Raw genomic sequence first — 115,343 nt, forward strand, 5'->3', positions numbered from 1 at the left:
ACACAACTTTCGTTGCTTTGCAACCCCTCTTTTTAAGCTAACTTCTTGTTTTACAAGAGGTTTTCCGAGAGGTCTACGCCGGAAGAGGTGCGCATTATAGGCACCTCAGATTTGCCGTCAAGGGTTTTATTCGGCTTTTAAGCTAATTCGTGCAAAAGCCTTCTTACCCGCCTGCACAACCTGCGTTGTGCCCAGCTTGACTATATAGGTGCGCTCTACGATTTCACCATCGACACGCACGCCTGCATTACCCAACAGGTCGCGGGCTGCCGCAGAGTTTTTGACCAGCCCCGCCTTATTAAGGAGTGCAGCAATAGGCATATCTTCTGCGGATAACAGTTCGATCTCTGGCAGATCGTCCGGCAGCTCGCCTTCTTTCATACGGTTACCCGCAGAACGGTGCGCATTGGCCGCAGCTTCTTCGCCATGGAATCGCGCGACGATTTCTTCAGCCAGCTTGATTTTGATATCGCGCGGATTAGCACCCGCCTCAACGTCGCGCTTGAACTGATTGATCTCGTCCATCGAGCGGAAGCTCAACAACTCGAAGTAGCGCCACATCAATGAATCAGGCATCGAGACTAACTTATTATAGATAGCCCCCGGCGCCTCCTGAATACCGATGTAGTTGCCCAGCGACTTCGACATCTTCTTCACACCATCCAGACCTTCCAATAAAGGCATGGTTACGATGCACTGGGATGGCTGACCATATGAACGCTGCAGCTCACGCCCCATCAACAGATTAAACTTTTGATCGGTGCCGCCCAGCTCAACATCTGCCTTTAAAGCGACAGAGTCATAACCCTGGACCAATGGGTACAGGAACTCATGAATCGCGATTGGCTGATTGGTTGTGTAGCGCTTATTAAAGTCATCACGCTCAAGCATGCGCGCCACGGTGTATTGCGAAGCCAGCTTAATAAAGTCAGCCGGCGTCAGTTGCTCCATCCATGTCGAGTTGAATGCAACCTCGGTCTTGGCTGGATCGAGAATCTTGAACACTTGGGCTTTATAGGTTTCGGCATTATCCAAGACCTGCTCACGGGTCAAGGGTGGGCGCGTTGCACTCTTGCCGCTTGGGTCGCCAATCATTCCCGTGAAATCACCAATCAGGAAAATCACCTGATGGCCCAGCTCTTGAAACTGGCGCAGCTTATTAATAAGCACGGTGTGACCGAGATGCAGATCAGGCGCGGTTGGATCAAAGCCCGCTTTAATCCGCAGCGGCTGACCGCGCTTGAGCTTCTCGACCAACTCGGATTCAACCAAGACTTCCTCTGCGCCGCGCTTAATCAGCGCTAGCTGCTCTTCAACCGACTTCATGGCAGGACTCATGACCACTAAAAATAAAGGTGAACAACGATACAAGATCGTAGGCAAATGACAAGTTTTGCCAAGTGACAAACAAACTTACACCTTAGCGTTGCCATCGAGGGTTGCCTCGAGGGCAATTTGGTTATATTTTATACAGTTAGTACATATTCATCATGTACTACCTACTTTATATCTTTTTCTTTTCATCTTTTCGTAGTCAAAAGCCACCTATGACAAATATAACTAGCAAAAAGCCACCGCTGTACCCCAAAACCCACATTCTCGCGGCTAGCGGCGTCGCCGCCATCCTCAGCCTTGCCCTTCTGGTGTTTCCCACACGGGAAGTAGAAGCCAAAAAGACCTACATCGGTCTGGAGATGGACAACCCAGCAGAGCAGTTCGAGCCAGGCAGCGATGCCGCCGACCTCATCAATCCCGAAGATCCAGTAGCCGCCCCATTCGCCAATATCGCTCCCCCAGAACAAGATGAAGCCACCGCCTCTGTTGCACCTGAGCCAGTAGAGCCCGCCGCAGACCCACGCGAACGCCGGCTAACTGTAGAGAAAGGCGATACCCTGTCGACCTTGTTCGAGCGCGCAAATATCTCCGCCAGCACACTGCATGAAGTACTCAGCAGCAGCAAAGAGGCGAAAAAGCTTACCCAAATCAAAGCGGGTCAGGTTTTGGATTTCAAACTCAACGATAAGGGCGAGTTTGAAAGCTTAACCAGCAAGCTGAGTGACATGGAAACCGTCAGCATCGCCAAAACCGACGATGGCTATGCATTCAAGCGTGATCTGGTTGAGCCTGAAGTTCGTGACTCCTATGCCCATGGCGTAATTCGCAGCTCTTTGTCCCAGGCAGGCCAACGCTCCGGACTGCCACATAGCCTAACCATGCAACTGGCTAATATTTTCGGCTACGACATCGATTTCGCCATGGATATCCGCAACGGCGACGAATTTGAAGTGATCTACGAAGATAAGCTGGTCAATGGCAAGCGCGTTGGCAGCGGTAATATTCTTTCTGCACGCTTTACCAATCGCGGCAAGGCTTACACCGCAGTGCGATACACCGACAAACGCGGCAACACCACGTACTACGGTGCTGACGGCAAGAGCATGCGCAAGGCCTTTATTCGCACGCCGGTGGATTTCGCCCGTATCAGCTCGCGCTTCTCCAACGGCCGTCGTCATCCAATCCTGAACAAAATTCGCGCGCACAAAGGTGTTGATTACGCAGCACCACGTGGCACACCGATCAAGGCCACCGGCGATGGCAAGATTCTTTCGGCAGGACGTCGTGGTGGCTATGGCAATGCGATCGTGATTCAGCACGGCCAACGCTACCGTACACTTTATGGCCACATGCAGGGGTTTGCTAAAGGTATTCGTACCGGCAGCACCGTCAAGCAAGGACAGATCATTGGCTACATTGGCACGACTGGGCTGTCCACCGGTCCACATTTACATTATGAGTTCCAGGTTAACGGCGTTCACGTAGACCCACTGAGCCAGAAACTGCCTATGGCAGACCCAATCGCTAAAAATGAAAAGGCTCGATTCATGGCGATAAGTAAGCCGTTAATGGCACAAATGGACCAAGAGCGCAGCACTTTGCTTGCGCAAAACAAGCGTTAACGCCAATGCCCTACTATATAGGTGTGATGTCTGGTACCAGTCTCGATGGCCTGGACATCGCCCTAATCGAGCAACAAGACAATACCCGGCTCGTCGCCAGCCACTACATTGCAATGCCAGATGACTTGCGTGCAGAGCTTCTGGGGCTGTGCTCATCAGGCTCTGATGAGTTAGCACGGGCAGCACTGGCCGAACAACGCTGGGTCAAACTGGCCGCCCAAGGTGTCGCCGCAGTACTGGCCGACTCGGGCCTGAAAGCTGAAGCTGTCCGTGCCATTGGAAGCCACGGACAAACGGTCCGCCATGAACCCGCTCGCGGATTCACCATACAAATAGATAACCCCGCCCTTCTCGCTGAACTCACCGGAATTACCGTGGTTGCGGACTTTCGCCGCCGCGACGTTGCGGCTGGCGGACAGGGCGCACCTCTGGTTCCTGCATTTCATCAAGCCTTGTTTGGTGAAGGCCGAGGTCAGCGAGCAGTACTCAATATTGGTGGCTTCAGCAACTTGAGCCTGATTGAAGCGGATGACCATGTTCACGGCTTCGACTCTGGTCCCGGCAACGTGCTGCTCGACGCGTGGATTCAGCGCCAGCAACAGCTCAGCTATGACCGGAACGGGGCATGGGCTGCCAGTGGCCAAGTTCAAGCAGATTTACTCAAAACACTTTATGGCAATCCCTTCTTCCAAACCAAGGGCCCCAAAAGTACCGGGCGCGAGCTGTTTAATCTGGCATGGCTGGAACAACAACTGCAAACCTTGCCCAGCTATAAAGCTGAAGATATCCAGGCAACCTTGCTCGAACTGACGGCGCAAAGCATCGTTGATTCCTTGCAGGCAGCCCAATCCGATACCCAAGAGCTGCTGGTTTGCGGCGGCGGTGCGCACAATTCGGCGCTAATGCAGCGCTTGGCTCAACTTCTGCCTAAATGCCGGGTTGCCAGCACGGCAGCCTATGGCGTGCCTGCTGACTGGGTTGAAGCCATGGCGTTTGCCTGGCTAGCTCATTGCTGCCTGGAGAATATTTGCGCAAACCGCCCGAGCGTCACTGGCGCCAGCGGCCTGCGCGTACTCGGCGCTATCTACCCTGTCTGAGCAACGACGCGCAGGTACCAAAAAGCCGCGATAGTCGCGGCTTTTTAATGTCCAACAGCTTTATACACCTGACTAAAGCATGCCCTTTAAATCGAAAAGGACGAGCCACAGCCACAGGTGGTGGTGGCATTAGGATTCTTGATCACGAACCGTGAGCCCTCAAGCCCTTCTTGATAATCGACTTCAGCGCCTGCCAGATACTGGAAGCTCATTGGATCAACCACAAGGCTAACGCCCTCGCGCTCGACGATGGTGTCATCATCCGCGAGTTCTTCATCAAAGGTAAAACCGTACTGAAAGCCAGAGCAACCACCGCCTGTGACAAACACACGCAGTTTCAAACGAGGATTACCCTCCTCGTCAACCAGGCTCTTCACCTTGCTTGCAGCACCTTGAGTAAATTGCAAAGCCGTGGGGGTGAAGGTTTCGACGCTCATGCTGACTATCTCCCGGCGCTAAGCGCCATACTGCGTTGCGGCTATTATCCGCTTACCCTACAAAAGCGGTCAACTATTGTACAACCTCTGGTTCATCATCGACTATATTTTCTGGCAGCTCGAGCGGTCGCGCCTGATCTTTTAAATGGCACAAGCTGCCCTCAATCTGCGCGCCCATGGCCATTTCCATCAAGCCATAATAGAGGTTGCCCTGCACCCTAGCCCGTGAACCAAGTTCAAGATGCTGGCTGGCGTAGACATTGCCCACCACCTCGCCGTCTATCACTATATGGGGGGCGCGGATCTCACCTTCAACCTTGCCCTCAACACTGATACGGACCATACCCTCACTGGTAACCAGGTTACCGATGACCTGCCCGTCCACCTGCACGGCACCCAAAAATTTCAAATCACCACTCAGTGCCGCACCCGCTGAAATCAGGCTGGTCTTACCGCTAAAGCGTTGCAAATCAGGCTTGGATTTATTTTTATTCCACATGGGGGCTGCTTACTCTTTGTCTAACCATTTGAATGTGCGCTCCAGCGGTTTCTCGCCTTTGATCTCGGCGCGCACTCGTATCTGATTCGGCTCAAAACCGTCGGGCAATTCAAGCTCAGCAAATCGTCCGGCCTCCGGAATCGACTTGAAATGCTTGAAGGTGTATGGGATCAGCTTGTCTTTAAATGGCACAAACTCATCATCCGTAAGACTAGAAAGCTCAAGTACAACCTTGTCCTTGGCCCCTTGGCTGCCCTCGACAGTGATGTGCAACTGGCCATTTAAGGGTTTGTCATCTTTACCCACACGACTAAGCAGCAACTTGTAGCGAAAACGCTGGGGGTTTTCCGTTGCCTGCAGCTCAAACTTGCGAATTCGCAGACCTTCTCGTCGGCTTGCCGGTGCCAGTACACCTTTATAGAATGACAAATCCTGCTGTTCTTTGAAGATTTGCTCTTCAAGTAGCTTAATGGTCAGGCGATTTTGTTCGTTGGCCTTCTCTGCAACGCTTGCTCCGCTCACAGCGATGGCCATCTGAGCGTGCAAGTCATCCAGCTGACTTTCTTGCTCAGCAATGCGCTTTGCCATTGGTTTGATTTCAGCTGCAATCGATTCAGCCTGCTGCAGTTGCCATTGCATGCCGGCGTAAAACGCCGCCGGTAAAGCAAGGAGCAGCAGCAGTACAAGAACACGCACCCGTCCTGAGCGGTCAGGACCGCTTGGACGTACTTCCCAACCCGCCATTACGGCAGCAAAGCAGCATGCGATAAGCCTGCTCGCTCATCAAAACCAAACATGATGTTCATGTTCTGAACGGCTTGGCCCGATGCGCCTTTGACCAAGTTATCGATCACCGAAAGCACCACCACCAGTTCGCCACCCTGCGGGCGGTGCACGGCTATCCGGCACACATTGGCGCCACGCACACTGCGGGTTTCCGGGTGGCTGCCTGCAGGCATTACATCAACAAAAGGCTCGTTGGCGTAACGCTTTTCAAACAGCGCCTGCAGGTCAACGTCGGTATCAACCACTGTCGCGTACAGCGTTGAGTGAATGCCACGGATCATAGGTGTTAAATGGGGTACAAATGTCAGTCCCACGTTTTGACCCGCAGCGCGGCGCAAGCCTTGACTGATCTCAGGCAAATGACGATGGCCTTTAACCGCATAAGCCTTCATGTTCTCGCCAGCCTCACTGAACAAAGACCCCACGCTGGCACCTCGGCCGGCACCACTAACACCTGATTTACAATCCGCAATCAAGCGGCTTGGATCGGCCAAGCCGGCCTCAAGTAGCGGAATAAAACCCAACTGAGTTGCCGTGGGGTAGCAACCTGGAACGGCAATCAAGCGCGCGCCCTTGATTGCTTCACGGTTGACCTCTGGTAAGCCGTATACCGCTTCAGCCAGTAACTCGGGAGCCCCATGTGGCTGGCCGTACCATTGCGCCCACTCTTCAGCGTTTTCCAGACGGAAGTCAGCCGATAGGTCGATGACTTTTGTTCCGGCATCAAGCAGTTCGCCAGCCAGTGCATGCGCAACGCCGTGGGGCGTGGCGAAAAACACCACGTCACAAGCACCCAGCGTTTCCACATCCGGCACGCTAAATGCCAAATCGGGGTAGTGCCCGCGCAGGTTTGGATACATCTCATCAACGCGTAGCCCAGCTTCAGAGCGCGAAGTAATGACGGTGACTTGAGCTTGCGGATGTTGCGCCAATAAACGCAGCAGTTCGACGCCGGTATAACCCGTGCCGCCAACGATTCCGACCTTAATCATTACTTGCCCCCTACAGAAAGCCACTGGAAAGCCTTTGATAATAAAGCCCTAAGACGTTACGGCCAACTAGCAGTGATGACGTATGCGTATCGGAGCACTACTATCGCGGATATATATTTCTTCAGGATCGCCTAAATGCTTTATTTGTGGCTCAAGGCCTTACACATAATTTCGATGGTTTGCTGGTTTGCCGGGCTGTTCTATTTGCCGCGGTTGTTCGTTTATCACGCCATGAGTGAAGACAGTGCCAGCCGAGAGCGATTCTGCATCATGGAGCGCAAACTCTATCGCGGCATCATGACCCCGGCCATGATCGCCACCCTGATCTTTGGTGCTGCGCTGATCAGCCTGAACCCAAGCTATTACTTCAGCCAAGGCTGGATGCACGCCAAGCTAGTATTCGTCATACTTTTGATCGGTTATCAGCATATGTGCGGTGCACAACTTAAGCGCTTCGCTTTAGGCGAGAATAGCCGCAGCCATGTGTTTTACCGCTGGTTTAACGAGGCACCGGTGCTGGCATTAATTGGCATTGTTATCTTGGTCATCGTCCGCCCGTTCTGACTTCATCCCAACCCTCAACAACTTACAATAAGGTGCAGTGATGTCATTACCCCAACTGCTTGAACAAGGCTTACGCCTGCCAGTCGTTGCCGCCCCGATGTTTCTGGTTTCCAATCCCGCACTGGTGACTGCCTGCTGTAATAACGGGATTGTCGGCAGCTTTCCGGCCCTTAACCAACGCGAGAGCAGTGGCTTTAGCGCATGGATTGATGAAATAGAAGCCGGACTCGATGACAGTGCCGCCCCCTATGCGGTGAACCTAATCGTGCATGGCACAAATCCCCGCCTGCAGGCCGACCTAGCGATTTGTGTAGCGAAGCGCGTGCCCATTGTTATCACCAGCCTGGGCGCGGTAAAAGAAGTCGTCGATGCAGTTCACAGCTACGGCGGCCTAGTATTTCACGACGTGACGACCCGTCGTCATGGAGAAAAGGCAGCCGAAGCCGGTGTCGATGGACTTATTGCAGTTGCGGCCGGTGCCGGTGGCCATGCAGGCACTTGGAGCCCTTTTGCCCTGATTGCTGAACTGCGTCAGTTCTTCGATAAAACCTTGCTGCTCTCCGGCTGCCTTAATCACGGTCATGAGATTTTAGCGGCACAAATCCTTGGCGCCGACTTGGCCTACATGGGCACCCGCTTTATAGCCACACAAGAGAGTGATGCCGAAACCGAATACAAACAGATGATTACTCAGGCTAAAGCCGCGGACATCATCCACACCCCAGCAGTGTCCGGTATTCCGGCCAGCTTTATGCGCCAAAGTTTAGAGCGCGCCGGCTACGATATGGCGAAGCTGCAGCATAAAGGTGAAGTCAATTACGGCGATAAACTCAAGCCGATCAATGATGAAGCCAAAGCATGGAAGACCGTGTGGTCAGCAGGGCAAGGTGTAGGCGAAATCAATGAGGTCCCGGACGTTAAATCGCTAATTGCACGACTGGATCACGAGTATAAGGTCGCTCAAGAACGCACACTGCGTTTACAACAGCGCCAAGGGCATCAATAATCACTGCCCAAGGGCAAATTGCCATCAATATTCTCAATGGCACATCGCTGTTAACCAACATGTGCCATGAAAGTCCGTCCGTATATTCCAAGCTGTGCGCGAACGGCGCGACCAGCTATCCCTAACGACACACTAGCGCCGACAAGGATGCTCGCATGACACAAGCCCGCTTTAAGATTGTTTTCAATGGTGAGTTGATGCCCGACGTGGCACTGGAGACCGCGAAAGACAATCTGGCCAAGTTGTTCAAGAGTGACAACGCCCGCATCAACACACTGTTTAGCGGTAGCTCCATCGCCCTTAAGCGCGACCTGCTTGAAGACGAGGCGGACAAGTACATTGCTGTTCTTGAGCGTGCCGGCGCTAAAGCGCGCAAGGAACCTGATCTGGCGGCGAGCCTTTCGCTGGTTGATACCGAAGATCATAGCCAAACGATTGATTCACCGGAAACGATGACGTGCCCAAAATGTGGGCATCAACAGGCTAAAGCCATCGAGTGCTCGGCATGCGGCATTGTTATCGAGAAGTTTTTGGCGCGACAAGCGGCACAGGAAGAGGCTGCAAAAAGTGCACCTGTAGCGGCGCCCGCAGTTGCTGCGGCACCAGCACCTGCGGCGCATACACCCTACGCCCCACCTCAAGCTCCAGTGGGCGAGCGTCTGCCTGAATTTGGCGAGCTTAAGCCATTCACCACCGATGGTCGTATTGGGCGCTTACGCTTCTTGGCCTGGACGTTGGTGTTGATGCTCGTTTGCGCGCCGCTATTTGGTATCGCCGCAGCAGGCTTCGCACTGTCGGCAATTATCGGCGGGATCTTGATGCTCGTCGTCGGTATCGCAGTGATAGTTGTCGGGGTGATGATCAACGTCCAGCGCCTGCACGATCTCGGTTGGTCTGGCTGGCTTTTACTCATAACCGTAATTCCCGTCGTCGGCAGCGTCTTCAGTCTGCTAATGGTCGTCATGCCCGGCACCAAAGGGCCCAACCGTTACGGCCCAATGCCGCCTGCGAACAGCACTGCAGTTAAGGTGCTTGCTTGCCTGTGGATTGCGTTGATTATCGCTGGGGTTATTGCCGGTATCGCTATGCCTACAGCATTCACAGGTCTAGAGCCGTAAGATAAGGCAAATCGCCTTAACTGCATGGGGTCGCCGTTGACCCCATCACGGAGAACTGCCTGATGTCTCGATATGCCCTGGTTACTGGAGCAACTAGCGGAATAGGCTTAGCGCTCGCTGAGGCACTCGCTAGGCGCGGACGCAACTTACTCTTGGTCGCCCGCCAACGTGATGCGTTGGAAAGCGTCGCCGCAGAATTAGCGCAACGCTTTTCGGTAGAGGTGTTAATCCGCGCCTGTGATCTGAGTAAGCCGATCCAGTTAACGGGTTTGTTAATGGAGTTGGAGGAAGGCACCTACTCCATTGATCTGCTGGTTAACAATGCAGGGCTGGGGACTTCCGGCGCATTCGTGGCCCAGGACTGGCAACAAGAACAACAGCTCATTGAGGTCAACATGCTCGCACTGGCGCGGCTGTGCCACTGCGTCGGCAACATCATGGCAGGCCAAGGCAACGGCCAGATTCTTAACGTCGCCTCTGTCGCGGCTTTTCAGCCAGGTCCGTGGATGGCCAACTACTACGCCAGCAAAGCCTATGTGTTGCATTTATCCGAAGCGCTCCGCGAAGAGCTCAAGGAACATGGCGTGGCGGTATCCGTGCTCTGCCCCGGCCCAACGCGAAGCGCATTTTTCGCCAAAGCAGCGCTGGATGACCGGCGACTGCGAAATAGCAAATTGATGATGAGCGCGGAAGAAGTTGCTCTGATATCCGTTCGGGCACTGGACAAGAACCGAGCGATCATTATTCCTGGATGGCGCAATCGCTTGTTGGCCCTTTCGCCCAAATTAGGGCCGCGCTGGCTAGTGAGAAGAATCAGTGCGCGTCTCAATCGCCATTTTCTAGCTCAGAGTTGATCGCTGGCGGCTACGGTTCGATCTTTTGCCCAGTTGCGCAATGCAGTGAGATGTTCAGCCATCACCACCGACAGTGGCGACGTACTCTGAATCCCTTGCTGAAGCAGGGCCATATCAACTGACTGCTGCCGCGCCTGCGCGACATAAAGAGCGCTGACTACCAACTGCTCGATCTCGGCGCCGGAAAAGCCCTCACTGACACTCGCCAGCAACTCCAGGTCAAATTGCTGGGGCTCAAGCTGACGACGTTTAAGGTGGATGCTGAAAATTTCTGCACGGGTAGCCGCATTCGGCAAATCGACAAAAAACATTTCATCGAAGCGCCCTTTGCGCACCAATTCCGGGGGGAGCCGCTCTATCACGTTTGCAGTCGCAACCATAAATACCGGAGATTTACGCTCGGCCATCCACGTGAGCAGCGTTCCCAATACTCGTTGGCTCACGCCACCGTCATTATCACCACTGGCCAAGCCTTTCTCGATTTCATCGACCCACAGCACGCACGGTGACATCTGCTCGGCCAATTTCAGGGCCTCACGCAAGTTGCGTTCGGTTTCACCAAAAAACTTGTTATACAGGCTGGCAAAATCCAGACGCAGCAGCGGCAGTCCCCAGAGACCGGCAATTGCTTTTGCGGCCAGACTTTTACCGCCACCTTGGACGCCAACAAGTAGCACGCCTTTAGGTAAGTCTTGCGCTGTGGCCTCGATAAACGCAGTTTGCCTATCGGCCAGCCAGCGTTTGAGGTTCTCCAAACCGCCGACATCGGCAAAGTGCGCGGTTTCGTACTCAAAGCTGAGTACGCTTTCAAGATCAAGCAGTTGCGACTTGGCCTTGTTCAACTCCGGTAAATCTTCCTGAGTAATAGCACCATCATCACAAATGACCTTGCGCGCCAGGATGCGCGCCTCTGCGTGGCTCATCCCGCGTAGATTCTTGACCACCTGCTGCAATGTACGATTGTCGGTGCGGACACGGGTATTTCGGTTGCGTTCGCTCCAGCGCGCGGCTTCTTCGCGGACAATCGCCAGCAACTCATCCTCGCTTGGCAATGCCAGGCTGAAACGGGCGGCGTAGCGCTGGATTTCAGGCGGCAGCGGGAATGCATGGGAGACCAGAACCACTGTTGGCTTATGCGGGCTTTCATCCATGGCAATTTCTTTAAGCAGGCGCACCAGCTTTGGGTTATCCAGCATAAAGGGGTGCAAATCACATAGAACGTAAAGGTTCGGCTGCGGATCAGCCTTGATCAACCTCAGTGCTGATTCAGGTTCAAGGGAGCTTTCCCCGCTAGGCGCCTGCGTTGCAAACCCAAAATGCTGGATACCCTCAGTGATTGCCCAGGTGTACAAACCTAACCCACGCTTAACCGCCAGGCTGGTCAGGGTTTGCAGAACGCGCATCTCATCCCACGACTCGATCAAAACCAATTTGATTTTCGAGTCGAGCACCAAGCCGAGGTCGTGTATGTCGTTTTTCAATGCAACTCCCAGAAAATTTCCGCCCCTGCTGACAGGAACGCACTATTCGCCTGAGCCCCAAAACCGGGCGCAGCCTACCTCTAGCGTCGTGGCAGCAGCCATTGCTCTAAAAGTATGGCTGAAGACGACGATAATAATGCGGCGGCACAAGATATTCATTTAACGCTGCTAGCTTTCATTGATACAGGGTGAGAACTGATCACCAACTGTAAGCAAATACCGCTAATTAGCCCGCTAACTCAAGCAAAGACGCCCAGGCGGCGAGGGAATGCCCGGTTGATCTCGGTCAAGCCATAGCTTGCTGATTAGCGTAAACTCTAGCTAATTGTTCTCGCCGGAGGTTATCCCATGGCCAGTGACCGCCAGTATTCCCCAGTTGACCGCCTGTTATTGCAGGCCGACGTTGCATTGCGCACGCTGCTACCTTTCAGCGGTCAGCCAACCCGCCCATCACCTGCCGTTGTGCAGCCAGACACTGAACTCGATGAGCAGCAGGCCAAACATATTGCTGGCTTGATGCGCATCAACCACACCGGTGAAGTGTGCGCGCAAGCGTTGTATCAAGGTCAGGCGTTGACCGCTAAACTGCCCGAGGTTCGGGCGGCAATGGAACACTCCGCGGATGAGGAAGTGGACCACTTGGCGTGGTGCGAACAACGCATTCACCAGCTTGGCAGCCGGCCGAGCGTGTTCAATCCACTGTTCTATGGGTTGTCCTTTGGTGTTGGCGCACTCGCGGGTTTGGTCAGCGACAAAGTCAGCCTAGGCTTTGTCGCCGCGACAGAAGACCAAGTGGTTAAACACCTGGATGAGCACTTGGAGCAAGTGCCGGCTCATGATGAAAAGACCCGGGCGATTCTTGAGCAAATGCGTGAAGACGAGAGTCATCACGCCAACACGGCGCTCGAAGCCGGTGGCATTAAATTCCCGCGCCCCGTGAAGCTTGGCATGACCTTGCTCTCTAAAGTCATGACAAAAAGCGCTTATCGCATCTGACTGTGCGAATACCACGCGTTTGATAAAAGCTAAGCAGCAGCCGTAAAAAAACCCGCATGGCGGGTTTTTTTATTCAGCACGGGTTCTACTTGGGCATATTGCGCGCGTAGAAAATCTCAAGCATCTCGTGACGCAAGCGTCCTTCAACCTGCTGACGTTGTTCTGGGGTCAGACTGCGCGTGGCATCACCAAACAGGTAGTCATCCAAGTCGTAGTTCTTGAGCAACATTTTGGTGTGGAACAGGTTTTCCTGATACACGTTAACGTCTGTCATTTGATAGGCGTCTTGGGTGTCATCAGAAAGGTAGTTCTGGATCGAATTGATCTCGTGATCGATAAAGTGCTTCTTGCCTTCAACGTCACGGGTAAACCCACGAACGCGGTAATCGACGGTCACGATGTCCGAATCAAATTGATGGATCAGGTAATTCAACGCCTTCAGCGGTGAAATTACCCCGCAGGTCGATACATCAATATCAACCCGAAAAGTGGCAATGCCATCTACCGGATGGATTTCCGGGTAGGTATGGACGGTGATGTGGCTTTTATCCAGATGCGCAAGGATAGTCTCAGGCAGCGGGCCTGGTGACTCCTCGATCTGACTTTCGGTCGGTTCAACCGGCTGCTCGGAGATCAGGATGGTTACGCTTGCGCCTTGCGGCTCGTAATCCTGGCGGGCAATGTTGAGGATATTGGCACCGATAATGTCAACAACATCAGTGAGAATCTGCGTCAGGCGCTCAGCATCGTACTCTTCGTCGATGTACTGAACATAAGCCTGCTGGTCTTCCGGCGTTTCCGCGTAGCAGATGTCATAGATGTTGAAGCTCAAGGTCTTGGTCAGGTTGTTAAACCCATGGAGCTTGAGTCTGCTTTTCACCGTTTTAAAACTCTCTATAGAAAGCGGCAGGGCCGCGTGGTCGAGCATGCCCGTCAACCGTAAAGTACCCGGCTGCGTAGGACGGTTAACACCTCTTCGCTTTGGCGATTTTGGTTATGTGTACGAAGCGCATGGCGCCCCTAAAAAGGGGCGCCATTATGCAGATGCAAAGCACCGCCCGCCAGAGTGTGAACGGTGCAAATGATAAAACTATGTCAGCGCCCGGCTAAAAGACGGAATCAAAGCGTGAATACACCGCTTATTACGCTTGGCCGAGTTCGATAATCTCGTAGTCGTGACTGATCTCAACCCCACCGCGCGCGAGCATGATTGAAGCAGAGCAATACTTTTCAGCCGACAACTCGACCGCACGTTTGACCTGGGCGTCTTTCAAGCCACGGCCCTTCACCACGAAATGCAGGTGAATCTTGGTGAAAACCTTAGGTTCCTCACCTGCACGCTCGGCTTCAACGAATGCCTCGCAGCTTTCAACTGCCTGCCGTGACTTCTTGAGAATGCTCACCACATCGAAATTGCTGCAGCCACCGAGGCCGATCAGCACCATCTCCATGGGCCGCACCCCGAGGTTACGTCCGCCGCTTTCCGGAGGCCCATCCATCACCACGGCATGACCACTACCCGACTCACCAATAAAAAGGGCTTCACCGGCCCATTGAATGCGCGCTTTCATTATCAAGCCTCCGCTGATGAAAAGTCCGGCAGCTTAACAGCGCCGTAAACACTCGGCTATAGCCTCACTTTGGCGAAAGTTCAACTCAATGTTGTTAGCTGGGTCGCAAAATGAGGCTGTGTAAGATAGTGTTGATTAAGCTGGCGCCACTTTACTGGCACACTAGCTCACATAACTAATAAGAAAACGCCTCCAAGACAAGGCACACATTTTTTATATTTCGGGACTCGGGCATGGTCGCAATAACCCTTACACCTAAAATAAAGAACCTCGACAAGCTTCTTGCACATTGTCATCGCCGTCGTTATACGGCTAAAAGCACCATCATCTACGCGGGGGACCGCTGTGAAACCCTGTTCTTCATCGTGAAAGGTTCGGTCACGATCCTGATCGAGGATGACGACGGGCGCGAAATGATTATCGCCTACCTCAACTCCGGAGATTTCTTCGGCGAGCTGGGTTTGTTCGATAAAGAAGGCGCTGATAAAGAGCGCAGTGCCTGGGTCCGCGCCAAAACGGAGTGTGAAGTCGCAGAACTGAGCTACACCAAGTTCCGCGAACTGACCGAGCAGGACCCGGACATTCTTTATGCCCTGGGTAGTCAGATGGCTGAGCGTTTGCGCAATACCACGCGCAAGGTCGGTGACTTGGCATTTCTTGACGTCACCGGGCGTGTAGCCCGTACCCTGCTTGATCTGTGTAAGCAGCCTGATGCAATGACTCATCCTGATGGCATGCAGATCAAAATCACTCGTCAGGAAATCGGCAGGATCGTCGGCTGCTCTCGCGAGATGGTTGGCCGGGTACTCAAAGCGCTCGAAGAACAGGGCTTGGTCCACGTCAAAGGTAAAACCATGGTAGTTTTCGGTACGCGCTGATAGCGTTGGCACGCGACAACTGACATAAAAAAAACCGCTACTCAGGAATACTGAAGTAGCGGTTTTTTTTAGCCTGCGCGGCTAATCAACATCAAGGTTGCTGTTGATCAAACGCTTGCGTTCAGGAAAGAACAAACGCTCCAGTTCAACGCCCGGCTTTTCGGCGCGCATGAAGATTTCACCGACCAGAAATGCATACACCTCGTTGATTTCCATCAACTCCACGTCTGCACGGTTGAGAATACCGCTTTCGGTCACGACCAGACGCTCGCGCGGCACCTTCAGCAGCAAATCCAAGGTTGTCTCAAGATTAACCTCGAAGGTATGCAGGTTGCGGTTGTTGATGCCGATAAGTGGAGTATCCAAGGTCTTCAGCGCACGCTCCAACTCATCAGCGTCGTGCACCTCAACCAACACATCAAGATCGAATGATTTAGCCGTAGCCGCCAGCTCAGCCATTCGCACATCGTCGAGTGCCGAGACAATCAGCAAGACACAGTCTGCTCCCAATGCACGCGACTCGACGATCTGATAAGGGTCGATCATAAAGTCTTTACGGATCACCGGCAGCGAGCAGGCATTCCGCGCGATTTGGAGAAAGTGATCAGCACCCTGGAAAAAATCGATATCAGTCAATACCGACAAACAGGTTGCGCCGCCGTCTTCATAACACTTGGCGATCTCAGCAGGGTTGAAGTCTTCGCGGATTACCCCCTTGCTGGGAGAGGCTTTTTTAATCTCGGCAATGACCGCAGGTTCTTTGGTCGCCGCCTGCTCAAGCAATGCCTTGGCAAAGCCACGCGGTGCATCGGCTAGCCGAGCATCACGCTCCAGTTCACTGAGACTGGTGATGCGGTTACGCGCGGCAACCTCTTCAACTTTACGTGCAAGAATCTTTTCCAGAACTGTTGGCACGCTCACCCTTCGTTCTCCTGTTTGAATACCGCAGTGAATGATGCCAGCTCTTCCATTTTTTCCCGTGCAAGCCCCGTGCACAGTGCATCATGGGCCAGTTGCACACCTTCTTTTAGGGTGCTTGCCAAATCGGCAGCATATAACGCAGCACCCGCATTAAGGGCGATCAGGTCAGCGGCTTTTTCCCCAGCTTCGGTCTTGCGTTTACCCAACGCATCACGGATCAAGGCCAGGGATGCCTCGGGGCTGTCAACCGTAAGCCCTACAAGACTTTGGCTCTTTAAGCCTAGATCTTCCGGGAGCACTTGGTACTCGCTGATCTGCCCATCTTTTAACTCAGCAATATGGGTGGCCGCAGCAATGCTGAACTCATCCAGACCATCTTGCGAGTGCACCACCAAGATATGTTTGCTGCCCAAGCGCTTAAGCACTTCCGCCAGTGGCCGGCACAAGGCCTGGCTAAACACGCCAACGACCTGATGCTGAACAGCAGCCGGATTGGTTAGCGGGCCAAGCATATTGAACAGGGTACGCAAACCAAGCTCACGGCGTGGCCCAGCGGCATACTTCATTGCTTTGTGATGCACCTGCGCGAACATAAAGCCCACGCCGACACTGTCAATACATCGCGCGACCTGCTCTGGGGTCAAGTTCAAATAGATGCCCGACGCTTCGAGTAAGTCGGCGCTGCCGCTTTTACCCGAAACGGCCCGGTTGCCATGCTTGGCAACTTTGCCGCCCGCTGCCGCGACGACAAAGCTGGCGGCAGTTGAAACATTGAAGATATTCGCACCATCGCCACCCGTCCCTACCACATCGACAACATGGTCCAGCGTTGGCAACACCACATGGCTGGCCAGCTCGCGCATGACCGAAACCGCGCCGACGATCTCATCGATGGTCTCGCTCTTCATGCGCATGCCCATCAAGAACGCCCCAATCTGCGCCTCGGTGCATTGGCCGGTCATGATTTCGCGCATGACGTCCTGCATTTCCTCGGTGCTGAGGTCGAGCTGGCTGACGACCCGGTTCAGGGCTTGTTTGATGTCCATCAGCGCGCGCCTCCTTGCTGTTTGAGGAAATTGGCAAACAGTTCATGACCTTGTTCTGTGAGGATAGACTCAGGATGGAATTGCACCCCTTCGACATTCAAGGTCTTGTGCCGCAGGCCCATGATTTCATCGACGGCGCCGTCTTCAGTTTGTGTCCAGGCGGTCATCTCAAGGCAGTCAGGCAGCGTTTCGCGCTTAACTACCAATGAGTGGTAACGGGTCACGATCAGCGGATTGTTAAGCCCAGCGAACACACCTTTATCCAAGTGATAAACCGGGCTGGTTTTGCCGTGCATCACTTGCCGTGCACGCACGACATCACCGCCAAACGCCTGGCCAATACTCTGGTGGCCCAAACACACGCCCAACAGCGGCAGTTTACCGGCGAAGTGTTTGATCACCTCAAGCGACACACCCGCCTCATTCGGCGTGCAAGGCCCTGGCGACACCACGATGCGATCCGGCTTGAGCGCCTCGAGTTCCGCCACGGTTAGTTCATCATTGCGTACAACTTTGACCTCTTCACCCAACTCACCGAGGTACTGCACCACGTTGTAGGTAAAGGAGTCGTAATTATCGATCATCAGTAGCATGGCAGGCTCCTCAGTGAGATTGTTCAGCTAGGGCAACAGCACGGAACATGGCGCGCCGCTTGTTCAGCGTTTCTTCCCATTCCAGCGCTGGCACTGAGTCGGCAACGATTCCCGCGCCCGCTTGCACATGCAACTCACCGTCTTTAATCACAGCGGTGCGAATGGCGATGGCGGTGTCCATATTGCCATTCCATGCCAGGTAACCCACCGCACCGCCGTAGACACCACGCTTGACCGGTTCAAGCTCATCAATAATTTCCATTGCACGGATTTTCGGCGCGCCGGACAAGGTGCCAGCCGGCAAAATTGCCCGCAGTGCATCCATCGCGCTATAACCGCTTTTTAACTGACCGGTGACGTTGGACACGATGTGCATCACGTTGGAATAGCGCTCGATGACCATTTTCTCGGTTAGCTTGACGCTGCCGGTTGTGGCCACACGCCCGACATCGTTGCGCCCGAGGTCGATTAGCATCAGGTGTTCAGCGACTTCCTTGGCATCAGATAACAGGTCTTCTTCAAGCGCCTGATCAGCCTCTTCATTGGCGCCGCGCGGACGTGTACCGGCAATCGGGCGAACGGTGATGAGATTATCTTCAACGCGCACCAGTACTTCCGGCGAACTGCCCACCACGTGGAAATCACCAAAATTGAAGAAGTACATATAAGGCGTTGGATTGATACAACGCAGGGCGCGATAAAGGTCGATCGGCGCCGCTTTGAATGGAATCGACATGCGCTGGGAAATCACCACCTGCATGCAATCGCCAGAGAGGATGTATTCTTTAATAGCGCCAACCGAACGCTCGTAATCTTCACGGCTAAAGCTCGAACGGAACTCAGGTTCAGCACCGGCAGCGGCATTCAGATCAACACCCAGACGCGGGGTAATTGGCTGACGCAGCTTGTGCAGAATTTCTTGAAGGTGGGCTTGAGCCTGCTCAAAGGCGTCATCTTGCGAGGTGTCCGCCAGGACAATTGCATGCATCTTGCCAGCAAGGTTGTCGAACACCACCACGGCATCGGAAACCATTAGCAGGATATCCGGGTTACCCAGTGGGTCCGGATTGGCCGACTTGGCCAGACGTTTTTCAACATAGCGCACGCTGTCGTAGCCAAAGTAACCGACCAAACCGCCATTAAAGCGCGGCAAACCCGGCAAGGTGGGCACTTGATAGCGCTCTTTGAATTGCTCGACAAAATCCAGCGGGTCTTCGCATTCGTGACGCTCGGTTTCTATACCGTCGACACTGACAATCACAGTGTGATCATAGGCGCGCAGCACAGTGCGTGCCGGCAAGCCGATGATTGAATAACGCCCCCATTTCTCACCGCCCTGTACCGACTCGAGCAAGTAAGTGTTGGCTTGATCAGCCAGCTTCAGGTAAATCGACAGCGGCGTGTCGAAGTCAGCAATGGTTTCGTGGGCAACAGGGATACGGTTATAGCCGGACGCGGCTAAACGCAGGAATTCTTCGCGGATCATGATCTGCCTCGTGGTTTGAGGGTAAAACGGTCGTGTGCAAACGCGCCGGCTAACCGGCCACTATCAATTCAGAGGCGCCAGCGCCAACGGGCCAGGGCCTTGATGATTTTCATCCCGGCTCGTTCAAGCCAGAGTTTGCAGGTAACCACCACGGGGAAATCTCTTAGGCGTGGATTAAAGTCAGGCAACACTAGCGCAGGCGCCGGGTCTAATCAACCCGGCGATACGCCAGAGTTAAAGGAAATAAGCGGAATCAAGCCGCGCAAGTCTTCCAGCACACAGGCAGGACACTCTTCACTAATGGGCCGGCCGTGGTTGTAGCCATAATTGAGCGCCACGCATGTAACACCCGCCGCCTTTGCTGCCAGCACGTCATTGCGCGAATCACCGACAAATAATGATTGCTCTGCCGTCACCTTGGCCATATGCATGACATGCAACAACGCAGCAGGATCGGGCTTCTGTTGGGCCAAGGTGTCTCCGCCAATAATCCAACGAAAATAACCGCCCAGTCCTTTCTCATCGAGCAAGGGCGCAACAAAGCGCTCGGGTTTATTGGTCACCACAGCCATCATCACACCCTGTTTTTGAAGCCAGTCCAGCGCTTCAACAACACCGGCATAAACCGTCGTCAGTAGGTGGTTGTCTGCGTAGGCGTGCATGAACAGCTCAAGTGCAGACTGCGCTTGCGCTTCATCAATATGCTCATGCGCCATACCGTCGGCCAGTGCCCGGCGCACCAATACGCGAGCACCATTGCCAATCCAGTTGCGCACATTCTCCAGTCCTGCAGGCGCTCGGCCAAGGGCTTGCAGAGTATTATCAACAGCGGCCGCCAAGTCAGGGGCCGAGTCAATCAGCGTGCCGTCGAGGTCGAACATCACCAGTTTTGGCAGTTTTCCAGCAAGCGCACCGCGTAAAGGCATCAGCCTTTGACCTTCGCCAGCTCAGCGCGCATGGCATCGATAACCGTACGGTAGTCCGGCTGATTGAAAATCGCCGAGCCCGCCACAAAAGTATCGGCACCCGCTTGGGCGATCTCTGCAATATTGCCGACATTGACCCCGCCGTCGATTTCCAGGCGAATCTCACGACCGCTGGCGTCAATCAGAGCCCGGGCTTCACGCAGTTTATCGAGGGTGCCCGGGATAAACTTCTGACCGCCAAACCCTGGGTTGACACTCATCAGCAGAATCATGTCCACCTTATCCAGCACATGCTTGAGTACGCCCAGTGGAGTCGCAGGGTTAAACACCAACCCCGCTTTACAGCCGCCATCACGGATCAATTGCAGTGAACGGTCGATATGCTCGGATGCTTCCGGGTGGAAGGTAATATAGCTCGCGCCCGCCTCAATAAAGTCACCAATAATACGATCTACAGGCTTGACCATCAGATGGGCATCAATGGGCGCAGTAACACCGTACTTGCGCAAAGCTGAACAGACCATAGGCCCAATCGTTAGATTAGGTACGTAGTGATTGTCCATTACATCAAAGTGAACAATATCGGCACCAGCAGCAAGGACGTTATCCACTTCCTCACCCAGCCGGGCAAAATCAGCAGAAAGGATCGACGGGGCGATGGCAAATGGCTGCATGGCTAACCTCAAAAATACACACGGATTGCGCGCATTGTAGCAGCCCCAACTCAGGTTTTGCCGTTACAAGTGCGTACCGAAACAGCTAGGCTGGATCACTCAGGCAGTCGGAGAATTTATTTATGGTGTTGCGTGCTACTTTTATGGTTTCAACCCTGCTGACTTGCACACTGGCGCTGGCCGACGCTGACGCCGGAGCCGACAAGACGCCAGCAGCGAGCACGGCAGACAAACCTGTCGTTCGCGCGGCCCTTGGTGAGCGCAGCCAAGCCGAAACCGCTGCACTGGAAAGGCAGCTCGCCGCCACCGAACAACAGCAGCTGCAAACCCAGACAGGCGATACCTTTTTAGGTCTTTGGCGTCCCGCCAATAATGCCGATCCAAGCGGGGCGGTAATTTTAGTTCCGGGTGAAGATGAAAGCGCTGACTGGCCCATTGGCATTAGCCCACTGCGACACAAACTGCCTGACACGGGCTGGAGCAGCCTGAGCCTCACCCTTCCAGACGCCGAAGCGGCGCCAATGTCGCGCAACAGTGATAAGCCCACGCCAAGCCAAACCGAAAATCCCGACGGAGCAGCCAAGCCGGAAATCGCCGAAACACCTGCAGAACCCCAGGAGAAGCCCGCGTCACCTGCTGAAGCGACAGCAGACCCCGCCGAAGACGCAGAAGATACAACTGTGGTTACCGAGCAGACAGACAACGCTCCGGCAAAAAACCTGCAGCCGTATACCGAGCGAGTATTTGCGAGAATTGCAGCGGGTATCACCTTCGCTCAACAACAAGGAGCCAAGACCGTTGTATTGGCTGGGCAAGGAACAGGGGCCTACTGGGCGGCACGCTATCTCGCCGAACAGCAGCCACCCAATGTAAGCAACCTGCTGCTGATTGCGGCACAGATGCCTGGCGGGTTTAATCCCGATCTGGAAACCCTGATTAGCCAGCTCAAGCTCGCAACCGGCGACTTCTATTACAAGGATCAAGTCGCCGAGACCCGTGCGGCAAAACAGCGCCTGAACGCGGCAAAGAGACAGAAGCGCACGGCCTATATTCAGATCGCCATGACTTCATTGCCAGGCAATCGCGATGTCGAGCAAGAGCAATTATTCCGCCGGATCAAAGGCTGGCTAAGCCTGCATCTGCAAAGTAATGCAAGCGCGGCCAAGCAATAGCGCGAGCGGGGGTGCGCTACTCAAAACCCATGGCGCTCACGCACAAGGCTATAGGCGTGGTGCAACTCGCGGGTCTTTTCCGTGGCCATGCGCACCTGCTCTGGACTGGCACCACTGCCTTGCAGCTTGTCCGGGTGATGGCGACTTAACAATCGCCGATAAGCGCGCTTGATTTCGGCCGGATTACTGTCCGCCGTCACACCGAGCAATTTTAGCGCTTGCTGGTAGGTCGATTGGACTGGCATCGACTGACGCGGAGGCGCACTCGTGCGTAGCGCTTCGTTGGCATTAACCGACACGCCTAACCATGTGCCCCAAAGCAAAATCAGCTCGCGTTCAGAGCGACTCACCGGACCTGCAGCACTGACCATGCGCCAGCATGCACTCAACATTGGCGTGGCATTTGGCGCTTGAGCACGCAAAGGTGTTCGTAGGTTGTCACGCCCGGTTTTGCCTCGAGAGAAAGCCTCAATCGCACGCCGCTGGGCTGCATCATCAAGCCGCATACGCTGCATTTCCAAGCGCACCTGCTCGATATGCTGCTGCCGCACCCGGCCGTCACACTTAGCCAAACGGCCCAGCATGATAAACAGCAACTCATTATTCTCAGCCGGCGCCGAGCCACCAAGCCGCTCGCGCAACTGCCCCCAACTGGCCAAGCGTAAACGCCTGTCGACAACCTGGCCAAGCAGTGCGCCCAGTAAACCACCGGGAATGCTGGCAATGGCAAACCCGGCAACAGCCCCCAATACGGTGCTCGGCCAAATCACTTTAGTGCTCCTGCGCCAACAACTGTTCAACCTCGGCCAAACGATCATGGGTGCCAACATCAACCCAGCACCCGGCAAAATGCTCACCACTGACCAAACCCTTCGCCATTGCCTCGCGTAACAATGGTGCGAGCTTAAACGCTCCTTGCTTGCAGCCTGCAAATAGCTGTGGCGATAACACCGCAATACCGCTGTAGGTCAGGCATGCCTGCTTGCTTTCACCGTCATGGACTAACCCCTGCTGCAGATAAAAGTCGCCTTGGGAATGGTGTTGTGGATTGTCGACCAGCACCAAATGGGCCACGCCCTCAATAGGCTGCTGCAGATTTACGAAGCGGTAATCAGTGAATACATCGCCATTGACTACCACAAATGGGGCATCACCCAGCAAAGGCAGAGCGCGATAAATTCCGCCTCCAGTTTCAAGCGGCTCACCCTCTGCGGAATAGCTGATCTTCGCCGCAAACCGACTGCCGTCGCCGAGGTAATCCTCAATTTGTTGGCCTAGCCATGCATGATTAATCACCAATTCGGTGAACCCAGCACTGACCAAGGCTTTGATGTGATACTCGATCAGCGGCACGCCCGCTGCCCGTACCAGCGGTTTCGGGGTGTGCAGTGTCAGCGGGCGCATACGCTCGCCCTTGCCCGCTGCGAGAATCATTGCCTTCATAGCGGGTTCACCGACGCTTCAGTTGCGGGTCCCAAGCTGGCAAATAACTGCGCCAAGTCAGCGAGTTCCGGACGGCGCTCAATGACCGCATTGATGTAGTCGAAGAACCTCGGCACGTCCGCCAAGTACTTGGGTTTGCCATCGCGGTGGCAGATGCGCGCAAAAATACCGATGACTTTTAAGTGACGCTGCACGCCCATCAAGTCGCTGGCGCGCAAAAAGTCCTCAAGATCCGCCTGAACTGGAATACCCAGTGCTTGGGCTTGCTGCCAATAGCCTTCGAGCCACTGCTGCACCTGAGACTCTGGCCAACTAAGGAAGGCGTCCTTGAATAAGCAGGTCACGTCGTAGGTAACAGGACCATAGACCGCATCCTGAAAATCCAGGACCCCCGGATTAGGTTCACTGATCATCAGGTTGCGTGGCATAAAGTCGCGGTGAACCAACACTTTTGGCTGCGCCAATGCACTGTCGATTAACAAAGCACTGACCTTATCCCATGCAGCTTGCTGCTCAGGGCTGAACTCGGTCTGCAGATGATGTTTGACGTACCACTGCGGGAAGAGCTCAAGCTCGCGCCGCAACAAAGCCATGTCATAGCTAGGCAACGATTCATCCATAGGCAATTGCTGCAGTGCCAGCAGTGCCTGCAGGGCATCGGCAAAAAGACCATCAGCATTCTCTTGGGTGATGACATCCAGATAGGTCTGTCGCCCCAGATCATTTAACAGCAAGAAACCCTGCTCAAGATCCTCGGCCAAAATGAGTGGCACATTCAAATTCGCCCGTTGCAGCATGGCAGCGATTTTGACAAATGGCCGGCAATCTTCATTCGGCGGCGGTGCATCCATAACAATAAATGTACGATTTTCTGCCTGCCAACGAAAATAACGACGAAAGCTCGCATCGCTACTAGCAGAGGTCATCGTAGCGGTCGGAACCGCCCCCCAGCCTTGTTTTACAAACACATCTGGCAGTTCTGCATCGAGCCATTTTTCCAACAGTTGAAGCCGTATATCTTCTTTATGCATTACAAGGGTCTCCGACGGCCCTAGCCGTTGCGCGGGTCATGCTTTATTATCCAGCATCTTTTAAAGCCCATCGAGAGGCGTGCGGCCTCTGGGTCACTAGCGCGCAGGAAGCCCGGAAAAATAAGATGGCAGTAAAATACCCCGCTATTCGTAAAAAATTCCCACTTCTGGTGACGAGTGGCCTATTGGCCCTGCAGCCTGTTGCCAGTCAATTCGCCGTAGCAGCCGAGCAGTTTGACTGCGCGGCGTCCGCATCTGGCGGTTGGGCCTGTACCCCAAAAACCGCAGATGCGGCAGTGCCTGCACGCCCGGTTCACAATGAATCCAGCCTCAGTGCGCCTGCTACTTCAGATACCAGCACGGGTGGGAAAGTTGCAGCTGCAGCTGTCGGCACCAAGCTTGTGACTGAAAGTGAGGGCAAAGGCCTGTCATCTCGCAGTGCAGATTACAGCCATTTGGACTGGGTGCCGCGTGAAAAGTTGACTGAAGCTCAGCTTGCCGAGACCGCTCCTTACTGTTCGGGCGCCTACGTTGAGCCTGAACGCCCGGGAATGAATGACAACACGCCGCTCAATCAAGCGCCAATGTTCGTCTCAGCCAAAGCCTCGCGCTACCAGCAAGAAGAGCAGATTGCCACCTTGGCCGGTGATGTCGTATTGCGCCAGGCAAGCATGCAGGTTGAAGCCGATGAGGCCAACCTGCGCCAAGCTGAGAACATCGGCGAGCTAAATGGCAACGTGCGTCTGCGTGACAAAGGTGCCTTGGTTGTCGGCGATCATGCCGAGCTGCAACTCGACAATGGCGAAGCCAAAATCGATAACGCTGAGTACGTAATGCACCGCGGCCACATTCGTGGCAACGCGCTGTACGCCAAGCGTGAAGAAACCGCGATCATCCGCCTTAAAGACGGTACCTACACCAGTTGCGAACCGGGCAGCAATGCTTGGCACCTGACGGGTAACAACATCACCTTGAACCCGGCCACCGGTTTCGGTACAGCGACGAACGTAACCCTGCGGGTCAAAGATTTTCCGGTGTTTTACACACCGTACATCTACTTCCCGATTGATGACCGTCGCCAGTCGGGCTTCCTGCCGCCGACCATTGGCAGCTCAAGTGATAACGGTTTCACACTGGAGACGCCGTATTACTTCAACCTGGCGCCGAACTATGATGCCACCTTGTACCCAACGTACATGAGTGACCGCGGCTTGTTGATGGAAGGCGAAGGCCGCTACCTGACTAAAAATAGCGAAGGTCAGATTGGCGCCGCCTACCTCAATGATCAGAATGATGACCGCAAACTGCAGTCTGACTACAGCGACACCCGTTGGATGTACAGCTGGCAGCACAAAGGCGGGCTGAATGATCGCCTGCTGGCTGAGGTCGACTACACCGACATGAGTGACCCGTACTACTTCCAGGATCTGGGTACAGATCTTGGGATTGATACGCCGGACTTCGTCAACCAGCGCGGCACACTGACTTACCGCGGCGACAGCTACACCGCTCGCCTCAATGCCCATGCATATGAATTGGCAACCATTAGCGACATCACGCCGTATAACCGCCTGCCGCAAATTACTCTGGACGGTAAGCTGCCATTCCAGCCAGGCGGCGTACAGTTCGGTTACGGCACTGAATTGGTTCGCTTTGACCGCGATCTGCGTAGCGGCAACTACATCGATGATGAAGGCAACCCTGAAATACGGCTCGATGAGAACGTACGTGGCCTCGCGCGTTCCAACGGTGACCGCTTGCACCTTGAGCCCTCGGTAAGCTTGCCGCTGGATTGGAGCTGGGGCTATATCAAGCCACAGGCCAAGTACCTGTACACCAACTACGATCTGGACTTGGACAGCCAAGGCAAATCGACGCTACTGGCTGAGCAGAAGTACGACAGCACACAAAACCGCGGCGTCGGCATGCTGAGTGTTGACAGCGGCCTGTACTTTGATCGCAACACCCAATGGTTTGGCACCAACTATCGTCAGACTCTTGAGCCGCGCCTGTTCTACCTCTATGTACCTGAAGAAGATCAAACTGATATCCCTGTATTCGATACCGGCGAGACCACCTTCAGCTACAACTCGCTGTTCCGTGAAAACCGTTTCTCGGGCAAAGACCGCATCGGTGACGAGAACAAACTGTCCCTGGGCGTGACCAACCGGTGGATCGAAGACAATGGCTTCGAACGTCAGCGCTTCAGCATCGGCCAAGCGTTCTACTTTGCTGACCGCAAAGTGCAGCTGCCAGGCGTTGATTTTGATACCCGTGACGACGCAAAAGCCTCAGTGTCACCTTACGCCCTGGAATACCTGTATCGCTTCAACCGCGACTGGCGCTTTAGCTCGGATTTCAACTGGGATCCAGACAGCCACCGCACTCGCTCCGGCAGCGCCATGTTCCACTACCAACCTGAAGATAATCCGAACAAGGTTATCAACGCCGGCTATCGCTATCGCAACGACACCGTGCGTTACGACCAAAGCACTGGTAACTGGGTAGTTGGCGGCGGTGACTACGGCACGCCGGGTAGCCCGAATTATATCGAGGACTACTACAAAATCAGCCAACATGACTTCTCGGTTATCTGGCCAATTGTTCCGCAGTGGAGCGTTATTTCGCGCTGGCAGTATGACTACAGCCGTAACCGCACTCTGGAAGCCTTCGGCGGCTTTGAGTACGACAGCTGCTGCTGGAAACTGCGTTTAATTAATCGTTACTGGATCGACAATGACGAAGTAAGCCAGAACCCGTCGTTCAACGATGAGCCCGATCGCGGAATTTTCCTGCAGATCGTGCTCAAAGGTTTGGGCGGCGTGACTGGCAACAAAACTGAATCTTTCCTCGATCAAGGCATTCAAGGTTATCGTGAACGTGAAGACAAAGCTTTCTGATTACGTGCGCCCCCTGCTGCTGGGCGCGATGTTAGTAGGTACTGCGGTACACGCTGAAGTACAACCTCTGGACCGCGTCGCGGCGATTGTCGATAATGACGTGATCATGCAGAGCCAGCTCAATGCGCGCATCAGTGAAGTTCAGCAAACAATCGGCAAACGCGGCTCAACATTGCCGCCGGAGCACGTGCTGCAACAGCAGGTACTGGAACGTCTGATTATTGAAGACATCCAGCTGCAGATCGGTGAGCGCTCGGGTATTCGCATCACCGATGAAGAGCTCAATCAAGCCATCGGTACCATTGCCCAGCGCAATGGCATGAGCATTGATCAGTTCCGCGCGGCACTGAGCAAGGATGGTTTGTCTTTCGACAATGCGCGGGATCAGGTTCGCCGTGAAATGATCATCAGCCGCGTGCGTCAGCGCCGCGTTGCAGATCGTATTCAGGTGACCGATCAGGAAGTGCAGAATTTCCTGGCCTCAGATCTTGGCAAAATGCAGTTGTCTGAAGAGTTCCGCCTGGCCAACATACTGGTTCCTGTTCCTGAAAGCGCAGCGCCTGAGCAAGTTCAAGCGGCTGATCGTCAGGCACAAGACATTTACCAGCAGTTGCAGCAGGGCGCCGACTTTGCGCAGTTGGCAATCGCCAAATCGTCTAGCGAAACCGCACTGGAAGGTGGCGAAATGGGCTGGCGTAAAGCGGGCCAACTCCCCCCTCCATTCGACAGCATGCTCAGTACCATGACGGCTGGTGAAGTGACTGAACCGGTGCGTACGCCCGGTGGCTTTATCATCATTAAGCTGCAGGAAAAACGTGGCGGCGGTACTCAGGTACGCGATGAAGTCAGCGTTCGCCATATCCTGATCAAGCCAAACGCAATCCGCAGCGATGCCGAGAGCCAACGTCTGGCCGAGCGGCTTTATGAGCGAATCAAAGCCGGTGAAGACTTTGCCGAACTGGCAAAAAACTACTCCGAAGATCCGGGTTCTGCACTCAACGGCGGTAAACTCGACTGGATCGACCCAAGTGCCCTGGTGCCTGAGTTCCGTGAAGTGATGGACTCAACGCCAAGCGGTGAAGTGTCCAAACCCTTCAAGTCACGTTATGGCTGGCATGTTCTTGAAGTAATGGGCCGTCGCGCCACAGACAGCAGCGAGCAGATGCGTAAGCAGCAAGCGCAAACTATCCTGCGCAACCGTAAGTACGACGAAGAACTGCAAGCTTGGCTGCGGCAGATCCGCGACGAGGCTTACGTAGAAATTAAGCAGTGACAGCGCAACGCTTCGCACTGACGCCGGGTGAGCCAGCAGGCATAGGTCCCGACCTATGCCTGCTGCTTGCCCAGCACGCCCATCCCCACCCGCTAATTGCCATTGCCAGCCACGCCCTGCTTAGCGAGCGAGCGGCCTTACTGGGTTTAACAATCCGCTTCGTCAGCGTCAGCCCCATTGCCTGGCCGGATGAACCCGCACCCGCAGGCAGCCTGTTTGTGTGGGATACCCCACTAGCTGCTCCGGTGATTGCTGGCCAGTTGGATCCAGCCAACGCTGGCTATGTACTTGAAACGTTGGCCCGCGCCGGCCAAGGCTGTGTTGCGGGCCACTTTGCCGGCATGATCACCGCACCCGTGCATAAAGGCGTGATCAACCAATCTGGCATCGCCTTCTCGGGTCATACCGAGTTTCTGGCGGAGTTAACCCAAACCGAACAAGTGGTAATGATGCTCGCGACCCATGGTTTGCGTGTTGCCTTGGTCACCACTCACTTGCCCCTTAAAGATGTCGCCGCGGCGATTACCGATGAACGCTTAAGCCGGGTTACGCGCATCCTGCATCATGATCTGCGCACCAAGTTTGGCCTGGAAAATCCGCGCATTCTCGTCTGCGGCCTCAACCCCCACGCCGGTGAAGACGGACACCTGGGCCGAGAAGAAATTGAGGTCATAACGCCTGCACTGGAACGCTTACGCGCCGAAGGCATGCAATTGATCGGTCCGCTGCCTGCTGATACCTTGTTCACCCCAAAACACCTCGATCATTGTGATGCCGTGCTGGCGATGTATCACGATCAGGGCCTGCCAGTCCTCAAGTTCAAAGGCTTTGGCGCTGCAGTGAATATCACCTTGGGCCTGCCGATTATCCGTACCTCGGTCGACCACGGCACCGCCTTGGATCTAGCAGGCAGTGGCAAGATTGACAGCGGAAGTATGGATGTCGCCCTGCAAACCGCTTACGCCATGGCCACCAGCCAAGTCCAAGCCTAATCAAGCGACGATCGCCAACGCCAGCGTGCCGACTCCCTGTTAAACTAAGCGATTATTTTTGCTTTAAGCTTGGTTTGACGCTTGGAGCTGCTGCTAATGCCTGAGAGCTACTAATGTCCGAGAGCCACCAACACCGCGCGCGTAAACGCTTTGGTCAGAACTTTCTGCACGACGCCGGGGTGATCCACCGCATCCTGCGCGCCATCCACGCCAAAGAAGGCGAGCACCTGCTGGAAATCGGCCCGGGCCAAGGCGCCCTGACTGAAGGTTTGCTTAACAGTGGCGCGCAGTTAGACGTAATCGAGCTCGATAAAGACCTGATCCCGATCCTGCAACACAAGTTCGGCAGCGAGCCACACTTTCGCCTGAATCAGGGTGACGCCCTGAAGTTCGACTTCAATCGACTTGAGGCACAGCCGCGCAGCTTACGGGTAGTCGGTAACCTGCCGTATAACATCTCCACCCCGCTGATATTCCACCTACTAAACAATGCTGCACTGATTCGTGACATGCACTTTATGCTGCAAAAAGAAGTAGTCGAGCGTCTGGCCGCAGGTCCAGGGGGTGGCGACTGGGGTCGCTTGTCGATCATGGTGCAGTACCATTGCCGGGTTGAGCACTTGTTCAATGTGGGCCCCGGCGCCTTCAATCCGCCGCCTAAAGTCGACTCTGCAATCGTTCGCTTGGTGCCTCACGAAGTACTGCCACACCCAGCAAAGGACCATAAGTTGCTGGAGCGGGTGGTACGAGAAGCCTTTAACCAGCGCCGCAAAACCCTGCGCAACACGCTTAAGGCATTATTGCCAGCCAGTGAAATTGAAGCGGCTGGCGTCGACGGCAGCCTACGACCGGAACAACTCGACCTTGCAGCATTTGTGCGCCTGGCCGACAAACTAGCCGAGCAGAGCCCAGACGCTGAAACCAGTCAAGGCTGAACAGCCTTTCGCCATTGGACGTACGGCTTAATGCTTTATGTGCATTACCTACAAAGCCCAACTCATCGCTTCACCCAGCCTGCAGGTTTGAGCATGTCAGATTCGCCTTATCAAATAGACGTCAGCGTTGTGACTCATTACCTGCCGGAACAATCACAGGCCGAGCAGAGCCGTTTTGCATTTGCCTACACAGTAACCATCACCAACAACGGTCAACTGGGAGCGAAGCTTTTGTCGCGCCACTGGTTAATCACCGACGGTGAAGGTCGAGTGCAAGAAGTTCGTGGCGCCGGAGTTGTCGGCGAACAGCCCCTCATTGCCCCAGGTCAGAGCCACACGTACACCAGCGGCACAGTCATGACGACTCGCGTGGGGACTATGCAAGGTAGCTATCAGATGATGGCTGAAGACAGCACACCCTTCGATGCCACTATCGCGCCCTTCCGTCTCGCCGTACCAGGTTCATTGCACTGATGACTACTTATGCTGTTGGCGACCTCCAAGGTTGCCTGAAACCCTTGAAGTGCTTACTTGAGCGTGTCGCCTTCGATCCTGCTAAAGACCAGCTCTGGGTAGCAGGTGACCTGGTTAACCGTGGCCCACAATCGTTGGAGACCCTGCGCTTCCTCTATGCCATGCGCGACTCGGTTGTCTGCGTGCTGGGCAATCATGACCTGCATCTGCTGGCCGTGTCGCAAAATGCCGAACGCATGAAAAAATCCGACACCCTGCAAGCCATTCTTGAGGCCCCGGACCGAGCCGTCTTGCTCGACTGGCTGCGCCAACAAAAGCTTATGCACTTTGATGCCACCCGTAATATTGCCATGGTTCATGCCGGTATTGCGCCGCAGTGGAGCATCGAAAAAGCCCTCAAACGCGCCGCCGAAGTGGAAGAGGTGCTGCGTGATGACAACCGCCTGTGCAAGTTTCTTGATGGCATGTACGGCAATGAACCCGACGTGTGGAACAACGAGCTAAGTGGCGTCCCACGTCTGCGGGTCATCACCAACTACTTCACCCGCATGCGCTTTTGCACAGCCGACGGCACCCTTGACCTGAAAAGCAAAGAAGGCCTGGACACCGCCCCTGCCGGTTACTTGCCATGGTTCAGCCATAAACAACGAAAAAGCCTGGGCACTAAAATTATCTTTGGTCACTGGGCGGCGCTTGAAGGTAATTGCCCCGAGCCCGACCTCTACGCACTTGATACAGGCTGCGTATGGGGCGGCGCCCTGACAATGATGAATATTGATACTGCTAAACTGCACCGTTGTCAGTGCAGCGAGGAAAAGTAATGAGTGACTTCAAGCGCATCTCCCCAGAGCAAGCCCAAACACTGCGCGAGCAAGGCGCCGTGGTCGTTGATATACGCGACCCGGACAGCTTTGCTGCAGGACACATCAGCGGCTCGCAGCATCTGGACAACCACTCATTGGTCGACTTTATCGCCCAGGCGGACCTCGACCATCCACTGATTGTCTCCTGCTACCACGGCAACTCCAGCCAAGGTGCTGCGGCTTACTTGATTGGTCAAGGCTTCACCGACGTCCATAGCCTCGATGGTGGCTTTGAGCTATGGCAGGCACGCTTCCCTGACGCGACCAGCAAGTCCCCTCAGGAATAATTTTTTACATCACGCCAAGCCGCATCAGATAAGGCTTAGGGGCCTTATCGGCGATTTCCATCACAAGGATATGGCCACTTGGCACTTGATCTCCGCGATTACCAACTATCATTTATCTTAGGCCATCTAAATACCAAGTAGAGCCTGCCAACCGGCATCCGGGCCATCGGTATGATTAGGGACCTTATGAAAACTGTAGCGAGCGGAGGCAAGGCCACATATTAGGGTGCAATAACACGCAATTTACTTGGTGCCTCAGGTAAATAAGCAGTTTCAGAACCTTAATAACGCCCTCTTCAGCGCCGCAACTTTCTGAGGTTCAGTAGGTGTTCTGGGGGGATATCTGCGGCTGCTAACTCAGCCAACCGCCAGCGCCTGCACGACCGATCCCGAGCCGTCTCTGAACATCGAGCGAGGTGAAGTCATGAGCATTTTCAGTCACTTCCAACAACGTTTCGAATCGACACGCCAGGAAGAGCTGTCTCTGCAGGAGTATCTCGAGCTATGTAAGCAGGATCGCAGCGCTTACGCCTCGGCCGCAGAGCGCTTATTACTGGCGATTGGCGAACCGGAACTCCTCGATACATCCAGCAACTCGCGATTATCGAGAATCTTCTCGAACAAGGTCATACGCCGTTATCCGGCTTTTGCCGACTTCCACGGCATGGAAGAATGTATTGACCAGATCGTCTCCTATTTCCGCCACGCCGCTCAGGGCCTTGAGGAAAAGAAACAGATCCTCTACCTGTTGGGGCCGGTTGGCGGCGGCAAGTCTTCTTTGGCCGAGAAGCTTAAACACCTAATGGAAAAGGTGCCCTTTTATGCAATCAAGGATTCACCGGTGTTCGAGTCGCCGCTTGGGCTATTCAGCGATGCCGAAGACGGGGCGATTCTCGAAGAAGAATACGGCATTCCCCGGCGCTACCTGAGTAGCATCATGTCGCCTTGGGCCACCAAGCGTCTCGGCGAGTTTGGTGGCGATATCAGCCAGTTCCGCGTGGTCAAACTCTATCCATCGATCCTCAAGCAAATTGCCGTCGCCAAGACCGAGCCGGGCGATGAGAACAACCAGGACATTTCCGCCTTGGTCGGCAAGGTCGATATCCGCAAGCTGGAAGAGTACCCACAGAACGACGCCGATGCCTACAGCTACTCCGGAGCCCTGTGTCGGGCTAACCAGGGCATGATGGAGTTCGTCGAAATGTTCAAGGCACCGATCAAGGTGCTTCACCCATTGCTCACCGCCACCCAGGAAGGTAACTACAACAGCACCGAAGGCCTGGGCGCCATCCCTTACAACGGCATATTGCTGGCGCACTCCAACGAATCAGAGTGGCACAGCTTTCGAAACAACAAGAACAACGAGGCATTCATCGACCGGATTTACATCGTTAAAGTGCCGTATTGCTTGCGCGTCAGCGATGAAATCAAGATCTACGACAAACTGCTGATCAACAGCTCCCTGGCCAATGCCCACTGCGCGCCAGACACCCTGAAGATGCTCGCGCAGTTCTCGGTATTGTCGCGCTTGAAAGAGCCTGAAAACTCGAATATCTACTCAAAAATGCGCGTCTATGACGGTGAAAACCTCAAAGACACCGACCCTAAAGCCAAGTCGATTCAGGAATACCGCGACAGCGCAGGTGTCGATGAGGGCATGAACGGCCTTTCAACCCGCTTCGCCTTCAAGATTCTGTCAAAAGTATTCAACTTTGATGCGAACGAAGTGGCGGCCAACCCAGTGCACTTGCTCTACGTGCTCGAACAGCAGATCGAGCAGGAGCAATTCCCGGCCGAAATCCGCGAGCGCTACTTGCGCTTCATCAAGGAATACCTGGCACCGCGCTATATCGAGTTTATTGGCAAGGAAATTCAAACGGCATACCTCGAATCGTACAGCGAGTACGGCCAGAATATCTTCGACCGCTACGTGCTGTACGCCGATTTCTGGATACAGGATCAGGAATACCGCGATCCAGAAACCGGTGAAATTCTCAATCGTGTTGCACTTAACGAAGAGCTGGAGAAAATCGAGAAACCAGCTGGCATCAGCAATCCAAAGGATTTCCGCAACGAGATCGTCAACTTTGTACTGCGCGCCCGGGCCAACAACAACGGCAAGAACCCAACCTGGCTCAGCTACGAAAAGCTGCGAGTGGTGATCGAGAAGAAAATGTTCTCCAACACCGAAGACTTGCTACCGGTTATCAGCTTCAACGCCAAGGCCAGCAAAGAGGATCAACAAAAGCACAACGACTTCGTTACACGCATGGTTGAACGCGGTTACACCGATAAGCAAGTTCGCCTGCTGTCCGAGTGGTATCTACGGGTACGTAAATCGCAGTAACCGAGACCCGCTAGCATGCTGGCTAGCGAGTTGCTGCAGGCACTTCAACGGCCTGCCAGCCATAGAGATGCCTGGGGCTAATCCCTCCCAGGCACGCTCTAAGGAGAAGTCATGAGCTATGTGATCGACCGACGCCTGAATGGCAAGAACAAGAGCACGGTAAATCGTCAGCGTTTTTTGCGGCGTTACCGCGAGCACATCAAAAAAGCAGTTGAAGAAGCCGTCAGCCATCGCTCCATTACCGATATGGAGCACGGCGAGCAAATCAGCATACCGGGCCGTGATATCGACGAGCCGGTGCTGCACCATGGTCGGGGCGGTAAACAAACCACCGTGCACCCCGGTAATAAAGAGTTTTCAACCGGTGACCGCATACCGCGCCCACAAGGGGGCGGTGGAGGTCAGGGCAGTGGCAAAGCCAGTAACTCCGGTGAAGGCATGGACGAGTTCGTCTTCCAAATTACTCAGGAAGAGTTTCTCGATTTTATGTTTGAAGACCTCGAACTGCCCAACTTGGTAAAACGCCATTTAACCGGCACAGATACCTTTAAAACAGTCCGCGCAGGGATCAGCAGCGAAGGTAATCCCTCACGTATCAATATCGTGCGCACCTTGCGCTCAGCCCATGCCAGACGGATTGCCTTATCGGGTAGCAGCCGGGCAAAACTCAAAGTCGCACAAACCGAACTTGAACGCTTAAAGCGCGAAGAACCGGATAACTTCGGCGATATTCAGGCCATTGAAGAAGAAATCAGCAAACTGCACGCACGCATCAATCGCGTGCCATTTCTCGATACCTTCGACCTTAAATACAACCTGCTGGTCAAACATCCAAACCCCAGTTCGAAAGCGGTTATGTTTTGCTTGATGGACGTTTCCGGCTCCATGACCCAAGCCACCAAAGACATCGCCAAGCGTTTCTTCATCTTGCTTTACCTGTTTCTCAAGCGTAATTACGACAAGATTGAAGTGGTGTTTATCCGCCATCACACCAGCGCGCGCGAAGTGGATGAAGAAGAGTTTTTCTACTCACGCGAAACCGGCGGCACCATTGTTTCCAGTGCCTTGAAACTGATGCAAGAGGTGATGGCGGAGCGCTACCCGGTCAATGAATGGAATATCTACGCCGCACAAGCCTCGGACGGCGACAACTGGAATGATGATTCGCCGGTGTGCAGAGACATTCTGATCAACCAGATCATGCCGTTCGTACAGTACTTCACCTATGTCGAGATCACCCCGCGCGAGCATCAGGCGTTGTGGTACGAATACCAGCAGGTTAGTGAGGCCTTTGCTGACACTTTTGCCCAGCAACAGTTGGTGACTGCCGGGGATATCTATCCGGTTTTCCGCGAGCTTTTCCAGCGCAGGCTAACAGCATGAGCAAGCATGAGCAGGCCACAGCCGAAAGAAAACGTCAGCCCATTTCAACAGGCTCGGAATGGACCTTCGAGCTGATTCGCACCTACGACCGCGAAATCAGCAGGCTGGCTGAACGCTACGCCCTCGACACGTATCCCAATCAGATCGAAGTCATCACCGCCGAGCAAATGATGGATGCTTATGCCTCGGTCGGCATGCCACTGGGTTATCACCACTGGTCATACGGCAAGCAGTTTCTCTCCACCGAGAAAAACTACAGCCGTGGGCAGATGGGCCTCGCTTACGAAATTGTCATTAACTCCGACCCATGCATTGCATACCTCATGGAAGAAAACACCATGTGCATGCAGGCGCTCGTCATCGCCCACGCCTGTTACGGCCATAACAGCTTCTTCAAAGGCAATTACCTGTTCCGCACCTGGACCGACGCCAGCTCGATAATCGATTACCTGGTGTTCGCCAAGCAATACATCATGCAGTGCGAAGAGCGCCACGGCATTGATGCGGTTGAAGACCTGATTGACTCATGCCACGCCCTGATGAACTACGGAGTTGACCGCTACAAGCGCCCCTACCCTATTTCTGCGGAAGAAGAACGCCGTCGCCAGAAAGAGCGCGAAGAGCACCTGCAAAAGCAGATCAATGACCTGTGGCGCACGATTCCCAAAGGGGCCAGCAAAGACAGCGACAGAGACGACAAGCGTTTCCCGCCCGAGCCCCAGGAAAATATTCTGTATTTCCTCGAAAAACATGCGCCGCTGCTTGAACCATGGCAGCGTGAGGTGATTCGGATCGTGCGTAAAATCGCCCAGTATTTTTATCCCCAGCGCCAGACCCAGGTCATGAATGAAGGCTGGGCCACCTTCTGGCATTACACCCTGATGAACGACCTCTACGACGAAGGCTTGGTCACGGACGGCTTTATGATCGAGTTCTTACAATCACACACCAGTGTGGTCTACCAACCGGCATTCGACAGCCCGCACTACAGCGGCATTAACCCCTATACATTGGGGTTTGCCATGTATTGTGACATCCGCAGGATCTGTGAAAAGCCTACAGAAGAAGATCAGCGCTGGTTCCCGGAAATCGCCGGTAGCGACTGGCTCAGCACGCTTAAATTCGCCATGCACAGCTTCAAGGATGAGAGCTTTATCCTGCAGTATTTATCGCCCAAGGTGATCCGCGACTTAAAGCTATTCAGCGTGCTCGACGACGATCAGAAAGATGAGCTGCTGGTACCGGCAATTCACGACGACAACGGCTACCAACTCATCCGTGAAACCTTGGCCGCACAGTACAATCTTGGCAACCGCGAGCCCAACGTACAAATATGGAGCATCGACCGCCGTGGCGACCGCTCCCTGACCCTGCGTCATCAACAGCATGATCGTAAACCCCTGGGTGGCTCCACTGAAGAGGTGCTCAAGCACCTGCACCGCTTGTGGGGATTCGACATCCATCTTGAAGTCATGCAAGCCGATAAGCTGATTAACAGCCAACATGTTCCACCTAAGAAGGAGGCGGAGCGTGAGGGCGATTACCCACGCCTCGACCTGATCATCCCACCCATTTGATCGGTTGCCTCTTGCCTACAAGCTAAAGAGCATCAGGGTCTACCCTGCGAGGTGACCCGGATGCGCTTATTACTGATCACTCTGCTCTGCGTGGCGCTGGCCAGTTGCGCAAATCCTCCTGAGCCTCGGCCTAAGGTGAGCCATGCTGACCTGCAAGCACTCAGCCAACTAAAACGCTTCAAGATGATCGCCCCTGAATCGATGCTAAAAAAACCCTCAGCGCTTCAAGCGCTCTATCCTCAACTGGGCTTGTTGCTGGGCGAACAGTTGCGGCGAAAAGGCTACCAACAAACCGAGCCCGCACAAATCAGTGTGTATTACGGGCTGGCGGTGCAAGGCCACCGCTTTGAGTTCAAGGTCGACCAAGTCCCGCCCAGCCAGCTTGGCGCCTATCAAGCCATCCATCGACTGCACGACGAGACTGGCACCCTGCGGCTGCGCCTAACCGGCCCAGCCAACAAGCTGTTGTGGCAAGGCTCCCGCAAAACCGGGCTTAGCCCTGCCAGCTACAGCGCCGAGTTGCTTGAGCGCGCGGTAATCGCGCTTACCGCACAGATACCTGCCAGCATAGCGCCTTAGTCTCCCCAGTACGGCTCACAACCGCTATCCTCTGCAACATATGGAGGCAAGCATGCAAATTTATAAGGTTGGCGGCGCAGTACGTGACCGTTTGTTGGGCCGTGAAGTGACGGAAAACGACTGGGTCGTGGTGGGCGCCACCGCCGAACAAATGCTCGAGCAGGGTTTTCGCCCGGTAGGCGCGGATTTCCCGGTTTTTCTGCACCCGCAAACAAAAGACGAATATGCCCTTGCGCGAACCGAGCGCAAAAGCGGGCGCGGCTATGGCGGTTTCACATTCTTCGCCAGCCCCGAGGTCACGCTTGAGCAGGACTTGATCCGCCGCGACCTGACCATTAACGCGATTGCCGAAGATGACCACGGCAAACTATACGACCCGTACGGCGGCTTGCAGGATCTCGAAGCTAAATTACTGCGCCATGTATCACCGGCCTTTAGCGAAGACCCACTACGCGTGCTGCGGGTGGCTCGGTTTGCCGCACGCTACGCACCGCTGGGATTTAGCGTCGCCACAGACACCATGCAGTTGATGCAGCAGCTGAGTGAATCAGGAGAACTCAGCGCCTTGACCCCGGAACGCAGCTGGAAAGAAATATCGCGCGCACTGATGGAGCCAAGGCCCGATGTATTCGTCAAGGTGCTGCACGACTGCGGCGCACTGAAGATTTTACTGCCCGAAGTCGATGAGCTATTTGGCGTGCCGCAACCGCCGGCCCATCACCCGGAAATCGACACCGGCACCCATGTACTGAGCGTGTTGCGCCAATGCGCAGAGCACAATCAGCCGCTAACTGTGCGCTGGGCGAGCCTGCTGCACGATGTAGGTAAGGGCTTAACGCCGTCGGATCAGTGGCCGCGGCATATTGCGCACGAGCAGCGTGGCGTGAAGCTGATCAAGGCCATCAATACGCGCTGCAAGGCGCCTAAAGACTGCCAGGAACTGGCGCTATTGGTCGGTGAGTTTCACACCCACGGCCATCGCGCCCTTGAGTTAAAACCCTCAACATTGCTCGAGCTGCTGCAGCGCTTTGACGTATACCGCCGACCGCAACGCTTCGAAGAGTTCATTACGGCCTGCGAGATGGATGCACGGGGTCGCGATGGCTTTGAGCAAAGGGACTATCCGCAAGCCAGCTATTTACGCGAGGTGATGCAGGTTGCGTGCGCAGTGGCCGTGCAGCCGTTACTGGCTCAGGGGTTCAAAGGTCCAGAGCTTGGCGAGGCCTTGCAACGGGAACGACTGCAAGCCATCACTCAATTCAAAAAGGCTTATCAGGCGCCATCAGCCTGATTATCTGCGTGTGAAACGCAGTGCTTCAGCGGGCAGGCGCCTCAAGCAACTCAACGGGCGTCAGTTGCCGTTGCTTCCAACTGAAGGCTGCAGGGCGCAATACCTGATCAATCTGCGCGCTCGACCAAAGCTCAGCAAAGCTGCGATTCTCACCGGGATGCAGCACCTCTGGCGCTAACAGCGACAACGGCCACAGGACAAAGGCATTTTTTAGGATTTCCGCACGGGGCAGGATTAAACCATCGAAATTGCCGACTAAATCGCCGTAGAGTAAGACATCAATATCCAAGGGCAGGCCGACGCGATCCGGGGCGTATCGGCCGTTATCCGCCTCGATAAACTTGAGTTTACGATCAAAATCATGCAGCGGCATATCGGTCAGGCCGACCACCACCAGGTTGAAAAATGGCCCGCTTTTAATGCCGACTGGCGCGCTCTCAAACACCGCCGAACAGCGCATGCCCTTGAGCAAGCCGGCAAGCGCATCAAGCCCCGCACAAAGGTGAGCCTCGCGGTCAATATTGCTACCAAGACCCAGGTAAACCGGCGTTAGCGACATCCGCGCTCAATCTCCACACCTACACCGCCCAGCGCTGCTGGAACGGCACCAGGTTTAGTCAATTTGAGGCGCAACCAGGGAATCTGAAACTCATTCATCAGCATCTCAGCCAAGCGCTCAGCAAAGGTTTCAACCAGGATGAAACTGGCTTCAGTGGCAAAGGCTTGCACCCGCACCGATAGCTTCGCGTAATCAAGCGCTTTTTCCAGGTCATCGTTCAAGGCTGCGGGCTTGTTATCCCACCCCAGTTGCAGGTCTAAACGCAGGCACTGGCGGATCGTACGCTCCCAGTCGTATGCGCCGATTACCGTATCGACCTCCAGACCTTCGATAAAGACCGTGTCCAAACCTTTCTCCACTTCTCGGATTAACCCGCGATTACGAGCACCGCTCGAATCAAAAACTTGAGCCCGGCACTATAAAGATTCTCAGGCAGATATAAATGCTCAATTGCGACTTAGCCACTAGCTGTTATGCCGCGCTCCAAGGCTAGCCTGCCCACTTAATGCCACTTAGCTTAGGAAATCCGCGCCTTTTTACAATACGCATACCCTCAACCTGTCGCTTTTCAGAGTATTCCTAGGACTTCCTAAGCCCTGCTAGAATCAAGACACTTCTTGGGGCGGATCACCTCCATGTTTGCATTGCTGGTAGTTCTTGCTTACTTGCTAGGCTCAGTGTCCTTTGCCATCTTGCTCAGCCAGCTTGCAGGCAGACCAGACCCGCGCGCCTACGGATCCGGCAACCCCGGCGCAACCAATATGGTGCGCACTGCTGGCAAGCGCCTGGCCGTCATTACCCTGCTGGGTGATTTGCTCAAGGGCATAGCGCCTGTATTCATCGCCAAAATCCTTGGTTTCAGCCTTGCGCAGCAGGGGTGGGTCGGTCTAGCTGCCGTGGTCGGGCATATGTATCCACTGTACTATCGCTTTCGTGGCGGCAAAGGCGTGGCAACCGCTGCCGGAGTCTTTCTGGGTCTTTACCTGCCCGCCGCTCTATTGGCGGGCGCGTTGTGGCTGGTGACATTTGCCACCACTCGAACCAGCTCTCTTGCCGCCCTTATTGCCACACCGCTTACGCTGCCGCTACTGGCCTGGCAACAGCCGACTCTGTTGCTTCCAGTCAGCGTACTGACTGTACTGATCGTCTGGCGCCACCGGGGAAACTTACGCGATCTATTTGCCGGACGTGAGCGACAATTTTGAATCTACTGCGTGAACAGCGCTCACCCAGCAGCCCACTTTAGAGCGGTGCAAGCTGCTCCATAGGCCAGCGTGCACGCACAGCAATGCTTAAATCTTCGTGCTGCCCAGCCAGCAAACGCTGGCAGCCGGCATAGGCGATCATTGCGCCATTATCGGTGCAGAACTCCGGGCGCGCATAAAACACTTGTCCGTTGAACTCGCCGAGCATTTTCTCCAAGGATTGACGCAAAGCCGTGTTAGCGCTGACGCCGCCGGCAATGACCAAGCTGTTCAACCCGGTCAATTTCAGCGCCCGGCGACACTTGATCGTCAAGGTATCGACCACGGCCTGTTGAAATGCCAAGGCGATATCACTGCGGGTTTGCTCGCCATCATCGCCCTCAGCCACACACTGCTGCCAGGTGTTCAGGGTGAAGGTTTTCAGGCCGCTGAAGCTCATATCCAAGCCTGGCCGATCGGTCATGGGCCGCGGGAACACAAACCGGCCAGCGACCCCTTGATTAGCGAGCCGCGCAATTTCAGGACCGCCGGGATAACGCAGCCCCATCAACTTAGCCGTTTTATCAAATGCTTCGCCTGCGGCATCATCCAGCGACTCACCGAGTAACTGATATTGACCAATGCCATCGACTCGAACTAACTGGGTATGGCCGCCCGAAACCAACAAAGCGACGAACGGAAAGCTCGGTGGATTTTGCTCCAACATGGGCGCCAGCAAATGGCCTTCCATGTGATGCACACCCAACGCCGGAACCCCCCAAGCGAAGGCTAGCGACTGGGCACAGGAGGCCCCCACCAACAACGCACCAACCAGCCCGGGGCCCGCGGTGTAGGCTATAGCATCGATATCTTCAGCGCTGCAGTGCGCTTGCTCCAGCACTTGTCGGATCAGCGGCAGCATGCGTTTTACATGGTCGCGCGAAGCCAATTCAGGGACTACGCCGCCATAAATACGGTGTAAATCGATTTGACTGAACAGTGCATCCGCCAACAGCCCGCGCTTGCTGTCGTAGAGCGCGACACCGGTTTCATCACAGGAGGTTTCTAAACCCAATACCAGCATTGGCTAAAGCCTTGATTTAAAGAGAGACTTGAACAAGAAGTCAGGCATAATAATGGCCGCACGGGTATGCCGACCAGCGCTTTTCGATCAGAGGCTTTGCATTCTTCGCGATGAGGCGTTAACATCCGCAACCCTTAAAAACCTACGTACTCCAGCGCCATCGGCCAGGAGACGTTAACCACCGAATTAAAGTGAAGGTACGCCCTGGATGCCAGCCGTCAAAGTTAAAGAGAACGAACCCTTCGACGTAGCTCTGCGTCGCTTCAAGCGCTCTTGCGAAAAAGCCGGTGTACTGGCTGAAGTTCGCAGCCGCGAATTCTACGAGAAGCCAACTTCTGAGCGTAAGCGCAAAGCAGCAGCTGCTGTTAAGCGTCATGCTAAGAAAGTACAGCGCGAACAGCGTCGTAGCGTGCGCCTGTACTAATACGTACAGACCGCATAGCTGCAGTCAGCATTGCCCGGCTCCGGCCGGGCTTTGCCGTTTCTGCCAGATAATTTCTGGCCGAGCTCAGCTTGATTTCTGAGCGCACACTCCGCTTCGCTTCAGCGAACAGCCGGAGTTTTTTCGTTGCAGGCTGGTAAAGGCCCTCGCGAATACCAACCAAATGACAGTCACATGCGTCTCGCTACTGCAGTACAACCTGCGGGCGACTTCGCAATTTACGATGTAATGATCTGCGCGCCACAATAGACTATATATTTACCTTCCCCCATGTCTGCCTGGGTAACATCAGGCCAACATACTGAGCGCCTATGGCCGGTTTGATTCCACAGTCTTTTATTGATGACATGCTCAACCGCACCGACATCGTCGACGTGGTGAGCTCGCGCATTCAATTAAAAAAAGCTGGCAAGAATTACACCGCCTGCTGTCCATTCCATAAAGAGAAGACCCCCTCTTTTAGCGTCAGCCCGGACAAACAGTTCTATTACTGCTTTGGCTGCGGCGCTGGAGGCAACGCGCTTGGCTTCGTGATGGACCACGACCAACTGGATTTCCCCCAAGCGGTGGAGGATTTGGCCAAGCGGGCCGGCATGGAAGTCCCCCGCGAAGAAGGCGGTCGCAACAACAAACCACGTCAGCCGACCGACTCACCACTGTACCCCTTGCTGACTGCTGCAGCAGAATTCTATCGCCAGGCACTCAAGAGTCATCCGCAGCGCAAAGCCGCCGTCGAATACCTTAAGGGTCGCGGCCTCACCGGAGAGATCGCTCGCGATTTCGGACTCGGGTTTGCCCCACCCGGCTGGGACAACCTGCACAAATACTTGGCCAGCGACAATCTCCAGCAAAAAACCATGATTGACGCGGGCCTGCTCGTCGAGAATGCCGATAGCGGCAAACGCTACGACCGCTTTCGCGACCGGGTCATTTTCCCGATTCGCGACAGCCGCGGCCGCGTGATCGCCTTTGGCGGGCGTGTGCTGGGTGACGACAAACCTAAATACCTGAATTCACCAGAGACCCCGGTCTTCCACAAAGGCCAAGAGCTCTACGGTCTGTTCGAAGCCCGCAAAAACAACCGTGACCTTGACGAAATAATGGTCGTCGAAGGTTACATGGACGTCATAGCCCTCGCCCAACAAGGCCTGCGCAATGCCGTCGCAACACTTGGCACCGCCACCAGCGAAGAGCACCTCAAGCGCCTGTTTCGCATAGTGCCAAGTGTTTTATTTTGTTTTGACGGCGACCAAGCCGGACGCAACGCAGCATGGCGAGCCCTGGAGGCGACCCTGCCCAACTTGCAGGACGGCAGACGCGCGCGATTTTTATTTTTACCTGACGGCGAAGACCCTGACACCTTGGTACGCAGCGAAGGCACAGATGCTTTCCGCGCCCGGATCAATCAGCAAGCACAGCCGCTTGCCGACTACTTCTTTGAACATTTAAGCGAAGAAGCTGATCCACGCTCCCTTGAGGGCAAGGCTCACCTGGTCACCCTCGCCGCCCCCATGATCGAGAAGGTTCCGGGCAATAACCTACGCATATTAATGCGCCAGCGCTTAAGCCAGATCACCGGCCTGAGCGGTGAAACCGTTAATCAAATGGCGCCCACGCACAGCCAACAGCCGAGCGCTGCGCCCAGTGATTTTACGGACATTCCGGACAGCGCCTTCTACGACGGGCAACCGAACTACGACGACTACCAACCTGCTGAACCAGAGCTAAACTTTGAGTACAGCAGCAAGGAAAAGAGCAAAGGCAATTGGAAGAAACAAGACGGTAAGTGGAGCAAGAAAGGTCGCGACGATTTCCAGCCCCGAAAACCCCGCACGGTTATCGGAGTTGAATCGCCCAACATCAGTGCACTGCGCACACTCCTTCACCACCCCGAACTTGCGCAAAAAGTCGAAAATGTCAGCCATTTCGCTGCAGAAGACGACACATACGCGCAATTACTTGTCGCCTTGGTTGGCGCGCTGCAAAAGAACCCGAGCTTACGCTCACTGCAGCTTATTGCGCGCTGGCACGGCACCGAACAGGGACGTCTATTACAGGCACTTGCAGAAAAGGAATGGTTAATTGAACACGACAACCTTGAACAACAGTTTATCGACACCATAACTAGGCTTGCACAGAACCAATCGCAAAGACGGCGTGAACAAGCACTGCGCAGTGTCATGCAAAAAAGTCCAAGCGAACTGACCGAAGAGGAAAAAGCACTGCTGAGAGAACACTACAGCAGCCCTTCCTCACAGAGCGAGAAGAGCTCAACTGGCGCTTGAGCCCAATTCCGAGGTATAATCCTCGGCTTGTTTTTAGCCCGCCAAGACCTTCAATGGATAGGGTGTTATGTCCGTAAAAGCTCAACAGCAATCTCGTTTGAAAGAATTGATCAGCCGCGGTCGTGAGCAGGGTTACCTGACTTACGCGGAGGTCAATGACCACTTGCCGGAGGATATTTCCGATCCGGAACAGGTGGAAGACATCATCCGCATGATTAACGACATGGGGATCAACGTATTCGAGAGTGCTCCCGACGCGGACGCTCTGTTGTTGGCTGAAGCCGACACCGACGAAGCTGCCGCTGAAGAAGCCGCAGCAGCACTCGCAGCCGTTGAAACCGATATCGGCCGCACCACTGATCCGGTGCGGATGTACATGCGTGAAATGGGCACCGTGGAACTGCTTACCCGCGAAGGCGAGATCGAAATCGCTAAACGCATTGAGGAAGGCATCCGCGAAGTTATGGGCGCTATTGCCCATTTCCCAGGAACAGTCGACAGCATTCTTGCCGAATACAACCGCGTAACCACCGAAGGTGGTCGTTTGGTTGAAGTCCTCAGTGGTTATATTGACCCGGACGACGGCTCTGTGCCTGCCGAAGCTGCTGCACCTGCTCCTGCAAAGGACGGTAATGCAGATGATAAAGATGACGACGACGATGACAGCGATGACAGCGACGACGAGGAAGAAGAAGGCGACGGCGGTCCGGATCCGGAAGAAGCCCTGCGCCGCTTCACCGCGGTAGCTGAACAGCTCGAAATCGCCAACAAAGCGCTGAAAAAGCACGGCCGTGGCAGCAAACAGGCAAACGCGGAGCTCAAAGCTCTGGCCGAACTGTTTATGCCGATCAAGCTGGTGCCTAAGCAGTATGAAGCATTGGTTGTTCGTCTGCGTGACGCGCTTGCGCGCCTTCGCGGCCAAGAACGCGCCATTATGCAGATCTGTGTTCGTGATGCGCGTATGCCGCGTGCAGATTTCCTGCGCCAGTTCCCAGGCAATGAAATCGACGAAAGCTGGGCCGAAAACCTGGCTAAGGGCAAGGCGAAGTATGCCGAAGCCATTGGCACCCGCGTAGCCGACATTCAGCGTTGCCAGCAGAAGCTGGTGGCTTTGCAGGCAGAGTGCGACCTGACTCTGGCTGAAATCAAAGACATCAACCGTCGCATGTCGATCGGTGAAGCTAAAGCTCGTCGCGCCAAGAAAGAAATGGTTGAGGCTAACCTGCGTCTGGTTATCTCCATCGCCAAGAAGTACACCAACCGTGGCTTGCAATTCCTCGATCTGATCCAGGAAGGCAACATCGGCTTGATGAAGGCAGTGGACAAGTTCGAATACCGTCGTGGTTACAAGTTCTCGACCTATGCAACCTGGTGGATTCGCCAGGCGATCACTCGTTCCATTGCTGACCAGGCGCGGACCATCCGTATTCCTGTGCACATGATCGAGACGATCAACAAGCTCAACCGTATCTCGCGGCAGATGCTGCAAGAGATGGGACGCGAGCCGACGCCGGAAGAACTGGGCGAACGCATGGAAATGCCTGAGGACAAAATCCGTAAGGTATTGAAGATCGCTAAAGAACCGATCTCCATGGAAACCCCAATCGGCGACGACGAAGATTCGCATTTGGGCGACTTCATTGAAGACTCAACCATGCAATCGCCAATTGATGTGGCGACCGTGGAAAGCCTCAAAGAAGCCACCCGCGAAGTACTATCTGGCCTCACTGCACGTGAAGCTAAAGTACTGCGCATGCGTTTCGGCATCGACATGAATACCGACCACACCCTTGAGGAAGTGGGTAAACAGTTCGATGTAACGCGTGAACGTATTCGTCAGATCGAGGCCAAGGCGCTACGCAAGTTGCGCCACCCGACGCGAAGCGAGCATCTACGCTCCTTCCTCGACGAGTAAGACTAAAAGCCCCGGCAGAAATGCCGGGGTTTTTACATTCTAGTTCCCTGCAAACCAAGACCCAGACTACACTCGGCATAACGACCAATTCGATACGGACTGCACATATGATGCGGCGATTGCCAGCCGTTATTTTGTTTGGTCTGACGCTGTGGGCTTCCTCGGCAGCGGCACTGACACTAACGCCAACAGAGAGGCTGTGGCTGCAGCAGCACCCTACTCTGCGCCTGGGCATTGATGCCTCTTGGCCGCCGTTTGAGTTTCGCGATGAGCAAGGTCAGTATCGAGGCCTCGCCGCCAGCTACGTATCCCATATCGAGCAGACCCTCAAGGTCAAAGTAAAACCCATTGAGCCACGAGACTGGAGCGCTGTGCTCACCCTCGCCAAAGCCGGCGATCTCGACCTGTTGCCAGGCATCATGTCGACGCCCGAGCGGCAAAGCTACTTGGCGTTCACCCGCCCTTACCTGGATTTTCCAATTGTTATTCTGGCACGCAAAGACGGTCCGCAACCGCGCAACCTCAAAGCGCTGTACGGCTTAAAGGTTGCCGTCGTCAAAGACTACGCCCCCCATGAACTGTTACGCGACAACAACCCAGATCTCAACTTGCTGCCCTTGCCGTCTGTAGATGCTGCCCTGCAAGCGCTGAGCACAGGCCGTGCCGATGCACTGGTCGGGGACCTTGCTTCAAGCGTCTGGCGCTTGCGCCAACTTAAGCTCGAAGGCGTGTCAATCAGCGGAGAGACGCCTTATCGCTACCAATTAGCAATGGCCACTCCAGCGAACAATCAGGTGCTGGTCGGCATACTCGACAAAGTCTTTGACGAGATGAGCGCAAAGCAGATCGATGACCTGCAAGAACCCTGGATTGGCGGCGTCATCGACAGCCGCAACCATTGGCGTGAACTGCTGATCTACGGGCTGCCTTTTTTAACTGCGCTCATCGCCGTGCTGTTAATTTTAATTGTCAGCAACCGCCGCCTCAGCGCCGAAGCCAGCCGACGCCGTCTGGCCGAGCAAGAATTGCGCTCCAGTGAGCATCACTACCGCGGGCTGGTTGAAAACCTCTGCGCAATTACCTGGGAATCCACGGCAGACTCGTTCTGCTACACCTATGTGTCCTCCCATGCTGAAAAGCTCCTGGGCTACCCACTCGAAAACTGGAAACAGCCGGGCTTTTGGCAAAGTATTCTGCATCCTGAGGATGCGGCAAGCACCATAGGTTTCACCACCGCCGAGACGGCCGCCAGCAGGGACCACAGCCTCGACTACCGTATGCTGGCGAAAGATGGTCATATCGTTTGGGTGCGTGACATCGTCACCCTGAGTCAGCAAAACGAAACGCTAACCTTGCGCGGCCTGATGATCGATATCAGCGAAGCCAAGCAAACCGAGCAAGCACTGCTGCTATCAAAGCAGATGTTTATTTCGGTGTTCCAACAGTGTCCAGACATCATGGTCATTGCTGATCGCAAGTCCGGCAAACTGCTGGAAGTAAATCAAGCATTCGAACAGCAGTCTGGAATCCCCATTGAGCAGGCCATTGGCAAAACGCCAGATGAACTCAATATTTGGGGCACGCCCGATGCGGACCATCAGTTTCAGGAAAAAATGGCAAATGGCTCACTACGTGATCTTGAACTGCCATTTCGGCGCAGTAACGGCGAGCTGTTTACCGGCCTGATCTCAGCTGAATCCCTCAGTCACGCCGATAACAGCACGCTGGTCATCGTTATCCGTGACATCAGCAAAATGCGCAGCACTCAACAGCTGCTGGAGCTTTCCGAAGAAAAATTCGCCAAAGCTTTCCACGCATCACCTGACGGCATGCTGATCACACGCTTGGAGGATGGCGTGCTGCTGGATGCCAACGAAGGCTTTACCCGCATAACCGGGCTCAGCACTAAACAAGCGTTAAATCACTCAACCCTTGAGCTCGGACTCTGGTGCGACCCGCACCAACGCAGCTTCATACTGCAACAGATTGAAAAGCACGGCAGCGTGCGCGACTTTACCGCAGCGGTAAACACCAGCGACGGCAGCGTGCGCATTTGTGAACTCTCGGCCCAACCTATGACCATTGGCAATCAAGCCTGCCTGCTGACCATTGCCCGGGATGTGACGGACCGGCACGTCATGCAGGAAAAACTCCTGCAAGCGGCCACCGTATTCGAAAACACCGCAGAAGGCGTGATGATCACCGACACCACTCAACACATCACCGCCATCAACCGCGCCTTTACCGAAATCACTGGCTTCAGCGAGCTTGAAACCCTGGGCAGCCCCGCCAGCATGCTATCGTCAGGGCGCCATGACAGCTTGTTCTACGCGAAAATGTGGCAGCAATTAACGGCGGATGGCCACTGGCAGGGCGAAATCTGGAACAAGCGTAAAAACGGCGAAGTATTCCCCGAGTGGTTGACCATAAGCGCCGTGCGCAACAGCCTTAGCGAAATAACCCACTACGTTGGTGTTTTTGCTGATATCACACCGTTAAAACAAGCTCAGGCAAAGCTAGACCATCAAGCCCACCACGACTCACTGACCGGCCTCCCCAACCGCCTGCTATTCGAAACCCGGCTTCAGGCTGAACTGGATAGTTGCCAGCTCGGCGAACGGCATGGCGCCGTGTTGTTTATGGACCTGGACCGCTTTAAACACATCAACGACAGCCTAGGTCATCCAGTGGGCGACCAGCTACTTAAAAGCATTGCCGAGCGCCTCAAGCTACAGCTAGACGAACACGATACTGTCGCGCGCCTCGGCGGCGACGAATTCATCATCCTGCTACCGGGCCTAAAAAACCCCGAGCAAGCTGCACAAACCGCAGATAAACTACTCGCCTGCTTCCGCGAAGCATTCAGCGTCGAACAACACCAGTTCTTTATCAGCGCCAGCATCGGCCTCAGCCTCTACCCGGAGGATGCTCAAGACGTGGCCTCGCTGATCAAAAACGCTGACACGGCCATGTACCAATCCAAAGCCAGAGGCCGCAACCGCTTGGAGCTGTACACCCCGCAACTCTCTTCCATCGCCACCGAGCGCATGAACCTTGAGATCGGCCTGCGCCACGCCCTGGAACACAACCAACTGCACGTGGCCTACCAACCTAAATTCAGCCTGCACAACAACCAACTAATCGGTGCCGAGGCATTGGTTCGCTGGACACACCCAGAGCTGGGCGAAATCCAACCCGACCGATTTATCCCGGTGGCCGAAGAATGTGGCTTGATCCTGCCGCTGGGTAGCTGGGTACTGGAGCAAACCTGCCAACAAATGGCCGACTGGCAAGCGACTCACGCCCCGTTCGGCGCTATCGCGGTCAACCTCGCAGGCGTTCAGCTACGCCAACCTGACCTCATTGAAATGATCGCCGCACTCCTCCAGCGCCATCAATTAGCGCCCGAATTACTGCAACTGGAGATCACCGAAAGCTTCATCATGAACCAGACCGAGGATGCCCTCGAGACACTTCACCAACTCAAAGACCTCGGCCTGCAGCTGGCGATCGATGACTTCGGCACCGGTTATTCATCACTGAGTTACCTCAAGCGCTTGCCCCTGGATACACTGAAAATCGACCAATCATTCGTACGCGGCCTACCGCAAAATCCCCATGATGCTGCAATCGCCCGCGCCATCATCGCCCTGGGCCACAGCCTGCAACTCACGGTTATCGCCGAAGGCGTCGAGACCAAAGCCCAGGCGCAGTTCTTAGCCGACGCTGGCTGCGAACAAATACAAGGTTTCTTCATAAACCGACCGATAACAGCCAAACTTTTTGCAGATAAATTCCTTCAACCGAAGCGATCGGTTGGCATGACACAGAAGGCGCCGGTATAATCCGCCAGCTTCTGAGGGCCCATAGCTCAGTTGGTTAGAGCAGAGGACTCATAATCCTTTGGTCCACGGTTCGAGTCCGTGTGGGCCCACCAACTTGAAAGCCGCGCACTGCGCGGCTTTTTCATGCCCGCAAGAAAAACAGCTTAGTCCTATAGCCCGAAGGTAAAAATTCAGCACAGTGCCGGTGTGGGATTGCTGGCGGCTTGGCTGCAGACGCCCTGGATGACGAACTTGAGGAGTTTTCCAAGTGGGAAGTGTTTTGACGCGCGAAGAGCGCACTCGATTGTGGTCGGCGCTATCGGATGCCTTCGTCGACAACGAAGTCGACTACAAGGCCATCGCTCGGCAGGTGGCGGGATTTGACCGCTCCACGATAAAGCGGGTGTTCTTTGAGGAGGTGGCTCCCGTTTGCTATTCCAACCTGCAGGCACCCATCCCACCGATCTGGACAGCATTCGAGAGCACCTGGCTCACCGAAACTATCGAGAGCACTCAGGAAGCCCGGCGCACCTCGACCTTTCGCCGCCTGCGCGATCAGGCTTTCGTGACCTACCTTCGTTATCGACTCAAGGCCGAGTGGCTGAGCATCGAGCGCGAGCTAGATCACCAGGAAGCGGCAGACGCTGGCAGATGAGCAACTGGTTCTATCCCGCTAGCACGCGGACACTTTCGAATAAGTACTCCGCAAGAAGAGCACAACCATACTGCGAAAGATGCTGCTCACCCTCTGTATGGCCACTTCGCTAACAGGCTTTGAAGCCCTCATGCTCGGCAATGTTCTTGTCGGCTGCGCCACAAACGCCAAAGGAGCTTCCAATAACCAAAGTGGATGCCCCATACAGCGCTCGTATTGATGTAGTCGACGCAAACACCCCTATCAGCAAACTGCTAGTAGCTCCAGCCCACCCCCTGCCTGAAAGCTTGGAGTTGAGCCATGAAGAAAGAGAAAAGCATGTTGTCATTCAACGGGCACTTACCACGTATTGGTGTACGGGAACACCTTTGGCACCCAATGCACGGGGCGAGACATGGAGCGGCTTTATAAGCTCGAAGTGAAGTAATAGTTGCAAGCCTCAGAGTAAGGCAACCGGACTTGAAGATTAGACAGTGAGCCGAATAGTTGGCATTATCGGCTCACCTAATGAGCCGAATAGACTCGCTAATCGGCTCACAGATGAGCAAGCCCCATGAATGAACCCTTCTGGATCTGGCAGCAGCCCAACTGGCCGCACTTCAGCTGGCAAGCCGAATCGCTTGCTCCGCTGCTGCGCGCCTGTGCACAGGCTCAGGGGCGTTTGCTCGGCATGCTCGGCGCTGTTGGTAGTGATACTGAGGTGCAGAGCAGCCTAGATGCCATGCTGCAGAACATCGTCACCTCGTCAGCCATTGAGGGCGAGCAGCTGAATGTCGGCTCGGTGCGCTCATCACTGGCGCGGCGGTTGGGATTGAACGAAGAAGGCCGTACCACGGCACGCTCGGAAGGCTTGGCAGAGTTACTGCTCGATGCCACTCGCGCACATCAGCAGCCGCTAGACCTAGAGCGAATGTATGCCTGGCACCGCTGGCTGTTCCCGAGCGACTACAATCTTTTGGCCCGCCCGCTACGCATTGGCAGACTGCGGGGCGAAGAGCCCATGCAAGTTGTTTCCGGTCGGCTCGACCGCCCCATCGTACACTTCGAAGCGCCGCCGCACGCGGGGCTAGAAGAACAGCTCGCAGATTTCCTTACCTGGTTCGAAAACAGCCGTAGCGATGCCAGCCTTGATCCATTGCTGCGCGCCGGCATTGCCCATTTCTGGTTCGTCACCCTGCATCCATTTGATGACGGTAATGGCCGCATAACTCGCACCATCACAGACTTGGCATTAGCACAGGGCGAACAGCAAGCCATCCGCTTTTACGCGATGTCTGCAAGCATTCTCGACGACCGCGCAGGCTATTACCGCACCCTCGAAGCCAGTCAAAAAGGCACGCTGGATATCACTGCCTGGCTGCAGTGGTTTCTCGGCACATTGCTCAAGAGTCTGGAGCAGGCACTTGCCCGTATCGACCGCGTGCTGGCCAAGACTCGCTTCTGGCAAACACACCGTGACAAAGCTCTATCGACCGAACAAATCAAAGTACTTAATCGCCTGCTCGATGGCGGCGACAAAGGCTTTGAAAATGGCATCAGCGCGGCGCAGTACCAGGCCGTAGCCAAGGTTTCTAAAGCGACCGCCACTCGCCACCTGAGCGACCTTCTAGAGAAAGGCTGTATCACCCGGCTACCCGGTGGTGGGCGCAGTACTCGCTACCAGGTAAATAGCGCAGGCAATGCACCTACCTAGATTTCACGACAGCGCCGCACTCGCTTAACGGCCGCAATATTATCGTGCCATTACATCAAATTTCGGTACTATCCGGTTAACTCAGGATTTCCGAAGGTTGAGAAATGGATTTCACTCCGATCATCACACAGCTATGGGGCACGCTCGGCTGGTTGATCCCGCTGATGCTGCTGGCTGGCCTGCTCAAGTCGCCTTGGTTCAAGGGCTATGTCGGCGAGTTGCTAGTGCGACTATTTGCCCATTGGCAGCTTGATAAGCAGACCTACCGCCGCCTGCACAACGTCACGCTGAACACGCCAGACGGCACCACGCAGATCGACCACGTATTCCTCTCGCCCTACGGCATCTTTGTGCTGGAAACCAAGAACATGAGCGGTTGGATCTTCGGCAGCGAAAAGCAGGCGCAATGGACGCAGAAGCTCTACAAACGCACCTTCAAATTCCAGAACCCGCTGCGGCAGAACTACAAGCACCTCAAAGCACTGGAAGCCTTCCTAAACACAAACAGGGCGCTGGAAAGCGTAGGCGAGGCAGGCAACGCAAGGCAAAAACAGGCGAGGAAGCGGAGTTTACGTGCTGTAAATGAGCATTCCGAGCCTGTTTTTAACGCAGTGTTGCCAACGCAGGTAGCTTCGCAGCGGCCTGTGAGCCCGGAGCACTTGCACTCGATTATTACCTTCGTTGGCGGTAGCACCTTCAAAACCGAAGTGCCGGCCAACGTGACCCAAGGCATCGGCTTTATCCGCTATATCAAGTCATTCCAGCAGCCGGTATTCAGCGAGGCTGAAGTCGACGCCATGCTGCATGCCCTGCAAGCGGGCCGCCGTGCGCCGACGCTAGCCACCCACCGCGAGCATGTTCAAAACCTTAAGCGCCGTAGCGATCCAACAGCCGAGCGGCAATGCCCGAAATGCGGCAGCGCGCTGGTTATTCGCATCCGTAAAACTGGCGCCAATAACGGTCAGCAGTTTTGGGGGTGCTCGACGTTCTCCAAGTGCCGAACCATGCAGAATCTTTGAGTGACGGAGCAATGAAACGATCAAGGAGTCTCGGGGTAGAAAATAAATCCCCTTTTCGTCCCTTTTCGTCCCCTTTTTCGCTCGCTATTACGTCAATTGTGCAGTGAACGGGCAAGACAGCAAAGCGACCTAAACAGGTTGCACGCGAGATTAGTAGCCAAGAGCCTGAATAAGGATTCCGCGCAATTCGGCATCCGAAATTAAACGCCTACAATGTGGAGACTCGCGACTGATCGTACGGGGGAATAAGGCCCCACGATTGGACAACGGCGTACGGAGGCGAGCATTCCATACGCTGGCCGCCCAGAGTGCTCAAGCGAAAAACGAATTGGGAACCGTGGCCTGCCATCTATTTCCTCTTGTCCACTGGACCAAGCAGCGTATTAGTCGCACAAAAGGTGACAAATATGGATGAGATCGATACTCCAAAGCCTCTGAAGTGGAGGTATACTGGTTCTCAAATAGCTCCTACGGAGGAGCTCCAATACCATTCGCATTGGGGGGCGACCATGTCACTTTTCAGTCAACTTGAAGAGCTTCAGTGGAAGCAGCTGCAGCATGACGAAAAGTATCACAAGGATATTTGGCTTTTAACTGTTCAGCAGCGCATTACGCATATGGTTTTGCATTTGGCAAAATATAGCGCAAAGCTTACAGTTTCCGCGTTTGAAAAAAACGAAAATGAATTTAAAACCACAATAGTGGACTGCCTAATAATCCTGCTCTCTTCGGCAAATATTTTTAATTCCAGAATTTACGACATTTCGCTAAGCGAGCAAGAAAAGGACTTTCCCGATATAAAAAGTCTAGCAGGCTATTTGATGAAGGCTGACTACGATAAATCATCAAGCGATAAGCTAAATTATTTATCTAGAGCAATCACTATACAAGTCGGGGCGATGTGTAAGGCCGCAGAATCACTAGATCACCTAGAGCCTTATCCATTTAGGCAGACGCTTGTTGATAGTATCGGAAGGCTTTTCAAGATCTCCCTTGCCGCTCTATACATGAGCACAGACGAAGATTTGGATGCCTTATTTACCAAGCGATTAATTGCCGTTGAGAAGAAAAACATCTTCTTCAACCGACTCGGGAATTACGAAACAGGGTATTCAAATGTTTTGGAGCGGTGATAAGCTCAAAGAAGAACTCAAAAAAATAGTTTCAAACGAAGACGGCAGCACAGACAACATTAAGGTTGATTGCGCTGCCGTTTCGCTTACGCTCGGCGATGAAATTTATATTACACCGAGCGACCCGGACAACAGTAAAGATACTGGTGTAAAAAAGAAATTAACTGATAAAAAATCTCAGTTTGTAATCCCCAAGGGACAGTTCGCGTTTCTGCTAACTAACGAAATAATTACCGTCCCCAACGACGCTCTTGCTTTCATATCTTTCAAAGCCACGTATAAATTCAAAGGTCTGATAAATGTTTCCGGCTTCCATGTGGATCCTGGCTGGCATGGAAGACTGATATTTTCAGTTTACAACGCAGGTCCACTGGACATCACCTTAGAAAAAGGCGACGCATTCGCGCTTATCTGGTTCGCAGACCTAGATCGAGTCTCCACAGAAGACTATAAAAAGAAAGCCACCACCAGCCCGCTTATGTCCTTAGATAGCAAACTTATTTCAAATATGACAGGAGAGGTATTCTCCCCCGTCAAGCTGAAAAGTGAACTAGACGCGTTAAAAAAAGAAATCCTAACCCTTGAAAGTAAAATAGTTACACGATACTCAACTGTGGTTTTTGCAATATTTGTAGCTATCTTAGGATTTGGCATGCGAGACAAAATTTTCGAAGCCATAAATGACATTACCGGCTCACATTTCTTTTTTGTGCCAACTCCAGCCCCCGAGGAGACTTCGGACAAGGAAGTGCTCAACGTTAAGAAATAAAGTGTACAACGGATAAAATATGCACATTCATATATATGTAAAACTTGGGTTTTGGCAGCGCCTCGGAATCCTCCTAACGCTTCTATCTGGACTGTTCGTAGCAATCACTTCTATACACTACATCCCCACTCAGGCGGATATTGCTCCCTGCCTAATGCAACTCGAAAACCCAAAAATAGCCGTAGCGGCCCATCAAGAAGCACTAAAGACATGCCACATAGAAATAATCAAATCTGCAGTTAAAGTCCAACAAACCGTCTTTATTTCAAAAATACTCCTAATATGGCTAGGAGTGGTTCTTGCTGTATACCTAATTTCGTTTTTAGCCTCTTGGGTAAGGGCAGGGGAAACAAAAAAATGAAGTTGCGTATACATTCCACCTTGTCTAATACCGCCCGCACTCCCGCTCGGAAAAACTAGACGATGTAACCACAAATCTAATCCAAGCTATGCGCCATTCCACTAGCATGGTCAAAATTACAACTAGTTATGCTTGATCCTGCCACTGGCCATGGTTACATATTCGAAAGCATGCATCCTCTGTAGAGAAAAAGTGTGAAGGCCAAAACCCCGATAAATCGCGATCCTTTACAGTCCAGCCAAACGAGTCCGGTGCACGTGTATCAAAACACGACGAGTTTGCACTCGATACAGGTAACTCCCGTATTCGATAGCTACTGGCGGTTCGCCGCGGAACGGCAAAACGTGTTCCGCCAAAGACTAAATGGCCAACCTGCACCATGGACTACCGACCCTGTAATGGCCACCAATAAATTCACAAACGCATATCGTGCCTCGGACCGCGTCAGCCAGTTTTTAATAAGACACGTCATTTACCGCTCGGATCTTCCGGACTCGCCACTAGAAGTGTTTTTTCGAATCTTACTTTTCAAGATATTCAATAAAATTGAGACATGGAGGCTACTTGAACACACGTTTGGCGAAATAACTTATAAAAATTATAAATTTGAACATTATGATAAAGTTTTAAGCCAAGCGATGAGCGCTGGAGGTAGGATTTATTCTGCAGCATATATAATGCCACCCAGCGGCTCAGTTTTCGGATACCCAGCTAAACATCAAAACCACCTGCGCCTGCTAGAAAGTATGATGAATGACGGTCTTGCAAACCAGTTGTCACTACAAAATAACATGCAAGGCGCATTCGAACTGCTTAAAAGCTACCCATCAATTGGAAACTTTTTAGCGTATCAATTCGTGACCGACATCAACTATAGTGAAATCACTAATTTTTCTGAAATGGACTTCGTTATGCCCGGTCCCGGCGCACTCGACGGACTGAGAAAATGCTTCGGTGATCAAGCGAACCGTAGCGAATCTAAACTGATACGGATGATGGCAGAAAATCAGGAACTTGAATTTGAACGCCTCGGTATTAATTTTCAATCTTTATGGGGCCGTAGACTTCAACTTATTGACTGCCAAAACCTATTTTGTGAAGTTGACAAGTATGCGCGGGTCGCGCACCCTGAAGTTGCCGGAATCTCTGGACGCACTCGCATTAAGCAGAAATTTTCCCCGACGGGACCACTGGAAAGACCCTGGTATCCTCCAAAGTGGGGTATAAATTCAAAGATTGAAGCTGATCTAGGTGTTCTGCCGGCGTTTGAGACATTGAAAAACGGCCTACCTGCTCAGTCAAAACTTAACCTAGGAAACTAATAAATAAAACAAATCGCTAGGAGCATAGAAATGAGCAAGTCTGAGAGCCGGAGACATTTGTTTATTAGCCACCACCACCGCGATGACGCGCTCGTCGACAAATTTACTCGCCTACTCGGGTCGAAGGGGTGGGATGTACGAAACAGTTCGATTAGGGCCAAACCAGCAAACCAAGAGCGACTGGACAAGGGGATGATCAAAGAAGCAACCATTGCGCGGTTGCTTCGTATGAAAATCTCCTGGGCCTCTACAGTGGTTGTTCTAATTGGCCAGCAGACACATCAGCGCCCCTGGGTTAATTGGGAGATTCAGCAGGCACATGCTCAAGGAAAGAGAATTGTAGGAGTGTATGAGCAAAAAGGAAAAGAATCAGACATACCTGAGAATCTTGAAAAATATGCTTCTGCAATTGTTGGCTGGAACGCAAATAGCATACAAGAAGCAGTCGACGGGGGAGAAAACACCTTTCAAAATCCAGACGGATCTATTCGCTCATCTGTAAATGCTTCCGCAAACTCCGAGTGCTGAATATGCCCAATGTCTATATGTACGTTGTAGATCGTGACTTTGGGTTCGCGCCTAACCCCTTCCATAACATGTGTACTCTTGCCACATGCAAACCTGACATAAGGCGAGTCGCCAACGTAGGAGACTGGGTCATAGGGATGGGCGGTACAAGACTGAATGCGACCGGAAAATGCATATTCGCCATGGAAATTTCCAAATCAATTACACTCGATGAATATTGGACAAACCCGCTATATCGAGACAAGAAACCCATACGTAATGGTAGCAAGAAGATTATTGTCGGAGACAACATTTACCATCAAAACAATGGAATCTGGCAACAGCTGAATTCTCACCATAGCTACCCAGACGGCTCTCCCAATCCTCACAACATAGCGAACGACACAAAAACCAACAGAGTGCTTGTATCTAACCATTTTTATTACTTTGGCGTCGCAGCCGTAACAATCCCTGCCGACACGCTTGAAGGAATTGGTTATCGAAACTCGAGAGGACACAGAAAATTTAGCTTGAGTCAAGCCAAACCTATTATTACTTTTCTTCTAGATAACTTTCACCACAATATTTTACATGGCGACCCATTCGATTTCGAAGCAGCAAAATCTAGATATTCAGCAGAAAATAACAAGGTGACGGCACACGCATAATGATCGAATGATTAAGAAACTATACAATAATTCCCGAACTATAGTCTCTCGCTCTCACCTCACGACTCATGTCGCTTTCAATACCATCTCGCGCATCATGCGCCTATTAAGACAAAACAGCTTTTCCTTAATGTACAGCTCCCTCTTGTGGTGATAGCTAATAAAAACTTTACATACTCAGGCCTTATCCATGGTAGATATAAGCCGGTACATTTTGTCCCTATAACCTATAAGCCGTGCATTTACCGTCAGTAGATCATTCGACAGCTCATCAAATTTTGGGTATTTTTTCTGAAGCGCCTGAGGCTCTAGATCGTGATTAGAAGATGCATCTAGTTCTCGTTCATACCATCTACGATAACGCGCCTGCCACCGTGTAAGATGAGGACGTAACCCATGGTTCAGTACATCTATTGATAACCGGATGATCTTCTCAGTTTCTTTTCTTTGAAACTTTGAAACGGGGACATCTTTTATTAACTCTCTAGTAACCGAAAAAAAACTAAACCATGAGTCATAGACCTCAAAAATAACGTCATCATTCAAATCTATAGGCAATCCAATTTTTCGGGTACTTAGCTCAACCCAAATTTTATAGGCAATTTGCTTATCAATTAGATTAGGTCGCAGCTTAATCTTCTGATCTCCGATTCCAAATTCAGCCTCATCAATTTCAAAGTCTCGAACTCTTGAGCTAGAGGGAAAACCTTTCGCAATGAAGAAAATAAGCAAGACCAATAAAAAAACAATAACGGCCCATGGAGATACCTCCAAGGTCAGCCGAAAATCAGAATCGACGATGAATTTTATTAGAGAACTACTAGCGGATTTAGCGTCCAAAGCCTCCCCTTCATCCATGAGATACCAAACCACGCCGTCCTCCTAAGCCTAATAAATAAAGGGGGCAAACTCGAACGGTCACCCTCGACGGCTAGTTGCTAGTAGCCGCTGTAGACGCTAGTTCGATTCGTCGCCGGGCGCAATAGCCGCGTCATAAAGCTTCGACTTTACTGGATAGATTCAGCCAAAAATACGACCTGTAACGGTTTTTTTGGCGCTACTCGATTCGGCACATGGCTGCCCCCCGGTAGGAGCGCCTGCACCGCTAGGTGTTACAAGGGGGTTGGTAGGGCATTTTCGATACAGAAAACGGTACACCAGCGGTACAGTGAGCAGCTTCTCTTAACTTCGCTGAGTTATGCTCAACACTCGTAACCACGCTACTTTCAGCTCACTGTACCTGCGCCAAGCTACGCACGATTTCATTAGGTTTGCAGCGTTTCTAGGCAACTCATAATCCTTTGGTCCACGGTTCGAGTCCGTGTGGGCCCACCAACTTGAAAGCCGCGCACTGCGCGGCTTTTTTGTGTCCGCCACAAAACCGCTAGACCCTCCTCCTTCTACAGTCGGCCGACAGTTCTGGGCGACTCAACACCCTCACCGTCTGAAACTTGCTTGGCATTCTGTAGCTCTTGAGCCACAAATACGCACTACCAACCTGAAACTGTAGCTTATAAGCCACAATTTGATTTGAATGGCCTCTTTTTAAAATGTAGCTCAGGAGCTACATTTAATTGTGAAATCGCCATTTCTGATGCTCAAGGGCTACAAATGACCTCCCTATACGATGTCTCCGAAATGCTGAAACAAGCACGAGGTGAAGCAAAGCTAAGCCAAGAAGCCTTGGCAAGAAGTGCCGGCGTATCGCGCTCTACAGTGGCCCGCATGGAAACACTGGCCAAAGGCGATATGAGTGTCTCGGCGCTGGTTCGCCTGCTAGAAGCGGCGGGGTACGATTTGAAGCTAGTTAAGGCAGGCCATCAACGCACTATTGAGGACATTCTTGACGAGCAGCGCTGCGTACAGGACTGATGATCAACCTCAACCGGAAGTGAGATAACCACTCTGCCATGCAACGGGAGTTACGTGCGGCCCACCGCAACCCAAAACCCTGCTAAGCGAATGTTTTCATAAATGGCTCAGCACACCGCCTGATTGCCGCGACCACATGCGGTGCCTGCTCGCACAGCTCGGTCGAACGAGCCAGCACCTGTTCCAATGCCTGCAGCTGCTCACGGATTACTTTTTCTGGACGCTCAACATCACAAGCCTTGGCGAAATCCATTAACCCTTGCCGCGAGGCAAACAACGACTTGTTGCCCACCAGATCCAGCGCCAAAACATCCTCGGGAATATAGGCTGTGGTGTTGACGATATCGTAGGCCGGTGCGAGCCGCGCATCGCGCTGGGTAGGATTTAAATACAGCAATCCAAAGTTCTTCAGATGGGCATCGCCGTTGCCGACGATGCAACTCAAGGTGACCATAGCGAATAGCTGCGCCAATGAGCCCTGCACTTGCTCAGGTGGGCAGTACAGACGGACAGCCTTAGCGATGGCTGAATAGCTCTTGCTGTACTTCTGCTCCGCAGCCAGCCCCATCAGTGCCGCCATATCCTCGAAACCTATTGGATTAAGCTGGTCATCGCGGTCGAAGCGGCGCATGACGAAGAGCTTAGCGTTGTCGGACAGGTAGAACTCCGGCACCGCAATCCCCGACTGTTTAGCCACCGACATGCAGAGGAATTCATTGATCGCCAGCCCCGGAAACTCATCCCGGCCGCTCTTGATGATCAGGTCAGAGGTCTTCGAGGTGAAGCGCTGCGGGGCAGCGTCCGGACGCTCAGGCACTAGTACTTTGGGCTGCACACCCGAGATACCGGCGCGCAGAATGTAGCGGTCGACTAAGCCGGCAAAAATATCTTCTGCACCGTCCCAAGTGAGAATTTCTTCCAGCTTTTCGCCGGGGAACTTCTGCCTCTGCAACAGCACATCGACCTCTGCTGAACTCACCGTCACCCGCCCAATAGGCGAACTGCTGCCAGATAGCGCCAACAGCAACATAGGATCGACGTTCACCACCTTGGCCAAGCGATTACGCAACTGTTCTAGAACATAACCTTCTGGCAGGTTCATCTGGAAGATCGGGTGCAGCTCTCGGTGACGGTACTCATCCAAACGCACAGGCATCAGCAAACTAATCGCCGCCTGTGTCTTAGCGTCGTCGTGGTAGCGGAACAGGTAGTCCCCGGCACTGGTAAGGATCTTCCCGCTGCCACCCTCTGGTGTTGCAACCTGCTGCACGGTCGCCATCAGTCGAATACTCCCTGTATTTCATCCAGCGTAGGCATGGCTGCCGGTACAACGCTAAGCTCGCAGTCGAGAGCGGCCAGCACTCGCGCATAGGCCAACATACCCACCGACAGGTCACCCTTCTCGGTAGCGATGATTTTCTGACGGGTAATGCCAGCCAAGGAAGCGAGCGCAGCCTGAGTCAGCCCACGATTGATACGGCGCTGCCGAAGCTGCTCGCCAAGGCGCTGCGTGATAAGGGAATGGTCCATGTTATGAATACGTTACTAAATAGATTAGATGTAACGTATACCTGACTTAATGAAAAATCAACGCGGCAGTTGATACTCAAGCTTGAAAAGGGGCTTAGAGGCTTGTGAGCCGAATAGCCGGAATAATCGGCTCACCTAATGAGCCGATTAACCCCGACAGATACTTTGGTCCATTTACGCTTACTTTCGGTACTATCCGGTTAACTCAGGATTTCCGAAGGTTGAGAAATGGACTTCACGCCAATCATCGCTCAAGTCTGGGGCACGCCCTGCAAACCGGCCGCCGCGCACCCACCCTCGCCACCCACCGCGAGCATGTTCAAAACCTGAAACAACGCAGCGATCCGACAGCCGAGCGGCAATGTCCGAAGTGCGGCAGTGCGCTGCTGATCCGTACTGTGAAATCAGGGGCTAAAGCGGGTCAGCAGTTCTGGGGCTGCTCAACCTTCCCCAAATGCCGGACCATGCAGAATCTTTGAATCTGCAGACAAAAGCGAAAAAGGTGTAGGTTGCCTCCTACTAGGCAGAAATAGGTTTTCATCTATTTCATCCAAACCCAAGCCCCGCTACAACCGCCCTTTAAGCCATCAACAGGCCCAGTCCTCGGTGCCTATAAGCAATCCCCCAAGCCATTCTGCTGCAAACTCCCCGGTGTAAGCCTGCGCCTCATCGCCGCATCTCAATAGTTTTTGAGAATCATCATCAATTGGCCCGTATAATACTGCGGTAACTTTTTGTGTCAGAGGAAAGAGGCTTATGTCAGTAAATCGAGTAACCGGGTTGGCGCAGGTAATCGGCGCTGGTGTTCTGTCCCTCGGCCTGCTGTTCGCCAGTGGCGTGCACGCCGATGAACCGGTGACCCTGACCCTCTATAACGGCCAGCATGAGGCTACCGGCAAAGCCGTGGCCGCGGCGTTCGAGAAGAAAACCGGCATCAAGGTGCTGATCCGCAAGGGCGGTGGTGGCCAGTTGGCCAACCAGATCGCCGAAGAGGGCGAGCGCTCTCCGGCGGACATTGTTTACACCGAAGAGGCGCCACCGCTGATCAAGCTTGGCAGCCAGGGCCTATTGGCCAAAGTGGATGCGAGCACCCTGTCGCAGGTTGATTCCAAGTTCTCCGATGACAACGGCAACTGGCTCGGCATCACCTCACGGGTGCGTGTGCTGGCTTATAACCCGGACCTGATCACTGAAGCCGAACTTCCGAGCAAACTGCTGGAAGTGGCCGACCCTGAATGGGCGGGCAAGATCGCGTTCGTGCCGAGCAGCGGCGAATTCCTCGGCCAGACCGCCGCAGTCATCCGCCTCAATGGTCGTGAAGCTGCCGAAGAATGGTTAACCGGTCTCAAGGCGTTTGGCTCTACCTACACCAACAACGTTGTGGCCATGAAGGCGGTGGAGAACGGTGAAGTGGGTGCGGCGCTGGTCAACAGCTATTACTGGACGGCGCTGAAGAAAGAGAAAGGCGAACTCAAGTCCAAGCTGCATTACTTTGCAGATGGCGATGCTGGCGGCCTGTCCAGCGTCTCCGGTGCGGCCGTGGTGAAAGCCAGCAAGCATCCGAAAGAGGCTCAGGCGTTCCTGGCCTTTATGATCAGCGACGAAGGCCAGAAGGCCATCCTGAACAAGTCTGCCGAGTACCCGGTGAACCCGAATGTACAAGCTGATCCGCTGCTCAAGCCTTATGACCAGCTCAAGCCGCCGGCGATTACCGCCGCTCAAATCGGTCTGGCTGAAGATGCGCTGGAACTGCAACGCGAAGTCGGAATGAACTGATCATGCAACCCCAAGCGGTAACTCCCGACCTGCCACTAGCTCCGGTGGGCCACACACGGCGGCGCAAGTCGCCGCCGATCTGGTTGCAGATTCCTGTACTGGCTTTGCTGCTGGTGGCGGCTTTGCCGTTGTTCTTCGTCGTTACCCGCGCCGCAGAAACCGGTTTACACGAGGCCTTTGCGCTGTTGTGGCGGCCATTTGTGTTCGGTTTGCTGGCCAATACCATGAAATTAATGGTGCTGGTGACGGTTGGCTGCGCGGTGATCGGCCTGGCATTGGCCTGGTTGGTCGAGCGCACTGACCTGCGCTGGCGCCAGCACTGGAACGTGCTGCTATGTCTGCCGTTCGCGATTCCTTCGTTCGTCAGTGGATTCACCTGGATATCAATCAGCCCGATATATGAGGGTTTGGGCGGCACGGTACTGGTGATGATACTGTCCAAGTACCCGCTGATTTACCTGCCCGTGGTAGCCACGCTGCGTAGCCTCGACCCTGCGCTGGAAGAATCCGCGCGGATGCTCGGTTGCAGCCGCAAGCAAGTGTTCTGGCAGGTCACCCTGCCGTTGCTGCGCCCGGTCCTGATGGCCACAAGTTTGCTGGTGGCCATCCATATGCTGGTCGAGTTCGGTGCGCCGTCGATCATGCGTTACCAGACCTTCACCACCGCCATTTATCAACAGTTCGAGTTGGAATTTAACGGCAGTACCGCCGCCATGCTGTCCGCCCTGTTGTTGGCATTGTGCATGCTGCTGCTGTGGGGCGAGTTCCGTTTGCGCGGTCGGGGTTTTGCGCGTACGGGCCAAGGGGTTGCCCGTACTGCGGCGCCCCTGCGTCTGGGCCGCTGGGCGATACCGGCGCAGGTGCTGCTGCTGGTGTTGGTCGCAATTGGTTGCGGCACGCCGCTGACCATGTTGGTTTTCTGGATAGTCGAGGGTAGCTCGGCGAGCTTTCCTGTTGGCGAGATCGCGCGAACGCTTTGGGCGTCACTGTCCTATTCCTTCGGCGGTGCCCTGTTAAGTTGCCTGCTGGCTTTGCCGGTGTGCCTGGTGGTCGTACGCTACTACGGGCGCATGGCTACGCTCGCGGATCGGCTGCCCTACTTGCTACATGCATTGCCGGGGCTGGTGATCGCTTTATCGATGGTGTTCTTCGCCCTTGGCTACGTGCCAGCGTTGTACCAGACCAGCATCCTGCTGCTGTTGGCCTATGCGCTACTATTTATGCCGATGGCGCAGGGCCCAATTCGCGTGGCGCTGGAAAAGGCTTCACCGCAACTTGAAGAGGCCGCGCGAACCTTGGGGCATACGCCGATTGCAACCTTTCTCAGGGTAACGCTGCCGATTATTTCGCCCGCCATTGGCGCGGGCTTCGTATTGGTGTTTCTCGACTGCATGAAGGAATTGACGGCCACGTTGATCCTTGGCCCAACCGGCTTGGAAACCCTGGCGACAAAGGTCTGGTCGCATACCGGCAACTTGGAATACGCCGGCGCTGCACCTTATGCCGCGCTGCTCGTGCTGGTGTCCGGTTTACCGGTTTATCTGCTGACCACGCGCGCCTACCGGCGTACATAGGATCGCCGATGCGGGGGGGAAATACCCCCGTGCAGGCCCTCACCTCAATAGAACGGACCTATCGTCCATATGCACTCTTAATGCCGCGCCCCGCGCGGCTTTTTTGCGCCTGCGCAATCCGCATGCAAACTCCCGCGGCGTCACCTTAGGCCGCACGAGTTAAAAGCTTATGCAATAGACAGTTCGCGCAGTGCTGCAGTGGTCAAAAAGCCTGAGCGTGAGGCATAACGGTGATCTTTTTTGACTAAGGTATCGATCCGATTCAGCAAGTTTTCTGGCAGTGTGGCATTAAAGCGCATCGACTTGCCTAGGTAAGGTGTCACATCGAAATCGACCACAGCCCAGACTCCGCCGGCGAAGTCTGGATTCTCAAGATGGACGTCGACTTCCTGCGCTTGTGGTAGCCCATCACCATCGGCCATCAGCGAGCACAACCCAAAGTTGAGGCGTTGGTTCAATCACCCAACCCAAACACAAAGCGATAGCCCAGCGAGCCGGATTTTTAGGGGTGAGTGAGCGCGGTCTTCGGCAGAGTGTTGCGCGCCAGCAGCCAAGTGGATGGACGCTGTCGGCTCTGCGGCCGTCTTATCAGGCGGGAAAACGCCAGGAGGTCTGGTGTTAATCCTGACCTCCTGGCATCGCAGACGATTATTCGTCTGAGGTGTTCAGCACTTCAATCCAAAGTGCGCCTTTGCCCGACGCCGCTTCGCTGACGCGTTTCAGGGCACCTTTGTCGCTAACCGAATAGGCGCCGACTTTTTCGCTTTTCTCGCCGGTGACCAATAGCCACTTACCATTTGGCGAGAACGCGATATTGCGGGGCTGCTTCTCTTCTACCGGATAGTTTTCGAGAAACTTCAAGCCACCGGTGGCGGTATCAACCGCAAACGCCGAAACAGAGCTGGTCGTGCGCTCACTCATGAGCAACAGCTTGCCATCTGGCGACATTCTCAAGTCCGCCGCCCAGATGCGCGGCGTCGGGTCGTCCTTCAGGTCATTGTTGCGTGCATCACGCACTTCGCCATGGGCCAGTTTCAAACGTTCAGGAATGCCATTGGCGACAGCAGTTTGTGTCAGTGCGCCACTGCTGTCATCGATCGAAAACGCGGTGACGGTGCCGCTCATTTCCCCGACAACATAGAGATATTTGCCGTCAGGAGAGAATGCCAGGTGGCGTGGTCCGGTGTTGTCCGGGAGACTCACGTAACCGCTGCCGATCGGCGAAAGCGTGCCGGTTTTGGCATCCAAGTGATATTGCAAAACCTGATCGGTGCCGAGATTGCCTGCGTAGGCAAAACGATTACTCGGGTCGGTGCGGATCGAGTGTGCATGCAGCCCGGTCTTGAACGTCTGGATCTTGTCAGAAGGCTGATAGGACTTATCAATCGCCTGCACACTGACAAGGTCACCGCCATAGGAAGCAGCGAGCAGGAATCGCCCTTCTTTGTCGGTAGACAGATACGCCATGCTTTCGGCCAACGGCGCTTTGGATAAGGGTTTCAGATGACCCGTTTTGGCATCGATGCTGAAGCCCACCACCTGAAATGGCTTAACTCGTAATGCCGCGAACAACACCTTGCCGTCAGGCGAAAGGGCCATAGGGTTAACCTGATCACCGGCGTTTGTTTGTTCCACCAAGGTCAGGGCGCCGCTGTTTTGATCAAGCAGGTATTGGGAGATCATCCCGTCGCCTGGGCTGGAGATATAGGCAAAAGTGGCAGCATTAGCCTGCAGGCTTAGGCCGCAAGCAACTGCTGCTGCCATAAAAAGAGGTTTGTGCATGGGAAATCCTTTATTTTTATGATAGTGGTCAGTCATCCTATGACTGTATCGAGATCACCGCAATCACTGATTTACTGGTCACGTCAGCCACCTTGAATATGCGCTTATCGCAGTCACGCCAGCGGCTTTGCAACCCACACCACAAGATTCATCGGCCAAAAACTGGGCAGTACTAAGGGCCGATAACAGCGAAAATACAAGTTAAGCGCGGTGCAATGGGATTATCTCGGGCGCAAATTCCCGGGCTTTCTGGATGGCGTTATTAACAGGGACAAGGCTATCGAGTGGCAGGTAAAATAGCCGGCTTTGTTAAAAAGCTGGAGATCTACCCTTGGCAATTCACTACTCGCCCTCCCCTGACGCCATCGCATGTGGCCGCACGGGCGCAAGCCTCAGCAGCACACAGGAAAAAGCGCAGGTGTCCTGCAAGCTTTGCCTGCGCTCGATGGAAAAAGAGGCGACGCCTGCCGTTATTAATCGCTCACCGAGCTTGGCCGACCTGCGCGCGGCAGCTAAGGCAGCAAAAGCGGCACCCGCAGTAGCATCTGCACCTACGCCTGCACCACCCCCTGTAAAGGCGACAGCGAAGCCAGCCCAAAGCGTTCGCGACGCATGGCGCCAGAAGTTAGAACAAATGCCGGGCCACAACCGCCTGCCACGCAGCGCCGCTAAACAGAAATTCGTTTAAGCCCTGCACAAGGGACAGACTTATTAACGCCCAACAAATCTTGGTGCATTAATAAGTCTGTCCTTGTTCTGCGAATACCCAATGCTCGACCAGACGACCAATAACCAATCCTTCCCCACCGTAGCGCGTGACTTTGGTCATCCAAGGTGGCAAGCCTGTTGCCGCTCAGTAAATGATTCAGGTAGCGCAGGCCAAGCTGCCCACCGAATAAAAACCTAAGCGCTGAAAATCAGATGTTCGCGACCTGTGCACAGCGCGCACATAATCTTCTTTGAAATCAACGCCCCAGCAGCGCATTTGGCGCCCTTACGCCACGTCCCAACAACGCTTTGTAGCCCGCACCGGCATTAGTCTCTCAACCTTTAGGCCAGCCGACCGATACAGAAGCAAGCGCACGTTTAACCTGCCTTTGCGCTGAACGAGGACCTGCCTGATGTTGCTTAAACTGAAAACGAAAGTGGTGCTGCTCGCACTGATACCGGTATTGCTCTTTGCCTTGGTTATAAGCGGCGCGGCCGCATGGGTGTTACAAAGCCTGGCGACCCAAGAACTGAAAGTAACCCGCGAACGACTGATGCAAGAAAGCCGCGATGAACTGCAGCACTACTCGCAAATCGCATTGGGTTCGGTGCAGTCGCTGTATGACAACGCAGCCCCGGGCGATATGGCCAGCCGTGAACAAGCCATCGCCATTTTGTCGAAAATCAAGTATGGCAAAGATGGCTACTTCTTTGGCCATGACTCTAACGTGGTTCGCCTGTTTAGAGGCGACAGCCCAGTTGATGTCGGCAAGAATCTGAACGACCGCCGCGACAGCAATGGCGTGTATATCAACCGCGAATTGGTGCGGGTCGCTAAGGACAACACCTACTACGTCAATTACAGCTCGCCACTGCCGAGCGATGACTCGGTCATGGTCCCCAAAATGGCTTACAGCTATTACCTGCCAAAGTGGGACATGGCCTTGGGCACCGCAATTAATCTGGACGGCGTCGAGGCACAAATCGTTAAGGTGCAATTGGCGATAGATCAACGCATCAGCACCATCATCAGCAGCATCGTGGTGGTCGCGTTAGTACTGTTGGTCGTATTCGGCATTGCCGGTGTGGTTTTAAGCAATAACTTTTTGCGCCCGCTCCAGCAGATCAAGGACAATCTGGATGACATCGCCGCCGGTGAAGGTGATCTAACACGGCGTCTGCCGATCAATGGCGATGATGAGCTTGGCCAATTGGCCGGTTCGTTCAACCGCTTTGTCGAGAAGATCCATGGCATGGTCAGCCAAATGGTCGACGTAACCGGCCAACTGACCGGGTTGGTCGGCCAAGTGACGGAACAGGCTCAGCGCTCGGAAAATGCCATGGAGCGCCAGCGCCATGAGACCGATCAGGTTGCTACCGCGATCAACGAGATGTCGGCAGCGGCGCAGGAAGTTGCGCAAAGTGCCCAAGGTGCGGCTGAAGCTGCGCAGAAGACGGACACCGAAGGCCAAGCGGCAAAGAAAGTGGTCGACGGCAGCATCGAACGTATCCACACCCTGGTTCAGGATATCCGCAACAGCGGTGTCTCCCTGGATACCTTACAAAAAGACGTGACCTCAATTGTCAGCGTGCTGGATGTGATTCGCTCAATCGCCGAGCAGACTAATCTGCTCGCGCTCAATGCGGCGATCGAGGCGGCACGAGCGGGTGAAGCCGGTCGCGGATTTGCCGTAGTCGCCGATGAAGTACGCGCACTGGCCAGCCGCACGCAACAGAGCACGCAAGAAATCCAAGGCATGATCGACCGTCTGCAAAAAGGTACGCAGGATGCAGTCAACTCGATGCAGCGCTCCAGTGAAGCCGGAGATGCCACCAGCGAGCAGGCCAACCACGCCGGTAATTCCCTGGATGCAATTGCGCAACTGATCGGCACCATTAATGCAATGAACGCACAGATCGCCAGCGCCGCCGAAGAGCAAACTGCAGTGGCCGAAGAGATCAACCGCAGCGTGCACAAAATTGCCGTGGCAGTGGACAGCGTTGCCGATGAAACCCAACAAGGGGCGCAAACTGCACGCAACTTGTCAGGCCTGGGCGAGCGTTTAGGCGCGCTGGTTAGCCAGTTCCGTATCTAACCCTTCAGAGGCGCGCATGGCTTAGTCATGCAGTAAAGGCAGCACAACAAAATGGGGGCAGACATTAATCTGCTCCCATTTTTTTGCACAGTCAGTTGCCCTGCCCATGCATCCTTTTTCAGTTCCGCCAACGCACTGTTTAGCTGTCGTTTGCCTTACCTTTAGTCAAGGTCGCATTGGGCTCCTGGGCTGGGGCTGCATACCAGTTTTCCCGCGGCACCAGCTTGGCATCTTGCGGATCACCGAGGTAATGCGGCGACATAATCGCTACGCCGTACTCATTGAATACGTCCTGGATATGGGCGTGCAACACGCTGAGCAACTGCGCCCGAGGTCGTGGCTCACTGGGGATCGCCTTGGCCACGAGGCGGTACTCCGGGTAAAAGTCTGACAGAGCGGTCTGGAACACCACCGGCGATGGATCGTGAACGATGCCGTCGGTGCGCTTAGCGGCCTCAAGCAGCATGGCTTCAACTTGTCGCCACGGCGTGTCATAGCCAATGGTGACTACGGTATCGACAATGTAGCCACTGCCATCGACCGTGCGTGAATAGTTCTTGGTCACACCGCCCGTAATCATCGCATTCGGAATGGTCAGCACCTCACCCAAGCCGGTGCGGATGGTAGTGGTGAACATACCCAACTCGGTTACCGTGCCTTCATGCCCGCCTACGTTGACGAACTCCCCCGGACGCAAGGTCCGCGAATAAGTGAGGATCAGCCCGGCTGCGGCCTGCCCAACCACGCTTGATGCCCCAAGGGAAATCATCAGGCCGACCAACACCGACAAGCCTTTAAAAGCGTCAGTCCCTGCACCCGGCAAGTAGGGGTAAGCCATGGCTAATGCAAACAACCAAATCGCAATAGAGGTCAGGCGCATCGTTGGTTGCAGCGTCTCACCGCTCAACCAGCTGATTGTTCCAGGGCGCGACATGCGCATCAATAAACTGCGGGTAAAGCCAATAATGCCGCGGGCAATAAAGAAGATCGCCACAGCAACTGCCAGCCCTGGCAAGGCCCCGATTATGCCCTCCAGTAAATACCTGGCCAGGTTCAACAGATAAACATTGAGGCTCTCGCCCCATGGCCGGGTATAGGGGAACCGTGACAGCACAAAGCTCAGCCACTGATAGCTGAACAACAGCACCAACACCCAGTACAGCAGCCACAGTAGGCGGTCGACTACATAGTAAATATTTTTGATATCTATCAGCGGTGTGCGACCGACCTTAAGCGCGCTGATATGGCGCTGCATAAGGCGTGGTAGCAGCCCGGCAAGCTTGCGTCGAACCCAACTCACACCACGCAACAAGACAAAATAGATCAGGGTAGCAACAAGGCTTAATCCCGCAGCCACCAGCATGAAATGCACATTGCGGGTTTGTTGCGTTTCGGCCACGACAATACGTAGTTTCTCGGCGGCAATTTCCGCCGTATCGCGGGCTGACGTATCAGCGGTGTCAATATCCCCGGGAGAGATAATAAACGCCCGGCGCTGGCCGAGCAGCACCACGAAACTTTTCAGCACCGGCTCAACCCTGACCTCTAGTGCCTCATTACTGTCCAGTGCCTCATCAATCACTGCACGGGCCCGATTAACGCGCTGTTCAGGTGTTTCACTAAGTAAGGTTGCACGGATGACAGCAATACTTCGATTGGCAATCTTCAGCTCCGCCGGCACCCCTGCAACCACCATTTCAGAGGGATCTGCAGCAGATACTCCACTTATCCAACTCGACCACAGAACACAACAACAAACCGCTATCCACAAGTTGGCTGCAACGCGCATTACTGATTCTCCATCACATCGACTACCACAACGCTGTGGCCCCAGCACAAAACCGCTAATTGAGCCCACTTCGGGCCCTGCTATAAAACCGGCAGAAAACCCGTAATGAACAAACCGACTACGTTACCCCTGTTGATTCACAGAGTAGAAACTGGCAAAGCATTACGACGTTCACATCCTGTCTGTTGAACACACAGACGCGGCCCAGCAAGTAGGGCTAGAAACAATTTCAATCGCGGATTTCTTTACCCCGCAAGCTTAGCCTAGGCGATGGCCTGTTGCAGGTTCGTCTTGGCTTAGTTGCACCTTTTACAACAACCGACCCGCGGCGATTCCAATCAACAAAGCGTGCCACTGGATTAACAGCCCCCGAAGCGACGAGCACGAAACTGAAAAACGAGCTCGACAGGTGTGGCGCAAATTGTCAAATTTATGGCGGGTGATGCCAATATTTAAAACTCAATAGCTTACAGAATCGGTGCTGTTCAAACGAGGATGCAGGAAAGCTGACTGATTCGATACAGCTGACCTTGACCTGTTCTCCATAGCCGAAGCGCTTGATAAGCCAAAATAATAACGAGGAACCAGATATGGCCCTGCCAGAAACCTTTACCCATCAAGACGAACTGCTCACCGTCTCGAGCAACGCCCAGCCTTTTCTCGACGGCCTGCTGCACCCCGGCATCAGTGTAGCGCCATTGTTTCTCGACACCCACAATGGCGTTTGGTGCCTGCGCGTCAAGTTCAAACCCGGCGTCACCCTGCCAATCCACTACCACACCGGGGTTGTGCATCTCTACACCCTGTCTGGCTGCTGGTACTACACCGAATACCCTGATCAGAAACAAACAGCAGGCAGCTACCTGTTCGAACCCGGTGGATCAATTCACCAGTTCAATGTCCCCGCAGACAACACCGAAGACACCGACACCTTCATGATTGTGTCCGGCGCCAATGTCAACTTCACAGAAGAAGGCGAGTACGTGAACATGATGGATGCTGGCCTGATCAAGACGTGGGTTGACCAAGCGATCAAGCAGCAGCCTGGCGCTCAAGATGTTAAGTACATCAGCAGCCCAGTACCGAGCTTTACCAAGTCGTGAATAAGGCCTGCACTTAAGGCCAATTGCTGTCGCCTAACTACGTTTGCTCAATAGTCCTGATCACACTGGAATGTTAGGCAGGCGTTTTTATTGGCTGAATAAAACCCAAAGCCAGTGTGCGCACAATTAAAACTCGGGTGCGCACTCGAGCATGGCGTAGTGGTTTCAAAGAATCTCAATTTACCCTCTCATCATCAATAGCCTGTCTATGCTCAAACCGTGCGTTTTAGTGCAATCACGCAACGGCGATTCGCATGTGTCCATTGGTGTACGGAGACTCAAGTAGATGAGTAAGAAACTCGCAACAGCTAGCGTGCTGGCCATGTCATCGGCGCTAACGCTTGGTACCAGCGCTACAGCGGCAGAGAAAAGCAGCGAAGAGTTGGCGAAGCAATTGTCCAACCCTGTTGCAGCGTTAATCAGCGTCCCTTTCCAATATAACTATGATGAAAATATCGGCCCGGACGACAAAGGCTCACGCCATACGCTGAACATTCAGCCAGTCATTCCTATGGATATCAGTGAGGACTGGAACCTCATTTCCCGGACTATTCTGCCGATCATCGACCAAACCGACATTGCCCCCGGCTCCGGTAACCAAACGGGAACGGGCGATGTTTTACAAAGTTTGTTTTTCTCGCCTAAAGCGCCAACCGAAAATGGCTGGATTTTAGGGGCAGGCCCTGCCTTTCTGTTGCCCACCGGCTCTGATGATCTGCTCACTGCCGATAAGTGGGGTATTGGCCCAACAGCAGTCGCACTTAAACAATCAGGCCCTTGGACTTACGGTGCCCTGGTCAACCACATTGCCAGCGTGGCCGGCGATGATGACCGGGCTGATGTGAGCAGCACTTTTTTACAACCCTTCCTCTCGTATGCGACCCCAAATGGCGTCACCTACGGCGTCAACTCGGAGTCCACTTACGACTGGAAAGGCAACGAAGGTGCTGTGCCCATCAACTTTCAAATCAATAAAGTCACCAAGATCGGCGGCCAGATGATTCAGTACGGTGCAGGTCTGCGTTATTGGGCTCAGAGCACCGAGGCAGGCCCGGAAGGGCTGGCATTCAGGCTCAATTTTGTTTTGTTGTATCCCAAGTAAACACTCAATTAAAACCTCACACCGCAGATATTCAGCCGGACGATTTGCGCCCGGCCTGATCAATGACGGACACGCTGCGCATTGCCGCACCCTACAAGAACCACCATTTCCTCGGACATGCGCACCCGTACCAAACGCCAGGCAAAAAAAAGCGGTAGCTATAAAAGCTACCGCCTCGCTCAATAAAACAGGTCAGTGTTTTTTGTGAGCAGTCGGCTTGATTAACCAAGCCGCCAGAGCTGGCAGAAGCAGAATCGCGCCGAACATGTTCACCAAGAACATAAATGCCAGCAGGATGCCCATATCCGCCTGGAACTTCAGGGTTGAGAAGGTCCAGGTTGCAATCGACAGGGTCATGGTGACAGCGGTAAATACCGACGCTGTACCACGCTGCTTAAGCGACTCAACGAATGCGTCGCGCAGGTCCATATTACGTTCATGCATCTCGTGCTTGATCCGCTCAAACAGGTAGATGCCATAGTCGACCCCCACACCTACGCCCAAGGCCACAACTGGCAAGGTATTCACCTTGACGCCAATGCCGAGGAACGCCATCAGCGCATTACACAGCACAGTGACCAGTGCCAACGGGATGATCACACACAAGGTGATGCGCAGGGAGCGGAACATGATCAGGCAAAGGATGCTCACCGAGGCAAACAGCGCGATGTTCACCAGCTTATCGCCAGCGTGCACCACCTCGTTGGTCGCAGCCATGACCCCGACATTGCCGGATGCCAGCTGAAACTCGATCTCATCGCTGTCGTAAGCGGCCTTGAAGGCTTTGATCTTGTCCATCAGCTTGGTGATGGTGTCCGCCTGGTGATCTTTGGTGTAGATCGATACCGGAATCGCGTTACAGGCCGAGTTCATGTACTCAGTACCGACCCGTGTGGCAAAGCCGACACCTTGAGCGATTTGCGGGGTTGACTCAGGCAGCACACGCCACTTCAAGTCAGTCTCGGCGTAGGCTTGGGTCACGTTGTTAACGAAGCCCGACAAGCTGCGCACCGACGACACACCATCGTCTTGACGCAGATAAAGCTCGAACTCGTTAATCGGATCAAGCACCTCACGCTTGACGCACGGTGTTTCATCACCTTGGGCCTTGACGATGATCTGCAGCAGATCAACACCAATGGCAAACTCGCTGGTGATCATGGCTACGTCCTGGTTGTAGCGTGAGTCTGCGCGCAGCTCAGGTACACCAGCGCCGAGGTCACCCACGTGCAACTTACGCGCTTCAATCAAACCAAAGGCCAACAAGCAGGCGGCAATCAACAGCGCAACTGTTGCACCGCGACGCGTCGCCAAAACACCGAGCTTTTCCCACAAGCCTGCGCCCATGGTTTCTTTACCGCGCAGCCGCTGAGCATCGTCAGCCGACAAACGCATAAAGGAGAGCAGGATAGGCAGCAACATCTTGTTGGTGATGATCATCACCGAAACGCCGAGGGTGGCAGTAATTGCCAGCTCACGTACCATTTCAATGTCAACGACCGCGATCACCACGAAACCCAACGCGTTGGCCAACAACGCAACCGCACCCGGAATAAACAGCTTCTGGAAGCAATTACGCGAAGCCGTCACACCGTCGGCGCCATTTAGCGTTTCAAGCTTCCAGGCGTTGGTCATCTGTACGGCGTGGGAAACCCCGATCGAGAAAATCAGGAACGGCACCAGGATAGACATCGGGTCGAGCGTGAGCCCAACCAATGGCAGCAAGCCGAGCAGCCATACGACGGGAACCACCGCACAAATGAGCGCCCAGCTGGTCAGCATCAATGAGCCCGAGTACCAAAACAGCAGTACAGCGGTGATCAGGAACGCGACGATAAAGAACACCATAACGCCCGAGGCGCCGTCGGCAATATCACCGATCGACTTGGCAAAGCCGATGATATGAATGCTGACATCGTCGGTTTGATTTTCCTGACGTATAGCCTCCAGCTTATTTGCTACCGTTTGCAGGTCGAGTCGCTCACCTGTCTGCGGGTCTTTCTCCTGCAGGTTGGCAACCACCATCGCGGAGGAAAGATCATTGGAAACAATGCGCCCAACCCAGTCAGATTTCAGTGTGCGTTCACGCACCTGAGCGATTTGCTCTGGGCGCCCGGCATAGTCCGACTCGACCAGGTTACCGCCAGTAAAGCCATCCTCGACCACCTCGGTATAACGCACATTAGAGGTGAACAGGGAGGTAACCGAACTGCGCTCAACGCCATTGATGAAAAATACTTCATCAGAGACTTTACGCAGAATGCTCATGGCCTCAGGCGTGAACACCTCACCTTTTTTGTTCTTTACCGCCACAAGGATTTTGTTCGCACCGCCGAAGTCCTTTTGATAATTCAAAAAGGTCTTCATGTAGTCGTGGTGCAGCGGGATCATCTTGAAAAAGCCCGCTTCAATCTTGAGGTTGCTTGCGCTAAAACCTAAACCAATAGTGATTAGAATAAACAGCGCCAGCAGCGGCTTGCGCTGATGGAAAATCCAGTACGAAAGCTTACCCACTATGCCGCGTGAGAAATCCTTGCGGTCAAGGTGGTCGGCGTCTTTTATAGTATCTTCATGCTTTTTCACGTACTTACTCCTGGCGCCCGGCGTCGATAGTCATGACACCGCGGTCACCAACGGCCACAACATCACCCGCCTTAAGCTGTAGCGCTTTGGCCAGATTGGTTTGGGTAGTTGGAAGACGCTGAAAGTGTTCACCCTGGTCATCGCTGGCCATGATCAAGCCGCTATTACCGAATACCAAAATGCGTCCGGACTTGAGTTGGAGCCCTCCATTAAAAGCAATGGTGATGCCGGTCTCAGCTTTGCTCCACGTAGCGCCCGCATCACTGGAATGCCAGATATTGCCGCGCATACCAAATAGAAAAAGGTCACCGGAAGCAGCCTGCAACGCACCGAAGTAGCTGCCTTGATAAGGGCTTTCGAGACGTTCCCACGTCATGCCGCGGTCAGCGGACACAGCCATGGTCCCGCTTTCACCGACAAGCAGCCAACGGCCATCAATGAGGCCAATAATCTGCGAGATATGACGGTCGAAGTCTGGATCGATGATGCTGATACGCTCCCAGCTTGCACCGGCATCATTGGATACCAGGTACAGCCCGAATGCCCCCCAAGTTACTAGCCGCCCCTGCCCCATTGAAACGACACCCAACAGCGCGTCGCCATTGGTATCGGCTTCTACTGGGGTCCATGACTGGCCGCCATCTTCGGTGCGCAAAACCGTACCGCCGTGACCGACAGCTACACCAACCTCAGGGCTGACGAAAGCAACCCCTGTCAGGGTGCGATTACTGGGTGTGCGGATGCTTTTCCAAGTGCTGGCTTGATCAGCCGACAGCATGACCACTCCGCGCTCACCCACAGCAACCAGCTGTTTACCGCTGTCCACAATGTTGAGCAGCAACACTCGGCTGGAATCGATTGGGTAATCAAGTGCAGGTTTCTCAGCCCAGCTTAAACCGCTGGCCAAGGCCAGACAGAGCCCCGCCAAGCATGACAAGTGGCGTAAAGACAACATAAAAATAACCTGTATAGCTAACGCACACGCTTCCTCAAGGGAAGCGTGTGCTGTGCTGTAAAGACGTTGGGAGTGTTACTTGCCCAAGCGACGCAGTGCATCCGGCTGGAAATCTACGTAGCGCCCCTTGATACCGAACTTCCAAGGCGTAGCTTCTTCGTTGGCCAGACCGGCCATGTAGTAGCCGCCGTTGCTCAGGTCGTGCCAGATGTTGGCGCGATACCATGGAACTTGGGCGTCATAGAATTGGATCATTGGATGAACACCAATGCGCCACAGCGTGCCACGTGTGTCATAGGCGTCCGAGGCCACTACGGTCCAGGAGTCCTCATCGAGGTACATGGTCCGCTTGCCGTACACATGCTTGGAATCTTTGCGTAGCGTGCCTTCAACGACCCATACGCGGTGCAGCTCATAGCGCATGAAGTCAGGGTTTGGTGTGTTCGGCGTGAGGATGTCTTTGTACTTAACATCCTTGGAGCCAAGCTTGTAATCATTGTACGGAATGTACATTTCTTTCTTGCCAATCAGCTTCCAGTCAAAGCGATCCGGGGCACCGTTGTAACCGTCGAAGTCGTCAGTTACACGCAAGCCTTCTGTACCGTCATTGACGTTATCGTAGGCAAGGTCCGGAGCACGGCGAACACGACGTTGACCGGTGTTGTAGATCCAGGCGTTACGGACTTCTTTAACCTGATCGATTGGTTCGTGAACCAACTGCACAGTACCGGCCAGAGTGGCTGGCGAGAGGAAGCGCGCGGTGTAGTTAAGCAAACGGTTGTCCGACTGCTTATCCATGTTGGCATCGAATACGCGCTTTTCATTGATACGCAGGTTGTAATAGTCGCCGCTGCCACGTACCGGGAACGATGAATAGGTACGGTCAAGACCGCCACCCAGATAGCGCACGGTGTGGTTCCAGATAGCTTCCAGACCGTTTTTCGGAATCGGGAACGGTGTAGTCGAACCATTGAGGTTAACCAGGCCGAAACCATTGAGGTCAACATTTACCGCTTCTTGCTTGACCTTGGCCGCTACATCAGCAGGAACCATCGCAGTACGGTGGGTGGTGTAGACCGGCATCTTGTAACTTGGGTACTTGGCCAGCAGCGCCTGCATACCCGGCGTCACTTTGTCTTTGTACTGCGCAATGTTGGCGGCAGTAATAGTGAACAGTGGCTTCTCGTCAGCGAAGGGGTCAACGTAACCGTCTTTAGCACTCCAACCGGCAGGTGGCTGAGCCATGCCGCCGGTGTAAGCCGGAATCGTGCCGTCGGCGTTGCCAGCCATTTCACCACCCAGTGGCGTCAGGTCAGCACCCAAGCGAGCCGCTTCATCAGCAGTCAGTTTGGCGTTAGCCGTACCGCTCAGTGCGAGCAATACCGCCGCAGTGAGTCCACTCATTCGGGCAGAATTTAGTTTATTCATCATACACAGAACCTCTGGTTGTTCTATTTTTTAGAAGCTATAGCTGTAGCTCGCAGCATAAAAATCGCGGTCGTGCAGGGGGTCGTATTGAGCGCTGTTATCAAAGCTGACATAGCTCAAGTCGATTTTTTGCTGCTTGTTGTAATCCAGGCTAAGACCAACCGATGTGGTAATACGGCCTTCGTTGAACTGGCCATCCATGGACACGCCATCCACATCCTGACCGAGGAAGACGAACGGAGAAGCGGTGATGCTGGTACCAAAAACGTTGTTGTAATCCAGCTGACCGCGCAGGCGATAACCCCACGCGAAGTCGGTTACATAACCATCGTTTTTACAACCTTGTGGGCTGCTGTTAACCAAACCAGCAACTGGATTCGAACAGGTGCTGCCACCTGCAGGAATTGATGGATCTGAACCCAGACCGTAGATAAAGCCACGGCCATAACGACGATCACCGTCGCCTTGTGGCACATTGTTCCATTGGAAGCCGACTTCACCGACAACAGTCAGGTTTTGAGCGCCAAGCACGTTGGGATAAAGGTTGACGCCGTTGATTTGGAACTGGGTCTTCTCGTAGCGATCCCAGCCCTCGGTCATGTCGGCACCTTGAATCAATACCGCTTGCTGCAACTCACCGAGAGGGCCGATACCGCCTAACGCGCCATTCAGCAAATCAGCACCGTTGAGCTGAACGGGTTGGTTCGGCGAGTAGCTCAACTCACTGCCAATCGACCAGCCGCCAATTGCTGTGGTGAAGCTCGCACCGAACAGGCGGATATCTTCTGGATATTCCCACGCAGGACCTGGGGTTTGGCCGGTGGCACCGACCACTGCGGAGTTCGCTCCATCAAACTGCTTTGGCGATCCTGGATTACCATTGCGAACACTAAGGTATGGCGTGCGCGAGTGGTAATTGAGGTAGTACAGGCCTACTTCGCCGTCCAGCGCATCAACCGGGACGCGGAAAGAAACACCCCACTGACCGCTATCGCTCGGCTTATCACCCTTGTACTGAGGCACATAGCGACCGCTGTTGATGCGATCCTCGGAAGTACCCGCACCGCCCAGCAGTACACCCACATCACAGTCACCGTTTGACTGACCGATGTTGCTCTCGGTGACCGACCAGTAATGGCCACAGCCTTCGACTGCGGTGCTCTCATACTTAAGCTGGTAGAAAGCTTCCATCGAAATGCCAGCAGGCAAACCGATATTGACGTAGCCCATCCACACTGGAATCAGCGCTTCCTTAAGCTCGGTACCTGGGCGGCGCAGAGCCGGAACGTCAAGCGGGTTGATCTGGTTGATGCCCTGGATGTAGAGACTCTCACCCCAGTTCACAACCTGACGGCCAAGTCGGGCCTGGACGGGGGTGTCATCAAAATAGAAGGTGTTGTAGACGTAGGAGTCGAGCAGGTACAGACCTTTGTACTTCTGCAAATCACTGTAGCCGTCATCATCCAGCGGCTTCTTTTGATAGCCATTGGAGATGTTGCCGTAATTCACATCTTCATGGTCGAGGGTGTAGTCATACCAACCTTTCACCCGGATGAAGCCACCCATATCGCCATTGCGCATCGACAAATCAGTTACAAACTTGCCAATAGTTGAGAAGCGGTCACCCTTATCATAGTTGAGGTTACCGGCGTCCACAGGACCGCCTGTACCGCCTGACTTACCAACAGAGGCACCATTGAATGAGTTGTAAAGAGCACTGTCTTGATCTTCGGCACGCCACTGCGATCCAACCGTCAGCGTAGTGTTCCATTGCCCTTCCCAGCCGTTTTCGGTCTGAAAGGAAATGGCATTGGCGGAACCAGCACTTGCGCATGCGACCGCGATTGAAAGCGGTTTTAACAAGGCACAGAAATTGAATTTGTTGTTATGCATTGGCGACCTCCGGGTTCGCTCTTACCCGTGAACACCTGTGTGTGCCGGGATGAGCATTTTTTGTTGTTGCCAACATTATGCTGAACAGCCCCGTGAATTATTTGTCTTCCCATGACACTTTTTTGTCAGTAGACGTCAGTATTTGACCTAACCAACCAATAACCGATCAGAGGACTTCCACTTTCTTAAATACGCCTTGTTGAGAACTACAGAGTCGCCTTTTGACTGCTACCTACCGACTAAACTCAGCAATATTTGTCTGGCTTTCCCCATGAAAGGACAAGCGTCATATGGGCAATTCGGGAGGCGTCAGTACTGTATTGCCGGGCATTCAGTTGCGAGAAAACCAAGACAAGGCAAGCCGGCAACAAACTTTTGATTAGTCGTATAACAGCACCAGCAACTGAGGGGGAAATCAACAGTAATTAGTGGCGTTAAGCTGTCACAAGGCCCATAGTTACTTGCATTTACTGCGAGCTAAATTCCGTTTAAAACCAATGACTGCACTCATCCGAATTACATCGCTCACAGGCTTCCCTGAACTCGTTCGCGAGCTGGGTGGCGAGCCTGATGCAATGCTGAAACGCTTCAATATTGATCCGCATCTGCTCGAAAACATTTCAGCCGTTATTTCATATCGATCAATGATTAACCTGCTGGAGTACTCAGCAGAGAAGTTGAACTGTGCGGATTTCGGGCTGCAGCTTGCCGAGCGGCAAAGCATGATGATTCTTGGACCGCTGGCAGTGATTGCTCAGAACTCATCAACCGTAGGCGGTGCCCTGCAAGAAATCGCCAAGTTCCTGCATATCTACACGCCGGGAATTTTGCTTGAACTCGATACCAACACCGACCCAATGCGTCCGCAATTGCTGTTGGAAGTGCACCTGCCCGGCCTTAACCGGCTTCGGCAAATAACCGAGCTGTCGTTGGGCGTCGCGCACAAGACGTTGCAAATGCTGTTCGGCAGTGGCTTTAAAGCAGAGTCCGTCATGATGCGGACCATCACAAACCTGCCGCACACACGTTATCAGCGCTTCTTTGGCGCACACGTCTATTTCGGTCAAGCCTGTAATGCGCTGGTTCTGCGGCCTGAACACTTAAGCAAAGTCATCGACCAACACAACCAGGAACTGCGCGACACCCTGATCGAATATGTCAGCACCATCAGCGACGCCAACCCGCTGGAGATCTGCAACCAGGTGGAACAGTTGATCTTGCGTCTATTACCGACCCAGCGCTGCAGCCTGCCATTGATTGCCGAACGACTGGGCATGCGCGAACGCTCGTTGCAACGGCGGTTGTCGGATCGCGGGATAGTATTCGAAGAGCTCGTGGACCGAACCCGCAGGGAGCTGGCAGACCGCTACCTGATGGAAGCGCAAATGCCCATGGCTCAGGTAGCCGGCTTACTCGGCTACGCGGAGCAGAGCTCATTCAATCGTGCCTGCAAACGCTGGCATGCTACGTCGCCCAAACAGCGACGTAATCAGTTGCGTCAAACCGAGCTATAAAGAAGCGTTAGCTCGACCTAGTGGCACGCATAGCCACCATCGACAACCATTTCGGTGCCAGTGACATAGATAGCATCATCGCTGGCCAGAAACACCACTGCCCCTGCAACCTCATCAGGTTTACCGAGGCGTTTGACCGGAATTTCTTGCATCAAGCGCGCTTGAAACGCCTGACCAGCCTCTTCGCCGATAACCTGCGTGGCACCTGCCACCAATGGCGTTTCAATGTACCCCGGGTGCAAGCTGTTAACCCTGATCGGGTAACCCTTGGCCGCACAATGCAACGCAACCGACTTGGACAGAAAACGCACCCCGGCTTTAGAGGTGCTGTAGGCCAGCGCGTCAGGTTCACCGCAGATAGCGGTAATCGACGACATGTTGATGATGGAACCGCCTTTCGTTTTCATCAGTGGCAATGAGAGTTTGCAACCGAGGAATACACTGCGCAAATTCACGTCAAGGGTGCGATCAAAATCACTCAATGTGCAGTCTTCGATGCTACCGGGAATCACCATACCGGCATTGTTGATCAATACGTCGAGGTGCTGTTCTTTATCACGAATCACTTCCAACACGTGCGCCCAGTCTTCTTCGCTGGTGACATTATGGGTGTTGAAAACTACATCCAAGCCCTGCTCACGCATCTCGCCTTCAGCCTGCTTGCCGGCCTCGGTGTTGATATCGGTGAAATAGACTTTGGCACCTTCACTCGCAAGACGACGGGTAAACGCCAAGCCCATACCCGATGCACCGCCTGTCACTAGAACGATCTTATTTTCTAAACGCATTTTCGACTCCTGACTTAAATGACCTCCTCGAAAATTCAAAGAGGCCGGTGCGTATCAACGCTGCATATTTACGCTTGGTTATACATCCGTGCTGGGCATTTCACGCCGGTTACTTGACATATTACGCCACCCCTAATACTCATGACGCCTGACATCAAATGTCAAAAAAAAGCCGCCTAATGACAATTCCAGCTGGATTCTTCGGCCCAGTATTCGGCATTCACGGCCCCCAACTGCATTACCTGCAGTGAAACGACATTACCCATAATAAACAGCATTCAACTGTGCTCTCAGCACCTTGAGTCAATAAGGAACTGCCATGAAAGCCGCATTGGTTATAGACAAAAAACTCACCGTAGAAGACATCGCAGAGCCAACCCCCGCTGCCCATGAATTACTGGTTAGCTCTTTGGTATGTGGTATTTGCGGTACAGACTTGCACTGCGTTCACAGCGCAAAAGAAATGGGCGACGCCAGCGTTCGCGCACTCGGCAAGGCCATTGTCGACCCGAGCCAGCCCATCTCACTCGGCCACGAGTTTTGCGCTGAAGTGCTTGAACCTGCGAAAGGCGATAACCGCTTCAAAACCGGAGACAGAGTCGTAGCGCTGCCATTTTTGGCGCGAGAGGATGGCATGGTCTTTATTGGCTCGGCGCCGAGCCATATCCCCGGTGGTTTTTCTCAGCGGATGACAATCGACAGCCGCATGACCTTTGCGGTCCCCAATGGTCTGAGCAGCGAAATGGCAGCACTCACCGAGCCAATGGCCGTCGCCTTGCACGCCGTTAACCAAGCCAAAGTGACTCAACGTGACGTGCCCCTGGTGGTGGGTTGCGGCCCTATTGGCCTAGCAATAATCGCAGTACTGAAAATGCGCGGTATCCAGCCAATTGTGGCCGCGGACGTCTCCGCCGGGCGCTTAGCTCAGGCCCAAAAACTCGGTGCCGACGTGGTGGTGAATCCGCGCCAACAGTCGCCCTACGAAGCCTGGGAGCAGGCCGCCCAGACCGATGACGCAGACCTGTTCGGCGCCATCTCCCCAATGCTGGGTGGGGCTGGTCGGCGTCCATCGGTTATTTTTGAATGTGTGGGTGTGCCGGGCATGATCCAGCAAGTGATGGCGGGCGCAGTCTATGGCGCCCGCATTATGGTTGTGGGCCTGTGCATGCAAGCAGATCAAATTGAACCGGTATTTCCAGTAATGAAAGAGTTGAATGTCGGCTTTTCCAGCTTCTACTCAGGTGAAGAGTTTGCCCAGACATTGCACCACCTGGCAGAGGGTCAACTGGAGGCCAACGCAATGATCACTGACGACTTGCCGCTGTCGCAGATCACCACGGCTTTCGAGCAACTTGCCACCCCGCAGGATCAAATCAAAATCATGATTCGCCCGAACGCATAAGCTTGTTTTGTACGGCGTCGCAAGGCGACGCTTGTACGCCACATGATGGAAGTTGATCTACTTATTCGCAGGAGGGAAACACGGGCGGGAGAAGCGGCATCCGTTCTGTGGATTCACTTTATGCAGGGCCTGACAATGCGGCGCTTGTCCGCCAGCACATTGCTGTTGCAGATTATTCAAGGTCGGCAATGGCGAGCAACATGCACAATCAATGTTGCATCGCACCATGCATCAAGTGGGCAGCAGTATCAGCGACTGCTCAGCACCTGGGCGATACTCACGTTGTAAGCGACAGGCTGTTTAGCCTTTACCTCGGCTTTAAAAAACCAAGCGCTACTCAGAAACACGGCAACAAGCGACAGTGTAATTAGGCGATTGCTCATAGGATGGTTCTCCCCTGTTAGGGATTTAGTTGTTATTTGAGCTAAATAATCGCACCCAACCTCGGGCAATAATTGTCATTGCCCGTCAGCGAGTTGTCATTTAATGACAGCCATACCCCGGTGATGGACCCAGAACTCAAAAAAGCCCCCAACTTTTTCCAACCCCTTCGGGCACTTGCCTTTAAAATGCTCAGCATCCTCGCAACCGTCGTGATTTATGAACCCTGCCGCGCTTGACACGCTTTTCAACCACCTGACCGCCGCCCTTGACCCAGCCCCGGATGAAACACGGCGGCTGTTCCATGGCCGTGGCCGTCTGTGGGCTGGGCTTGAGCACGTCACGGCAGACTGGCTGCAAGCTGTGTTATTGGTGTCACTGTTTCGCGAGCCAGAAGCGGCTGAACTCGCATCACTCAAGCAAATGCTGTTGGCACTGACCCAGTCGCCCACTTGGCAAGCCAGCCAGGGGAAAAGCCTGTTGCTGCAGCATCGCTACCTGCCGGAAAGCAGCATCGAAGTCATCCAGGGCGAGATGGTTGATGAATGCGTCATCAGCGAAGACGGTTTGCGCTACCAACTTGACCTCGGTAAAAAACAAAACAACGGCCTGTTTCTTGATATGCGTTACGGCCGCCAATGGGTGCGTGAACAAGCGCAAGGCAAGCGGGTGCTGAACCTCTTTGCATATACCTGCGGTTTTTCTCTGGCGGCAGTTGCCGGGGGCGCGGAACATGTGGTCAATCTGGATATGGCCCGGGCGGCGCTCAGCCGGGGCCGTGACAATCACCGCTTGAACCAGCACGACATGAGCCGAGTCAGCTTTCTGGGCCATGAACTGTTCAAGTCGTGGGGCAAGGTGAGCAAGCTCGGCCCTTATGACTTGATCATTATCGATCCGCCTTCGTTCCAGAAAGGCAGCTTTGCCTTGAGCAAGGACTATCAGCGGATTATTCGGCGCTTACCGACACTGCTGACTGAGCACGGCACCGTGCTGGCCTGTGTTAATGACCCGGATGTGGGCCCGCAGTTCTTGATTGATGGCATGGCGGCCGATGCCCCAAGCTTGCAGTTCGAGCAGCGTTTGCCGAACCCGCCAGAGTTCGCCGACAACAACCCTGATAGCGGCTTGAAGGCATTGGTCTTTAACTGCGTCCGGTAGTTGGATGAGGTTTTATTAACCCACCCCTCACGTGCCGGAGCCACCGGCAAAGTCCGTCCGGAAATCGACCTCACTGATGCTATCGGCAGTCACCAACTGGTTGCGGCCTTGTTGCTTGCCATAATACAAACGCCGGTCAGCGCAACGATAAAGTCGATCGAGACTGTGCCCATCGCTTGGCCACTCAGCAACGCCGAAAGTGGCCGAGAGTGGAATTTCCTGGTTGCCGTAGGCCAAAGGAGAACTGGCGAGCTGCTGACGTAAATCCTCGACCAAGGGTTTGGCGCCGTTGAGGTCGGTATTGCGCAGCAACAAGCCAAACTCTTCACCGCCTAAACGACCCATGCTATCGGTGACCCGCAAACGCTGCAGAATCGAGGTGCACAGGTGCTTTAGCGCCAAGTCACCCGCCACATGCCCCCATTGGTCATTGACCTGCTTGAAGTGGTCGACATCCAGGATCACCAGGACAAAGGACAACTTACTGCGCTCAGCTTCTTGAATGCTGCGTTCCAACGCCTGCTGAAAACAGCCACGGCTTTCGACGCCCGTTAAGGCATCGGTCTGGGCCAGTCGCTCAAGTTGCCGATAGGCTTGCGCCCGCAGGCTCTCATAGATGTGTACGAAGACAATAATCAGCAACCCGCAGAGCATGGCATTGCCAAGGTCAATCATCCCGCCAGCATCAAGGGTGTAACGGTGTTGCTGGAAGTACAGCAGCGTCGACACCAGCATAAATGGCACTGATACAAAAAAGCCATGCACCCGCCCCAGCAGGAGATAGCTGAGCAATGGGATCATGTAGATCCAGACAAAGGCAGACGCCGATGCATTGGGCATGACGATGATGTAAACCAAGAACGATGAAGTCGGCAATACGTAAACGTAGACCCAAGGCATCAAGTGGCGCACATAAATGATATGCCAGCCGCCTATCACTAGCAGCACTGAAGCACAGACTTCGAATAAGGCGAATAAATGGTTACCCGCCAGAAACTGCAGCAACGCGAAACCACTTAAGGTAATGCCGGTCGCGATAATAATCACGCGCAGCATTCTGCGCTTGCTCGCGTCTTCGATCCCCGAAGCCAGTAGCTCTTTATTTAGCGGGGGTTGGGGCCGCAACAGTGACATCGGTTTATCCTGACCGCATGGGTAGTTTCCCCCAGTTATAGCACCGCGAAAGCGCCATAGGAACAAATTGCCACTACTAAAACAGTGCTTTTGAGGGCGTCTTGATTTGGGATCGTCTCGCATCACGCGCCAAGCGCTGAAGAAAAAGATACCGAGCAGAGGCTTCGCACCATGAGCCAGAGATGTCGCGGCAACTGCGCTTATGGATCACATAAGCGCAGCCCTACCCGCTAACAGCTAAACCGCATAGCCCAGTACGCGAGGTAACCATAGTGCAATTTCTGGAAATACCGCGACCAACACCAGCGCACTGCCCATCACCAGCACGAATAACAGCGCCCAACCGACGGTTTGCTCAAGCCGTATCTTAGCGACTTCGGCAGTCACCATCAGATTAATCGCAACCGGTGGCGTGAACTGACCAATCGCAATATTCATCGCCAGGAGAATACCGAACCACACCGGATTCCAACCGAAGTGCTGCATCACTGGAATCAGGATGGGCATCAGGATCAGGTAGATCGATATCGCATCGAGCAACATGCCCGCAAGCAACACGGCGACCATCACCAGTATGAGCAGCACTGTGCTGTTGTCTGACAGCGAAATCAGCCATTCAGCCAAATGACGGAATGTGCCGAGCATCGTGCCCGCCCAGGCAAATATTCCAGCGAGGGCGATAATCAACATCACCACGCCCGAAATCATTGCTGCTTCGCCACAGAGCTTCCACAGGCTTCGCAAGTCGAGATCACGGGTGATAAACAAGCCGATCGCCACACCATAGGCCACGCCCACAACCGCCGCCTCAGTCGGCGTAAACAAACCGCTGCGCAGACCACCCAGAATAATCACTGGGGCAAATAGCGCGGGCAACGCTTGCTTGAAGCTTGCCCATTTTTCGGGACGCTCGGCGCTATCCGGGGACTCCCAACCGTAATGACGCGACAGCAGCCACGCTGGCAACAACAACACCAGCCCGGCGATGATTCCCGGAAACAGTCCCGCCGCGAACAACGCGCGCAGGTCCACGCCCGGTACGACGATTGAATACAGGATCAAGGCAATCGAAGGCGGAATAAGAATCGCAGTCGAGGCGGATGCGGCTATCAGCGTTGCCGAAAAAGGCTTTGGGTAACCGGCCTTGGTCATGCCCGGCAGCATCACCATTGCAACCGCAGCGGCATCCGCCGGCCCCGAACCGCTCATGCCGCCCATGATCAGGCAGACCAGAATCGCCACCAGAGCCAAGCCGCCATGGCGGGGCCCGATCAGCGCTTGGGCAAAGCGCACCAAACGCAAAGCCACTCCGGCTTTCTCAAACACCAGGCCCGTGAGGATAAACAGCGGAATTGCAATCAAGGGGTACTTGGCAACGCCGTTATAAGTGTTGGTGCCCAGGGTTGCCAACATGTCGGGTGACAACCCGGTCATGATGCCGATAGCGCCAGCAAGCCCCAAGGAAAAGGCCACCGGTACGCCGAGCACCAGGAAGCCAATAAAGCTGACAATCAACCACAGATCAGGGCTCATCGCTGAGTCTCCCGCGCAGTCGATCAAGGGTCATCTGGGTCAGTCGAAAGGCCATTAATAACGCCAGCACTGGCAACCAGACCACATACCACCAGTTGGGCAGCCCCAAGCCCGGTGATTCAGAGTCCCATTGATACTCCTCAAGCGCAAACTGACCGCCGTACCAAACAATCAAACCCAGCACGGTGACAGCCGCCAGCCACTGCAAGTAGATCAGCGGTGTGCGCAATCGCGGAAACATCCGTTCAAGCATGCCAATGCGAATATGCCGATTATGTCGCAACGCCGCAGAGGCACCGGCGAAGGTCAGGATAACGAGCAAGAACACTGAAAACTCTTCAGTGAAGGCAAAGGACGCATTGGTGAAATAGCGCACCACTACGTTAGCCAGGCTGATCAAACTGATGATTACCAGTGCCAGCGTCGCCAGCGCACGCTCCAGGCGTGCGTCCGGTTGTTTATTCATATACACCTCAAACACCCTTGGGCTGAAGTGCCCAAGGGTCACACAGGATCAGGGTTTAGCGATGGCGTCTTCGGCCGCTTTCATCAGTTCCGGGCCGATTTTCGGTGCCCAGTTCTGCTTGACGCTTTTCGTTGCTTCAACAAATGCGCTGCGCTCAGCATCGCTCAGCTCGACAACTTCAACACCGCGTGAACGGATATCAGCCAAGCGTTGTGCTTGCTGACCACGGGACAGTTCTGTCTCCCACTTGCCGGCATCCAGTGCCGCTTGGCGCAGCAACTCACGGTCAGCCTCTGGCAAGCCCTTCCATACACGCTGGTTAACCGCAAAAATCAACGGGTCAGCCATGTAGTGCCACAACGTCAGGTACTTTTGACCGACCTGATCAACCCGCGCCACATCGAATACCGAGATCGGGTTTTCCTGGCCATCAACCGCGCCTGTGGTTAGGGCAGGCTTGGCGTCTGACCAGCTCATCTGCGTCGGGTTAGCCCCCAGTGCAGTAAAGGTGTCCTGGAAGAGTGGCGAACCTACTACCCGGATTTTCAGACCGGCGAGATCCGCTGGCGCACGCAATGGCTTGACGGAGTTAGACAGTTCACGAAAGCCATTCTCGCCCCAAGCCAGGGGAACAATACCGCGCTTCTCGATTGCGCCGAACGCCAACTTGCCCGCCTCGCCCTGCGTAATCGCATCAAGGTCAGCGTTGTCCTTCATCAGGAAAGGCACAGAAAACAGGTTGAGCTCAGGCACCTGAGGCGACCAGTTGATGGTCGAGCCAACAGCCATGTCGATCAGCCCGGAGCGCATGGCCGAAAACTCTTTGGTCTGGTCACCAGCCACCAGTTGAGCATTGGGATAGACCCGCAATGTGATACGCCCTTCTGAGCGCTCTTTAACCAAGTCCGCCCACTTCTGCGCGGCTTGTCCCCAAGGGAAAGCATCTGAAAGGACGGTTGAAACGGAGTATTCGCGCGCCTGGGCAGTCATCGCAACAGATAAAGCAGCGGCAGTCGCCAGCAGCGTAAAGCAACGGGGAAATTTCATCGGGCATCCTTGATGTGGATCGATATCGTTTTATTATTGAGGGCTCGAGGCTCGATCACAGCAGTTAAAGCCATGAGCGGCAGATCCAACGGCGAGCGGATGATTCGCCTGAGTGTGCCGGGTTGGCACCTAGTGCACGCACTTAAACCGCTCATTTAACCTTGTGAGTTGTGAGCGGCCTGCTAGCGGCTAGCGCATAGCCTGCTAACTATCTCAAATGCCTGCACAAAGCGCCATTATCAAAAGGGATGATGCGCATCCTTTGGACAACCTGGAACCAGGCTGGCCATAATCGCCGGATTGTTTTATCAGGATACTGCTGGCGATGACCATTTCCCGCGAAGACCTCGATCACGATGGCTTGATCATCGGCGTCTCCCCCGAGCGCTTTCGCGCGGTGGCCATGCCGTTGTTATTTGACCATCTCAATGCACAGTGCGAAGGCACCATTGCGGTGAATCGCCAGGCGCGCATTGTGTGGATCAACGACAAGTATGCGCAAAAGGTCGGCATCAGCGATGCGCGCAGCGTATTGGGTAAGCAAATTGAGGAGGTGTTGCCCGCCAGCAAACTGCGCGAAGTGGTGGAAAGCGGTCAGCCGAGCATGCTCGACCTGATGGCATTCGGCGAGGAGCACTTTGTGGTCACCCGGATTCCACTGTGCGATGAGGATGGCACCTTGGTCGGCGCGATCGGCTTTGTGTTGTTCGACCGCGCTCGCCACCTAAAGCCCCTAATGGCCAAATACAACATTCTGCAGAACCAATTGCGCGCCACTCAACATGAGCTGGCCAAAGCTCGCCGGGCGCGCTACACGATCGCCGGTTTTATCGGTTCGAGTCATGCTGCCAGTGAGGTTAAACGTCAAGCCCGACGTGCCGCGCAACTGGATGCAACAGTCTTGCTACGCGGCGAAACCGGCACCGGCAAGGAATTACTAGCCCAAGGCATTCACAACCTTTCGCCACGGGCCAACGGTCCCTTTGTCGCGGTCAATGTGGCGGCAATTCCGGAAACACTGGTCGAAGCAGAACTATTTGGTACCGCACCCGGCGCTTACACCGGTGCGGATCGCAAAGCACGTATAGGCAAGTTCGAGCTGGCCGATGGCGGCACCCTGTTCCTCGATGAAATCGGTGATCTGCCCCTGCCACTGCAAGCCAAGTTGCTGCGCGTGCTGCAAGAGCAAGAAGTGGAACCGCTGGGCTCGAACCAGGTGAAGCCCTTGAATGTGAGGGTTATTGCGGCCACCCATATTGATCTGGAAGCCAAAGTAGCCAGCGGTAAGTTCCGTGACGACCTGTACTACCGACTCAATGTGCTGAGCTTGAATGTAGCGCCACTGCGTGAACGCCAGGAAGACATTCCAGCACTGATCGAGCACCTGCTGGATGACATCGCCAATCGCTCAGGTCAGGCGCCAATGGAGCTGACGAATGAAGCCCTGCAACTGCTGACCAAGCAACTTTGGCCCGGCAACGTGCGTGAACTGCGCAACTTGCTTGAACGGGTGCAACTCGCCGCTGAAGGGACTTTGCTTGATGCACAACTGATTCGGCCGTTACTCAATCCGTCAGCTGTGAACACCGCTGTACCGGCAAGCGCGCCAACTCCAATGCAACTGCCCAGCCAAACCCAACCAACTCCATTGGCTCAGAGCCTTGCCCACGCCGAACGCTTAGCCTTGCAGGCCGCGTTGCTCGCCTGCTCGGGCAACCGCCGGCAAACGGCAATTCACTTGGGCATCTCCCGCGCCAGCCTTTACAACAAACTGCAACTCCATGGCATGGTCGAACGATAGCCACGCCCGCCGAGCAGTGTCCAATAATATGGACACTCATCGTTGTGAGCCTTCCAACATTCCAGACATGTCTAAAAAAGTAGACACTCAAGAGGATGAAGAAGCCTGACAGCGAAGCCACTCAATACGACTATGCCTCTACAAGACCCCCATGCTTGAGCCGCGCAGCTCGAATTCAACTAAAGTCGGAAACAACTTGGCACATGTTTCGCTCTAGTAAAGGTACGGTGTGCGTATGCCGGTTTGTAACGCGCAACCATGATCGGCCCGCCCTAGAAAGTGGCGCCTAAAACAACAACAAAAAGGAATGACCTATGGGTACCCTCGGTATTCTGATTTCTCTCGCACTGTTGATGTACCTCGCGTATCGCGGCATCAACGTGCTGATTCTCGCCCCATTGCTTGCCCTGCTCGCCCTGCTGTTTTCCGGCGAGGCCAGCATGCTGCTGCCGACTTACACCCAGATATTTATGAAGGCCATGGGTGGCTATGTCATTCAGTTCTTCCCTCTGTTCTTGCTCGGGGCGCTATTCGGCAAGTTGATGGATGACTCCGGCTCTGCCCGGGCAATTGCCCATGGCATTGTCGAAAAGGTTGGCAGCGAACGGGCGATTCTGGCCATTGTGCTGGCCTGCGGGATTCTCACCTACGGCGGGGTGTCGTTGTTCGTGGTGGCATTTGCGGTCTACCCGATTGGCGCTGCCCTGTTTCGCCAGGCTGGCATTCCCAAGCGCTTGATTCCCGGCGCAATCGCCTTGGGTGCATTCACCTTCACCATGACTGCACTGCCGGGCACGCCGGCGATTCAAAACGCCATCCCAAATCCATTCTTCGGCACCGACGCCTTTGCTGCGCCGGGGCTTGGGATCATTGCAGGCTCAATCATGTTTGGCTTGGGCACTCTGTGGCTAAACGCCCAAGCGCGCAAACTCAAAGCCGCGGGTGAAGGCTACGGCGAACACCAAGACGATCCAATCATTGAGTCGCACGCCTACACACCGAGTTTCTGGCTGGCGCTGCTGCCGATTTTGCTGGTGATCGGCTTGAACTTCTTGATGGCCAAGCAAGTGCTGCCCAACATCGACGCCAGCTATCTGGCCAAGCCTGAGTTTGGCGGCTTGGCTGATGCCAAATCGTTAATCGGTATCTGGGCGATTATTGTGGCTTTGGCGGTCGCGGTATTGATGCTGATTGTGATCCATTGGCGGCGCTGGATGGACCTGAAGAAAACCGTCAACGAAGGTTCATTTGGTTCCATGCTGCCGATTTTGAATACTGCAGCGGAAGTGGGCTACGGCACCGTTATCGCCTCACTCGCCGGTTTCGTGGTGATCCGCGATCTGGTCCTCGGCGTCTCGGATAACCCACTGATCTCTGAAGCGGTGGCCGTGAACATTCTCGCCGGCATCACCGGTTCGGCATCCGGCGGCATGTCAATCGCCCTGAAAACCCTCGGCGAGCAGTATATGACGCTAGCAACCGCCGCCGGCATCAGCCCGGAGTTGTTACACAGAGTCGCAGCCATGGCTTCAGGCTGCATGGATACCCTGCCGCACAACGGCGCGGTTATCTCGCTGCTGGCGATTTGTAAGCTGACGCACCGCGAGTCCTACAAGTATATCTTCGTCAACACTGTGGCCTTCCCGATGGTCGCACTGGTAGTAGTCATCACACTCGGCACCTTGTTCGGCAGTTTCTAAACCACACCCATGCCGGGCCAACGCGGCCCGGCATAACGGCTGAACTGCTGCATTCCCCCCTTAGCTTTCGAGTATTCACCATGAGTAAAGTCATGAGTGCAGCCGCAGCCGTGGCGCGCATCACCGATAACAGCAATATCGCCACCGGCGGTTTCGTCGGCATCGGTTTCGCTGAAGAAATCGCCATTGCCCTGGAGCAACGCTTCCAGCGCGAACAAAGCCCCCGCGACCTGACACTGGTGTACGCAGCCGGCCAAGGTGACGGCAAGCAACGCGGCCTGAATCACCTGGCCCATGAAGGCTTAATCCGTCGGGTCATTGGTGGGCACTGGGGCCTGGTGCCTGGTTTACAGAAGCTTGCGGTGGATAACCTCATCGAGGCTTACAACTTACCGCAGGGGGTCATCTCGCAATTATTCCGTGATATCGCCGCTGGCAAGCCCGGCCAACTGTCGAAGGTTGGACTTGGCACCTTCGTTGATCCCGACTTTGGCGGCGGCAAACTCAACCAGCGCACCCAAATTGATCTGGTGCGCAAAATGCCCATTGATGGTCAGGATTATTTGTTTTACCCGACCTTTGCCATTGATGTCGGCATTGTCCGGGCGACCAGCGCTGATGCAGACGGCAACCTGAGTTTCGAGCGTGAAGCCCTAACCATTGAAAGCCTGGCGATTGCCATGGCGGCGCATAACAGCGGTGGTTTGGTGATTGCCCAGGTCGAACGAATTGTCGAGCGCGGTACCCTTAACCCGCGTGAAGTAAAGATTCCGGGAATACTGGTGGATTGCATCGTGGTGTCGTTGCCGGAAAATCATCAACAGACCTTCGCCACAACCTATAACCCAGCCTTTTCTGCCGAAACGCGCGTACCCTTCGACAGCCTTGCGCCTCTGCCGCTTGACGTGCGCAAGCTGATAGCCCGGCGCGCAGCCATGGAGCTCAAGTCAGGGGCGGTGGTGAACCTGGGAATCGGCATGCCGGAAGGGGTTGCGGCCGTTGCGGCAGAGGAAGGCATGATCGATAAGCTCACCCTCACCGCAGAACCCGGAGTGATTGGTGGGGTGCCCGCTTCTGGCCTGGATTTTGGCGCCGCGAGCAATCACAGCGCCCTGCTCGACCAGCCTTATCAGTTCGATTTCTATGACGGTGGCGGGCTTGATCTCGCCGTACTTGGGCTGGCCCAAGCGGATGCCGAAGGTAATCTCAATGTCTCCAAATTCGGCAGTCGTCTGGCAGGCGCTGGCGGCTTTATCAATATCAGTCAAAATGCCAAGCGCGTGGTGTTTGTCGGCACCTTCAGCGCTGGCAAGCAAGACATTCAGATTGCCGAAGGTCAGTTGAAAATCAATCAGGACGGCGATATGTGCAAATTCGTCGAGCAGGTTGAACACCGCACCTTTGCTGGACAACTTGCCGCGCAGCGCCAGCAACCTGTGCTTTACGTCACAGAGCGTTGTGTATTCCAACTGACAACCGAAGGTTTGGAGCTGATCGAGATCGCGCCGGGCGTAGACCTGCAACGCGATATTCTGCAGCGCATGGCATTTGCTCCCATCGTCCGGGAACCCCGGCTTATGGATGCCCGGCTGTTCAGCCAAGATCCTATGGGCCTTATAACAACCTTGAGTTAGCGGCTGAACAGCGCCCACAAAAAACCGCACATACGGTGCGGTTTTTAAGTCGCTAATTGATACTTAGCGTTTGGCGATAATCCACACAGCGTGGACGATGCCCGGAATATAGCCACACAGGGTCAGCAAAATATTCAGCCAAAATGCGCCACCCAAGCCAACTTGCAGAAAGACGCCAAGTGGCGGCAGCAGGATAGCAATCAAAATTCGGATCAGATCCATTGAAAAACTCCTTTTCGAAAAGCCCAGCATCGGGTACGCATATTATGACCCGCTATCACCGCGACAGTTCAGCCTGCGTGCTGATTTAAAGGCGCCGGAAAATAAACGGCGCCCAGCAAATAAAGGATGAACGCCTGCTGGGCGCACGCAAAAATTGCCCTAAAGTCGTGATCGGTTTTCTGTTTTCGGCTGGGATTCTTGCCTACCGAACTGCTGCTTGAATCGCTCAATTACAGCCACTACACCGACAATTTTATCGTGAATAGTGGGCGGTTTAAGCGCATGAGTCGTGGACGCGCCGGGCAGGCCTAGCGGTACAGAAAAGGCCAGTGCAAACAAGATCTCCGATTGCGCCTCATAAAGCCCTTCAGATTCGAGCTGTTTCGCCGGATCGAACAGGTCAGACGGAGTGAGGTTGTATAGGCTCATGGTGTTCTCCTTTGATGTCACTTGAGAGAGTGATTAGGAGGCAGTTCAGCAAAAAAGGTACAGCAAGTACCGTTGCGCACAGGCTTAGCCAGTAGATTGTTATTGCTTAACTATCGCCAGCGCAGATGACGATTTAACTGCACAGTCCACTCATATCGACTCAAGGTCAACCTTTGCCTAATACGACTGTCAAGGTTATGTCGCTATAGTTTGCTTTACTGCACCTGTAGACACCTGTTCCCTCATCAGCAGAGAGATTTTCTATGAGCAAGCAATACACCGTTGCCGTCTTGGTCGGCAGCCTGCGCAAAGCTTCAATTAATCGCAAACTTGCACTGGCCCTGGCTGATCTGGCTCCGCCTTCCCTGCGACTGAATATCGTCGAAATCGGCAATTTGCCACTGTACAACGAAGACATCGATGTCGATCCGGCACCGGACACCTACACCGAGTTTCGCAATGAAGTGAAAGCGGCTGACGCGCTGCTGTTCGTCACCCCCGAGTACAACCGTTCAGTACCGGCGCCGATGAAGAACGCCATTGATGTGGGCTCACGTCCCTATGGCCAGAGTGCCTTCGGTGACAAGCCCGGCGCCGTGCTGAGCGCATCACCGGGTGCTGTTGGCGGTTTTGGTGCCAACCATCATCTGCGTCAGTCACTGGTATTTCTCAATGTACCGGTCTTGCAACAACCTGAGGCCTACCTTGGCGGCGCGGGTAGTTTCTTCGATGAGGACGGCAAGCTCAGTGACGGCGTAAAGCCTTTCTTGCAGAAGTTTATCGACGCCTTTGCTCAATGGGTTGAGCAGCACTACAAAGCCTGAGGCATGTTGCAATAGCTGCGTCGCAGTCACGCTGCGACGTTACTTGCCAGACTTGGGGGCGGGTGATAGCTGAAAAGCATATCCCAGAAAAAAGAAAACCCCGCTTTAAAAGCGAGGTTCATGCAGACTGTTTCCGATCATCCTTGATCCGCTTGCCATCCTGGCAGGCAATCCATCGTATCCATGATAGTAATTCGCGCTTCCTGCGCTACGTCCACACCCCATAAGTTACGCGATACCCACGTTGGGCAATAGTCGTAAAAGGCGACACGGTGTGTAAGCATTCTCCTACACTTACCCAACCAAGCATTCGCTTGGCTTGCATTTCAGTGGGAAAATGCCCACATTCATCTTGTCCTACAAAAACTATAAAGCTGACCATGCCAAGCCTAAAAATACTTCTGCTAACCGCACTGTCTTGCTTAGCCTGCAACCCCAGCTGGGCGAATCCTACCGGGGGACAAAAACAAACAGCTGACCTCAAGGCTGCCGAACAATTGCTGTGGAAAGAGCTCTACGCTGGCGGTGGAACCACGCTCTATTGTGACCAGACATTCAGCCAACAGACCGGCCTGTATACGGTGAGTCAGATCTACAACACCAAACAACTCAAACGCGCCTTACGCTGCAGCACGGACAACCAATGCACCGTGGTCAATCCGCGTTACCCCTATATGAAGGCTGATCTGCACAACCTGTATCCGGCGTTAACCCGGGCCGAGCTGGTGCGGCGCAATGCCCAATTTGGTGATTTGGATGACAGCGCCGCCAATAAACTTGCCGACATTGGCTGCCAGATGCAGGCGACCTTTCAACTGGTAGAACCCCGTGATGAGGCCAAGGGCAACATTGCCCGGGCGATTTTCTACATGGCCAGCGAGTACGACTTGCCAATCATTGGCTCCGTACAGATGTACAAGCAGTGGAACCAGATGGACCCGCCTGACGCGGCCGAACAAGCCCGCAACGATAAAATTGGCGAACTGCAAGGCACCCGCAATCCGTTTATTGACAACCCTTCACTGGCGGCCGGCATCAGCAATAACTAGCGCGTCTCGAGAATTAAAAAACCCGCCGAAGCGGGTTTTTTAATTGCTACGAGCTGCCGCTTAAAATTGCTCAGCGTTGAGCAGATACAGACTTTCACTGCCGGCTTTAACCGACGCACTCAATGAATGGATGCGTGGCAGGATCCGCGCGAAATAGAAGCGTGCAGTGCCGAGCTTGCTGGCATAAAAATCATCTTCGCCCTGCTTGCTCAGCGCCGTGCGCGCCATCAATGCCCACATGTAGGCATACGCGGTGTAACCGAAGGCGTGCAAGTACTCAACCGAAGCTGCACCGACTTCATTCGGGTTGGTCTTGGCGCGCTCCAGCAGGTCTGCGGTCATTTGCTCAAGGATGCTCACGGCGCCCTTCAGTGGCTCCACGAACTCAGCCAGCGAAGTATCTGCTGAGTCGGTGAAGGCTTTCATTTCGTCGGCAAAGTGCTGGTAGAAAGCACCGCCGCTGCCAATGACCTTCCGCCCGACCAGGTCGAGCGCCTGAATACCGTTGGTGCCTTCGTAGATCTGAGTGATACGGCAGTCACGAACCAACTGCTCCTGGCCCCATTCACGAATAAAACCATGACCGCCAAACACCTGCTGGCCATGGATAGTGGTTTCCAACCCAACATCGGTGAGGAAAGCTTTGGCCACCGGTGTCAGCAGGGCAACCAACTCTTCAGCACGCTTGCGCGTGGCTGGCTCTTCACTGAATTTAGCCGTGTCGAGTTGCATTGCCACGTAGCTGGAGAATGCACGACCGCCTTCGTTCAGCGACTTCATGGTCAATAGCATGCGACGCACATCGGGATGCACGATAATCGGGTCAGCGGCTTTATCGGTGGCAACCGGGCCAGTTGGCGCACGGCTCTGAATACGCTCGCGGGCATATTCAATCGCGCTTTGATAAGAGCGTTCACCGGTCGACAGGCCTTGGATACCAACGCCGAGGCGCTCGTAGTTCATCATGGTGAACATTGCTGCCAGACCACGGTTCGGCGCGTCGATGATGTAGCCGGTCGCACCGTCAAAGTTCATCACGCAGGTGGCTGAACCCTTGATGCCCATCTTGTGTTCGATTGAACCGCACGACAGGCTGTTGGCTTCGCCGAGCGAGCCATCGGCGCCCACCATAAACTTTGGCACCAGGAACAACGAGATGCCTTTCGGGCCAGCAGGTGCATCCGGCAGCTTGGCCAGCACCAGATGGATAATGTTCTCCGTCAGGTCGTGCTCACCGCCCGTAATGAAAATCTTGGTGCCGCTGACTTTATAGCTGCCATCAGCCTGTGGTTCAGCCTTGGTGCGGATAATGCCCAAGTCAGTCCCTGCATGTGGCTCGGTCAGGCACATGGAACCCGCCCAAACACCGGCGTACATATTTGGCAGGTACTTTTCTTTAAGCTCTTCGCTGGCGTGCGCGTTGATCGACAAGCATGCGCCTGCGGTCAGCATTGGGTACAGGCCAAACGACAAGTTGGCCGAGTTGACCATTTCTTCGACCTGAGCCGAGATCACTTTAGGCATGCCCATACCGCCGAACATGGCGTCGCCGCCCACACCGACCCAGCCGCCTTCAGCGTAGGTTTTATAAGCTTGCACAAAACCATCCGGGGTTTTCACCGCGCCGTTGGTCCAGGTGCAGCCTTCTTCGTCGCCACTGCGATTAAGCGGCGCGATGATGCCGGCAGTGACTTTGCCAGCCTCTTCAAGAATTGCGTTGGCGGTTTCTTCATCAACCACTTCAGCCAAAGCCGGCAACTCAGCCCACAGCTTGGATACTTCAAATACTTCGTTAAGTACAAAACGCATATCGCGCAGGGGGGCTTTGTAGTCCGCCATGGGGTCATTCCTCAAAACTTGAATACAGATTCGTAACAGTCTTTCGAGTGTACCCGAACAACTTTAACGACACATAGGGTCGGGTTGTGACCGATAATTCACAAAAGGTTTGCAGCTTATTGAATTAAAAAGACCCGCCGAATGGCAGGTCCTGGTCAGCGCGGCCGTTGGTCAGAACGCCAGACTTTCAGCGCTCATATTCATCAGGCAATCACTTCCGGCTTGAGCTGCCGCAAGATGACTGGCCGTGCGTGGCAGCAAACGCTTGAAGTAAAACTCACAGGTTGCCAGCTTGGCTTGATAGAACTCAGCATCGTCACTGCCTGACGCAAGTTTTTCCGAGGCAACCAAGGCCATGCGCAGCCATAAATACGCGAGAATCACGTAGCCCGAGAACATCAGGTAATCCATGGATGCAGCACCGACTTCATCCGGATTCTTCATCGCGGCAATGCCAATCTGCTGGGTCAACTCACCCCATTGTTTGTTCAGGCTGGCAAGCTGGCTGACATAGGCACTGAACTCACTGTTAGCGGCTTGCGACTCGCAGAACTTATGCACAATCTTGGTGAAACCACGGAGCAGCTTGCCTTGACTGCCAAGCACTTTGCGCCCGAGCAAGTCCAGCGCCTGAATACCATTGGTGCCTTCATAGATCGGCGCGATACGGCAATCACGCACCAGCTGTTCCATGCCCCATTCACGAATAAAGCCGTGACCACCAAAGACCTGCATACCATGGTTGGTCACCTCCAGCCCCGTCTCGGTCATAAAGGCTTTGCAGATGGGGGTAAGGAAGGCCAGTAGATTTTCCGCCTCTTCCCGATCTTCAGCACTGTCGCTGCGGTGCGCCTGATCAAGCAGTTGCGCGGTGAAATAGGCCAAGGCCCGATTGCCTTGATTGAAGGCTTTCATGGTCAGCAGCATGCGCCGCACATCAGGGTGAACGATGATTGGATCGGCTGCTTTGTCCGGGGCTTTCGGTCCGGTGAGCGAACGCATCTGCAGACGATCATTGGCGTATTTAATCGCCCCCTGAAAACTGGCCTCACCCAGGCACAGGCCCTGCATGCCAGTGCCTAACCGTGCATGGTTCATCATGGTGAACATGCAGTTAAGGCCTTTGTTTTGCTCACCAATCAAAAAGCCGCGGGCGCTGTCAAAGTTGATCACGCAGGTGGCTGAAGCTTTAATGCCCATTTTGTGTTCGATGGAACCGCATGACACGCCGTTACGCTCACCCGCCTCGCCCGTTGCCGCGTCGGGAATAAACTTAGGCACGATAAACAGCGAAATACCTTTGGTACCCGCAGGTGCATCGGGCAATTTAGCCAGCACCAGGTGGACGATATTTTCGCTCATATCGTGCTCACCGGCAGAGATGAAAATCTTGCTGCCCGTTAACGAATAGCTGCCATCAGCTTGGGGCACTGCACGGGTTTTAATAATGCCCAGGTCCGTGCCGCAATGCGCTTCGGTCAAGCACATGGTGCCGGTCCAGGTGCCTTCGGTGAGCTTGCTCAGGTATGCCTGTTTCTGCGCTTCTGTGCCGTGGGCGTGGATCGCCGACATGGCGCCATGGGTCAGCCCAGGGTACATGCCCCAAGAGGTATTACTGGCACCGACCATTTCACTGATCATCAGCCCCAGCGAGTGCGGCAAGCCCTGACCGCCGTAGGCGGGATCAGCTGCCAAGCCATTCCAACCGCCTTCAACATAGAGGGCAAAGGCTTCTTTAAAGCCATCAGGGGTTGTCACCACGCCATTATCGAATTGGCACTCTTGCTCATCACCGGAACGGTTGATCGGCGCCAGCACCTGCTCGCAGAATTTGGCGCCCTCTTCGAGAATCGCGCTGACCATATCCGGCGAGGCATCGGTCGCACCAAGCGCTGCATAGCTTGTATGGAAATCAAAAACTTCATCGACCAAAAAACGCATGTCGCGCATGGGCGCTTTGTATTCAGGCATGTTCGCTCTCCATCAGCAGGCGCGCAGGGCGCGTAATAATGAATCCACGCTACTGCGTCATACCGCGCCGGGCAATCAACCTCACCTCGATGAATGCGCTGCCATAAATTAGCCGGTCGCTGCAAACAAAACACCCCGCGCTAGCTTGGCCAGGGCGGGGTGTTTGATCAGCTGCTGAATCAACCTGAAGGGCTGACCCAGTTACGACCATTTAAAGAGTCGATTAAAGCTGAGGACCGGCGTTGCGGATTGCATCCGACACGTCGAACTTGGCGAAGTTATCGACGAACAGCTTGGCCAAGCCTTTTGCAGCTTCATCGTAGGCGTTTTGGTCAGCCCAGGTGTTGCGTGGGTTGAGCAAGTTGGTTTCAACGCCCGGTACCGATTTAGGCACGCTCAGGTTGATGACTGGCAAATGCTCGGTTTCAGCACCAATCAACGCGCCGCTCTGAATAGCCGCAATCACGCCACGGGTGGTTGGAATGTTGAAACGCTTGCCCACGCCATAGCCACCGCCAGTCCAACCGGTATTAACCAGGTAAACCTTGGAACCGAAACCCTGAATACGCTTGATCAGCAGTTCAGCATACTCACCTGCAGGGCGCGGGAAGAATGGTGCACCGAAGCAGGTTGAGAAGGTCGACTTGATGCCGCCGCCCGAGCCCATTTCAGTGGAACCCACCAGTGCGGTGTAACCCGACAGGAAGTGGTAGGCCGCTTGCTCTTCATTGAGGATCGACACCGGCGGCAGTACGCCAGTCAGGTCGCACGTCAGGAAGATCACAGCGTTGGGCTCGCCACCGAGGTTTTTCTCGGAGCGCTTTTCGATCAGTTCCAGCGGGTAAGCCGCACGGCTGTTCTGGGTCAGGCTGTCATCGGCGTAGTCAGGGGTGCGGTTTTCGTCGAGTACGACGTTTTCCAGCACGGCGCCGAACTGAATGGCTTTCCAAATGACCGGCTCGTTCTTCTCGGACAAGTCGATGCACTTGGCGTAGCAACCGCCTTCGATGTTGAACACCACGCCTTTGCCCCAGCCGTGTTCGTCGTCACCAATCAGGTAACGGCTTTCGTCTGCAGACAAGGTGGTTTTACCGGTACCAGATAGGCCGAAGAACAAGGTCACATCGCCTTCTTCGCCAATGTTGGCCGCGCAGTGCATTGGCAACACGTCAGCTTCCGGGAGCAAGAAATTCTGCACCGAGAACATGGCCTTCTTCATTTCGCCGGCGTAACGCATGCCCGCGATCAGCACTTTCTTGGCAGCAAAGTTAAGAATAACGCAGCCATCGGAGTTGGTGCCGTCACGCTCAGGCACACACTCAAAGTTAGCCACGTTAAGGACTTGCCACTCATCACGACCGGCTGGATTGTATTGTTCAGGATTAATGAACAGGCAACGACCAAACAGGTTCTGCCAAGCAGTCTGGGTGGTCATTTTAACGGCCAGGTAGTGAGCGTCAGCCGACCCTACGTGAACGTGGGATACGAAGCTGTCCTGAGCGTCGGAGAAGGCTTGAACGCGATCCCACAATGCGTCGAACTTATCGGCTGGGAATGGGCGGTTGATCGCGCCCCAAGCGATTTTCGACTCAGTGCTCGGCTCTTGAACAATGTAACGGTCAGCAGGCGAACGGCCGGTACGGTGACCAGTGCGAACCACCAGAGAACCGTTATCGGCTAATTCGCCTTCACTGCGACGCAGAGCCTCTTCAACCAGTTGGGCGGCGCTGATGTCGGTGTACACGGCGTTATTGGCTTGCGTCATGTGAGTCCCCGTCGGCCGGCTGGCCGATTCCTTCGTGCGTTTTGTAGTAGGGCGTGCACACTACTACATAGAAAAAAGTGCGCCGGATTATGCCAGAAAAGAAACTAAAAAGTGCAGCCTCTGATCAGAACAAATCGGCACATTATGGGTGTTCGCCGCTATGAGGATCCCCTGAAAAACCTGTCGCTCTTCAGTGTGTTCCTTTAGTGACGGGTGTCTGACGGCGACTGACTTCCGCCACCGGCAAACAATTGAGCTACGTCTGCCGCGTCAAATGAATAACGCTGATTGCAGAACTGACAGTCAATAACCACACTGCCGTCGTGCTCATCGAGCAACTGCACGGCGTCTTCCTGACCTAAACTGACCAGCGCATTGGCTGAGCGTTCACGCGAACAGCTGCAACGAAACATTAAAGCGCGAGGCTCGAAGACCCGAAGCGGCTCTTCGTGATACAAGCGGTGCAGCACGGTTTCGTTGTCCAGGCCCAGCAATTCTTCGGTTTTCAGGGTATTTGCCAAGGTCGAGATATGCTGCCAACTGGCTTCACGGCCCTCGGCATCCTTGATCCTGTCGGCGGGCAATTGTTGCAGTAGCAGGCCGCGCGTACGGTTGCCATCGGCACTTAACCAGAATCGAGTCGGCAATTGTTCGGATGTGGCGAAATAGTTCGAGAAGCAATCAGCAAGGGTATCGCCTTCCAGGCCGACAATGCCTTGATAACGCTGGCCCTTGGTCGGGTCGATCGTCATCGCCAACATGCCTTCGGGCATCAAGTCGCGCAGCCCAGCATCAGCGGATATTTGCTCTTCATGGTAGCGGGCAATACCGCGCAGTTCTCCCGCGCTGGAGCACTCAACCATCAGCAATGGCACCGCGCCTGAAGAGCGCGCCTGCAAAATGAGCAGGCCATCGAATTTCAAGGTACCGATCAACAACGAGGCAGCAGCCAGCAGTTCGCCGAGCAACTGGGCGACGGGTTGCGGGTACGGGTGCTTCGCCAGGACATGGCTATAGGTGTCAGTCAGGCTGACCATTTCACCGCGGATATCGGTGTCGTCGAACAAAAAGCGTTGGGTAGAATCTGACATGCCTAATTCACAAACAGTGACCGGGCCAAGGATTTTAGGCGCAAATGGTCAACTGACCAAGGGCCTCTTATCTATCGTTGCCGACAAAAAAGCCTATTACAGCCTGCAAAGGTGCCTGCTTAACCCTTCAGTCATCCTGATTATCGCGAAACTGATGGATCTGCCGGCGCTGTTTTTTGCTGGGCCGGCCGTCCGTTTGCATGCCTAAAGCACCGGCTTTACGTTGCGCCGCAGCCTTCTCGCGTCGCTCAATGCTATCTGCTGTCTCGCTGTAAAGGGCTTGCGCTTCGGGCGCACCGCGACGCACGACTGATAAGGCTTGAACTATAATCGTACGTTCGTCAAAGCCATTGCGAATCACCAGTTCATCGCCGACCTTCGGCTCTTTGCTGGGTTTGCAGCGCTCTCCACGATGATGAATTTTGCCACCTTCAATTGCAGCTTTGGCCAGCGCTCGGGTCTTAAAAAAGCGCGCGGCCCAGAGCCATTTGTCCAAACGGACTTTATCGTCATCTGTTTTGTTCATTATTTACTCAAAAACAACCTTGTGCGGTGAATATTGCCTGATGCAGTTGTCACACAGCACTACTAGAATGCCGGGAATTAATGCAGGCGCACCCTATTGAAGACATTTGACCAACTCAACGTGATCGGTTTACGCGAATGGATCAACCTTCCTGACCTGGGAATGATTGGTATCCGGGCTAAAATTGATACCGGTGCCAGCACCTCAACCCTACATGCGTCGGATATCCAACCTTTCGAGCGCGACGGTGAGGATTGGGTACGTTTCACCGCACACCTAGGTACTTTGGTGCAAAGTCGGCATCGCTGCGAAGCGCCGCTGGTCACCGTTAAACGGATCAAAAGCTCCAATGGCCACGCGCAAAATCGTTATGTGATCAGGACTAACCTATCCCTCGGCGATCGGGTCTGGCCAATAGAATTCACCCTCGCGTGCCGGAAAACCATGCGTTACCGGGTTTTACTCGGCTCCAAAGCGCTGATTACGGGCCAACTTGTGGTCAATCCAGCGCAAACCTACGTCCAAGACAAACCTTCGCTTAACGACCTCTCGGGTGCTCAATGAAAATCGCTGTGTTGTCGCGCAATCCGCGACTTTATTCTACCCGTCGTTTGGTTGAGGCTGGCCAGCAGCGAGGCCACGAAATGGTGGTCATCGACACCCTGCGCGCCTATATGAACATCGCCAGCCACAAGCCGCAGATCCATTACCGTGGTGCACCGCTTGAAGGGTTTGATGCGGTCATTCCGCGAATCGGTGCCTCAGTCACGTTTTACGGCTGTGCCGTGCTGCGCCAGTTCGAAATGATGGGTGTGGTGCCACTCAATGAATCAGTCGCCATTGCCCGCTCACGGGACAAACTGCGCTCCCTGCAATTGCTTTCGCGCCGCGGCATTGGCTTGCCGGTTACTGGCTTTGCCCACTCCCCGGACGATATCCCGGATTTGATCCACATGGTCAATGGCGCGCCGTTGGTGATCAAAGTGCTGGAAGGCACCCAAGGCATCGGTGTGGTGCTGTGCGAAACCGAAAAAGCCGCTGAATCGGTGATTGAGGCGTTTATGAGCCTCAAACAAGACATCATGGTGCAGGAATACATCAAGGAAGCGGGCGGTGCGGATATCCGCTGTTTTGTCGTGGGCGACAAAGTTATCGCGGCGATGAAGCGTCAGGCCAAACCCGGTGAGTTTCGCTCCAACCTGCACCGTGGCGGCTCTGCCAGCCTGATTAAAATCACCCCCGAAGAGCGCATGACCGCGATTCGGGCGGCGAAAGTCATGGGGCTTAGCGTTGCGGGCGTGGATATCCTGCGTTCGAATCACGGGCCATTGGTGATGGAGGTTAACTCATCGCCAGGGCTCGAAGGCATCGAATCAACCACTGGCAAGGATGTCGCCGGGATCATTATTCAATACCTGGAAAAGAACAGCAGCCCACGCCTGACCCGCACCAAAGGCAAAGGCTAAGGCTGGTGTGTTGGCGGGCAACCTTGCCGTTGTTCGCCCAACTCAAGCTTTATTAAACTGCATCCCGAGGCAGCAACAAGCCCAAAGGCAGGCAAACTCGCGCCTCAAGCCCACCGCCAGAGCGATTGCGCAACTCAACGCTGCCGCCATGCAAGGCGGCGATACGCTTGACGATGGCCAAGCCCAGTCCTGCCCCCTGGCCGCCGCGCGCACGGTCTCCCCGAATAAACGGGTTGGTGATGCTGTTAAGCTCCGACGGATCAATCCCGACGCCACGATCAAGCACGCTTAGCACCACATAGGGCGCACTGGTATCACCTGACATCGAAACCGCGACCTCGGCAGTGTCGCCACCGTAACGCAATGCGTTCTCGATCAGATTGGTCAGCAACCGTTTGATCGAGATACGCCGTAACGGGAATACCGGCACTGGCTGAAGGCACAACCGTACCTGTTCTCGTTGCTGGTTATAAGGCGTCACCACTTCACGCACCAGCCCAAGCAAATCCAGGGACTCCACCGGTTCATCACGGCCATCGCGAATAAAGGCCAGGAACTGATCGAGGATGGCGTCCATATCCTCAATATCACGGACCATGTCATCAGTCAGTTCCGAGTCGTTCTGCAAAAACTCCAATGACAAGCGCAGGCGCGTCAAGGGTGTGCGCAAGTCATGGGAAACGCCGGCCAGCATCAACTCGCGCTCGCGGGCCGCTTGTTCAACGTCTTCGGCCATCTGATTAAAGGCGCGGTAGACCTCCATCATCTCATTGGGCGTATCACTTACCGGCAACCGCACACTGCGGCCTTTACCCAATTGCCGCGCAGCAAACACCAAGCCTTTAAGCGGCGCACTGAGTTGGCGCACGAAAATCCATGCGGCAGCGGTTGAAAGCAGCCCAATACCCAGAAACCAACCCAGCACGCTCCATATCTGTTGACTGCGCAGGGGATGGGGATACAAAGGCACGCGAATCCAGCCCTCGCCTAGCGTTGGCGCATGCACCCACAGGGCTGGCGGGCTTTTGGCACGCACCCGAACTTCGGTCTCAGGACCCAACTCGGATTGCATTTGCCGCTGAAAAATTTCGCTGTATGGCCAATGCTGCTCACTGGCTGGCACCACTTGCAGCGGCACTTGCTTGAGGTCAGCCGCCTGGGCAATCCGATCGCGGTCATCGGGGTCTGCCGCCCAGTAAGCACGTAGCGTCAGCGCGGCGCCGTGACTGTATTGGCGATCAACCAACATGTCCTCGTTCATCAACAGATAAACCAAGGTCAAGGCTTTGGAGAACAGTACGACGATCAACACCAACCACAAGGTGCGCGCGAAGAAACTTTGTGGGAACCACAGCGGTGCTTTCATCATTCACTTTTTAAGCTAGGGGAAACACAACCGGACGCCGAAGCGTCCAGCCTTGATGCGGTACCTGCGCCGTGATAAGACGATCAGGACTTGTTGCCGTCCGGGACAAATACATAGCCAACGCCCCAGACTGTCTGGATATAACGAGGCTTGGATGGGTCTGGCTCAATCAGGCGGCGCAGACGCGAAATCTGTACGTCGATCGAACGCTCCAGCGCATCCCACTCACGACCACGGGCCAGATTCATCAGCTTATCGCGGGTCAATGGCTCTCGGGCGTGCTGAACCAATGCCTTGAGCACAGCAAACTCACCGGTGGTCAGCATGTGGACTTCATCGCCCTTTTTCAGCTCACGGGTGGCCAACGACAACTCGTAATCGCCGAAGGTTACGCTGGCCTCTTCGCTACCCGGAGCGCCGGGCACGACTGGCGCTTGACGGCGCAGCACGGCTTTGACCCGGGCAAGCAACTCGCGAGGATTAAATGGCTTGGCCAAGTAATCATCCGCGCCCAGTTCCAGTCCTTGGATACGGCTGGCTTCGTCACCTTTGGCAGTGAGCATGATGATTGGCATTTGATTGTTCGACTCACGCAAACGGCGGCATGCTGAAAGGCCGTCTTCGCCGGGCAGCATCAGGTCAAGCACCAGCAAGCTGAATAGCTCGCGCGCGAGCACCCGGTCCATTTGTTCGACGTTTTCAACCGCGCGCACGCGATAGCCTTGCTCTTCGAAGAAACGCTCAAGCAAGCGCCGAAGACGGGCATCGTCATCGACAATCAGAATTTTTTCGCCTTCAACCACAGGTGCAGTGCCGCTCATGTATAACTCCTAAACCGAGAACCTGTCACAGCCATTTATAACCCATATCCTAACGGCCCAAGCCGTTATTTAGCGGGACATAAACGCTGCATAGTCTCCAATACCAGCATTATGGCGCATGTGCCATGTGGTCTGCTGATAGCCATTGTTAGCAGATTTTTCCCCGAACGGTCCCAGCTCTCTGCTTTACGGTGTTTATAATGCGCCGCTTTAGTGTCTAGTCCGCAAGGTGCATTTGAAAAGATCCGGCCGCAAACCCGGCCCGTAGCGATGTATTTTTCAGATGCCCGATTAATTGCGAGACTGTTTTTTCGATCCAGTGTGGGTAGTTTTTTATATATGGATAGCATCAACAACCGCATCGCCGAAGAACTGGCCGTACGCCCGCAACAGGTTGCCGCCGCCGTGGCGCTGCTCGATGAAGGCTCGACTGTTCCCTTTATCGCCCGCTACCGTAAAGAAGTCACCGGCAGTCTGGATGACACTCAGCTGCGTAACCTGGAAGAGCGTCTGCGCTACCTGCGTGAGCTGGATGACCGCCGCGCCAGCATTCTTGCCAGTATTGAAGAACAAGGTAAGTTAACCCCCGAGTTGCAGCGCGAGATCAACCTCGCCGACAGCAAAACTCGCCTCGAAGACTTATACCTGCCGTACAAGCAAAAGCGTCGCACCAAAGGCCAGATTGCCCTGGAAGCCGGCCTTGGTGAGTTGGCCGATGCGCTGTTCAACGACCCAAGCCTGGCGCCTGAAACCGAAGCGGCACGGTTTGTCGATGCCGAAAAAGGCTTCGCCGACAGCAAGGCCGTGCTCGAAGGCGCCAAATACATTCTTATGGAGCGTTTCGCTGAAGACGCCACTCTGCTCACCCGCCTGCGTAGCTTCATGAGCGACAACGCCATCATCAGTGCTCGCCTCGTGGCTGGCAAAGAAACTGAAGGGGCGAAATTCCGCGATTACTTTGAGCACGATGAAAAGCTCAAAGGCATGCCATCACACCGCGCCCTGGCGATTTTCCGTGGCCGCAACGAAGGCATCCTCAGTTCCAGCCTGAAAGTTGGCGACGAGTTACCGGGGACCATGCACCCCTGTGAAGGCATGATTGCCGAACGTTTCGGCATCAGCAATCAAGGGCGCGCGGCCGACAAGTGGCTGTCAGAAGTGGTGCGCTGGACCTGGAAAGTCAAGCTCTATACCCACCTTGAGACCGACCTGCTCGGCGACCTGCGCGAAAGCGCCGAGAATGAGGCGATTTCTGTTTTTGCGCGCAACCTTAATGACCTGCTGCTCGCCGCCCCGGCTGGCCCTCGGGCAACATTGGGTCTCGATCCAGGCCTGCGCACCGGCTGCAAAATCGCTGTAGTTGATGCCACAGGCAAGCTGCTCGACCACGCCACGGTTTACCCCCATGCGCCGAAGAATCAGTGGGATCAAACCATCTCTGTACTGGCCGCAATGTGCGCCAAGCATTCGGTTGACCTGATTGCCATTGGCAATGGCACCGCCAGCCGTGAAAGCGACAAGCTGGCGATTGAGCTGATCAAAAAATATCCAGCGCTCAAAGCTACCAAAGTCATGGTCTCCGAAGCTGGCGCTTCGGTGTACTCAGCGTCCGAACTGGCCGCCAAGGAATTCCCGGACCTGGACGTGACCATCCGTGGCGCGGTGTCCATTGCCCGTCGCCTGCAAGACCCGCTGGCTGAGTTGGTGAAGATTGACCCGAAATCCATTGGCGTTGGCCAATACCAGCATGACGTGTCGCAGCTTAAGCTGGCCCGCGGCCTGGACGCGGTGGTTGAAGACTGCGTGAACGCCGTCGGCGTTGATGTGAACACCGCTTCCAGCGCCCTGCTCGCACGTATTTCTGGCCTCAATAGCACCTTGGCGCAGAATATTGTGGCTCACCGCGACACCCACGGCGCATTCAAATCCCGTGATGAGCTGAAGAAGGTACCGCGCCTAGGCGACAAGACTTTCGAACAAGCGGCCGGCTTCTTGCGCATCATGAACGGTGAAAACCCGCTGGACGCCTCGGCGGTGCACCCGGAAACCTATCCATTGGTGCAGCGCATCGCCAAAGACACCAGCCGTGATATTCGCTCGCTGATCGGTGACAGCAGCTTCCTCAAGCGCCTCGACCCGAAACAGTACACCGACGAAACCTTCGGCTTGCTGACCATCGGCGATATCCTGCAAGAACTTGAAAAGCCGGGCCGCGATCCACGCCCTGAGTTCAAAACCGCGGAATTCCAGGAAGGTGTCGAAACCCTCAAGGACCTGCAGTTGGGGATGATCCTCGAAGGCGTGGTGACCAACGTGACCAACTTCGGTGCCTTTGTCGATATCGGCGTACACCAGGACGGCCTGGTGCATATCTCGGCGCTGTCCGAGAAGTTCATCAAAGACCCGCATGAAGCCGTCAAGGCCGGCGAAGTGGTCAAGGTCAAGGTTATGGAAGTGGATATCCCACGCAACCGCATTGCCCTGAGCATGCGCATGAGCGATACCCCCGGCGAGAAAGTCGAAGGCCCGCGCAACAATGGTAATCGCAGCAATAACGCGCGTAGCAACACACCGGCCCCACGCCCGGAAAACAAACCCGCACCGGTCAACAACGCAATGGCGTCACTGTTCGCCAACGCTAAACAGTTGAAGAAAAAATGACCGACCTGCCAGAAGCGTTCACCTCCAGTGCATTCAGCCAATTGCTCGGTGTAGAACCACTGAGCGTGGCGGATGGTGAGGCTCAGGTACGCCTGAACCTCACCGACCCATTGCGTAACAGGCACAACAAACTGCATGGCGGCGCGCTGTTTTCTCTGGTTGATATTGCCATGGGGCTGGCGTGTTCCAGCGCCCACGGCTTCGATCAGGGCAGCGTAACCCTTGAATGCAAGATCAATTACATTCGCGCTATCGACGAAGGCTCGGTGATTTGCGTGGCTAAAGTGGTGCACGCTGGCCGCCGCACTTTAGTGGTGGAAGCCGAGGCGCATCAAGGCGACAAACTGGTCGCTAAAGCGCAAGGCACCTTCGCTCGCGTGTAACTGCCCTGGGCTATGCTGCGGTATATACAGCTTATGCCGGAGCTTGGCGTAGTGACCCTTGCTGGCGGCGCTACGCCAGCGGCCTGCCGCTTGGATAAACACGCAGCTGTGGTCAGGCAAATTGCTAACGCCCCTTGCAGACTGTTCAGTGTGCCCCCATATTGGCTCGACTGATGGGTGAAGGAATTCGACTTTGAGCAATTTGTTATCCCGCCGCGTGGCACTGCTTGGCGAGCCAAATAACCTCTCGCTGCTGACTCAGTGCCTGCATGGCATCGAGCGTGAATGCCTGCGGGTTGATAGCGATGGCCAGCTCGCACTTACACCGCACCCCAAAGCGCTTGGCTCTGCGTTGACCCACCCGCAGATCACCACCGACTATTCCGAAGCCCTGCTCGAGTTCATTACCCCGGCACTGGCCGATCCAGCGAGCACCTTGGCCAACCTTGAGCAAACCCATCGCTATACCTACAGCAAGCTGGCGGGCGAGTACTTGTGGAGCCCGTCGATGCCCTGTGCATTGCCGGCCGAAGACGTCATCCCGATCGCTCAGTATGGCGACTCGCATATTGGCAAGCTGAAGTATGTATACCGTCAGGGTCTAGCCCTGCGCTACGGCAAGACCATGCAATGCATTGCCGGCATTCACTACAACTTCTCCTTGCCGGATAAACTCTGGCCGCTGCTGCAGAGCCTCGACCCCTGCAACCACTGCGCGCGCGATTACCAGTCGGTTAGCTACATCGCCATGATCCGTAATTTCCGCCGCTACAGCTGGTTGCTGATGTATCTGTTCGGCGCCTCGCCAGCCCTCGATGCGGGCTTTATGCGGGGCAATCCGCACAAGTTGCAGCAGCTCGACGCAGACACCCTTTACCTGCCTTACGCAACCAGCTTGCGCATGAGTGATCTGGGTTATCAGAGCAATGCTCAGGCAGCGCTTACGCCTTGCTACAACGACCTTGCCAGTTACACTGACAGCCTGCGCCAAGCGGTCGGCACACCCTATCTACCCTATGTCGAGATTGGTACTCACAACGCCAATGGCGACTGGCTGCAACTCAACACCAACATTTTGCAGATAGAAAACGAATACTACTCAAGCATTCGTCCCAAGCGCGTGACCTACAGCGGCGAACGGCCAATTCAAGCGCTAGTGTCCCGCGGCGTGCAGTACATCGAAGTGCGCTGCCTCGATATCAATCCGTTTATGCCAATGGGCATCGACCTTGAGCAAGCTCAGTTCCTTGATGCGTTTTTGCTCTACTGCGCACTTCAGGAAAGCCCGACTCTTGAAAGTGCCGAGTGCACGACATGCACAGACAACTTCCTGAAAGTGGTCAAAGAAGGTCGCCGCCCTGGCCTGCACCTGCAGCGCGCTGGCAAACCCGTCGAGCTTAAAGTGTGGGCCAGCGAACTGCTTGACGAAATTCAGCAAATGGCCGACCTTCTCGACCGCAGCAATGGCAGCGACGCCCATAGCCAGTCCCTGCAGGCTCAACGGAATAAGGTTGCTGATGTCCGCTTGACCCCATCGGCGCAGGTACTCGAACACTTGCAGCAAGGGGAAAGCTTTGCCCAGTTCTCGCTGCGCCAAAGCAAACTGCATGCGGACTACTTCAACAGCCAGGCCTTGAGTCACGCGCAATCAGCAGAGCTTGAGCAGGCAAGCAAACAGTCCCTGCTGGATCAGGCCGAGATTGAAGGCAATCAACACGGTGACTTCGACACCTTCGTTGCCGCCTATCAAGCCAGTATTCTTGGTCACGACCAACCGCTGCAATAAGCTCAAGTCATCTGCTGGCAGACAACTCTGTCAGCAGATGGAGGCACAGGTCACAAATATAACCAGCGGCCTAAAAGGTGAGACCAGCGGCCCAGTTATTGATGCTCAACACAGCTAGCATAAGCACTAGTTGAATTAATTGGGCATTTCCCATGGCGTCAGACTCGCAGACCGAGCACCACCAAGATTGGAGCCTTGAAAACCTCAACAAGGCCTACCAACAAGGTTATATGTCAGGTCTAACTGGACAACCCAAAGCCCCACGCAAGCAAACGGCCGAAGTGCTGATTGCGGCTTGGGAGGCCGGCTGGGATGACGGCCACGACCAATATGAGCTGGTCAAACAAGAGTCCGCCTAGCGGGTCCAGGACCGGCCAAGCGCCGCACTAGCACCTGGCCTCCAGTAGAAAAAGATAAAGCTGAACGCGCCCTGCAATCAGGTCTGCTCCACTACACATACCCCAGAAACCAAAACACCCTGCGAAAGCGGAACCTTCGCAGGGTGTTGGCTGGCGCCTGAAAGCCGCGGTGCTGGTCGCAACGGCTTTTAGGCGCCCGGTCTGTCGAGCACTGCCCGGGCTACTTAGTAACCCAGGGCAAAGTTCTCTTCATCCATGTCCATCAGGTTGTTAGCACCTGAGAGCATGGTTTCTACGTGAGCGCGGGTGCGCGGCAGAATACGTGCGAAGTAGAAGCGTGCAGTCTGCAGCTTGGCGGTGTAGAACGCCTCTTCGCCAGTGCCGGCGGCCAGCTTCTCAGCTGCCACACGGGCGATGTCAGCCCAGAAGTAAGCCAAGCACGCATAACCGCAGTACATCAGGTAATCAACCGATGCTGCACCGACTTCTTCACGGTCCTTCATGGCTGCCATGCCGACCTTCATGGTCACATCAGCCCACTCTTTGTTCAGCTTGGCCAGCGGAGCAACGAACTCAGAGATGGCTTCGTTGCCTTCGTTTGCCTGGCAGAACTTGTGCACGATCTTGGTGAAGCCTTTGAGTGCCTCGCCCTGGGTCATCAGAATCTTGCGACCCAGCAGGTCGAGTGCCTGAATACCGGTGGTCCCTTCGTACAGCATCGAAATACGGCTGTCGCGAACGTTCTGCTCCATGCCCCACTCGGCGATAAAGCCGTGGCCGCCATAGATCTGAACGCCGTGGTTAGCTGATTCGAAACCAACTTCAGTCATAAAGGCTTTAGCAATTGGCGTCAGGAAAGCCAGCAGCGCATCGGCTTGCTCCTTCTCTTCAGCGTCTTGGCTGTGCTTGACGATATCAACCTGCTTGGCGGTGAAGTAAACCATTGCGCGGTTGCCTTCGGCGAACGCTTTCATGGTCAACAACATGCGGCGTACGTCAGGGTGAACAATGATTGGGTCAGCCGCTTTGTCCGGCGCTTTCGGGCCAGTCAGAGCACGCATCTGCAGACGCTCACGCGCATACTTCAGGCCGCCTTGGAAGCCGGCTTCAGCGTGAGCCAAGCCCTGCAAAGCAGTACCCAGACGCGCGGTGTTCATAAAGGTGAACATGCAGTTCAGGCCTTT

General features: G+C 54.4%; 98 protein-coding genes, 1 tRNA gene and 3 pseudogenes (1 of these 102 running past the window's edge). 57 read left to right on the top strand and 45 right to left on the bottom strand.

What is annotated here, in order from left to right; genetic code table 11:
* Positions 1-126: 126 nt before the first annotated feature.
* On the bottom strand, positions 127-1,326 hold the full coding sequence (gene tyrS / locus AACY09_RS15820; RefSeq protein ID WP_339489387.1) for a tyrosine--tRNA ligase: 1,200 nt from the start codon (positions 1,324-1,326) through the stop codon (positions 127-129).
* Positions 1,327-1,547: 221 nt separating this feature from the next.
* Between tyrS and AACY09_RS15825 the strand changes: the two genes are divergently transcribed.
* Positions 1,548-2,957 carry an OapA family protein gene (locus tag AACY09_RS15825; RefSeq protein WP_339489389.1) on the top strand — a complete coding sequence of 470 codons (1,410 nt, stop codon included), beginning with the start codon at positions 1,548-1,550 and terminating at the stop codon, positions 2,955-2,957.
* Positions 2,958-2,962: 5 nt separating this feature from the next.
* Positions 2,963-4,054, top strand: a complete 1,092-nt coding sequence (locus AACY09_RS15830) for an anhydro-N-acetylmuramic acid kinase (RefSeq protein WP_339489392.1) — start codon at positions 2,963-2,965, stop codon at positions 4,052-4,054.
* A gap of 86 nt (positions 4,055-4,140) precedes the next feature.
* Here the strand turns inward: AACY09_RS15830 and erpA are convergent, their stop codons facing one another.
* The 4 genes from erpA to argC form a co-directional block, all read right to left on the bottom strand.
* A complete protein-coding gene (erpA, locus tag AACY09_RS15835) occupies positions 4,141-4,491 on the bottom strand; it encodes an iron-sulfur cluster insertion protein ErpA (protein WP_010486164.1) in 351 nt (116 codons plus the stop codon).
* 73 nt (positions 4,492-4,564) lie between these two features.
* On the bottom strand, positions 4,565-4,990 hold the full coding sequence (locus AACY09_RS15840; protein WP_339489394.1) for a bactofilin family protein: 426 nt from the start codon (positions 4,988-4,990) through the stop codon (positions 4,565-4,567).
* Positions 4,991-4,999: 9 nt separating this feature from the next.
* On the bottom strand, positions 5,000-5,734 hold the full coding sequence (locus tag AACY09_RS15845) for a DUF6776 family protein (protein ID WP_339489395.1): 735 nt from the start codon (positions 5,732-5,734) through the stop codon (positions 5,000-5,002).
* Positions 5,734-6,768 carry an N-acetyl-gamma-glutamyl-phosphate reductase gene (gene argC / locus AACY09_RS15850; protein WP_339489396.1) on the bottom strand — a complete coding sequence of 345 codons (1,035 nt, stop codon included), beginning with the start codon at positions 6,766-6,768 and terminating at the stop codon, positions 5,734-5,736. The genes AACY09_RS15845 and argC overlap by 1 nt, the downstream gene beginning before the upstream one ends.
* Before the next feature lie 135 nt (positions 6,769-6,903).
* Here argC and hemJ point away from each other — a divergent pair, with 135 nt between their 5' ends.
* From hemJ to AACY09_RS15870, 4 genes are all read left to right on the top strand, one after another.
* Complete coding sequence (gene hemJ, locus AACY09_RS15855) at positions 6,904-7,332, top strand: protoporphyrinogen oxidase HemJ (protein WP_339489397.1); 429 nt, start codon at positions 6,904-6,906, stop codon at positions 7,330-7,332.
* 40 nt (positions 7,333-7,372) lie between these two features.
* Positions 7,373-8,338: an NAD(P)H-dependent flavin oxidoreductase gene (locus AACY09_RS15860; protein WP_339489398.1), complete on the top strand. Its 966-nt coding sequence runs from the start codon at positions 7,373-7,375 to the stop codon at positions 8,336-8,338.
* A 155-nt stretch (positions 8,339-8,493) separates the two neighbouring features.
* The gene (locus AACY09_RS15865) at positions 8,494-9,456 is read left to right on the top strand and encodes a DUF805 domain-containing protein (protein WP_339489399.1); all 963 of its coding nucleotides are present in this window, start codon (positions 8,494-8,496) and stop codon (positions 9,454-9,456) included.
* A 62-nt stretch (positions 9,457-9,518) separates the two neighbouring features.
* Positions 9,519-10,310 carry an SDR family NAD(P)-dependent oxidoreductase gene (locus AACY09_RS15870; RefSeq protein ID WP_339489401.1) on the top strand — a complete coding sequence of 264 codons (792 nt, stop codon included), beginning with the start codon at positions 9,519-9,521 and terminating at the stop codon, positions 10,308-10,310.
* On the opposite strand, the gene AACY09_RS15875 is transcribed toward AACY09_RS15870, so the two are convergent.
* Entirely contained in the window at positions 10,301-11,791 is a 1,491-nt protein-coding gene (locus AACY09_RS15875; RefSeq protein ID WP_339489402.1) for an AAA family ATPase, read from the bottom strand. The two genes, AACY09_RS15870 and AACY09_RS15875, sit on opposite strands and share 10 nt — an antisense overlap.
* Before the next feature lie 348 nt (positions 11,792-12,139).
* On the opposite strand from AACY09_RS15875, the gene coq7 reads away from it, so the two are divergent.
* Positions 12,140-12,787: a 2-polyprenyl-3-methyl-6-methoxy-1,4-benzoquinone monooxygenase gene (coq7, locus tag AACY09_RS15880; RefSeq protein ID WP_339489404.1), complete on the top strand. Its 648-nt coding sequence runs from the start codon at positions 12,140-12,142 to the stop codon at positions 12,785-12,787.
* Positions 12,788-12,872: 85 nt separating this feature from the next.
* Here the strand turns inward: coq7 and speD are convergent, their stop codons facing one another.
* Positions 12,873-13,667: an adenosylmethionine decarboxylase gene (speD, locus tag AACY09_RS15885; RefSeq protein ID WP_339489406.1), complete on the bottom strand. Its 795-nt coding sequence runs from the start codon at positions 13,665-13,667 to the stop codon at positions 12,873-12,875.
* A gap of 262 nt (positions 13,668-13,929) precedes the next feature.
* Positions 13,930-14,358 (bottom strand): OsmC family protein, encoded by a 429-nt coding sequence (locus tag AACY09_RS15890; RefSeq protein ID WP_339489408.1) that lies wholly within the window; start codon positions 14,356-14,358, stop codon positions 13,930-13,932.
* 233 nt (positions 14,359-14,591) lie between these two features.
* On the opposite strand from AACY09_RS15890, the gene crp reads away from it, so the two are divergent.
* Complete coding sequence (crp, locus tag AACY09_RS15895) at positions 14,592-15,236, top strand: cAMP-activated global transcriptional regulator CRP (RefSeq protein WP_010486147.1); 645 nt, start codon at positions 14,592-14,594, stop codon at positions 15,234-15,236.
* A gap of 81 nt (positions 15,237-15,317) precedes the next feature.
* Here crp and trpC read toward each other — a convergent pair whose 3' ends face one another.
* The 6 genes and pseudogenes from trpC to rpe all read right to left on the bottom strand — a co-directional run bounded on the left by trpC (position 15,318) and on the right by rpe (position 20,882).
* On the bottom strand, positions 15,318-16,157 hold the full coding sequence (gene trpC / locus AACY09_RS15900; RefSeq protein WP_339489409.1) for an indole-3-glycerol phosphate synthase TrpC: 840 nt from the start codon (positions 16,155-16,157) through the stop codon (positions 15,318-15,320).
* Positions 16,154-17,203 carry an anthranilate phosphoribosyltransferase gene (gene trpD / locus AACY09_RS15905; RefSeq protein WP_339489411.1) on the bottom strand — a complete coding sequence of 350 codons (1,050 nt, stop codon included), beginning with the start codon at positions 17,201-17,203 and terminating at the stop codon, positions 16,154-16,156. Before trpD ends, trpC begins: the two co-directional genes overlap by 4 nt.
* Positions 17,203-17,796, bottom strand: a complete 594-nt coding sequence (locus tag AACY09_RS15910) for an aminodeoxychorismate/anthranilate synthase component II (protein WP_339489412.1) — start codon at positions 17,794-17,796, stop codon at positions 17,203-17,205. The genes trpD and AACY09_RS15910 overlap by 1 nt, the downstream gene beginning before the upstream one ends.
* Positions 17,797-17,806: 10 nt before the next feature.
* A complete protein-coding gene (gene trpE / locus AACY09_RS15915) occupies positions 17,807-19,282 on the bottom strand; it encodes an anthranilate synthase component I (RefSeq protein ID WP_339489414.1) in 1,476 nt (491 codons plus the stop codon).
* A gap of 68 nt (positions 19,283-19,350) precedes the next feature.
* A pseudogene (locus AACY09_RS15920) lies at positions 19,351-20,208 on the bottom strand (phosphoglycolate phosphatase).
* Positions 20,208-20,882, bottom strand: coding sequence for a ribulose-phosphate 3-epimerase (gene rpe, locus AACY09_RS15925; RefSeq protein ID WP_339489417.1), 675 nt, complete (start codon positions 20,880-20,882; stop codon positions 20,208-20,210). Before rpe ends, AACY09_RS15920 begins: the two are co-directional and overlap by 1 nt.
* 122 nt (positions 20,883-21,004) lie before the next feature.
* Between rpe and AACY09_RS15930 the strand changes: the two genes are divergently transcribed.
* On the top strand, positions 21,005-22,054 hold the full coding sequence (locus AACY09_RS15930) for an alpha/beta hydrolase family protein (RefSeq protein ID WP_339489418.1): 1,050 nt from the start codon (positions 21,005-21,007) through the stop codon (positions 22,052-22,054).
* 20 nt (positions 22,055-22,074) lie between these two features.
* On the opposite strand, the gene AACY09_RS15935 is transcribed toward AACY09_RS15930, so the two are convergent.
* The 3 genes from AACY09_RS15935 to AACY09_RS15945 are packed head-to-tail and all read right to left on the bottom strand — an operon-like array spanning position 22,075 to position 24,528.
* On the bottom strand, positions 22,075-22,824 hold the full coding sequence (locus AACY09_RS15935) for a DnaJ domain-containing protein (RefSeq protein WP_339489420.1): 750 nt from the start codon (positions 22,822-22,824) through the stop codon (positions 22,075-22,077).
* A gap of 1 nt (position 22,825) precedes the next feature.
* Positions 22,826-23,497 carry an N-acetylmuramate alpha-1-phosphate uridylyltransferase MurU gene (gene murU, locus AACY09_RS15940; RefSeq protein WP_339489421.1) on the bottom strand — a complete coding sequence of 224 codons (672 nt, stop codon included), beginning with the start codon at positions 23,495-23,497 and terminating at the stop codon, positions 22,826-22,828.
* On the bottom strand, positions 23,494-24,528 hold the full coding sequence (locus AACY09_RS15945) for an aminoglycoside phosphotransferase family protein (RefSeq protein WP_339489422.1): 1,035 nt from the start codon (positions 24,526-24,528) through the stop codon (positions 23,494-23,496). Before AACY09_RS15945 ends, murU begins: the two co-directional genes overlap by 4 nt.
* 125 nt (positions 24,529-24,653) lie before the next feature.
* On the opposite strand from AACY09_RS15945, the gene AACY09_RS15950 reads away from it, so the two are divergent.
* The 12 genes from AACY09_RS15950 to AACY09_RS16005 all read left to right on the top strand — a co-directional run bounded on the left by AACY09_RS15950 (position 24,654) and on the right by AACY09_RS16005 (position 39,429).
* On the top strand, positions 24,654-27,428 hold the full coding sequence (locus tag AACY09_RS15950; protein WP_339489423.1) for an LPS-assembly protein LptD: 2,775 nt from the start codon (positions 24,654-24,656) through the stop codon (positions 27,426-27,428).
* The gene (locus AACY09_RS15955; RefSeq protein WP_339489424.1) at positions 27,403-28,701 is read left to right on the top strand and encodes a peptidylprolyl isomerase; all 1,299 of its coding nucleotides are present in this window, start codon (positions 27,403-27,405) and stop codon (positions 28,699-28,701) included. Before AACY09_RS15950 ends, AACY09_RS15955 begins: the two co-directional genes overlap by 26 nt.
* Positions 28,698-29,693: a 4-hydroxythreonine-4-phosphate dehydrogenase PdxA gene (gene pdxA / locus AACY09_RS15960; RefSeq protein ID WP_339489425.1), complete on the top strand. Its 996-nt coding sequence runs from the start codon at positions 28,698-28,700 to the stop codon at positions 29,691-29,693. The genes AACY09_RS15955 and pdxA overlap by 4 nt, the downstream gene beginning before the upstream one ends.
* Positions 29,694-29,806: 113 nt before the next feature.
* Complete coding sequence (rsmA, locus tag AACY09_RS15965) at positions 29,807-30,628, top strand: 16S rRNA (adenine(1518)-N(6)/adenine(1519)-N(6))-dimethyltransferase RsmA (protein ID WP_339489426.1); 822 nt, start codon at positions 29,807-29,809, stop codon at positions 30,626-30,628.
* A gap of 93 nt (positions 30,629-30,721) precedes the next feature.
* Entirely contained in the window at positions 30,722-31,102 is a 381-nt protein-coding gene (gene apaG / locus AACY09_RS15970) for a Co2+/Mg2+ efflux protein ApaG (protein ID WP_339489428.1), read from the top strand.
* A complete protein-coding gene (locus tag AACY09_RS15975; protein ID WP_339489430.1) occupies positions 31,102-31,923 on the top strand; it encodes a symmetrical bis(5'-nucleosyl)-tetraphosphatase in 822 nt (273 codons plus the stop codon). The genes apaG and AACY09_RS15975 overlap by 1 nt, the downstream gene beginning before the upstream one ends.
* On the top strand, positions 31,923-32,252 hold the full coding sequence (gene glpE / locus AACY09_RS15980) for a thiosulfate sulfurtransferase GlpE (RefSeq protein WP_339489432.1): 330 nt from the start codon (positions 31,923-31,925) through the stop codon (positions 32,250-32,252). Before AACY09_RS15975 ends, glpE begins: the two co-directional genes overlap by 1 nt.
* 424 nt (positions 32,253-32,676) lie before the next feature.
* Positions 32,677-34,599 carry a PrkA family serine protein kinase gene (locus AACY09_RS15985; RefSeq protein WP_339489434.1) on the top strand — a complete coding sequence of 641 codons (1,923 nt, stop codon included), beginning with the start codon at positions 32,677-32,679 and terminating at the stop codon, positions 34,597-34,599.
* A gap of 111 nt (positions 34,600-34,710) precedes the next feature.
* Complete coding sequence (locus tag AACY09_RS15990; RefSeq protein ID WP_339489435.1) at positions 34,711-35,982, top strand: YeaH/YhbH family protein; 1,272 nt, start codon at positions 34,711-34,713, stop codon at positions 35,980-35,982.
* Positions 35,979-37,559: a SpoVR family protein gene (locus AACY09_RS15995; protein ID WP_339489437.1), complete on the top strand. Its 1,581-nt coding sequence runs from the start codon at positions 35,979-35,981 to the stop codon at positions 37,557-37,559. Before AACY09_RS15990 ends, AACY09_RS15995 begins: the two co-directional genes overlap by 4 nt.
* 60 nt (positions 37,560-37,619) lie before the next feature.
* Entirely contained in the window at positions 37,620-38,138 is a 519-nt protein-coding gene (locus tag AACY09_RS16000; RefSeq protein WP_339489439.1) for a hypothetical protein, read from the top strand.
* Between the two features lie 52 nt (positions 38,139-38,190).
* Positions 38,191-39,429: a multifunctional CCA addition/repair protein gene (locus AACY09_RS16005; RefSeq protein ID WP_339489441.1), complete on the top strand. Its 1,239-nt coding sequence runs from the start codon at positions 38,191-38,193 to the stop codon at positions 39,427-39,429.
* Between the two features lie 25 nt (positions 39,430-39,454).
* Here the strand turns inward: AACY09_RS16005 and folK are convergent, their stop codons facing one another.
* Complete coding sequence (gene folK / locus AACY09_RS16010) at positions 39,455-39,988, bottom strand: 2-amino-4-hydroxy-6-hydroxymethyldihydropteridine diphosphokinase (RefSeq protein WP_339489442.1); 534 nt, start codon at positions 39,986-39,988, stop codon at positions 39,455-39,457.
* A complete protein-coding gene (folB, locus tag AACY09_RS16015) occupies positions 39,979-40,335 on the bottom strand; it encodes a dihydroneopterin aldolase (RefSeq protein WP_339489443.1) in 357 nt (118 codons plus the stop codon). The genes folK and folB overlap by 10 nt, the downstream gene beginning before the upstream one ends.
* A gap of 288 nt (positions 40,336-40,623) precedes the next feature.
* Between folB and plsY the strand changes: the two genes are divergently transcribed.
* On the top strand, positions 40,624-41,193 hold the full coding sequence (gene plsY / locus AACY09_RS16020) for a glycerol-3-phosphate 1-O-acyltransferase PlsY (RefSeq protein ID WP_339489444.1): 570 nt from the start codon (positions 40,624-40,626) through the stop codon (positions 41,191-41,193).
* Between the two features lie 37 nt (positions 41,194-41,230).
* On the opposite strand, the gene tsaD is transcribed toward plsY, so the two are convergent.
* Positions 41,231-42,256, bottom strand: a complete 1,026-nt coding sequence (tsaD, locus tag AACY09_RS16025; RefSeq protein ID WP_339489445.1) for a tRNA (adenosine(37)-N6)-threonylcarbamoyltransferase complex transferase subunit TsaD — start codon at positions 42,254-42,256, stop codon at positions 41,231-41,233.
* Between the two features lie 208 nt (positions 42,257-42,464).
* Here tsaD and rpsU point away from each other — a divergent pair, with 208 nt between their 5' ends.
* From rpsU to AACY09_RS16090, 13 genes are all read left to right on the top strand, one after another.
* Positions 42,465-42,680 carry a 30S ribosomal protein S21 gene (gene rpsU, locus AACY09_RS16030; protein WP_003296736.1) on the top strand — a complete coding sequence of 72 codons (216 nt, stop codon included), beginning with the start codon at positions 42,465-42,467 and terminating at the stop codon, positions 42,678-42,680.
* 329 nt (positions 42,681-43,009) lie between these two features.
* On the top strand, positions 43,010-44,983 hold the full coding sequence (gene dnaG / locus AACY09_RS16035) for a DNA primase (RefSeq protein WP_339489446.1): 1,974 nt from the start codon (positions 43,010-43,012) through the stop codon (positions 44,981-44,983).
* Between the two features lie 67 nt (positions 44,984-45,050).
* Positions 45,051-46,898 (top strand): RNA polymerase sigma factor RpoD, encoded by a 1,848-nt coding sequence (rpoD, locus tag AACY09_RS16040; protein WP_339489447.1) that lies wholly within the window; start codon positions 45,051-45,053, stop codon positions 46,896-46,898.
* 110 nt (positions 46,899-47,008) lie between these two features.
* Positions 47,009-50,743 (top strand): bifunctional diguanylate cyclase/phosphodiesterase, encoded by a 3,735-nt coding sequence (locus tag AACY09_RS16045; RefSeq protein WP_339489965.1) that lies wholly within the window; start codon positions 47,009-47,011, stop codon positions 50,741-50,743.
* Positions 50,744-50,758: 15 nt separating this feature from the next.
* Positions 50,759-50,835: transfer RNA gene (locus AACY09_RS16050), tRNA-Ile, on the top strand.
* A gap of 167 nt (positions 50,836-51,002) precedes the next feature.
* Positions 51,003-51,377, top strand: coding sequence for a DUF7079 family protein (locus AACY09_RS16055; protein ID WP_445323869.1), 375 nt, complete (start codon positions 51,003-51,005; stop codon positions 51,375-51,377).
* A 553-nt stretch (positions 51,378-51,930) separates the two neighbouring features.
* The gene (locus AACY09_RS16060) at positions 51,931-53,070 is read left to right on the top strand and encodes a Fic family protein (protein ID WP_339489449.1); all 1,140 of its coding nucleotides are present in this window, start codon (positions 51,931-51,933) and stop codon (positions 53,068-53,070) included.
* Between the two features lie 104 nt (positions 53,071-53,174).
* Positions 53,175-54,089 (top strand): nuclease-related domain-containing protein, encoded by a 915-nt coding sequence (locus tag AACY09_RS16065; RefSeq protein ID WP_339489450.1) that lies wholly within the window; start codon positions 53,175-53,177, stop codon positions 54,087-54,089.
* A gap of 407 nt (positions 54,090-54,496) precedes the next feature.
* Positions 54,497-55,222: a hypothetical protein gene (locus AACY09_RS16070; protein WP_339489451.1), complete on the top strand. Its 726-nt coding sequence runs from the start codon at positions 54,497-54,499 to the stop codon at positions 55,220-55,222.
* Positions 55,206-55,991, top strand: coding sequence for a dCTP deaminase domain-containing protein (locus AACY09_RS16075; protein ID WP_339489452.1), 786 nt, complete (start codon positions 55,206-55,208; stop codon positions 55,989-55,991). The genes AACY09_RS16070 and AACY09_RS16075 overlap by 17 nt, the downstream gene beginning before the upstream one ends.
* Before the next feature lie 618 nt (positions 55,992-56,609).
* The gene (locus AACY09_RS16080; protein ID WP_445323870.1) at positions 56,610-57,674 is read left to right on the top strand and encodes a nucleotide kinase domain-containing protein; all 1,065 of its coding nucleotides are present in this window, start codon (positions 56,610-56,612) and stop codon (positions 57,672-57,674) included.
* Between the two features lie 30 nt (positions 57,675-57,704).
* On the top strand, positions 57,705-58,202 hold the full coding sequence (locus AACY09_RS16085) for a TIR domain-containing protein (RefSeq protein ID WP_339489454.1): 498 nt from the start codon (positions 57,705-57,707) through the stop codon (positions 58,200-58,202).
* 2 nt (positions 58,203-58,204) lie between these two features.
* Positions 58,205-58,849: an Nmad2 family putative nucleotide modification protein gene (locus tag AACY09_RS16090; protein WP_339489455.1), complete on the top strand. Its 645-nt coding sequence runs from the start codon at positions 58,205-58,207 to the stop codon at positions 58,847-58,849.
* A 177-nt stretch (positions 58,850-59,026) separates the two neighbouring features.
* On the opposite strand, the gene AACY09_RS16095 is transcribed toward AACY09_RS16090, so the two are convergent.
* The gene (locus tag AACY09_RS16095) at positions 59,027-59,722 is read right to left on the bottom strand and encodes a hypothetical protein (RefSeq protein WP_339489456.1); all 696 of its coding nucleotides are present in this window, start codon (positions 59,720-59,722) and stop codon (positions 59,027-59,029) included.
* A 738-nt stretch (positions 59,723-60,460) separates the two neighbouring features.
* Here AACY09_RS16095 and AACY09_RS16100 point away from each other — a divergent pair.
* A complete protein-coding gene (locus AACY09_RS16100; protein WP_339489457.1) occupies positions 60,461-60,721 on the top strand; it encodes a helix-turn-helix transcriptional regulator in 261 nt (86 codons plus the stop codon).
* Between the two features lie 82 nt (positions 60,722-60,803).
* Here AACY09_RS16100 and AACY09_RS16105 read toward each other — a convergent pair whose 3' ends face one another.
* Complete coding sequence (locus tag AACY09_RS16105) at positions 60,804-62,000, bottom strand: type II toxin-antitoxin system HipA family toxin (RefSeq protein WP_339489459.1); 1,197 nt, start codon at positions 61,998-62,000, stop codon at positions 60,804-60,806.
* Positions 62,000-62,251, bottom strand: a complete 252-nt coding sequence (locus tag AACY09_RS16110; protein WP_339489460.1) for a helix-turn-helix transcriptional regulator — start codon at positions 62,249-62,251, stop codon at positions 62,000-62,002. The genes AACY09_RS16105 and AACY09_RS16110 overlap by 1 nt, the downstream gene beginning before the upstream one ends.
* A 263-nt stretch (positions 62,252-62,514) precedes the next feature.
* Here AACY09_RS16110 and AACY09_RS16115 point away from each other — a divergent pair.
* The 3 genes and pseudogenes from AACY09_RS16115 to AACY09_RS16125 form a co-directional block, all read left to right on the top strand.
* Positions 62,515-62,730, top strand: a pseudogene (locus tag AACY09_RS16115) (topoisomerase DNA-binding C4 zinc finger domain-containing protein); the annotation flags it as partial.
* 277 nt (positions 62,731-63,007) lie between these two features.
* Complete coding sequence (locus tag AACY09_RS16120; protein WP_339489461.1) at positions 63,008-64,027, top strand: extracellular solute-binding protein; 1,020 nt, start codon at positions 63,008-63,010, stop codon at positions 64,025-64,027.
* Between the two features lie 2 nt (positions 64,028-64,029).
* Positions 64,030-65,601: an ABC transporter permease gene (locus tag AACY09_RS16125; protein WP_339489462.1), complete on the top strand. Its 1,572-nt coding sequence runs from the start codon at positions 64,030-64,032 to the stop codon at positions 65,599-65,601.
* Positions 65,602-65,768: 167 nt separating this feature from the next.
* Here the strand turns inward: AACY09_RS16125 and AACY09_RS16130 are convergent.
* Positions 65,769-66,026 (bottom strand): annotated as a pseudogene (locus tag AACY09_RS16130) (type II toxin-antitoxin system HicB family antitoxin); the annotation flags it as partial.
* Between the two features lie 223 nt (positions 66,027-66,249).
* Positions 66,250-67,383: a lactonase family protein gene (locus AACY09_RS16135; RefSeq protein WP_339489463.1), complete on the bottom strand. Its 1,134-nt coding sequence runs from the start codon at positions 67,381-67,383 to the stop codon at positions 66,250-66,252.
* Between the two features lie 331 nt (positions 67,384-67,714).
* On the opposite strand from AACY09_RS16135, the gene AACY09_RS16140 reads away from it, so the two are divergent.
* Positions 67,715-68,071 (top strand): hypothetical protein, encoded by a 357-nt coding sequence (locus tag AACY09_RS16140; protein ID WP_339489464.1) that lies wholly within the window; start codon positions 67,715-67,717, stop codon positions 68,069-68,071.
* A 433-nt stretch (positions 68,072-68,504) separates the two neighbouring features.
* Positions 68,505-70,187, top strand: coding sequence for a methyl-accepting chemotaxis protein (locus AACY09_RS16145; protein WP_339489465.1), 1,683 nt, complete (start codon positions 68,505-68,507; stop codon positions 70,185-70,187).
* A gap of 139 nt (positions 70,188-70,326) precedes the next feature.
* Here AACY09_RS16145 and AACY09_RS16150 read toward each other — a convergent pair whose 3' ends face one another.
* Positions 70,327-71,976 (bottom strand): mechanosensitive ion channel family protein, encoded by a 1,650-nt coding sequence (locus AACY09_RS16150; protein WP_339489466.1) that lies wholly within the window; start codon positions 71,974-71,976, stop codon positions 70,327-70,329.
* Positions 71,977-72,566: 590 nt separating this feature from the next.
* On the opposite strand from AACY09_RS16150, the gene AACY09_RS16155 reads away from it, so the two are divergent.
* On the top strand, positions 72,567-73,079 hold the full coding sequence (locus AACY09_RS16155; RefSeq protein ID WP_339489467.1) for a 2,4'-dihydroxyacetophenone dioxygenase family protein: 513 nt from the start codon (positions 72,567-72,569) through the stop codon (positions 73,077-73,079).
* Between the two features lie 286 nt (positions 73,080-73,365).
* Positions 73,366-74,181: a transporter gene (locus AACY09_RS16160; RefSeq protein ID WP_339489468.1), complete on the top strand. Its 816-nt coding sequence runs from the start codon at positions 73,366-73,368 to the stop codon at positions 74,179-74,181.
* Between the two features lie 192 nt (positions 74,182-74,373).
* Here the strand turns inward: AACY09_RS16160 and AACY09_RS16165 are convergent, their stop codons facing one another.
* From AACY09_RS16165 to AACY09_RS16180, 4 genes are all read right to left on the bottom strand, one after another.
* Entirely contained in the window at positions 74,374-76,764 is a 2,391-nt protein-coding gene (locus AACY09_RS16165; RefSeq protein WP_339489469.1) for an efflux RND transporter permease subunit, read from the bottom strand.
* A gap of 4 nt (positions 76,765-76,768) precedes the next feature.
* Positions 76,769-77,719, bottom strand: a complete 951-nt coding sequence (locus AACY09_RS16170) for a WD40/YVTN/BNR-like repeat-containing protein (protein ID WP_339489470.1) — start codon at positions 77,717-77,719, stop codon at positions 76,769-76,771.
* Positions 77,720-77,794: 75 nt separating this feature from the next.
* Complete coding sequence (locus AACY09_RS16175) at positions 77,795-79,147, bottom strand: DUF1329 domain-containing protein (protein WP_339489471.1); 1,353 nt, start codon at positions 79,145-79,147, stop codon at positions 77,795-77,797.
* Positions 79,148-79,177: 30 nt separating this feature from the next.
* Complete coding sequence (locus AACY09_RS16180; protein WP_339489472.1) at positions 79,178-81,040, bottom strand: DUF1302 domain-containing protein; 1,863 nt, start codon at positions 81,038-81,040, stop codon at positions 79,178-79,180.
* 497 nt (positions 81,041-81,537) lie between these two features.
* On the opposite strand from AACY09_RS16180, the gene AACY09_RS16185 reads away from it, so the two are divergent.
* Positions 81,538-82,554: an AraC family transcriptional regulator gene (locus tag AACY09_RS16185; protein ID WP_339489474.1), complete on the top strand. Its 1,017-nt coding sequence runs from the start codon at positions 81,538-81,540 to the stop codon at positions 82,552-82,554.
* Positions 82,555-82,571: 17 nt separating this feature from the next.
* Here AACY09_RS16185 and AACY09_RS16190 read toward each other — a convergent pair whose 3' ends face one another.
* The gene (locus tag AACY09_RS16190) at positions 82,572-83,342 is read right to left on the bottom strand and encodes a glucose 1-dehydrogenase (RefSeq protein WP_339489475.1); all 771 of its coding nucleotides are present in this window, start codon (positions 83,340-83,342) and stop codon (positions 82,572-82,574) included.
* Between the two features lie 319 nt (positions 83,343-83,661).
* Here AACY09_RS16190 and AACY09_RS16195 point away from each other — a divergent pair, with 319 nt between their 5' ends.
* Both AACY09_RS16195 and AACY09_RS16200 read left to right on the top strand, forming a co-directional pair.
* Positions 83,662-84,744, top strand: a complete 1,083-nt coding sequence (locus AACY09_RS16195; protein WP_339489477.1) for a zinc-binding dehydrogenase — start codon at positions 83,662-83,664, stop codon at positions 84,742-84,744.
* Between the two features lie 600 nt (positions 84,745-85,344).
* Positions 85,345-86,286 carry a class I SAM-dependent methyltransferase gene (locus tag AACY09_RS16200; protein WP_339489478.1) on the top strand — a complete coding sequence of 314 codons (942 nt, stop codon included), beginning with the start codon at positions 85,345-85,347 and terminating at the stop codon, positions 86,284-86,286.
* A 27-nt stretch (positions 86,287-86,313) separates the two neighbouring features.
* Here the strand turns inward: AACY09_RS16200 and AACY09_RS16205 are convergent, their stop codons facing one another.
* The 4 genes from AACY09_RS16205 to AACY09_RS16220 all read right to left on the bottom strand — a co-directional run bounded on the left by AACY09_RS16205 (position 86,314) and on the right by AACY09_RS16220 (position 90,466).
* Positions 86,314-87,420: a GGDEF domain-containing protein gene (locus AACY09_RS16205; RefSeq protein WP_339489480.1), complete on the bottom strand. Its 1,107-nt coding sequence runs from the start codon at positions 87,418-87,420 to the stop codon at positions 86,314-86,316.
* 237 nt (positions 87,421-87,657) lie between these two features.
* Positions 87,658-88,953, bottom strand: a complete 1,296-nt coding sequence (locus tag AACY09_RS16210; RefSeq protein WP_339489481.1) for a TRAP transporter large permease — start codon at positions 88,951-88,953, stop codon at positions 87,658-87,660.
* A complete protein-coding gene (locus AACY09_RS16215) occupies positions 88,943-89,419 on the bottom strand; it encodes a TRAP transporter small permease (protein WP_339489482.1) in 477 nt (158 codons plus the stop codon). The genes AACY09_RS16210 and AACY09_RS16215 overlap by 11 nt, the downstream gene beginning before the upstream one ends.
* 48 nt (positions 89,420-89,467) lie before the next feature.
* A complete protein-coding gene (locus AACY09_RS16220) occupies positions 89,468-90,466 on the bottom strand; it encodes a DctP family TRAP transporter solute-binding subunit (RefSeq protein ID WP_339489483.1) in 999 nt (332 codons plus the stop codon).
* Positions 90,467-90,791: 325 nt separating this feature from the next.
* Between AACY09_RS16220 and AACY09_RS16225 the strand changes: the two genes are divergently transcribed.
* The 3 genes from AACY09_RS16225 (at position 90,792) to AACY09_RS16235 (ending at position 95,601) form a co-directional block, all read left to right on the top strand.
* On the top strand, positions 90,792-92,267 hold the full coding sequence (locus AACY09_RS16225; RefSeq protein WP_339489484.1) for a sigma-54 interaction domain-containing protein: 1,476 nt from the start codon (positions 90,792-90,794) through the stop codon (positions 92,265-92,267).
* Positions 92,268-92,581: 314 nt separating this feature from the next.
* On the top strand, positions 92,582-93,967 hold the full coding sequence (locus tag AACY09_RS16230) for a GntP family permease (RefSeq protein WP_339489485.1): 1,386 nt from the start codon (positions 92,582-92,584) through the stop codon (positions 93,965-93,967).
* Between the two features lie 80 nt (positions 93,968-94,047).
* A complete protein-coding gene (locus AACY09_RS16235; protein ID WP_339489486.1) occupies positions 94,048-95,601 on the top strand; it encodes an acyl CoA:acetate/3-ketoacid CoA transferase in 1,554 nt (517 codons plus the stop codon).
* A gap of 63 nt (positions 95,602-95,664) precedes the next feature.
* Here AACY09_RS16235 and AACY09_RS16240 read toward each other — a convergent pair whose 3' ends face one another.
* Together AACY09_RS16240 and AACY09_RS16245 are read right to left on the bottom strand one after the other, a co-directional pair.
* Positions 95,665-95,823: a YqaE/Pmp3 family membrane protein gene (locus AACY09_RS16240; RefSeq protein WP_010485985.1), complete on the bottom strand. Its 159-nt coding sequence runs from the start codon at positions 95,821-95,823 to the stop codon at positions 95,665-95,667.
* Positions 95,824-95,982: 159 nt separating this feature from the next.
* On the bottom strand, positions 95,983-96,252 hold the full coding sequence (locus tag AACY09_RS16245; protein WP_339489487.1) for a hypothetical protein: 270 nt from the start codon (positions 96,250-96,252) through the stop codon (positions 95,983-95,985).
* 263 nt (positions 96,253-96,515) lie between these two features.
* On the opposite strand from AACY09_RS16245, the gene AACY09_RS16250 reads away from it, so the two are divergent.
* Together AACY09_RS16250 and AACY09_RS16255 are read left to right on the top strand one after the other, a co-directional pair.
* A complete protein-coding gene (locus AACY09_RS16250) occupies positions 96,516-97,076 on the top strand; it encodes an NADPH-dependent FMN reductase (RefSeq protein WP_339489489.1) in 561 nt (186 codons plus the stop codon).
* Positions 97,077-97,456: 380 nt separating this feature from the next.
* Positions 97,457-98,125, top strand: coding sequence for an endonuclease (locus AACY09_RS16255; protein ID WP_339489490.1), 669 nt, complete (start codon positions 97,457-97,459; stop codon positions 98,123-98,125).
* A gap of 60 nt (positions 98,126-98,185) precedes the next feature.
* On the opposite strand, the gene AACY09_RS16260 is transcribed toward AACY09_RS16255, so the two are convergent.
* From AACY09_RS16260 to AACY09_RS16280, 5 genes are all read right to left on the bottom strand, one after another.
* A complete protein-coding gene (locus tag AACY09_RS16260) occupies positions 98,186-99,964 on the bottom strand; it encodes an acyl-CoA dehydrogenase C-terminal domain-containing protein (RefSeq protein ID WP_339489491.1) in 1,779 nt (592 codons plus the stop codon).
* 171 nt (positions 99,965-100,135) lie between these two features.
* Positions 100,136-101,935 (bottom strand): acyl-CoA dehydrogenase C-terminal domain-containing protein, encoded by a 1,800-nt coding sequence (locus AACY09_RS16265; RefSeq protein WP_339489492.1) that lies wholly within the window; start codon positions 101,933-101,935, stop codon positions 100,136-100,138.
* Between the two features lie 223 nt (positions 101,936-102,158).
* Positions 102,159-103,700 carry a phosphoenolpyruvate carboxykinase gene (locus AACY09_RS16270; protein ID WP_339489493.1) on the bottom strand — a complete coding sequence of 514 codons (1,542 nt, stop codon included), beginning with the start codon at positions 103,698-103,700 and terminating at the stop codon, positions 102,159-102,161.
* Positions 103,701-103,903: 203 nt separating this feature from the next.
* Positions 103,904-104,791, bottom strand: a complete 888-nt coding sequence (gene hslO / locus AACY09_RS16275) for an Hsp33 family molecular chaperone HslO (protein ID WP_339489494.1) — start codon at positions 104,789-104,791, stop codon at positions 103,904-103,906.
* 127 nt (positions 104,792-104,918) lie between these two features.
* Positions 104,919-105,317, bottom strand: coding sequence for an RNA-binding S4 domain-containing protein (locus tag AACY09_RS16280; RefSeq protein ID WP_339489495.1), 399 nt, complete (start codon positions 105,315-105,317; stop codon positions 104,919-104,921).
* Between the two features lie 96 nt (positions 105,318-105,413).
* Here AACY09_RS16280 and rimB point away from each other — a divergent pair, with 96 nt between their 5' ends.
* Both rimB and rimK read left to right on the top strand, forming a co-directional pair.
* Complete coding sequence (gene rimB, locus AACY09_RS16285) at positions 105,414-105,881, top strand: retropepsin-like aspartic endopeptidase RimB (protein ID WP_445323860.1); 468 nt, start codon at positions 105,414-105,416, stop codon at positions 105,879-105,881.
* Positions 105,878-106,783, top strand: a complete 906-nt coding sequence (gene rimK, locus AACY09_RS16290) for a 30S ribosomal protein S6--L-glutamate ligase (protein ID WP_339489496.1) — start codon at positions 105,878-105,880, stop codon at positions 106,781-106,783. The genes rimB and rimK overlap by 4 nt, the downstream gene beginning before the upstream one ends.
* A gap of 52 nt (positions 106,784-106,835) precedes the next feature.
* On the opposite strand, the gene AACY09_RS16295 is transcribed toward rimK, so the two are convergent.
* Positions 106,836-108,149, bottom strand: coding sequence for an ATP-binding protein (locus tag AACY09_RS16295; protein ID WP_339489498.1), 1,314 nt, complete (start codon positions 108,147-108,149; stop codon positions 106,836-106,838).
* 83 nt (positions 108,150-108,232) lie between these two features.
* Positions 108,233-108,970: an osmolarity response regulator transcription factor OmpR gene (gene ompR, locus AACY09_RS16300; protein ID WP_339489500.1), complete on the bottom strand. Its 738-nt coding sequence runs from the start codon at positions 108,968-108,970 to the stop codon at positions 108,233-108,235.
* A 339-nt stretch (positions 108,971-109,309) separates the two neighbouring features.
* Here ompR and AACY09_RS16305 point away from each other — a divergent pair, with 339 nt between their 5' ends.
* The 4 genes from AACY09_RS16305 (at position 109,310) to rmf (ending at position 114,159) form a co-directional block, all read left to right on the top strand.
* The gene (locus AACY09_RS16305; RefSeq protein WP_339489501.1) at positions 109,310-111,631 is read left to right on the top strand and encodes a Tex family protein; all 2,322 of its coding nucleotides are present in this window, start codon (positions 109,310-109,312) and stop codon (positions 111,629-111,631) included.
* Positions 111,628-112,014: a PaaI family thioesterase gene (locus AACY09_RS16310; protein ID WP_339489502.1), complete on the top strand. Its 387-nt coding sequence runs from the start codon at positions 111,628-111,630 to the stop codon at positions 112,012-112,014. Before AACY09_RS16305 ends, AACY09_RS16310 begins: the two co-directional genes overlap by 4 nt.
* A 193-nt stretch (positions 112,015-112,207) precedes the next feature.
* The gene (gshA, locus tag AACY09_RS16315) at positions 112,208-113,800 is read left to right on the top strand and encodes a glutamate--cysteine ligase (RefSeq protein WP_339489503.1); all 1,593 of its coding nucleotides are present in this window, start codon (positions 112,208-112,210) and stop codon (positions 113,798-113,800) included.
* 152 nt (positions 113,801-113,952) lie between these two features.
* Positions 113,953-114,159, top strand: coding sequence for a ribosome modulation factor (rmf, locus tag AACY09_RS16320; protein WP_339489504.1), 207 nt, complete (start codon positions 113,953-113,955; stop codon positions 114,157-114,159).
* 224 nt (positions 114,160-114,383) lie between these two features.
* On the opposite strand, the gene AACY09_RS16325 is transcribed toward rmf, so the two are convergent.
* Positions 114,384-115,343, bottom strand: the 3' portion of a protein-coding gene (locus AACY09_RS16325) for a phenylacyl-CoA dehydrogenase (protein WP_339489505.1). The gene runs 846 nt beyond the window's last position; only the last 960 of its 1,806 coding nucleotides appear in the window; the start codon falls outside the window, past its right edge; its stop codon occupies positions 114,384-114,386.

Source organism: Pseudomonas sp. EL_65y_Pfl2_R95, assembly GCF_963971045.1.
Lineage (GTDB): Bacteria > Pseudomonadota > Gammaproteobacteria > Pseudomonadales > Pseudomonadaceae > Aquipseudomonas.

Bases quoted from the DNA above. Each gene is read 5' to 3' on its own strand.
- tyrS (WP_339489387.1), bottom strand. From the start codon at position 1,326: ATGAAGTCGGTTGAAGAGCAGCTAGCGCTGATTAAGCGCGGCGCAGAG.
- AACY09_RS15825 (WP_339489389.1), top strand. From the start codon at position 1,548: ATGACAAATATAACTAGCAAAAAGCCACCGCTGTACCCCAAAACCCAC.
- AACY09_RS15830 (WP_339489392.1), top strand. From the start codon at position 2,963: ATGCCCTACTATATAGGTGTGATGTCTGGTACCAGTCTCGATGGCCTG.
- erpA (WP_010486164.1), bottom strand. From the start codon at position 4,491: ATGAGCGTCGAAACCTTCACCCCCACGGCTTTGCAATTTACTCAAGGT.
- AACY09_RS15840 (WP_339489394.1), bottom strand. From the start codon at position 4,990: ATGTGGAATAAAAATAAATCCAAGCCTGATTTGCAACGCTTTAGCGGT.
- AACY09_RS15845 (WP_339489395.1), bottom strand. From the start codon at position 5,734: ATGGCGGGTTGGGAAGTACGTCCAAGCGGTCCTGACCGCTCAGGACGG.
- argC (WP_339489396.1), bottom strand. From the start codon at position 6,768: ATGATTAAGGTCGGAATCGTTGGCGGCACGGGTTATACCGGCGTCGAA.
- hemJ (WP_339489397.1), top strand. From the start codon at position 6,904: ATGCTTTATTTGTGGCTCAAGGCCTTACACATAATTTCGATGGTTTGC.
- AACY09_RS15860 (WP_339489398.1), top strand. From the start codon at position 7,373: ATGTCATTACCCCAACTGCTTGAACAAGGCTTACGCCTGCCAGTCGTT.
- AACY09_RS15865 (WP_339489399.1), top strand. From the start codon at position 8,494: ATGACACAAGCCCGCTTTAAGATTGTTTTCAATGGTGAGTTGATGCCC.
- AACY09_RS15870 (WP_339489401.1), top strand. From the start codon at position 9,519: ATGTCTCGATATGCCCTGGTTACTGGAGCAACTAGCGGAATAGGCTTA.
- coq7 (WP_339489404.1), top strand. From the start codon at position 12,140: ATGGCCAGTGACCGCCAGTATTCCCCAGTTGACCGCCTGTTATTGCAG.
- AACY09_RS15890 (WP_339489408.1), bottom strand. From the start codon at position 14,358: ATGAAAGCGCGCATTCAATGGGCCGGTGAAGCCCTTTTTATTGGTGAG.
- crp (WP_010486147.1), top strand. From the start codon at position 14,592: ATGGTCGCAATAACCCTTACACCTAAAATAAAGAACCTCGACAAGCTT.
- trpD (WP_339489411.1), bottom strand. From the start codon at position 17,203: ATGGACATCAAACAAGCCCTGAACCGGGTCGTCAGCCAGCTCGACCTC.
- AACY09_RS15910 (WP_339489412.1), bottom strand. From the start codon at position 17,796: ATGCTACTGATGATCGATAATTACGACTCCTTTACCTACAACGTGGTG.
- trpE (WP_339489414.1), bottom strand. From the start codon at position 19,282: ATGATCCGCGAAGAATTCCTGCGTTTAGCCGCGTCCGGCTATAACCGT.
- rpe (WP_339489417.1), bottom strand. From the start codon at position 20,882: ATGCAGCCATTTGCCATCGCCCCGTCGATCCTTTCTGCTGATTTTGCC.
- AACY09_RS15930 (WP_339489418.1), top strand. From the start codon at position 21,005: ATGGTGTTGCGTGCTACTTTTATGGTTTCAACCCTGCTGACTTGCACA.
- murU (WP_339489421.1), bottom strand. From the start codon at position 23,497: ATGAAGGCAATGATTCTCGCAGCGGGCAAGGGCGAGCGTATGCGCCCG.
- AACY09_RS15945 (WP_339489422.1), bottom strand. From the start codon at position 24,528: ATGCATAAAGAAGATATACGGCTTCAACTGTTGGAAAAATGGCTCGAT.
- AACY09_RS15950 (WP_339489423.1), top strand. From the start codon at position 24,654: ATGGCAGTAAAATACCCCGCTATTCGTAAAAAATTCCCACTTCTGGTG.
- rsmA (WP_339489426.1), top strand. From the start codon at position 29,807: ATGTCCGAGAGCCACCAACACCGCGCGCGTAAACGCTTTGGTCAGAAC.
- apaG (WP_339489428.1), top strand. From the start codon at position 30,722: ATGTCAGATTCGCCTTATCAAATAGACGTCAGCGTTGTGACTCATTAC.
- AACY09_RS15975 (WP_339489430.1), top strand. From the start codon at position 31,102: ATGACTACTTATGCTGTTGGCGACCTCCAAGGTTGCCTGAAACCCTTG.
- glpE (WP_339489432.1), top strand. From the start codon at position 31,923: ATGAGTGACTTCAAGCGCATCTCCCCAGAGCAAGCCCAAACACTGCGC.
- AACY09_RS15985 (WP_339489434.1), top strand. From the start codon at position 32,677: ATGAGCATTTTCAGTCACTTCCAACAACGTTTCGAATCGACACGCCAG.
- AACY09_RS15990 (WP_339489435.1), top strand. From the start codon at position 34,711: ATGAGCTATGTGATCGACCGACGCCTGAATGGCAAGAACAAGAGCACG.
- AACY09_RS15995 (WP_339489437.1), top strand. From the start codon at position 35,979: ATGAGCAAGCATGAGCAGGCCACAGCCGAAAGAAAACGTCAGCCCATT.
- AACY09_RS16000 (WP_339489439.1), top strand. From the start codon at position 37,620: ATGCGCTTATTACTGATCACTCTGCTCTGCGTGGCGCTGGCCAGTTGC.
- AACY09_RS16005 (WP_339489441.1), top strand. From the start codon at position 38,191: ATGCAAATTTATAAGGTTGGCGGCGCAGTACGTGACCGTTTGTTGGGC.
- folK (WP_339489442.1), bottom strand. From the start codon at position 39,988: ATGTCGCTAACGCCGGTTTACCTGGGTCTTGGTAGCAATATTGACCGC.
- plsY (WP_339489444.1), top strand. From the start codon at position 40,624: ATGTTTGCATTGCTGGTAGTTCTTGCTTACTTGCTAGGCTCAGTGTCC.
- tsaD (WP_339489445.1), bottom strand. From the start codon at position 42,256: ATGCTGGTATTGGGTTTAGAAACCTCCTGTGATGAAACCGGTGTCGCG.
- rpsU (WP_003296736.1), top strand. From the start codon at position 42,465: ATGCCAGCCGTCAAAGTTAAAGAGAACGAACCCTTCGACGTAGCTCTG.
- dnaG (WP_339489446.1), top strand. From the start codon at position 43,010: ATGGCCGGTTTGATTCCACAGTCTTTTATTGATGACATGCTCAACCGC.
- rpoD (WP_339489447.1), top strand. From the start codon at position 45,051: ATGTCCGTAAAAGCTCAACAGCAATCTCGTTTGAAAGAATTGATCAGC.
- AACY09_RS16045 (WP_339489965.1), top strand. From the start codon at position 47,009: ATGCGGCGATTGCCAGCCGTTATTTTGTTTGGTCTGACGCTGTGGGCT.
- AACY09_RS16060 (WP_339489449.1), top strand. From the start codon at position 51,931: ATGAATGAACCCTTCTGGATCTGGCAGCAGCCCAACTGGCCGCACTTC.
- AACY09_RS16065 (WP_339489450.1), top strand. From the start codon at position 53,175: ATGGATTTCACTCCGATCATCACACAGCTATGGGGCACGCTCGGCTGG.
- AACY09_RS16070 (WP_339489451.1), top strand. From the start codon at position 54,497: ATGGATGAGATCGATACTCCAAAGCCTCTGAAGTGGAGGTATACTGGT.
- AACY09_RS16075 (WP_339489452.1), top strand. From the start codon at position 55,206: ATGTTTTGGAGCGGTGATAAGCTCAAAGAAGAACTCAAAAAAATAGTT.
- AACY09_RS16085 (WP_339489454.1), top strand. From the start codon at position 57,705: ATGAGCAAGTCTGAGAGCCGGAGACATTTGTTTATTAGCCACCACCAC.
- AACY09_RS16090 (WP_339489455.1), top strand. From the start codon at position 58,205: ATGCCCAATGTCTATATGTACGTTGTAGATCGTGACTTTGGGTTCGCG.
- AACY09_RS16100 (WP_339489457.1), top strand. From the start codon at position 60,461: ATGACCTCCCTATACGATGTCTCCGAAATGCTGAAACAAGCACGAGGT.
- AACY09_RS16105 (WP_339489459.1), bottom strand. From the start codon at position 62,000: ATGGCGACCGTGCAGCAGGTTGCAACACCAGAGGGTGGCAGCGGGAAG.
- AACY09_RS16110 (WP_339489460.1), bottom strand. From the start codon at position 62,251: ATGGACCATTCCCTTATCACGCAGCGCCTTGGCGAGCAGCTTCGGCAG.
- AACY09_RS16120 (WP_339489461.1), top strand. From the start codon at position 63,008: ATGTCAGTAAATCGAGTAACCGGGTTGGCGCAGGTAATCGGCGCTGGT.
- AACY09_RS16125 (WP_339489462.1), top strand. From the start codon at position 64,030: ATGCAACCCCAAGCGGTAACTCCCGACCTGCCACTAGCTCCGGTGGGC.
- AACY09_RS16135 (WP_339489463.1), bottom strand. From the start codon at position 67,383: ATGCACAAACCTCTTTTTATGGCAGCAGCAGTTGCTTGCGGCCTAAGC.
- AACY09_RS16145 (WP_339489465.1), top strand. From the start codon at position 68,505: ATGTTGCTTAAACTGAAAACGAAAGTGGTGCTGCTCGCACTGATACCG.
- AACY09_RS16150 (WP_339489466.1), bottom strand. From the start codon at position 71,976: ATGCGCGTTGCAGCCAACTTGTGGATAGCGGTTTGTTGTTGTGTTCTG.
- AACY09_RS16155 (WP_339489467.1), top strand. From the start codon at position 72,567: ATGGCCCTGCCAGAAACCTTTACCCATCAAGACGAACTGCTCACCGTC.
- AACY09_RS16160 (WP_339489468.1), top strand. From the start codon at position 73,366: ATGAGTAAGAAACTCGCAACAGCTAGCGTGCTGGCCATGTCATCGGCG.
- AACY09_RS16170 (WP_339489470.1), bottom strand. From the start codon at position 77,719: ATGTTGTCTTTACGCCACTTGTCATGCTTGGCGGGGCTCTGTCTGGCC.
- AACY09_RS16175 (WP_339489471.1), bottom strand. From the start codon at position 79,147: ATGAATAAACTAAATTCTGCCCGAATGAGTGGACTCACTGCGGCGGTA.
- AACY09_RS16180 (WP_339489472.1), bottom strand. From the start codon at position 81,040: ATGCATAACAACAAATTCAATTTCTGTGCCTTGTTAAAACCGCTTTCA.
- AACY09_RS16185 (WP_339489474.1), top strand. From the start codon at position 81,538: ATGACTGCACTCATCCGAATTACATCGCTCACAGGCTTCCCTGAACTC.
- AACY09_RS16190 (WP_339489475.1), bottom strand. From the start codon at position 83,342: ATGCGTTTAGAAAATAAGATCGTTCTAGTGACAGGCGGTGCATCGGGT.
- AACY09_RS16195 (WP_339489477.1), top strand. From the start codon at position 83,662: ATGAAAGCCGCATTGGTTATAGACAAAAAACTCACCGTAGAAGACATC.
- AACY09_RS16200 (WP_339489478.1), top strand. From the start codon at position 85,345: ATGAACCCTGCCGCGCTTGACACGCTTTTCAACCACCTGACCGCCGCC.
- AACY09_RS16205 (WP_339489480.1), bottom strand. From the start codon at position 87,420: ATGTCACTGTTGCGGCCCCAACCCCCGCTAAATAAAGAGCTACTGGCT.
- AACY09_RS16210 (WP_339489481.1), bottom strand. From the start codon at position 88,953: ATGAGCCCTGATCTGTGGTTGATTGTCAGCTTTATTGGCTTCCTGGTG.
- AACY09_RS16215 (WP_339489482.1), bottom strand. From the start codon at position 89,419: ATGAATAAACAACCGGACGCACGCCTGGAGCGTGCGCTGGCGACGCTG.
- AACY09_RS16220 (WP_339489483.1), bottom strand. From the start codon at position 90,466: ATGAAATTTCCCCGTTGCTTTACGCTGCTGGCGACTGCCGCTGCTTTA.
- AACY09_RS16225 (WP_339489484.1), top strand. From the start codon at position 90,792: ATGACCATTTCCCGCGAAGACCTCGATCACGATGGCTTGATCATCGGC.
- AACY09_RS16230 (WP_339489485.1), top strand. From the start codon at position 92,582: ATGGGTACCCTCGGTATTCTGATTTCTCTCGCACTGTTGATGTACCTC.
- AACY09_RS16235 (WP_339489486.1), top strand. From the start codon at position 94,048: ATGAGTAAAGTCATGAGTGCAGCCGCAGCCGTGGCGCGCATCACCGAT.
- AACY09_RS16240 (WP_010485985.1), bottom strand. From the start codon at position 95,823: ATGGATCTGATCCGAATTTTGATTGCTATCCTGCTGCCGCCACTTGGC.
- AACY09_RS16245 (WP_339489487.1), bottom strand. From the start codon at position 96,252: ATGAGCCTATACAACCTCACTCCGTCTGACCTGTTCGATCCGGCGAAA.
- AACY09_RS16250 (WP_339489489.1), top strand. From the start codon at position 96,516: ATGAGCAAGCAATACACCGTTGCCGTCTTGGTCGGCAGCCTGCGCAAA.
- AACY09_RS16255 (WP_339489490.1), top strand. From the start codon at position 97,457: ATGCCAAGCCTAAAAATACTTCTGCTAACCGCACTGTCTTGCTTAGCC.
- AACY09_RS16260 (WP_339489491.1), bottom strand. From the start codon at position 99,964: ATGGCGGACTACAAAGCCCCCCTGCGCGATATGCGTTTTGTACTTAAC.
- AACY09_RS16265 (WP_339489492.1), bottom strand. From the start codon at position 101,935: ATGCCTGAATACAAAGCGCCCATGCGCGACATGCGTTTTTTGGTCGAT.
- AACY09_RS16270 (WP_339489493.1), bottom strand. From the start codon at position 103,700: ATGACGCAAGCCAATAACGCCGTGTACACCGACATCAGCGCCGCCCAA.
- hslO (WP_339489494.1), bottom strand. From the start codon at position 104,791: ATGTCAGATTCTACCCAACGCTTTTTGTTCGACGACACCGATATCCGC.
- AACY09_RS16280 (WP_339489495.1), bottom strand. From the start codon at position 105,317: ATGAACAAAACAGATGACGATAAAGTCCGTTTGGACAAATGGCTCTGG.
- rimK (WP_339489496.1), top strand. From the start codon at position 105,878: ATGAAAATCGCTGTGTTGTCGCGCAATCCGCGACTTTATTCTACCCGT.
- AACY09_RS16295 (WP_339489498.1), bottom strand. From the start codon at position 108,149: ATGAAAGCACCGCTGTGGTTCCCACAAAGTTTCTTCGCGCGCACCTTG.
- ompR (WP_339489500.1), bottom strand. From the start codon at position 108,970: ATGAGCGGCACTGCACCTGTGGTTGAAGGCGAAAAAATTCTGATTGTC.
- AACY09_RS16305 (WP_339489501.1), top strand. From the start codon at position 109,310: ATGGATAGCATCAACAACCGCATCGCCGAAGAACTGGCCGTACGCCCG.
- AACY09_RS16310 (WP_339489502.1), top strand. From the start codon at position 111,628: ATGACCGACCTGCCAGAAGCGTTCACCTCCAGTGCATTCAGCCAATTG.
- rmf (WP_339489504.1), top strand. From the start codon at position 113,953: ATGGCGTCAGACTCGCAGACCGAGCACCACCAAGATTGGAGCCTTGAA.